The sequence below is a fragment of the Streptomyces sp. NPDC060232 genome (assembly GCF_042726555.1).
Classification (GTDB): domain Bacteria; phylum Actinomycetota; class Actinomycetes; order Streptomycetales; family Streptomycetaceae; genus Streptomyces.
The window spans coordinates 1-95,944 of sequence record NZ_JBHXAG010000025.1; the positions used below are offsets into that span (position 1 = coordinate 1).

A 95,944-nucleotide genomic window follows, 5' to 3' on the forward strand; every position below is an offset into this window, starting at 1 on the left:
GGCGTTGCGGCGTCCGGCACCGCCGCTTCCGGCGTTGTCGTCAGTCGCCGACGCTCCGCGTCGACTCCCTCCTCCGCCTTGGATTCGACGGCACCGGACGCCGCACCTTCTCCCGCACCGGAACTCCAGACAGGACCTGCCGCGTCAGGCGACGTTCGCCCCGTCGCGGCGACCGGCACGCACTCCCGCCGCACCGGCCGAAAGCCACGTACGTCCCGTACGAGCGCGTCCGGCCCGGCACGCCGAGAGCACGCACCGGTCGCCGCTCCCTGATCCGGCCTGATCCCAAAGACACAGCATGAGCGCTCGGAGCGCGCACTCCGCGGGCGGGACGTACGGTGATGCCGATGTCGCCGACCGTTGTCGTCGTTCCCGCCGCGGAGGTACACGAGATGCGTACGGTCCAAGGGGCCGCCCTCGACGGGCTCAAGGCCCGGGTACGGGCCCTCGCGGTACGGACCGGGCTGCCGGTGCGGTCCCCGCGGGGCGAGCCCCGCCCGCACGGCGGGCCGGCCGTCCGGCCGCGCCCCACGGAACGGCCCGGCCGGTCACCCCGGGACGGAGCGCCGCTCGCGGACCCCGGGCCGGCCGTGCCGCCGCCCGGCGCGGAGGACCCCGGCCGGCGGACACCCGTAGGGGAACCGCTGCGCAGGACCTCCGCCGCCCGGCCGGCCGGTCCCGCCGCGGCCCTCGCGCCCGCCGGGACCCCCACTGCCGCGACCACCGTGTTCGCCTCCCTCGGCGCCCTGCTCACCGCCGCCGCCCGGCCGCGGCCCCCGCGCCGGTGGCCGGGCGAGGTGCGCGCCTCCGCCGCCGCGCTCCGCGCCCTGCGCGCACGCCACGGGGACGCGCCCGCGCTCGTACGCACGCGGTCCGGGCAGACGGTGCTCGTCCTCCTCGACCCGCAGGACCTGCGCCGCTTCTACGCCGAACCGGTCAGCGTCCTCGCGGCCGACCCGCCCTGGAAGTGCCGGGGCCTGAGCACGCACGAGGCCGGCCGGGACGGCGACGGCCCCGGCTGCGCGCGTGGTGAACCGCGCCCCGACCGGCGGCGGATGAGCGCCGACGTGCTGGCCGCGGGCCTGCCCGTGCACCCCGCCGCCGGCCCGATCCTCACCGTCGTCGCCGAAGAAGCCCGGCACCTGAGCGCCACCGGCACCCTCGAACTCCTCCGCGCCCGGCACGCCGTGAGCCGGGCCGCCCGCCGGATCGTGCTCGGCGACCCGGCCGCCGAGGACGACGAACTCGCCGGATGGCTCACCCAGCTGCGGGCCGGGGACGGGCGCCTGCGCGGCGGCCGGACACGCGCCGCGCGTTCGGTGCACGACAAGACTCGCGCACGCATCCGCGCGTACGTCCGGCACGCGGGCGACGACACCCTCGCCGGCCGGGCCGCCCGCCACGCCGGCCCCGTCGACACCACCGACCCCGACGGCGCCGTCGACCCCGCCGACGAGGCCCGGCTCTGGCTCCTGGCGATGGACGCCGTGCCCGACACCCTGCTGCGCACGCTCCTCCTGCTGGGCGCGCACCCCTGCGAACAGGACGCGGCCGCCGCCGAAGCCGCCGCCGAGGCCGCCGCCGGTCCGGGCCGGGGTGAACTGCCCAGGCTGCGGGCCTGCGTCCGTGAGTCGCTGCGCCTGTACCCGGTGGTGCCGGACCTGATCCGCGTCACCCGCGGCGAGACCGAATGGCGGGGAGTGCGCCACCCGGCCGGCACGGCCGTGCTCCTGCCCGCCGCGTTCCACCAGCGCGACCCCGAACGGGTCCCGGCCGCCCATGTCTTCGTACCGGGCCGGTGGAAGAACCCCGGCGCCGACCGGGACATCCGGATGGCGCCCTTCAGCCACGGCGGCGGCCGCTGCCCCGGCGACCAGCTCGGGCTGATGATCACTGCGGCCTTCTGCGCCGAGGTGCTGCGCGGGCACCGGATCACGGGCACCCGGCCGGTCCTGGACCCGGTCGGGCCACTGCCCGTGACACTCGCCCCGCACGGTGTCCGGCTCACCCTCACCCGCCGCTGACGACGCCTCCCCGCCGGCCCCGCCACACGCACCGCCTGCCCTGCCCTCCACACCCCCAGATCCCTGCCGAACCCCACGAGGAACCCATGTCCGACGCCGCGACCTCCGCGTCCACCGCCCCGGACGCCGACCAGCTCGACGCCCCGTGCCGCGCCCTTGCCGAGGCCGCCGACGCGGTCGGCGAGGCCGCCCGCTACGCCTCCGGCCTGGCCTTCGGAACCCGCCTGCCCGCCGCGGCGCTGGCCAAGGGAGGCTGCAGCAGGCGCGGTTGGCGCACCCTGCTGCGTACCCTCACCGACCCGGCGGGCCTCGGCTGGGCCGCGCGCGGCCGGGGCGCGGCCCGCGCCGGCCGTCTCGCGGGGGTCCTGGCCGGCCGGGAGAGCCTCGCCGTCAGCATCGCCGTCTGCGGGCTCAAGGCCAGGATCCGGGCCGCGAGCGCGGACCGTCCCGAACTCCTGGAGGACGCCGGCACCGCTGCGGTCCTGCGGGCCGTGGAGGCCGGCCGCCAGGCCGAGGCCGTCAGCCTGTTCCGCCGCATCATGCGCGAGCGGGGAGCCGAGCACGCCTTCTCCCTGCTGACGCCGTCGTTCGCCGACATCCTCGCCTGGCACGCCCTGACCGACGCGAACCCCTTCAACGACCACGCCGGCTGGCAGGTCGCCACCGGCCGGGCCGAGACCGCCCGGCCGCTCCTCGGACTCGGCGCCGCCCTGTGGGCCTTCTGCGGCCGCGGCTCCGGGCTGCCCGTCCGGCCCCCGGCGGGGCCGGCCCCCGAGCGCGGGCCCGTCCGGCGCCGGATCGCCGACCGGCCGCCCCGGACGCACCGGCCCCCTCGCCCGGCAGCACGGCCCCCGGGCGGGAGCCTGCACGACCACGCCGCCGCGCTGCGCACGCACGCGGGCCGGCTGCGCGGGGCCGCGGCCTGGTCACCGGGATGGCAGGGTCGGGACACCGAAGCCCTGCGCGCCGAGGTCGAGGGCCTCGCCGCCCGCTGTGCGACGGCGGCGGGCGGCCTCGCCCTCGCCGCCGCCCAACTGCGCGTCCCGTGACGGCCGGAGTACGAGGACGGCAGGGGCTGCAGGACCAGGGACGGCAGCAGGACGCAGCCCCGCCCGACGACCGGGATGACCGCCGAGAGCGGTCACGGTGACGTTCCCTCAGTTCTCGGGGGTGCAGAGCCGGCGCAGCGCGGCCAGGGCCCGTTCGGTGACTTCCTCCGGGGAGCCGGACACGTCGACCGCGACGCCGAGTTCGTCGTCCTGGAGCGGCTCCAGCGTGGCGAACTGCGATTGCAGCAGGGTGGTGGGCATGAAGTGGCCCTTGCGCGCCGCCATCCGCTCCTCGATCAGCGGGCGTTCACCGGTGAGGTGCACGAAGACGGCCCGGGGGGCCGCGGCGCGCAGCCGGTCGCGGTAGGCGCGCTTGAGCGAGGACGCGGCGATCACACCGCCGCACGTCCCGGCGCGGTTGCGGATCCATTCGCCCACGGCGTCCAGCCAGGGCCACCGGTCCGCGTCGTCCAGCGGGTGGCCGGCCGCCATCTTGGCGACGTTGGCCGCCGGGTGGAAGGCGTCGCCCTCGGCGTAGGGAAGTCCGAGCCGTTCCGCGAGCAGCCGGCCCACGGTCGTCTTGCCCGTGCCGGCCACGCCCATCACCACAATGACGCGCTGGGTGCTCACGTCCACCTCGCTGTCCTCGTCGACATCGGTTCGCGCTCGTAGGACACCACTGAAGCGCATTAAGTACTACGTATTCAAGTCTTGCGTCGAAGACATCACATCTTTTGTCGGAGTGGGTGCCACCGTACGCTTGCGCCATGACCACCGAAGGCGCCGAAACCGGTCCGGGACCGGGCCTGCACTCCCACGTGCTGGACACCATCGGCCTCGCGATCACTGCAGGCGAGTACCCGCCCGGCAGCATCCTGCGCACGGACGAGATCGCCGAACGCTTCGACGCCTCCCGCACCGTGGTGCGCGAGGTCGTCCGCGTCCTGGAGTCGATGCACCTGGTCGAGTCCCGCCGCCGGGTCGGTGTCACCGTGCGCCCCGCCGACGCGTGGAACGTCTACGACCCCCGGGTGATCCGCTGGCGGCTGGCCGGCCCCGACCGGCCCCGGCAGCTGCGCTCCCTCACCGTGCTGCGCTCCGCGATCGAACCGGTGGCGGCCGGACTCGCCGCGACCCTGGCCACACCCCAGCACTGCGCCGACCTCACCGCGGCGGCCCTCGGCATGGTCCGCACCTCGCGCGGCCACCAGCTCGACGACTACCTGCGGTACGACATCGCCTTCCACCGCGTGGTGCTGGACGCCTCCGGGAACGAGATGTTCGCCCGGCTCGGGGACGTCGTCGCGGAAGTCCTGACGGGGCGTACCGAACACGAGGTGATGTTCCACGACCCCGACCCCGCCGCCGTCACCCTGCACGTCCAGGTGGCCGAAGCGGTCCGCGAGGGCGACGCCGCCCGGGCCGAGGCACTGACCCGGCGGATCGCGGTGGGCGCGCTGGAGGAACTGGACGTCCTGCTCGCCCCGTAGGCGGCATCGTCCGCCCCGCAGGCGCAGTGGATCCTCCGCAGTGGATCTTCGCAACGGATCACCGGGAACCGCTCCGAGCGTCCGGGATAATGTCCGCGAACGGCACAAGCAGTGAAGGACGCCGCGCCGCATGGCGGTCCGGCAGGAGAGGGAGCCCCCGATGGACGTGCAGCACTTCGAGCGGATCACCGCTTTCATCGAGGCGCGGCTCACCCCGCTGTTCGACGAGGCGACGGGAAGCGAGCACGGCTTCTCGATGGACGACACCTCCCGCGCCCTGCGCGCGTTGCGCAACTCCGTCCTGGAGGCCTCGGCCGTCAAGGGCCTCATCGAGAAGCGGGAAGCCGCCGAGCCGGCCATGCGCCGCGTGATCGACCAGTCCGTCGAGCACAACTGGGACGTGCTGCGCGGTATCGCCCGCCAGTGGGAGGACCACGCCGACTTCCGCCACGAGTTCAAGCACCACGCCTGGGAGCTCGACCACCACCACGCCGCGGCGCAGGCCTGACCCCGCCGGACGCCGTCGCACGGTGCTCCCCGCACCGTGCGACGTGGCGTACCTCCCGCCGGCCGCGGCGGGCGGACATCACGCCCCGGGTTCCGCCGACTTGCGCGGCGTGATCTGCTGGACCGCCCAGCCGTTGCCGTCCGGGTCCGAGAAGTAGACGAACGAGCCCCACGGCAGGTCCTGGATCTCCGTCACCTCGACTCCCCGGCCGCGCAGGTCCTCGTAGGCCTCCTCGATGTCGGTGACGACCACCTGCATGTTGTCGAGGGATCCGGGGGTCATCCGGGTGAGGCCCCTGCCGATCGCGATCGAGCAGGCCGACCCCGGCGGGGTCAGCTGTACGAAGCGGATGTCCTCGCTGACGGTGACGTCGTGGTCGGCGTTGAAGCCGATCTTCTCGTAGAAGGCCTTGGCCCGGTCGACATCGGTGACGGGCACGGCGACGAGTTCCAGTTTGATGTCCATCACAGCATCATGCGCCCCGGACCGGTGTCGCGCCGTCGGATTCCGTGCCGGCGGGCGTGTCCGCCGCGGCGAACTGCGTGCGGTACAGCTCCTCGTACCGGCCGCCCGCGGCCAGCAGCCCGGTGTGCGTGCCCCGTTCGACGATCCGGCCGTTCTCGACCACGAGGATCAGGTCGGCCGCCTGCACGGTCGACAGCCGGTGCGCGATGACCACGGCGGTCCGGCCCGCCAGGGCCTCGCCCAAAGCCTCCTGCACCGCCGCCTCCGACGTGGAGTCCAGGTGCGCGGTGGCCTCGTCGAGGACCACGACCCGCTGCCGTGCCAGCAGCAGCCGGGCGATCGTCAGCCGCTGCCGCTCACCGCCCGACAGCCGGTAGCCGCGCTCACCGACCACCGTGTCCAGACCGTCCGGCAGTGAGGCGACCAGACCGTCCAGCCGGGACCTGCGCAGGGCCTCCCAGACGTCCTCCTCGGTGGCGTCCGGGCGGGCCAGCAGCAGGTTGGCCCGTACCGACTCGTGGAAGAGGTGCCCGTCCTGGGTGACCATGCCGAGCGTCTCGCGGATCGAGTCGGCCGTCAGGTCCCGTACGTCGACCCCGCCGAGCCGGACCGCGCCCGCGTCGGCGTCGTACAACCGCGGCAGCAGCTGCGCGATGGTCGACTTGCCGGCGCCGGACGAGCCCACCAGTGCGATCATCTGGCCGGGCTCGGCGCGGAAGGACACCTCGTGCAGGACCTGCGTACCGCCCCGGCCGTCGAGGACGGCGACCTCCTCCAGGGACGCGAGGGAGACCTTGTCGGCGGCCGGGTAGCCGAAGGACACCCGGTCGAACTCGACGGCCACCGGCCCCTCCGGCACCCGGCGGGCGTCCGGCTTCTGCGCGATGAGGGGCTTCAGGTCGAGGATCTCGAAGACCCGCTCGAAGCTCACCAGCGCACTCATCACCTCGACGCGGGCCCCGGCGAGAGCGGTCAGCGGGGCGTACAGCCGGGTCAGGAGCAGGGCGAGCGCGACGACGGAACCGGCGTCCAGGGTCCCGCGCAGGGCGTAGTACCCGCCGAGTCCGTAGACCAGCGCCAAGGCCAGCGCCGAGACCAGGGTGAGGGCCGTGATGAACGCCGACTGGGCCATCGCCGTACGGATCCCGATGTCCCGTACCCGTGCCGCCCGGACCGCGAACTCCGCGGACTCGTCGGCGGGCCGGCCGAACAGCTTGACCAGCGTCGCGCCGGGCGCCGAGAAGCGTTCGGTCATCTGGGTGCCCATCGCGGCGTTCAGCGCCGAGGCCTCCCGCTGCATCGCCGCCATCCGGGCCCCCATCCGGCGGGCCGGCAGGACGAACACGGGCAGCAGCACCAGCGCCAGCAGGGTGATCTGCCAGGAGATGCTCAGCATCACGGCGAGGGTCAGCAGCAGGGTCACGGTGTTGGCGACCACGCCCGACAGGGTGTTGCTGAACGCCCGCTGGGCGCCGATGACGTCGTTGTTGAGGCGGCTGACGAGGGCGCCGGTCCGGGTCCGCGTGAAGAAGGCCACCGGCATCCGCTGCACGTGGTCGAAGACCGCCGTCCGCAGATCCAGGATCAGCCCCTCGCCGAGGGTGGCGGAGAGCCGGCGGGCCAGCAGTCCCAGCCCCGCCTCCGCGACCGCGATCAGCGCGATGAGGAGGGCGAGCCGTGTCACCGTGGCGCCGTCCCGGCCGTCCACGATGGCGGTGACGACCCGGCTGGCGAGCACCGGCGTGGCCACCGCCAGCAGGGCCGTCACCACACTCAGCAGGAGGAAGAGAACGAGCCCGCGGCGGTGCGGGCGGGCGAACGCGGCCACGCGGCGCAGACCTGCCCGGGAGAGAGGGCGACGGTCCTGCTGGGCGTTGATCGCGCTGTGCAGCGAGGTCCAAGCGGTGACTTCCATGTCCATGACCCGAACGCTAGGACCTCAACCAAAGTAGAGGTCAAGGGTTCGGCTCCCCGACCCCTCGACCGGGGGACGGGGGCCATGGGACGGGCTGCCGGACAACTCCGTTGGACAGACGGCGATTACGAAGGCTCCTTTCGTTGTCGGTGCCCGGTGGCATCATCGGTCCATGACGCAGGGATCCGAGTCCGTCCGCTTCACCAAGGGCGCCACAGACACCGTGCTGCACCACTTCGAACGCTGGGCGCGCGACACACCCGAAGCACCCGCCCTCATCGCCGGTACGAAGAACCGGCTGTGCTACGCGGTGCTCGACGCCCGCGCCAACCGGCTGGCGCACCATCTGCTCGCCTGCGGCCTGCCGCCGGGCGGTCTCGTCGCCATCGGCACCGCCCAGCCCGCCGAACTCGTCGTCGGCATCCTCGCCGTCCTGAAGGCCGGCGGGGTCTACGCCGTCGTCGACGCCGAGACGCCCCGCACCGGCCGCCAACAGCTCGCCGCACTCAGGCCCTTGACCCCCTTCGCACTTCTCACCCACAAGCCCCACCAGGCCGCCCTCGACACCGCCGCGGGCCTGCGCGCGATCCTGACCGACGACGACGCCACCGAGATCGCCGCCCGGCCCGCCCACGCGCCCGACCTCACGGAGGCGGCCGACGGAGCCGCCAGGCCGGCCGGCGCGGCCGTCCTGTTCACGGCGAGCGCCGAACCGCGCCCCGTGCCCGTCGGCCACGCCCTGCTGCTCGCCGCCCACGAGGGCTGGACCGAGCTGGCCCGCCCGACCCCGCAGGACCGGCACCTCATCACCGCCCGGCCGGACGTCACCGCCTTCGCCGCCGGCTGGACCCGGGCCCTGTGCACGGGCGGTGTTCTCGTCCTGCCCCCGGGGCCCTCCTGGCCGTCCGCGTACCCGCAGCAGGTCCGCACGGCGGTCGACCTCCAGGAGGTCACCGTCGTGCACACGGATCCGGCCGGCATCGCCGCGCTCGTGGTCGACGGCCCCCGGCCCACCGCCGCGGACCGCAGGGGCGGCCCCCGGCCCCTGCGCTCGCTGCGGCTGGCCACCGTCACCGGCGACCGTCTGTTCCTCGACGAACTGGACGCTCTGCACACCCGGTTGCGCCCCGGCGTACGCATCCTCAACGTCTACGGCCTCACCGAGACCGCCGGAGTGGGCACCTGCTTCGAACTCCCGCAGCTGCCGGCCCCCGTCGGTGAACCGGAACGCCTCTCCCTGCTGGGTACCCCCTTCGCGGGATGCCAGGTCCGCCTGCGGGGCGGGGAGATACACCTCACCCCGCCCGGCGGCGGTGACGCGATACCCACCGGCGACCTCGGCGTACCCCGCCCCGACGGCCTGCTGGAGTACGCCGGCCGGATCCGGGACCGGATCCCCCTCCACGGAGGCTCCTTCGACCCCCACGCCGTCGAGGCGGCGATCCGCACCCATCCGGGCATCGGCGCGGCGATCGTCGCAGGCGTCGAGAAGGACGGGGAGCGCCGGCTCGTCGCCTACGTGTCCCCGCCGCCCGGCGACCCGGCCTGGGACGCCTCCGCGCCACTGCCCGAGATTCACGGCCTGCGCAACCACCTGGCCGGCGTCGTCCTCAAGGAGGTGTCCCCGACCGTCCTCATCCGGCTCCGCGCCCTGCCGCGCAACCGGGGCGGCCAGGAGGACCGCGCGGCCCTGCCACTGCCCACCCAGCCCGTCTCCGAGCGGCCCGCCGTCCACGGGAGCAAGTTCAGCCGGGCGTCCGCCGGCGTCGCGGACCCGGACGGCGGCCGAGTCGTCGCCGCCGGGTGCATGACCTTCGTCCTGGGCTTCCTCACCCTGCTGCTCACCCCCGTCCTGTGGCCCGGTTCCACCGACCTCTCCGTGGTGCCCCAGCCGTGGGCGGCCCTGTTCTTCCTCCTCTACGTGGCGGAGAGCCTGGCCTTCGGCGCGGGCCTCGCGTTCCTGTTCACCGGGTACCGCCTGATCGAACGCCGGGAACGCGGCCGGCCCCCGAGCCGTGTCCGGACCGTCCACCTCGCGGCGAGCTACCTGCTGCTGGCCTGGTGGCCGCAGGACAACGCCTACCGGCTGGCGGCCAAACAGGACTGGCCCCTCCAGGCCCTCCTCGTCTACGCCTTCAACATCCCGCTGATGATCGCGGGCCTCATCCTGGCCGTCCACGTGGCCCGCAAACCGGACTCGCCCTTCGACTTCGAGGACAGGCACTAGGCCCTCCCGGCCCGCACGCCACCGGCGGCGTGCGGGCCCCGTCCGGCTGCGGCAGCCTCAGGGAGCGGCCGGCCCCGACGGGTCGAACATCGCGCCCACGGCCGCCGCCTCGGAGCGGACCAGCGCCTCGGCCGCGTCCAGCGCCTCCAGGCTGCGCGCGGCCACCAGCACACCCAGCCAGGGCGCCGGATCGAAGGCGGCCGTCGGGATCGCGGGGACGAACACCGCACCGAGTTCCGCGCACCCGCGGGCCAGGTCCGCGCACAGTTCGTCCAGCTGCGCCTCGGGCAGCCGCGCCCCGAGCTCCACCCGGTCGGCGATCCGTACGAGGTGCCCCGCGCCCCGCAGCACGTCGAGCCGGGCCGCCACCATGAAGGCGATCGACGGTCCGGTCAGCCGCAGGTTCGTCTCGGTCGGCGCGAGCCGCCCCCCGGCGTCCACGACGAAGTCCACGTCGAACCAGCCCCGGTAGCCGGACGCCGCCAGCTCCCGGCCCACCGCCGCACCGAAGGCGAGCAGCGGCTTGTGCGCCCACTCCGGCACGGCGCCGGGGCCCACCGTCGCTCCGCGGTAGGCACCCGCCGTCACGTCCATCAGCGCCGCGCCGACCTCGTGGACCTCGCCGGCCGGGTCCACGAAACCGTCGTACGTCAGGTCGCGGGCCGCGCCCGGATCCGCCGGAGCTTCGACGTACTCCTCCACCAGCAGCGGCCCGCGCGGCAGCCGCCGCAGGACGGCGCGGGCGCCGCCCGCGGCCCGGACCTGCCCGGCGGTGACCACGGTCGTTCCCGAACCGCCGACACCGTGCTCCGATTTCACAACGGTGCTCTCGCCGTCCCGTGCCCGTGCCGCCAGCAGCCGGGCCGCCGCCCATCGGCCGCCTGCCCGTACCTGTGCCGGGAGCACGATCTGAGGATGCCCGCCGGCCGCCAGGATCCGCTCGAACAAGCCGTGCGCCGCGGCCTTCGACTCGTAGCGCAGCTCCCCGGACCGCCACGGCCGCCCCGCGAGCAGCCCGAACGGCCGCGTGAGCCCCCACGGTACGAGCGGCTCCCCGGCCCCGGTCAGCCGCGCGGCCAGCGCCGGCCGGGCCCGTACGGCCTCGACCAGCCCGGGCCCGTGTTCCACCAGGCCGTCGTACACCTCGACCCCGGTCCAGCCCAGCTGCCGGGAGACCAGCCCGGTCCAGCCGGCGGGCACCGCCCGGGGCAGTACCAGGGCGGACGGGTAGGGGCTGTAGAAGGCGGCCAGGCAGGAGTAGTGGTGTGCGGCGGACTGCCCGACGTCCAGGGAGGAGTCGCCGAACTGCGCGTTGAACTCCGCGACGTTGCCGACGTGCACGGCCCGCCCCCCGCCGGTCCAGGCCCGTGCCCAGTCGGCGAGCGGGGCCGGGGCCGCCTCGAACCGCACCAGGGTTCCCGCCTGCACCATCTGCCCCGTGGCCGTGGCCGTGGCCGTGGCCGGCGCCGCCTTCGCCGCCGTGGCCGGCACCGCGACCGCGCCCATCGCCCGGTAGAAGCCGGCCGCATGCGGATCCGAGTCGATGACCAGCCTGCGCACGCCGTGTTCCACGGCCCGGCGCAGCACGTCCCGGTACAGGACCCGCCCCACGCCCCGCCCGATGGCGGAGGGTTCCACGAAGAGCAGCCCGAGCGTCGCCAGCGGGGCGCCGCCCTCCAGGGAGGCGAGCCCGAGGACCGTCCCCTCCGGATCCTCGGCCACCACGATCCGGCGCGCCGTCACCTCGTCCGGCCGGATCCGCAGTTCCGGAGCGCACGCCGCCAGGAAACCGGCGTCGTACCCCCAGTGCGCCTTGGACCGCATCACCAGCCCGGTCAGGGCCTCCGCCTCGGCCGCCCGCGCGGCCCTGACCTTTACCATTCGCTGACCTCCCCATGGTCTGCCGGAAGGCCGTGCGATAGATTCGGCCTTCCCACGGAACGTATTTTCCCACCACCGGAGACAGGCTTCTCAATGAGCGACATCATCAACGGACTTGGCCGCACCAGCGCCTACGGCGCCCTCGGCCTGGTCCTGCTGATCCTCGGCATCGTCCTCGTGGACGTGCTGACGCCCGGGAAGCTCCCGAAGCAGATCTGGGAGGAGCGCAACCGCAACGCGGCCCTCTTCCTCAGCTCCGCGCTCCTCGGTATCGGCGGCATCGTCTTCACCTCGATCTGGACCACCTACGACGACTTCGGCAAGGGCCTGGCGTCGACGGCGGCCTTCGGCCTCCTCGGCCTGGTCCTGATGGCGGTCGCCTTCCTCGTGCTCGACCTGGCGACCCCGGGCAAGCTCGGCGCCATAGTCGTCGACCCGGAGCCCCACCCCGCGGTCTGGGTCTCCGCCGCCTGCAACCTCGCCGTCGCCGCGATCGTCGCCGCCTCGATCGCCTGACGCGGGAGCACCCGTACGCGTGGAGAGCGCCGCTCCGTCAGGGGAGCGGCGCTCTCTGCGTGCCGGTCGGCCAGCCCTACGGACACCCCCTACGCCAAGCCCAGCGCGAACGCCCCGTAGCCCGCGGCGAGGAGTCCGGCCACCGTGCGGCCGACCGCGCGGCGCAGAGGGCTCGCCCGCCGGCCCTCGGCCGGAGGTGCCTCGAACCTCCGCGCGTACCGCGCGATCACCACCAGCAGCCCCGCGAACACCGGCATCCACCCCACCCGCGCCACGATCCAGCCCAGGCTGTCCGGCGCCGTCGTCAGCCCGGCCAGCCCACCCGCGAACGAAGCGGGCACGGCCGCGGCCAGCAGGGCCGTCTGGTGCCAGCACAGGATCGTCATCGCGCACAGGTTGATCACCACCACCGGGGCCCACAGGGCCGGCCGGGCCAGCAGCCGCGCCAGCCGGTCCCGCAGCAGGATCGCCGCGCCCGACTGCGCCGAGGCCAGCGCGAGCACCAGCAGCGACGGCGGATGGGAGTTCGTCCGCGCCGCACCCGGCACCCCCACCATCGACGCCGGATAGTGGAACACCGCCAGCAGCGCCGTGAACAGCAGCGCCCCGCCGGCCAGCAGCAGCCAGGCCCCGCGCCGGCCGATACGCCGCTCGCCCCAGGACACCCCCAACTGGTACGCGAACAGCCAGCCCGGCAGGATGTTCAGCAGCGACAGCCAGGACGGTACGGACTGCGCGAGCGGCCCGTACCGCAGGAGGTCCACCACCGCGACCGAGGCGAGCAGCGGGGCCGCCGCCCAGCCGCCGAGCCGGCGCGCGGCCCGTACGCAGTACGGGGTCAGCGCGGTGACCGCCACGTACACCCCGACGAACCACAGAGGCTGGACGACCAGCTTCGCGCCGGTCCGCAGCGAGGCCTCCGGCACCCCGGCCGCGTACAGCACGGGCGCGGCCAGCGCCCACACCACCGTCACTCCCAGCACGGGCCGCCCCAGACGTACGATCCGGCCCTTCATCCAGGTGCCGGCCGACCCGGGGCGGCGCCGGTAGGAGAGCGCCGAGGCGTAGCCGCCGACGAGGAAGAAGATGCCCAGCATCTGGAGAACCCAGCTGACCGGTGCCAGCCCGCCGAAGGCCGACAGGGGGCTGGCGTTGTGCAGACCGCCGTCCGCGTCGAGCGTGAAGCCGCCGAGCAGCCAGTGGCCGGTGGGCACGGCCAGCAGAGCCAGGGCGCGCAGCCCGTCGACCGCCCGGTCACGGTGGCCGGGGGTCCGCCGCTCGATCCGTTCGGCGGCCTTCCGCAGCGGCGCCAGGACGGTGGAGGCGCTCATCGGGCCTCTCCCTTCGCGATCAGGGCGAACGCCGCGAGGGACTGCGTGCCGGGTGTGAAGTAGCCCGTGTGGCCACGTACGTCGGTGGCGGGCACCCGGCGGGCACCGAAGGCCGCGGAGGTGGGGTCGGCGCCGTGGCCGATCCCGGCGAAGCGGACGTTCGGGACGTCGGCGATCCAGTCCGAGGGGCCCCGGGCCGCCCAGACGCGTGCGCCGGTGCGCAGGGCGTCGGCGGTGTCCGCCCGCATGCCGGGAGACCCGAAGGCCACGATGTCCGCGGCGTCGGTGTGCCGGGCCGCCAGTCCGCAGACCACCGAGCCGTAGCTGTGGCAGAACAGCACGGGGTCGGGTGCGCCGACCGCGTCGAGACCGGCGGTGAAGCGGGCCAGCCGCGAGGCCCCGGCGGCGGCAAGCCGCCCGTCGGCCGCGTCGAGGCCCACGCCGACCGGGGTGGTGTACCCGGTCCACGCGATGACGGCCACCGAAGCGTCGGCTACCGAAGCGTCGGCCACCGAAGCGTCGGCCACCGAAACGCCGGTCGCCGATGCTCCGGCCGCCGTGCCGCCGGTCGCCGTGCGCAGGGCCCGGGCCATACCGGCCGGGCCGGTGTGCGGGCTGTGCCGGGCGTTGTGGGACGTGGCGTCGTTGTCGGAGCCGGGCACGATCACCGAGACGTGCGCGGCGTGCTCCAGGTCCCCGAAGACCTCGGCCACCTGGCCCCGGCCGCGCGGGTCGAAGGCCAGGATCCGCCGGTCCGCAGCGGCCAGGGGCGCGTACCGTGCCTCACCCGTGGCGGCGACGGCGAGCCGGTTGGCCTCGTACCGCAGGGGGAGCGGCGCCCCGTCGAGATTGCCCACCACCAGCGGGTGGGCCCGTACGAGTGCGGAGCGCGCCGCACCGTCCAGCCCGGCGAAGAACCGCGCCACCTCGTACGCCGTCGCCGTCGCCGGATCAGGCAGCGCCCGGCCGTACGCCGTGTCGGCCCGCCAGGCGGCGGTACCCGGCGGCGGCCCGGTGACGGCCGACTGGCTTTCGCCCGAGGCCCATCCGGCCGTCCCCCCGACGACGGTCACCGCCAGCGCGGCCATGACCAGCGTCCTTCCGAAGCGGCGCATTCCCCTTCTCCTCTCCTCGTGACGAGGGGGAAGGTAGGAAGAGGGCACCACCGCGTGCGTCGGACCGTGGAGCCAAGTCGTAGGTCATACCCCGGTAGGGGGTGGAGGAGACGGCCCGGCGTGAAGGGGGCGCCGCCGACGGGCAGACAGCGCGGGGCACTTGCTGGCATGGCCGTCGGACGGCGGCGACGGACCGCGCCACGACGAGGACGCCGAGGCGTACGTCCGCGTCACCCTGGAGACCGGCGCCGGGACCCGGCCCGACCGCGGGGGCGCTGTTCGGCGGCGGCCCGGCCGGCGGGCTCAGGTCGAGTCGCCCGGGCGTACCAGGCCCGCCTCGTAGGCGAAGACCACGGCCTGGGCCCGGTCCCGCAGGTCGAGCTTGGCCAGCACCCGCCCGATGTGCGTTTTCACCGTCTGCTCCGCCAGCACCAGGTGACCGGCGATCTCCTGGTTCGACAGACCCCGCGCGATCAGCTCCAACACCTCGGTCTCGCGCGGCGTCAGGCCGTTCAGCCGGAGCGCCGGGTCCTTGCGCGGCGCCGGCCGCTGCTGGACGAAGTCCGCGATCAGCCGCCGCGTCACCGACGGCGCGAGCAGCGCCTCGCCCGAGGCGACGACCCTGACCGCCGCGATCAGGTCGGCCGGCGGGGCGTCCTTGAGCAGGAAGCCGGAGGCCCCGGCGCGCAGCGCCTCGTACACGTAGTCGTCGATGTCGAAGGTGGTCAGCATCAGCACCCTCGGCCGGTGCACCACCCCGGGCGGCGGGCCGAGGATCTCCCGGGCCGCCGTCAGGCCGTCCATCTCCGGCATGCGTACGTCCATCAGCACCACGTCGGGGTGTGTGGAGCGGGACACCTGCACCCCCTGGCGCCCGTCGGGGGCTTCGCCCACCACGTCGATGTCGGCCTGCGCCGACAGCAGCGCCGCGAACCCCGCCCGCACCATGGCCTGGTCGTCGACGATGACCACGCGGATGGTCAACTGCGCTCCTCGTTCGTGTCGTTGGTGCCGTCCCCGTCGGCGGTCCCGGCACCGGCGTGCAACGGCAGGCGCGCGGCGACCCGGAAACCCCCGTCGGGCAGCGGCCCGGTGTCCAGGGTCCCGCCGGTCAACCGTACGCGCTCCCGCATCCCCACGAGACCGTGCCCCGTGCCCGGACCGTCCGGCTCCACCACCGCGTCCCGGGCCGCCGGACCGTTGACGACGAGTACGAGGACCTCGTCGTCGTCCACGGTGACCGACACCCGGGTGGGTGCGCCCGGCGCGTGCCGCACCACGTTGGCGAGGGCCTCCTGCACGATCCGGTACGCCGACAGGTCCACCGCGGGCGGCGCGGCCCGCGCCGCGCCGGCCGCCAGCGACAGCTCCACCGGCTGGCCGGCCCGTACGGTTGCCTCCACCAGCTGCTGCAGCCGGCCGATCCCCGGCTGCGGAGCCCGCTCGCCGTCGGCCCCGCCGCCCGTGTCGGCCGCGCCCGCGCCGCCGGCCCCGTCCGGGGCCCGCAGCACGGTCAGCAGCCGCCGCATCTCGCCGAGGGACTCCCGCGCACTCGCCGCGATCGCCGCGAACTCCTCCCGCACCGGCTCCGGCATCCCCGGCAGCCGGTAGGGCGCCGAATCGGCCTGCACGGTGATCACCGACATGTGGTGGGCCACCACGTCGTGCAACTCGCGTGCGATCCGGGCGCGTTCCTCCAGCAGGGTGCGCCGCGACCGCTCGGCCTCGCTGATGCTCTCCTGCTCGGCGATCCGCTGGCGCGCGTCGCCCAGACCGCGCAGCGCGCCCGTCAGGGCCAGCACGACGCCTCCGAGTACGAAGAGCAGCGCGGCGGTGTTCATGGTGTCCGCGGGCTGGGAGAAGCCGAGGACCGCACCGAGCACACCGGTCACCAGCCACACCCCGACCAGGGTCCGGATGGACTCGCGCAGACCGAGGCAGGCCATCAGTACCAGGTAGCCGATGACGGCCATGGGCGTCCACGGCCAGGAGTGTCCGGCGACCTTGTCGGCCTGGGTCAGCAGGGCCGCACCGAGGGTGTCCGCGACCAGGACGAGGAGCCAGGCCGGCAGCGGCCGGGTCACCGCGAGGAGCAGGGGAACCGTCTGCGCCACCCCGAGCGCGCCCGCCCAACCGCCGTCCATCCCGTAGTCGTCGGCCAGCACGACGATCGTCGTCGGCAGCAGCGAGACCACGACGATGCCGACCAGGACGTACGGAAGTGCCCGCTGCCAGGCCTTGGGAGCCTGCGCGAACAGCGGCTGCGCCGCACCGGCCGGGGTACGCAGGGCCGCGGCGAGCTGCGCCGGGGCGCCGGGCTCCCGGGCCGAGGCCGCAGGGGCAAGGGCCCCTGGCCCGGTCCCGCCGCCGGGCCGCCTGGCCGGTCGCCTGCCGAGTCTCCTGCCGGTCCGTTCGCGGGCTTGGTCGCTCATGATCGCCCCAGCCTATGCTCCGCCAGGCCCGGAAGGGCGCGGGGGTAGGCTGCTGCCCGGCAGTCGATCACGGGGGAGATGTTCGCATGGGCGGGGCGGCCGCGCTGGAGAAGCTCGTCCCGGTGCTGCTGGCCTTCGGCGGAGGTGTCCTCCTCGCGCGCCGCAAGGTCGTTCCGGCCGAGGCATCCAAGGTCTTCTCCGACTACGCCTTCCTCTTCGCCATGCCCTGCTACCTCTTCGGCAACATCTACGCCAGCGACCTCGCCGCCCTGTTCAACTGGCGGGCGATAGGCGGGTACGCGGCAGCCGCGGCGGTCGCCGTGGCGGTCGTGGCCCTGGCTGCGGTAGCCCGCGGCCGGCGCGAGCCCCGCGCCGTGGCACTGCGGGTGATGGCCGGAGTCCAGGTGAACACCGCCTACTTCGCCGTCCCCGTGTTCATCACCGTCTTCGGGACGGCCGCGCCGATCTTCCCGATCCTGCTCTTCCAGGTCTGCGTACTGTCCCTCGTCGTCATCGCCCTCATGGAACTGGGCCGCGCGGGCCCCGCCGAGGGCGGCCCGGGCCATCGCCTGTCCCGGGCCGTCGGGGCCTCGCTCGCCACCCCGCTGGTCCTCGCCTGCAACGCGGGGATCCTGCTCAACCTGCTGTCGGTGCGGGTCCCCGCCGTGGCCCTGGACGGAGCCGCCTTCGTCGGCAACAGCGCCTCGCCGGTCGCCCTGTTCGCCCTCGGCCTCCACCTCGGCGGCGCCGGCCTCCACCTGCGGGGCACGACGCGTGAGGAGTTGGCCCTGATCGGGTTCAAGTGCCTGGCGTTCCCGCTGCTGGCGTGGGCGGTGTGCGGGCTGCTGTTCGGGGTGCGGGGCGACTGGCTGGCGTACCTGGTCCTGATCGCGGCGATGCCGACCCCGCAGAACCTGTTCATCTTCGCCCAGCGCTACGACGTGGGCGTGGCCCTCTCCGCCTCGGTCGTGATCAAGACCTCGCTCGTGTCGCTGGTGCTGCTGCCCTTCTGGCTCCAGACGGTCGCCGCCTGAGCCCCCGCCTCCCGCCCGGCCGCGGTGTCGGCGTCTCGCGCCGCCGCGTACGCCGGCCCGTACGCCCGGCTGAGCTGCCGTACGGAACTCGCCCACGACAGGAGCCCAGCGGCGGCACGGCGAGCCGGCGGCAGCGGGTTCGTACCCCCGGGCGGGACCGGCTCGTTGCACCGGTATGGAACTGCCGACCATCGCGGCGCCGGGCGTCGGGGAACACGCCGATGCCGTGGCCGATGCCGCCTGCCACCTCTACGACACCGTCGCGCCCTGGGGGCCCGGGGCGCCGGGCGGGTGGAGCCGGACCGCGGCCGAGGACGCCGCCGAGGCGATCGAGACCACCGCCTGCGCCCTCGCCTCCGTCGCCCCGGGCGCCGAGGTGGTCCTCGCGCCCGTCCACGCGGCCCTGGCCGACCTGCGCCGCCGGCTCGGCCTCCCGCCCGCCGAACTGCTGGCCGGCGACGGGCTCCCGGCGGTCCCGCGCACGGTCGGCAACCCGCGCCGGACCCGGTGGGTGCGGGCCCGGGCCGTCACGGCGCCTTCGCCCCGGCAACCGCCTTCTCGTACAACTTCCTGATGTCCGTGCCGAAGTAGGAGCTGTAGGAGACGTCGGACTTGTCCCCGCCCGTCTTCCAGCCGCCGATCACGCCGACCACGTCGCCGGTCCCGGTGCGGCCGTCGAGCCGCAGCAGGAAGGGCCCGCCGCTGGTGCCGCCCGGGTATCCGGTGCAGGCGATGCGCAGGAACGAGCCCGGGATCCGGGCGTCGGTGCTGGTGTACTTCGTCGTCCGGTTGACGCACAGGCGCGGCCGGGCGGCGGTGGACGGGTGCCCGATCAGCGTGGCCCGGGCGTGCGCGTAACCGGCGCCCGTGACCAGTCGGTTGCCGCCGACCACGTCCTGCACCCGCTGCCCCTTCGCGCCGGGGCCCACCTGGGCGAAGGCCACGTCGAGGGCGGCCGCGCGGTTGACGCCCTGGGTGCGGTAGCGCTGGTCGATCCAGATCTTGGAGCGTCCGGCCGCCGTGCGCACCACCGGGAACATACCGAACGGCCGCGGTTTGGCCCGCGTGTACTGCGGTACGAAGGCCACCTGCCGGGTGTCGGCGCCGAGCAGGCAGTGCGCGGCGCTGATGACGAGGTTGCGGCCGGGGGAGGCGACCACGCTCGCGGTGCAGAAGTAGGATCCGCTGCCCTTGACGAGGAACATCCGGCCGACGACCGGGAGACCGCCGAAGTCCTGCCCGACGCCGGGGCCTGCGGCCGGGATCCGGGGGAGGGCCGGACGTACGGGCGCGGGCGCCGGAAGGATGCTCGGTGCCGGTGCCGGTGCCGGTGCCGGTGCCGGTTCCGGTTCCGGTTCCGGTGCCGATGTCTCCGTCGGAGTCGGAGCGGGCTCGGGCGTGGGCACGGCGGGGGTCGCGGGGGCCGTGGGGGACGGGGACGGCAGCGCCACCGGGAACGGTTGCAGCGGCCCGACCGGCGGGATCCGCACCGGGCCGGCGGGGGGCTGCGGTGCCACGCCCGGAACCGGGGGAACGGGCGGCAGGGGCCGGGCCGATGCCATCCGCTCGGGCGTCCAGTAGGACTCCGCCTCGTGCGCGCCCCAGCGGCCCACGGCCGCCGGAGCGGCCGCGGCGCTCCCCGCCCCGGCCGCGGGCAGCGGCCCCGCGGACACCAGCAGGGCGGCCGCCGCCGCGGCCACCGTCAACGTACGTCGCATGCCGGACACTCCCTAAACGGCCTGGGGGAAACGGAAGAGCCGGTCCGGATCGTGGCTGCGCCGGACCTCCTCCAGCCGGGCGAGGTTCGGGCCGTAGTAGGCCTCGCGCCAGCCGCTGAGCTTCGGGTCGGTGTAGTTCTGGTACGCCCGGCCGCTCGCCCACGGGCGCAGGTCCCGCCACAGCCCGTCGAGCCAGGCCTCGTGCCGGGCCACGTCGGCGGCCGCCGCGGTTTCGGGCCAGTAGACGAGGTACTGGGCCAGGAAGGCGCTGTCCCGGTGCGCGAAGGCGGTGTCGCCGACCGGGACCCGGTTCACGGCGCCGCCGCAGACCCCGTCGAACTGCACCACGGCCAGGCCGCCCCGCGGAGCGTCGGTCCCGTAGCGACGGACGGCGTCCAGGACCGTGCCGATCGCCGTGTCCGGCAGCCCCGAGCCGGCCCAGAAGTCGGAGCGGGCGGCGTAGGAGTCCCTCCCGAGCCGGCCCCGCGGGTCCCGGCCGGGCAGCGCGCCCGGCAGCCGGCACTCCGCGGCGCTCAGGTCCAGGCACCCCGACATGGCCCGCACCGTGTCCCCGTGGCTGCGTACGACGATCCAACTGTCCCGCGGCGCCGCGCCGACCAGGTCGGACAGCCGCGTCAACTCCCGTTCCAGCTCCTGGCGTCCGTCCAGGCACACCACCCGGACCGAGGGCACCGCGGCGGCCGCCGCCCCCGGCCCGGATCCCGAGCCGGCCTCGACCGTGAACTCGACCTGGCTCCAGAACGGGTCCGGCAGGCCGGCCAGCCAGCGCTGCCAGCCGCGCAGGACGCCCGCGGATCCGGCGTCCGGCCAGTGGAGTTCGGCGAAGGCGCAGTCGCCGACCGGGTGGGTGCGGAAGCGGAATTCGGTGACCACACCGAAGTTGCCGCCGCCACCCCCGCGCAGCGCCCAGAAGAGATCCGGATCCCGGTCGGCCGAGACCTCCCGGACGGTCCCGTCGGCGGTGACGACCCGCGCCCCGGTGAGCCGGTCCGCGGTGGTGCCGTACGCCCGCGAGGCCAGGCCGAGCCCGCCGCCGAGGGTGAGCCCGGCGATGCCGACGGAGGGGCACAGCCCGGTCGGGACGGACAGGCCCCGCCCGGCGAGGGCCGTGTGCACGTCACCGAGCCGGGCGCCCGCCCCGATCCGTACACCGTCCCCCTCGACCGCCACCGCCGCCATGGCTCCGGCGTCGACGACCAGGGCGCCGGTCCGGGTGGACCAGCCGGCGTAGCTGTGCCCGCCGCCGCGCGGCACCACCGGTACGGCCGCGCGGCGGGCGAAGTCCAGGCAGACGGAGACGTCCCCCGCGTGCGCGGGATAGGCGACCGCGGCCGGCGCGACGGCGTCGTAGCGGGGCTGGAACAGCCGCCGCGCCTCCGGGTAGTCGCGGTCCCCGGGAAGCACCAGCCGCCCGTCGATCCCGCGGGCCAGCGCGCCGTAGTCCGGGCTCCCGGCCGCCGCGCCGACGGTGGCGAGGACGGCCGCGGCCGCACCGCCGAGGACCTGGCGCCGATGGAGGCTCATACCTCCTTCCTGCCACCGTCCGCCTGGATCCCCGTGCAGGCGGGTCCCACGCACACCGCGCTGCCCCCCGAACGGCTCATCGCCAGAACGCTTCGACTGGTCACGTCTGCGGACCGGTTCGGCGGGCGGATCCGGCGCTCGGCGAGCACCCTTCGCGTCGCGGACCGCCGCCGTACGCTGCCCCCATGAGCCTCGTGGACCGCACCGCGCACGCGGAAGAGGCCAACGCCGACCCGTACCCCTTCTACGAGGCCCTGCGCGCCGCCGGCCCCGTCCACCGGCCGGTGCTCGGCGGCGCCACGCGCACGGCCGGTCGTCGGCCACCGGGCCTCGGGCCCGGGCCCCGGCCCGGTGCGCGCGGCGGGTCCAGTGCGTCGAGCGGGCGGCCGAGATGCAGCGGAAGGTTCCCCATGGCCCTCGTTCTCGGCCAGGCAGGGGCCGGTCGGCCCCCGGCCGGTGATCCGCGTGCCGCTCGGGGGCAGGGGGCGGGGATGGCCCTGTCAGCCCTTGCGGGCCAGCAGGAAGCCCTGCGGGGCGTTCTCCCGGGAGGTCGGTTCGCGGTGCAGCCGGGCCACCTCGGCCAGTCCGGCTCCGGCCAGCAGTGCGGCGACCCGGTCGGGCGGCATCCGGTACACGTCGAGGCCGACGGGGTGCCCGTACGCGTGCTCCAGCCGGATCCGCCCGTCGCCCTCCTCGAAGGCGATCAGGGCATGCCCGCCCGGCGCCAGCACGCGGGCGAACTCCGCGAACACCGCGGGCAGTTCCGCGGGCGGCGTGTGCAGGGTGGAGTACCAGGCGAGGGCCCCGCCCAGCACCCCGTCGGCCACGTCCAGCGCGGCCATCGACCCCACCTCGAAGCGCAGCCCCGGATACGTCCGGCGGGCCACCGCCACCATCGCGGGGGAGAGGTCCACACCGAAGGCCCGTACGCCCAGGGCGTTCAGATGAGCCGTCACCCGGCCCGGACCGCAGCCCAGGTCGGCGACGGCTCTGCCGGTGCCGCCCCCCTCCTCCCCGCGCACGCATTCGGCGAAGGCGGCCAGCATGGCCCGGTCCAGCGGCTTCCCGGCCAGTTCCGTGCCCAGCAGCCGCGCGTAGTCGACGGCGACGGCGTCGTAGGACGCCTGGACGGAGTGCAGGTACGAGGAAGCTGTCATGCCCCTGAACAGTAGCCCGCCCGGCGCCGCGGATCATCCTCCAATCAGCGGATTGGGCAGTTCCGCCCACTGGTCTCCGGCGGCCCCCGGGTTCAGCCGCATGAGGGTGAGCGCCTTCGTCGGCAGCCGGCCCGTCAGCAGCGCCGCGGTGTCGGCCGTGGCCGGCAGGACGTTCGCCTCCGCCAGCGCCTCTGCGAAGGCTGCGGCCGAGCCCGCGGTGGCACCGAGCGCACCCGTCAGCAGGGAACCGAAGAGCTTGCGGCGCAGGACGGCCACATCGTCCGTGACCAGCCTGCCCGACAGCTGCGGCACCGGCAGCCCGTTCGCCCGCAGCCGGGCAGGGCTGATCCGGATGTCGGCCAGGTCGCGGTAGACCAGCCGGAGGGGTTCGCCGTCGGGGGAGAGGACGACGAGGAGGTTCTGCCCGTGGGCCTCCAGGGCCACCCCCAGTTCCAGCACCCGCAGGCACACCGACAGCGCGAGGCGGGCGAACCGCGCCCGCCAGGCCGCCGAACGGGCCGGCGGGTAGGAGGCGAGGGCCGCCACCGGCAGCACCCGCTCACCGGCGGCCGCGTCCGCGTACGCCTCCGGCGGTTCGCGCAGCACCGCCGCCAGGTCCGGGCTGTGCGCGGTGGCCGCACCGAGGGTCCGGGTGATGTGCAGCCGCCCGTCGAGCCGCTCGGCCAGGCCCTGGGCGAAGGCGGACACGGCCGCCGCCGTCTCGATGGAGTAGACCGAGATGTCCCGTACCGAGGAGGTCAGCCGGGCGCTCAGCGCGGTCTTCACGTGCGGGCCGCCGTCGGCGGGCGCCAGTGTGCGCAGGGCCATCAGCGGATGCGCCGCGAAACCGGCCCGCACCTGCTCGTGCTTCAGCACGTGCGCCGCCTGCCACGGGTGCACGGGGAGCAGAATCCGTCCGCCGCCGTCCCGTAGCCGCTCCGGCCAGTCCCCGGTGACCAGGCACTCCTCGGCCCGTACGGAGACCAGGCCCAGCTCCACCACCGGCCGGTGCTCGGGCGCGTACGCCAGCTGCTCGGCGACCGAGAAACCGGGCCGGGAGCGGCAGTTGGGATGGTAGGGATGGCCGTCGACCACCCGCTGCTCCCACTCCCAGGTGGCCCGCGCCGTAGGGTCCTCGGCGGCGGGCGGCTGCCCGGCGCGCGAGAGCGCGAGGGAGGTCGTACTGGCGTCCAGTTCGGCGGCGAACTCCTCCCCGTGCGGCACCCCGAGCGCCCTGACGAGCTGCCCGGCCCGATGGTGGGACCTGCCGTCGAGCAGCAGCTCGTCCACGTACGGCCGGGTCGCGTACGGGTCGGGCAGCGGGCCCTCCAGCCGGCGGCCGCCCGCCAGCAGCAGCGCCAGGCCGTCCGGCGCCGCCTCCCGGCCCGCGACCCACGGCAGGGGCTCGAAGGCCAGGGCCCGCCACAACCGGGTGAGCACGGCCGCCCGGGCGCCGCTCAGCGCGGCGGCGTACGGGGCCCCGAGTGCGGGCCGTACGGTGGCCAGTTCGGCGGCGACGGCTTCTTCGGCCGCGGAGGAGGGAATGGGCATGCTGGGCTCCGCCTTCGGAATGTCGCTTCACGGGATGATCAAGTAATCATTGCGGATATCGACGATCATGGCCGGTGGCTCCGCTTCGCGGGCCGCCGGCCCACCGGATGGACCGAATGGAACCAGTGGACCTCAACGCCGCCGCCGACGAGTACGCCGCCGCCCCGCTGCTGAACTGCCTGCTCCGGGAGGCGGCCGAGCCCACCGGGCCGGCCGGGCCCGGGTCCGCCGGAGCGGCCGTGCACCGGCTGCGGGGCAGCGGGCGGCTGCTCCGTGTGCGCGGCGGCCGCCGTCCCGTACACCCCGAACTGCGGACGGAGCACGGCTGGCACCCCCTCAGCCACACCGAACTGGTCAAACTCGTCTCCGACGAACTCCGCCGGTTCACCGGTGTCACCAACGACGAACTCCCGGTCGAGATCACCGACAGCCGTGACGCGCTCCTCGCGCTGCTGGCCGCCCGAGCCGCCGCCGAGCCCCCGGCGGACCCGTACGTGCTCTCCGAGCAGTCCCTGGTGACGGGCCACCCGCACCACCCCGCCCCCAAGGCCCGCGGCGGGGCGCCGGCCGGGAGCTGGCTGCCGTACGCGCCCGAGGCGCACGCCCGGTTCCCGCTGGTCTTCCTGGGGCTGCGCGAGGACCAGTGCGTCGAGGAGGGCGCAGGCGCCGCCTCGGAGGCCGTCGACTCCCTCGCCGAACTCCTCGACGGACCGTCCGCCCCCGCCGGCTACCGGCTGCTGCCCGCCCACCCCTGGCAGCTCGCCCTGGTGGACGACCGGCCGGCGGTGCGCGAGGCGTTCGCCGACGGGCGGCTGCTGCGGCTCGGCGAGAGCCGCCGCCCGGCCTGGCCCACCGCGTCCATCCGGACCCTGCACGTCCCGGATCCCGCGGCCGACCTCTTCGTGAAGTTCAGCCTCGACGTGCGGATCACCAACGACGTGCGCCGGCTGTGGCGGCACGACCTGCTGAAGCTGCGCCGCACCGACGCGGCCGTCGAAGCCGGTTTCGCCGCACTGCGCCGGACCGGCTCGGAGGCGGCCTGGCTCGCCGACCGCGGCTACCGCACCGCAGCCTTCGCCTTCGAGGAGCTGGCCGTCCTGGTCCGTGACGGCCTGCGCACCCACACGCTGCCCGGGGCCACGCCGCTGCTGGCCGCCGCGCTCGCCGAGGGCCATGCCGGGAGCCCGCCGGCCGGCGCCGCCGACCCCGCCGCCTGGTGGCGGGCGTACCTGCGCCAGGTCGTGCCGCCGGTGCTCGACCTCTTCGCCCGGCACGGCGTCGTACTGGAGGCCCACCTGCAGAACACCCTGGTCGCGGTCGACGCGTCGGGCATGCCCGTACAGGCCCTCTTCCGGGACGCGGAGGGGGTCAAGCTCCTGCCGGACCTGCCGCGGGCGGACGCCTGGGAGCGCCTGGTGTACTGCCTGGTGGTCAACAACCTGTCGGAGATCGCGGGCGCGCTGGCCGATCGGTATCCGGACATCTCGCCGCTCCTCTGGCCTGCCGTGCGGGAGGAGTTGCTGCGCTACGACGCCCTGCGCGGGCTCCCCGAGATCGCCGGGCTCCTCGCCGCACCGGCCCTGCCCGCGAAGACCAACCTGCTGCTGCGCTGGACGCGGGCCGACGGCGCGGACGCCCGCTACCGCCCCCTGCCGAATCCGCTGCGCGAGTAGGGGGGACCGCACCCCGTCCGGGGCGGGGGTTGGGAACCGGCCAAGGCGGGCGGGGGTACCACGACCCCCTCTCACCCAAAGGTATAGACCAATGCTAGGTTGGTCGGGCACTGCGCAGCCCTTGACCACCCGTCAGAGGAGAAGTCATGCCCTCCCCTTCGCGGGGCGGCGGCCCGGCCGCCATGCCCAAGTACCAGCGAATCGCCGCAGCGCTGCGCCGCGATCTCGACCGCGCCGCGCGCACCCCCGGCGGAAGACTGCCCTCCGAACGCAGCCTGGCCGCCCGGTACCAGGTCAACCGGCAGACCATCAGGGCCGCCCTCCAGCACCTGCGCGAGGACGGCCTCGTCGTGACCGGGCGCCGCGGCTCCCGCCCCGCCGTCTCGGCCGAGGTCGTCCCCGCCGCGGCCGATCCCGTGGCCTTCGCACCCGCGTCCCCCGCGCCCGCCCACAGCCGGAGCTGGGTGACGGTGGTCACCGTCCCGCCGTCACTCGCCGTGCTGCTCGGCATGGCGGGCGGGGACCGCACCCTGGTCCACCACCACCGCGAGCAGGACCGGACGGGGGAGACCCTCCGGCACTCCGTCACCTACTTCAGCCCGGACGCCGTCGCACGCAGCCCCGAGCTGGCCGCCTGCCGCGCCCGCGCCGGGCACGTCCGCGACCAGGACCTGGCCTCGCTGAGGGGCTGGCTGGAGAGGGCCGCCGCGGGCGGCCGGGTCGCCGAGACCATCACCATGACCCGCACCAGCCACCCGCCGGCATCGGTCCCGTCCTCCGCCCCCGCCTGCGGGCTCACCGTGCGCCGCACCGTGCACACCCCGTCCGGCCTGCTCCTGGCCGTGACCGACCTGGCCTTTCCCACCTGGGACCACCTGACGTTCCATCGTGACCGCCGTCACCCCGCCACCGCCGACTTCCAGGTCGCCAGGGGATGTCCGGCGGATCAAGCCGGGCGCTGAACACCGGACATCCCCTGGGGACTGTCCGAACCGGCCCCGCTCACCCCGCACGTGAGGTGGATCACGCGGGCGTTTGCCGAAGTGAATGCCGGGCATCGGCGCAGCGGGAGCGGAGCCTCGCCCCCCGGTGCATCGCACCGGGGGGCGAGGCGCATGCGGGCGGATCCCGCCCCGCTCCACGGCCGCGCCGGACCGATCCGCGCGAGCCGTACCCGGAAGGAGCCGGTGGTCACCGCGCTGCGGTCGCCGCACTGGGCGTCCTCCTCGTACGAGCTGACCAAGCTGGAGCACCGCAAGGGCGTCTGGGGCAAGGGCGACGGCATCCACACCCTCGCCCGCGAGGGCTTCGCCGCCGACGAGCCCGAAGTCGCCGCCTGGCTGCGCTCCTTCAAGCTCACCGAGGAGCCGCTCACCGGTCTCAAGGCGCAGATCCAGCAGACCGGCAAGGGCGAGGAGCAGCAGGCCGTCCGCGCCTGGCTCCAGGACCACCCCGAGGCCGCCGCGCTGTCCTGACACCCGGCGCCACCGAAAGCGCAGCAGGCGCCGGTGCACGCGGATCCCGTACGGGAACCGCGCGCCCGGCGCCTGTGCGCGTCGTGTACGGGTCGGGCTCAGGGCACCAGGACGCGCTCCGGTGCCTCCGCGCCGGGGCCGGGTCGCGGCGCCGCCGGCCGGGGCCGAGCCGGCCACCACAGGGACCGGCCCAGCAGCACCGCGCACGCCGGTACCAGGACGATCGACAGGACGAACGCGGAGAGCAGGATCCCGAGCCCGGTCGCGAAGCCGATCTGCTGTGTGGCCGCGACCGGGTTGACCGCGAGGCTGCCGAAGGAGGCGGCCAGCACCAGCCCGGCCGTCGCCACGGCCGGCGCGGTGTGCCGTACCGCCCGCGCCACCGCGTCCCGCTCGGAACCGGGCCGATCCATCTCCTCCCGGATCCGGTCGGTCACCAGGATGTTGTAGTCGGTGCCCAGGGCGACCACGAACAGGAACAGCACCAGCGGCAGCGTGAACGCCACGCCCGGCTGGTCCAGCCCGTGCTGGAAGACGAGCGTCGCGGCACCCAGCGTCGCGGCGAAGCCCAGCCCCACCGCCAGCATCAGGATCAGCGGGGCGAGCAGGCTCCGCAGCAGCAGGAAGAGGATGAGCGCGATCAGGATCGCCGCGACCGGGAACACCAGCCGCAGGTCCGCGTCCACGGCCGTCGAGACGTCGGCGAACACCGCGGCGGTGCCGCCCACATGGGCCTCGGTGCCGTCCGGCCGGTGCGTGGACACCGCGTCGCGGACCGCGCCGGATGCCAGGTCGCGGACCTCCTGGCCGTGCGGATCGGCGTTAGGGAACAGGTCGATGCGCGCCGCCAGGCGGTCCTCACTCAGCACCGTCGGCGCGACCTGCCCCACCCCCTCCACCCGGGAGAGCGTCCCGGACAGGGCCTCGACCCGGCCCGTGGTGAGCGGCGCGCCGTCCGACGCGGTGACGTAGACGCTGATCGGGTCCGACACGCCCGCCGGCATCGCCCGGGAGATCTCGGCCGCGGTGGACGCGGCGGCCGTCCGCTCGCCGTCCGCGCCGCCCGACCCGTAGTCCATCCGCATGCCGACCGTGCCGGCGGCGAGGGCCCCCAGCAGCACCACGGATGCGACGGCCGCCGTCAGGGGCCGCCTGACCAGCCAGGTGCCCAGCCGGCCGGCCGCGCCGCCGCGGGGCTCGCGCCGGTGGGCCCGCGAGGGCCAGAACATCTTGCGCCCGGTGACGGCGAGCAGAGCCGGCATGAAGGTGAGGCTGCCGAACAGCATCACCAGCACGGACACGGCGATGGCCGGACCGAGCACCCGGAACTGCCCGAAGGAGGCCACCCCGAGCGTGGCGAACGCCGCGACGATCGTCAGCGCGGCCGAGGTCACTGCCGTGCCCACGCGCCCCGAGACCTCGGCGGCCGCGGCACGCCCCGGCTGTTCGGGGCACCGGCGCAACTGCTCGCGGAAGCGGAACAGCAGGAAGAGGAAGTAGTCGATGCCGATGCCGACCAGGACCACGCTGATCAGCTGCGGGGTGGACGGGTCGAGCGTGACCCCGGTCAGCATCGCGACGCCGACCACCGTGCCCGTCGCGGCTCCGCCGATGACGGACACCACGATCAGCGGCAGCAGCGCGGCGAACACGCTGCGGAACACCAGCACGTGCAGCAGCACGATGACGCCGAGCATCACGATGCCGATCACCCGGGACCGGGTCTCCTCGGCGTCGACGCCGTCGACGGTGGACGCGAGCCCGCCGGTGTAACCGGTCCGGAACCCGGCCTCGGTGAACCCGGCCCGGGCGTGCTCGCGGAAGGCCCGGTAGGTGTCCTGCAGTCCGGGGTCCTGGGGGTTGCCCTGCAGTTCCACGGACAGCAGCCGGAAAGCACGGTCGGGGGCCGTCATGACCGGGGCGACCTTCGGGGTCTGCGAGTGGTCCCGGGCGAACGGCGTCTCCTCCTCGGGCTTCGGCATGGCCACCCGGTGGCGGCCCAGCTCCGCGGCCTCCTCGTCGATGCGGCGCTCGTCGGCGCCGCTCAGCGGCGCGCCGTCCGGCCGGGCCACCAGCACGGTCAGCGTGTTGGCGTCCGGTTTCACCCCGAACCGCTCCTCGGCGACCTTCAGGGCCGCCGCCGAGTCGTAGGTCGAAGGCAGGAAATCGCCGGCGTTGCTCTGGGTGGCTCGGAAGACGAGCGCCTGCCCCAGAATCGTCAGGGCCATGCCGAGCACGGCCCAAAGGGCGATCACCTTCCACGGATTCCTCGTCGAGAACCCGGTCAGGGCGCGGATCACGTGTCTCCTCAGGTCGGTGGGGCGGACCGGAGGTTCCCGGCCCGACTCCAGACCATCAGGCGGGGGCCGCGGAAACGTCGGCGTACGGGAGGAACCGCACCCCGGGAGCACGGTCCGGGCCACGGCCCCGACCAGGACCCTGGTCCTGGTCGGGAACCGGTCCACAGGACGGCGGCACGGGTCGGCCAGGCTGCCAGAATGGATCGAGAGGAACCGGCACGAACCGCCCCCGCACCGGAGGGGGGCAGGCCGGCGGGGGAGGACCGGCAAGGATGAACAACGGTGCGATGGCCAACGGTGCGATGGCCAACGGTGCGGTGGACAAGGGTGCGGTGGACAAGGGCGTGGCGGGGAAGGCCCCCGCCTGGCTGCGCTGGACGCGCAACGACGCACTGGTGGCCATCGGGGCCGCCGCCGTGGACCTGCTGGGCTTCTCGGTCGGCACCCAGTCCGAGGACATGCCCCTCACCCTCTCGGCCGTCTGCGCACTCGTGGCGGCCGGCATGTGCCTGCTCGCCCGCCGCAGCCGACCGGTCGCCGTGCTCGCGGCCGTGCTGCTCCTCGGGACCGTGCCCAATACGGTCATCCCGGATGTCTCACCGCACTTCCCGCTCGCTCTGGCCGTCGCCCTCTACTCGGTGGTCCGGTTCAGCCGGCCCGCCGTCGCCGCGGTGGCCGCCGCCCTGACCGTGCCGCTGGCCTCGGCGGGCCAGGGCGGCATGCTGGTCCCCTCCGGCAGGTCCCTCGTCGCCAACACGGCGGCCGCGGGCCTGGTCGCCGGCGCCGCCCTGGTCGTCAACCGCTGGCAACGGGAAGTCGCGGCCAACCACGCCCGCCAGGCCGAGCGGGCGGTCGCCGAAGAACGCCGCCGGATCGCCCGGGAACTCCACGACATCGTCGCCCACCACATCACCGCCATGCAGCTGATGGCCGGCGGCGCGCGCGCCAACCTGGCACACGACACCGAGGCGGCCCGCGAGGCCCTCGTCACCCTTGAGGCCTCGGGCCGCATCGCACTGCGTGAGATGCGCCAACTCCTCGACGTCCTGCGGGCCGGGGAGGAAGCGGACGAAGTGCCGCCGGCGCCCCAGCCCGGCACCGCGGACCTGGAGCGGATCGTCACCGAGTCACGGCTGGCCGGGACGCAGACGGAGTTCACCGTCGACGGCCCCGTCCGCCCGCTGCCGCCCAGCGTCGGCCTCACCCTCTTCCGCATCGTGCAGGAGGCGCTGACCAACACCCGCAAGCACGCGGGGGAGGCGCGCGCCCAGGTACGGCTGACGTACCACCCCGACGAGGTCTGCGTGGAAGTGTGCGACGACGGGGCCGGTGCGCCGCCACCGGTCGCCCGGCCCGCCGCGGGCACCGGGTACGGTCTGATCGGCATGCACGAACGCGTGGCCCTCCAGGGCGGAACCCTGAAGGCGGCCGCACGCGTCGACGGCGGCTTCCGGGTGGCGGCACGCCTCCCGGTCCCGGCGGGGCGGGGCGGCGAGGGAGGGGTACGACACCGATGATCCGTGTGCTCATAGCCGACGACCAGCCGCTGGTACGGCGGGGTCTCGCCCTGATCCTCGGCCCGGACCCGGAGTTCGAGGTGGTGGGCGAGGCCGAGGACGGCGCCCGCGCCGTCGCCCTCGCGGCCGAACTTCGGCCCGACGTGGTCGTCATGGACATCCGGATGCCCGTCCTCGACGGCGTCCAGGCCACCGCCGAGCTGGCGCGGACCCTCCCCGGCGTCCGCGTCCTGGCGCTCAGTACCTTCGACATGGACGACTACGTGGTCGCCGCCCTGCGCGCCGGAGCGTACGGCTTCCTCCCCAAGGACGTCTCCCCGGAGGAACTCGGGGCCGCGGTCCGCATCGTGCACGCAGGAGAAGCGGCCGTCGCACCCCGGCTGCTCACCCGGCTGCTCTCCGCCTACGTACGGACCCCCGCGCCCGCCCGCCCGGCCGCGGCGGAGGTTCCGCCCGGCATGACCCCGCGCGAGCGGGAGATCTGGCAGCTCCTGGCCTCCGGCCTGGACAATGCGGAGATCGCCGCGGACCTGGACATCAGCGTCTCCACGGTCAAGAACCACATCACCGGCATCTTCGGCAAGCTGGGCGTCCGCGACCGCGCCCAGGCGGTGATCGCGGCGTACGAATCGGGCCTGGTCGAGGCCGGATGCGGGAGCGGTTGATCACGAAGTGCCCGCAAGAGGATCGTAATCCGCCTGGTGACCGTACCTCTGACCAGCCAGAACACTGGACGATTCGCCTGTGCGGAGGGAGCCTCGTCCATGGCACAGTGCGACCAGCCCAACCGCACCAGCAGGGAGCCCCCATGCGCGATCCGCACGCCACGCCGCTCGCGGCCGCCCCCGCGTGCCCGCCTGAGACGGGCCCGTTGCCCTGCTGCCCGGTGTGCGGCGGGGCGCCCGAACGCATCTCCTGGCGCCAGCGCCCGGGCGAGCCGGTGCTGCTGGTCTTCGACCCCTGCGGCGACCGTTGGGACACCCCCGCCCCGCCGGTCCTCGCGGTCACCCCGCCGCGGACACACGGGCACGCCGACGCCGGCTGAACAGGCGCCGGCGTGACCGGTGGCCAGTCGGTGAACACCTGCACGATCCGGTCGCCGTTGACCGCGACGCCCGTGTGCGTGCGATGGCGGGGCGGCGAAGGGACTACGTGCGGACTCAGGAGCTGGTGAGGACGACGAGCTGCCGGGTCGCGCGGGTCATCGCGACATAGCGGTCGACCGCTCCCTCGACGCCCTCGCCGTACCGGTCGGGGTCGACGAGGACGACCAGATCGAATTCGAGCCCCTTCGACAGCGTCGGCGTCAGCGACCGGACGCGGGGCCTCGGCCGGAACGTGGGGTCGCCGATGACGCAGGCGATCCCTTCGGGGTGTCCGGCCAGCCAGTCTTCGACAACCGGCTCCAGGTCGGCGACGGAGCCGTGGACGACGGGGATGCCGCTGCTGCGGACGGACGTCGGCACGTTGGCGTCGGGGAGCGCGGCGCGGATGGCCGGCTCGGCCGCCGCCATGACCTCCTCCGGGGTGCGGTAGTTGATGCTCAGGGAGGCCACCGTGATCCGGTCGAGCCCGACGCGTTCGAGCCGTTCCCGCCAGGACTCCGTGAACCCCTGCCGGGCCTGGGCCCGGTCGCCGACGATCGTGAAGCTCCGCGACGGACAGCGCACCAGCAGCATCTGCCATTCGGCGTCGGTCAGTTCCTGGGCCTCGTCCACGATGACGTGCGCGAACGGGCCGGCCAGGAGGTCCGGTTCGGCGGTGGGCAGCGCGCTCTCGTCGACCAGGGTGTCCTGGAGGTCCCGGCCGTGCAGCATCCCCATCGCGCCCTCGCTCTCGTCGATCACGACGTTCTGCAGCAGGCTGTCGATGGCGTCGGCCCGGCGCGCGCGTTCCGCGGCGACGGCGGCGTCGTTGCGGCGCTTTCGGACAGCGGCCTCCGCGTCGCCGAGCCGCTGCCGGGCCGCGTCCAGGAGCGGCAGGTCGGACACCGTCCACGCGTGGGCGTCCGCCCGCTGCAGCCTGCGTATGTCGTCGGGGCCCAGCCAGGGCGCGCACTTGCGCAGGTAGGCGGGCACCGACCACAGGTCCGAGACGAGGTCGGTCGCCTCCAGCATCGGCCACGCCCGGTTGAGGGTCCTGATCAGTTCCCGGTCCTGGAGCAGGGAGCGCCGCAGCAGCTCGGGCGGCACGTCGTGCCCTTCGCCGCCGTCCTCGTGCTTGTCCATGAGGATGGTGAGCAGCTCCTCCCGGATCTGCTCGCGGGCCTCGTTGTGCGGGGTACCCGGTTCCACCGCGTCGAACGCGGCAGCCCAGTCGTCGGCGCTCAGCCAGACGTCGGACCAGTGGCTGGAGACGGTCATTGCGCGGGTGGGCGGCTCCTCGTAGATGCGGACGGCCGCGTCGATCGCCTTCACCAGGTCCGCGGAGGACTTGAGCCGGGCCACGTCCGGATCGCTCTCCTGCGCCGCCCCGGCGCCCTCGGCCACGAGGTCGCGCAGCGTGCAGGTCTGTACCCCCTCCTCACCGAGGCTGGGCAGGACGTCGGCGACGTAGGCGAGGTAGGGCTGGTGCGGACCGACGAACAGGACGCCGCCGCGACGGTGGCCGAGACGGGGGTCGGAGTACAGGAGGTGGGCCGCGCGGTGCAGCGCGACCACGGTCTTGCCCGTACCGGGGCCCCCGTCGACGACGAGGGCGCCGCGGGACCCGGCGCGGATGACGGCGTCCTGGTCGGCCTGGATGGTGGAGAGCACGTCTCGCATCCGGGCCGACCGGTTTCCGCCCAGGCTGGCGATGAACGCGGACTGGTCGTCGAGCGCCGCGTGCCCTTCGAGTGCGTCGGTGCTGAACACCTCGTCCCAGTAGTCGCTGATCCGGCCACGGGTCCAGCGGTAGCGGCGACGGCTCGCCAGCCCCAGCGGGTTGGCGTGGGTCGCCGCGAAGAACGGCTCGGCGGCGGGGGAGCGCCAGTCGAGCAGCAGTCTGCGCCCGGTGGTGTCGGTGAGGCCGAGGCGTCCCACGTACACGGGCTCGCCGCCGTCGGCGGGGACGATGCGGCCCAGGCACAGGTCCAGGCCGAAGCGGCGCAGGGTGCGCAGGCGGCTGGTCAGGCGGTGGATCTCGGCGTCGCGGTCCATTGCCTCCCGGCCGATGCCGCCCGGAGCCCTGCGCTCCGCCTCCAGGCGGTCGGAGAGCTCGGCGGTCGACTGAGCGAGGCTCTCCGAGATGGCCGCGAAGTGCCGCTCGTCGCCGTCGATCAGGGCCGGGTCGGCTTTGGCGGAGAGGTGGTCGGGAAGACCGAACGCGCTGCCGGCCCGCGGAGCGTCCGCGACCGGTTCGACGTCACTGCTCGATTCGTGAACCGGCAAAAACGCATGCACTTCGTGAATCTCCCATTTCTGCAGCTTCTGGCTTCGGTCCGCGATTCTGCCCCAGCATCGGGGCCTTGCCGCAAGCCCCCTGGTGCGCTATAAGTTGAGAGTGGCAAGGAGTGGGTTCACCTCCTTGCCTTTCTTGTCCCCTCTGGACGGCTCCCCTGATCACGCGCAGCCCGGCCCTGCCTGCCCGCCGCCCACCATGGCAGGGTGACCACGACCGCCCGCGCCACCAGAGCACGCCCGGTTGATGCGGGCGGGCACGCCCGGGGTGGCGGTCCGGGCGGGGTCGGCGCCGGAGCCGGCGATCAGGGCCGGGGCGCCACGGTCAGCGCGGAGGGGGAGTCGTAGACGTGAACCTTCGGCGGAGTCGATGACGGGGCGGCCGGCTGGGGTGCCTGGCTCGTGGTCATGGCGATTCCTTGTCGGACGTGGCGCGTTGGGCGGCGGGCTGGTGGGGTGCGGGTGCCGTCTCGCCGCTGTCGGCGGCTCCGGCTTCGGTCCCGGCCGGCTGCTCGTCGGTGTCGCTGGGCTGGTTGCGGGTGGCGATCAGGGACCAGGCGATGGAGACGGTGATGGTGACGGTGATGACGCCGAGGGTGAGGGGGATGGGGAGCTTGCCGACGGGGGTCTCGGAGAGGATGAGCTTGACGCCGGCGAAGGCGAGGAGGACCGCGAGGCCGTAGTGGAGGTAGGTGAAGCGGCGCAGCAGTCCGGCCAGGCAGAAGTACAGGCTGCGCAGGCCCAGGACGGCGAAGGCGTTGGCGGTCCACACCAGGAAGGTGTTGGTGGTGATCGCCAGGACGGCGGCGACGGAGTCGACGGCGAAGATCAGGTCGGTGGCCTCCACCGCGACCAGGACCACGAACAGCAGCGTCGCGACCCGGCGCCCGTTCCTGCGGATGAAGAACCTGTCGCCGTGGAACTTCGCATCGGTGGGGATGAGCTTCTTGACCAGGCGGACGACCGGGTTGCGGTCGGGGTGGACCTCCTCGTCCTTGGAGACGGCCATCTTCCAGCCGGTCCAGATCAGGAACGCACCGAAGACGTAGGCGGTCCAGAAGAACACCTGGAGCAGCTCGGCGCCGACGAAGATGAACACCAGCCGGGCGGCCAGTGCGCCGAGGACGCCCCAGAAGAGGACCTTGTGCTGGTAGGCGTCGGGGACGGCGAAGAAGGAGAAGACCAGCGCGAACACGAAGACGTTGTCGATCGACAGGGCCTTTTCGATCAGGTAGCCGGCGTAGTAGGTGGAGGACACCTCCCCGCCCTGCCACGCCAGCAGGATCAGGCCGAAGCCCAGGCCGATCGCGATCCAGATCGAGCTCCAGATCGCCGCCTCTTTGAAGCCGATGACGTGGTTGTCGCGGTGGGCGATCAGGTCGACGGCGAGCATCACGCAGATGCCGACGGTGACCGCGGCCCACACCCACAGCGGGACGGCGAACGACAGGTCATTCATCGCGGAACGTTTCCTTTCCAGCGGCGGGGCAGGTCCTCAGTGAAGGCCCGGTCAGGTCGATCGCAGGGGCACCCAGGAGGCGGGGGCGACCGCGTGCACGAACGGGCCGCCGCGCAGGGCCGCGGCCTCGATCAGGGCGTGGGCGTCGAGGCCGTGCGGGCCGCTGCGGGCGGCCATCACGTCCGGGGCCCGGTGGCGGCGGGCCAGTGCCAGCAGTTCCTTCGCCGCCGCCAGCCGCGTTCCCCGGCCCGGAGGCAGGTGGAACACCTCGGGGATGTAGCCGGTCGCGTGTGGGCCGACCTTGGGCATGACCCGGGCGAGGACCGCCCGCACCGACGCGGAGGCCGGACCGAGGGAGGGGCGGCGGACGTGCGGGGGCATCACCGCGATCAGCAGCAGCGGCACACGGCGGGCCACCGCCATCCGTGCGGCCGCCTCGGCCACCGCCACATCATCGATGCGGTCGGTCAGCACCGCCGCCACCGGCTGGACCAGACCCGCCCGCGCGGGACGGTGGACGCTGTCGGGTACGGGGTGACAGAGCAGTCGGGCCATGACACTTACCGCCTTCCTTAACCGGAGGAATCCCCTCCAGCGTCACCCCCGCCCCGACATGCGTCAACAGTTACGCGAAAACTTTTTCGCTAATAAAGGTTCGTGTGAGGGGTTCGATATGCGAACCAGACTTCGTATGATGGAGGTCATGAGCAGCTCATCGGCACGCGGCGACCAGTGGACGTTCTTGACCAATCACGCGCGGGTGCTGCTGTGGCTCGCCCGCGATCCGGAGGTCCGGCTGCGGGACGTCGCCGCCGGGATCGGGATCACGGAGCGGGCGGTGCAGATCATCGTCGCCGACCTGGAGGCGGCCGGGTATCTGACCCGGACCCGGGTGGGCCGCCGCAACCGCTACACCATCGACCCCACCGTCGCCCTGCGCCACCCATCCGAGGCCGACCACCCCGTCGGCGACCTCCTCGGCGCCTTCCTCCACCGCGAAGCCACCCCGGAGACCGAGCCTGCCGAGCCGGAGGCAGCGACGCGGTGACCGAAGCGGCGCTGCCGCCTGGGGTGCGTGAGGTCATCGCGGGCGTCGCGCCCACGCCCACCGGTCGGGCGCCGACGCCCGCCAGCGGTTCGACGTCAGCGCCCCGACCTCCGGCGCCGGCACGGTCACCGTCTCCGCGGGCGCCCCCACCGGCAGCTGCACCGGCGAACCGGTCTCCCGCGGCTACGAGTTCACCCTCCACGCGGCCTCCGCGCCCACCGCGCCCACCGCGCTCGCGGTGGACGGGACGCCCTGCCGCGCCTGGCCTCCCAGGCCGCCTACGAGGCCGCGACGTCCGGCAGGTTCTTCGACCCCGCAGCACCGGCCGCCCGGCGCCCGGGAACAGGGCTCAGGCCGTGTCCGCGCCCCCCAGTACGGCCTGGCACGCCCGCCAGGCCGGCTCGCCAGCAGCCCCTGCAACCGGCCGAACAGCGCCAGGAGTTCGCCGCCCCACGCCTCCCGGAAGGCGGGATCGATCCGCGCCAGGTCGAGTTCGTTCGCCGCCGACAGCTCGGCCAGGTCCCGCCGCGCCGCCACGGCGGGGGAGTGGACACCGCCCGTGAACCGGTCGCGGAAGGCCGCCACCGCGTGGCCGAGCGCCGGATACGAAGCCGCCCGGTCGCAGGCGGCGTAGAGGTACACGATCGCCTCGGCCTCGTCACCGATCACCTCGGCCAGTTCCGTCCGCCGGGCGAGCGGCAGCAACGCCTCGGGGAACCCGTCGGTTCCGTAGAACGCGTGGCACAGGCCCGCCCGTTGCAGGGCCGGCCGGGCACCCCAGGACGCGAGCAGCCCCCGCACTCGCTCCAGGTGCGCCAGGAGGGTCCCGCCGGGGTGGGCGACGTCCTGCGCACCGAGTGCCCGCAGCCATGCGACGGCACGCTCCGACACGGAAGCCTCCCCGGGATCGCGGTGGTGGGTCGGCACCCGCCCACCCCTTCAGCCGGGGGTCCGGACCCCGTGGCGAAGGCGGGGGCGGGTTGCCGCCCGGGCCCTGCATCGATCTTGATCCACCCCGATATCCAAGTCAATCCTCCGGTTTGCTCCCCACACCCAAGGAATATCTTGGGCCTCATGACCCTCGACGACCTCCGCGTGTTCGTGGCCGTCTGCCGCGCCGGCAGCCTCAGCGCCGTCGCACGCGACCTCGGCTGCACCCAGTCCGCCGTCAGCCAGCACGTCCGCCGCCTGGAGAGGCAGACCGGCACCAGCCTCCTCGAACGGCACGCCCGCGGCGTCGTGCCCACCGAGGCCGGCCGCATCGTCCAGGCGGCCGCCGCCGACGGCATCGCCGGCCTCGACGGCGCGCTGCGCCGCGTGGACGACCTCGTACGGGGCGGCGGCGGCAGCGTGCGCGTCACCACCGGTGCCACGACCGTGCGGCACTTCATGTCCGAGGCCGTCGTCTCCTTCCGCCGCGACCACCCCGAGGTGAGCCTGGAGTTCCAGACCGAGAACTCCAGCCGCAGCTGCTTCGACGCCCTCGCCGCCGGCGACCTCGACCTCGCCTGGATCACCATCGGCGCCCCCGTCCGGGGCATCGAGCAGCGCCCCGTCATGGAACTGCCCTGGGTGCTCGCGGTCGGCGCCGACGACCCCCTCGCCGGCCGGGCCGGCCTCACCCCCGCCGACCTCGCCGGGATCCGCCACATCCGGCTCCCGGAGAACTCGGCCTCCCGCTCCCACCTCGACGCCGCCCTCGCCGAGTCCGGCATCCACGTACGCTCCGACACCAGCGTCGCCGACTGGGACACCGCACTGCTGCTCGCCGAACTAGGCCTGGGCCACGCCGTCGTGCCCGCGCTGCCCGGCTGGCAGGTCCCCGGATCCGACGGGCCGCTGCGCCTCGTGCCGATCCCCGCCCTGCCGCCGCTCGCCGTCGGCTGGGCCGTCCGCCGCTGGGCGGCCCTCGCCCCGCCGGCCCTGGTCTTCGCCGACGAGGTCGTCCGCAGCTGCCGGGCGCGCGCCGCCGGGCAGCAGTGACGCCGCGGCCAGACCGACCGCGGCCAGCGCGGCCAGCGCCACCAGCGACGGACCGTGCACGCCGGCGCTCGCGGCGACCGCGATGCCCAGGGCCGGACCGACGTTCATGGCCGTCTGCTTGAGCCCGCCGACCACCCCGGCGTACCCGGCCGGGGCCTCACCCACGACCGCCCCGGTCGCGGTGACCATGACGGTCGTGAACCCGGCCCCGAGCACCGCGAAGGCCGGACCGGACGCGGAGCCGAGCCCGGCGATCCCGGTGACGACCAGGGCGGTACCGGTCAGCGCGGTCCGGCGCGCCCCGAACCGGCGCAGCGCCATCCCCGCCACCGGAGCCCCCGCGACCATCACCGCCGTCAGCGGCAGCACCCGAAGCCCCGTGTCGAGCGCGTCCAGCCCCTGCACGTCCTGGAGCCGGAACGTCGCCGTGAACAGGGCCCCGAACATGCCCGCGGACACCACGAGCAGCAGGGCCATCGAGGCCGTCACCGCCCTGGCCCGGGCCACGGCGGGCGGCACGAGCGGCCGCGCGGAACGCCGTTCCCGCCGCACGAACCAGGCGGCGAGCACGGCGGCGCCCGCGAACCCGAGCAGCGTCGCCGCGCCGCTCCACCCGTACTCCGGTACACCGACCAGCGCGTGCACGAACACCGCGACGGCCGTCGCGAGCAGGGCCGCACCGCCGAGCTCCAGCCGCTCCGCCTCCGCCCGCGGCGGCGCGGGCGCCCGTACCGCCAGGGTCAGCGCGGCGATCACCACGGCCACGGGCACGTTCACCACGAACACCGCCCGCCAGTCCCACTGTGCGACCAGCAGACCGCCCAGCAGCGGACCGGCCGCCGCGGCCACCCCGATCGCGCTGGTCCGCACGGCCACCGGCGTGGCCAGCCGGTCGGGCGGATACGCGAGCCGCAGCAGGGCCAGCGTCGCCGGCTGGAGCAGCGCGCCGAACACGCCCTGCACGGCGCGCAGCGCGATCACCCAGCCCACGCCGGGCGCGAACACGATGCCCGCCGATGCCGCGGCGAAGCCGAGCACGCCGACGGACAGCAGCCGGGCGTGCCCGTAGCGGTCTCCCAGCCGCCCGGCGACGACCAGGAACGCGGCCACCGCCAGCATGTAGGCGGTACCGGTCCACTGGACCTGCGTCACGCTCGCCCCGAGGTCGTGGCTCAGGCTCGGCTGCGCCACGGTCAGCACGGTGCCGTCGAGCGCGACGAGCATGGCGCCCGCCACGCTGACCAGCAGTGAGATCCGCTGCCTCACCCCGGGACACCCCCGAGGTGCGCGTCGACGGCGGCGTCCACCAGCCGTTCGACGCCCGCGGCCCGGTCCTCGCCGAGGACCAGCGGCAGGCTGCCCCAGCGCCACAGCTGCGCCACGCCGTGCAGGTTGGCCCACAGGGCGGCGGCGGTGACGGAGGGCTCGGCCGCCCCGCACCGGTCGGCGAGGGCGACGAGCAGGGAGAACAGCGGGAGGGTCGACTCCCGCAGCCGCGGCTCGTGCGAGGGGTCCTGTCCCGCACTGTCCAGCAGGTCGTGCCGGAACATCAGCTCGAACATCCCGGGGTGCTCCAGTGCGTAGCCGACGTAGGCACAGCCGATCGCCCGCACCCGTTCCCGCGGGGTGGACTCCCTCGCTCCGGCCGCCACCTCGGCGAACCGCTCGCCGAGATCGGCGAAGCCGCGCCGGGCGATAGCCGACAGCAGGCAGTGGTGGGTGGGGAAGTACCGGCGCGGCGCACCGTGCGAGACGCCCGCCCGGCGGGCGATCTCGCGCAGCCCGAGGGCGCCGGTGCCCTCGTTCATGACGAGCTCGGCGCCGACGTCGATGAGCCGTTCCCGAAGGGGTCTCTCCTGGTCCATGGACCTCTGTCTACCAGCGTGAGTAGACAGTGTCTACTCGCATCGGGCGTGGCGGGAGGGGGCGGCCCGCGGCGGTTGGCGAGGACGCGCGGCGCGGTGCGGAGGATGATGGACTGGGCGGGGGCCCGAGGAGGAGGTGCACGTGCCATGACGGAGCACGACGGCGGCCCGTCGGCGCAGGACCTGGAGGAAGGCCGACTGCTCAAAGAGCTGGAGGCCATCCACCGCACGCGCCACGAGACCCTGTTGTACGGGTCCGACGACGCCCTGGTCACCCATACGAAGCGGATGAACGAGCTGGAGCACGAGTACGTACGCCGCCATCCGCAGCGGGCCCAGACCGCCTCCCGCACCCGGTCGGGTGCCCGCGCCCGCACCAACGGCGAGCACTGACGCCACCCGCCTCGGCCCGCCTGGGACGGCGCCTGAGCCCTCTTTGCCTCGAATGAGACGGATTCGTACCGTTCGAGGCGCAGGGGCTCCCTGACCAGGGCGCGGGTTCTTGGGACCGGCGGCCTCGCCGTCGCCGCGGCGGCCAACGGCTGGGCGCTCATTCCGCGCGATCTGCGGCCCCCCGAGGACCACTGACCCGGGCGGGCCGGAACGCGGCCGCGGGCGCCGGGCCCAGGGTGGTGGTGCCCGGCGCCGCCCGGTGCCCCAGGCCCGTGCGGTACGCGTCCATCGCCGCCTCGACCCGGCCCGTACGCCGCAACAGGTCGCCCAGCAGCCGGCACAGATCGGCGAGGTCGCCGGTCGCCCCGCTGCGCTCCAGCAGGGCGAGCGCCTGTACGTAGTGCTCCTCGGCGGACTCCGTCTCACCGCGCTCCTCGGCCATCAGGCCGAGGAGCCGGTGAGCGCCGCCGGCGTGCACCGCGCCATGGCTGTTGCCGAGATCGAGCAGCGCGTCGAGGAGTCCCGCGGCCTCCTCCTGCCGGCCCAGCCGGCGCAGTACGTCCGCCAGTTCGACCTCCACCTGGGCCGTGTACAGGCCGGCCCGCCGGGCCGACAGCATGTCCCGGGCAGTGCGCAACTCCCGTTCCGCAGGGCCGAGTTCACCATTCTGTGCCAGTACGTAGCCGCGCATCCAGTGGCAGTGCGCCAGATCGGTGCTCAGCTGCAGCCGGCCGTAGATCGCCTGCGCCTTGGCCAGGGAGGCGTCGGCCTCGGCCATCCGCCCCTCGGCGAGGAAGGTCCGTGCCACCTGCCGGTGCATGCCCGCCACCAGCGCCGGATCGCCGACCCGCGGGGCCAGGGCGAGCGCGAGCTCCGCCGAGTGGGCGGCGCGGGCGTGGGCGCCCATGTCCATGTACGGCCCGATCACCGCGGCGTGCAGCATGACGAGCGCGTCGGGGTCCGCCAGCCCGCTCGCGCCCAGCTCGTCGATGGCGGACTCCAGCAGGTAGCAGGCGTAGCGCAGCTCGCCCGCGAGCAGGTGCGCCACGGCACGGCCGCGCACGGGGCGGGCCCGCAGCGGTAGCGGCTCGTCGGCCAGAAGGCGTTCGGCCTCCTCGAAGTGGCTGATCGCGGCAGGCAGTTCACCGGACTCCAGCGCGCACTCGCCGAGCCCGAGGCGGGCCTGCGCCTGCTCGGGTGCGAGCCCGAGCTCCTCCGCCTCGGCGAGCAGTCGGCGGTAGCGTACGGCGGCCTCGTCGGCCGCGCCGGTGGCGAGCGTGCGCTGCGCGTCGGTGAGGGCGAGCCGCAGCTCGGTGGCCAGGTGGGCGGGGCGGCCGGTGGCCAGCTCCTCGTACGAGGTGTCCAGGCGGGCGGCGAGGAAGCGCAGCGCGGTCTCGGAGGGACGCACCTTGCCGGACTCCAGGGTGGAGATGTAGGCCGAGGTGTAGGACGGGTGCGCCAACTGCTTCTGGGTCAGGCCGCGTTCGACACGCATACGTTGGACCCTGCGGCCGATCTGGCCCGGTTCGTCCATGGAATCCCCCCTGGTTGCTCGAACTCCCCAGTATTCAACCGGAGTACGCCATTGCGCACCTCGCGTGCGCCGCCTAGTTTAAGCAGCCGATTCAATGCGTTTATCAATCCACTTAACTTCCTTTCCCGGGGGAGGACTTCATGGATCCGGTCAGAGGCGTGTTCAAACGGCGGACGCCGCGTCCGGCGCTGCGTGCGGCGCTCGCGATGGTCTGCGCGACCGCCGCGCTGGTGGCCGCCGGCCCGGTGGGTGCGGCGGACGCGGCGGACGGTCCGGCCAGTACGCGGGTGAAGGTCGAGATCCCTGGGCCCGAGCAGGGCGGCGACGCCGGATCGGGGCATGCCCTGGTGCCGTCGGCCGGCAGCCCCGCGAAGAGCTCGGGCCGCCTCACCGAGGCCGAGCGCTCGGCCGACGGCGAGGTCACCAAGATCATCGACAACGGCTCGACCGCCGACCGGCTCGACGTCGTCGTCATCGGCGACGGCTACACCGCAGCCGAACTGCCGCGGTTCCACGCGGACGCCGAGCAGAAGTGGGCCGAGGTGGCGGCCGTCGAGCCGTACACCACCTACCGCGGCCTCTTCAACGTCTGGACCGTCGACGCGGTCTCCCGCGAATCGGGCGTCTCCGGCGACCCGGACCCGGCCACCGTCCGCGACACCGCCCTCGGCTCCTCCTTCTGGTGCGACGACATCGAGCGGCTGCTCTGCATCGACCAGCCCAAGGTCGACGCGTACGTGGCGAAGGCGCCCGCGGCCGACCTGGTCATCGTCCTGGCCAACAGCGCCAAGTACGGGGGCGCCGGCTACAACGAGCCCAGCGCCACCCTCGGCTACGAGGGCATATCGACCGCCTCGGCCGGCCACCCGAAGTCCGGCCAGGTCGCCATCCACGAGACCGGCCACTCGCTGGGCAAGCTCGCCGACGAGTACTTCTACCCGGGCGTGCCGGGCTACGAGCAGTACACCGGGTCCGAACCCGGCGAGTCCAACAGCTCCGGCCTGCCCGCCGACCGGATGGCCGCGCAGCGGGCCAAGTGGTACCGCTGGCTCGGCGAGGAGTCGCCGGACGGCGGCACAGTCGGGGCGTACGAGGGCGGCAACTACTACGTGACGGGGCTGTACCGGCCCACCGACAACTCGCTGATGCGGGTCCTGGGCAAGCCCTTCAACCTGCCCGGCGTCGAATCGATGATCGCGGGGTTCTACCAGCACGCGAAGGTCGCCACCGCGCTCACTCCGACGGACCGGACCCTGCGGATGCACCACACCGCGAAGGTCGCCGTCCCGAAGCTGGCCGGAGCGGACGGCCGGCAGCTCGTGGTCCGCTGGTACCTGGACGGCAGGGAACTGCGGCGGTTCGAGGGGCGCACCGAGGTGTCCGTGGCCGAGCTGTGGCTGTTCGACCTCCGTACCCACCGCCTGTCGGTGACGGCCGAGGACCGCACGCCGTCGGTCCGCGACCCGAAGACCGCCCGGACGCTCCGCTCCACGGTGGAGTGGAAGGTCCGCCTGTAGGCCCGAGCCGGGGGACCGGTACCGGTAGCCGCGCGCGGCGGGCGCGCGGCGGCCGGTGTCCGCGGCGACGGGGTCGCGGCGGACACCGGCCGGGGCGCGGTGAGTCCGCAGGGGTGCGCAGGCTACACGGGGTCCATGCCCCGGTCGTCCATGCGGCTCTCCTGCTCGCTCTGCTCCTGCAGGCGGCGGGCCTTCTCCTTCAGTCGGCGGCGCTCCTCCGGATCGGTGGACCGCTCGGCGGCCTCGTTGAGCTCCTTGGCCTTGGTGCGCATCTGCAGGGACCGGCCGCGGGACTCGCCTGAAACGCTCATGATCGCTCCTTGCACTGTGGGGAGAGCGGGCGGATTCAGCGAAGCAGCCCTGCCGTACACCCGCATCTCGAACCGTCACCCAAGGTGATCCGCAGCGAACCGACCCCGCCGGGGGACGGCCTGCCGGCGTCCGCCGACACCACACCGTCGGCCCATCCGGTCAGTACAGGCCCGGCCGGGCGAGGTCCTCGTCCGAGTCCGCCCCGAGCTCGGTGGTGAGGGTGAAGAGCGCTCCGTCCGGGTCGCGGAGCGTCACCCACCGCTCCACGGCGTTCGAGGTGATGTCCGAGACCATGCGTCCCCCGAGCATGACGGCCGCCTCGATCGCCGGCCGGAGCCTGGGCACGCGGAAATGCACGTGCCAGCGCGGCCGGGTGTGCGGCGAGTAGGAGGCGAGCTCGACGGGACCGCTGTTCAGGCGGGCCACCGGCTCGCCGTTCTGCCGCAGGACGACCTGGTCCTCCTCGTAGGAGACGGCGCAGCAGCCCGGGCGGTCGGTGGCCCATTCCAGTACCGCGCCGTAGAACATCGCCGCGTCGAGGGCGTTGCGGGTGCGCAGTTCCAGCCAGGCCGGGAGGGGGCCCTTGCCGGCCCGCCAGTCCGCGGCCACGTCGCCCTCCCAGATCCCGAAGACCGCACCGTCCGGGTCGGCGACGAGCGCCGCGCGGCCGCCGGACTCGAAGGACACCGGACCGACGGCGATGGTCCCCGTCCGCTCACGGATGCGGTCCACCGCCACGTCGGCGTCGTCGACGGCGAAGTACGGCGTCCACGCCGCCGCGACCCCCAGATCCGCGGCCAGCGCCCCGATGCCCGCCACCGGGACACGGTTGAGGAACGCCACCGAGAAGGCATCGCCGAGGCGGGCCGGCCGGAACCGCCAGCCGGCCACCGCACGGTAGAAGCGCTGGGCCGTCCCGAGGTCGCGCGTCATCAGGCTCACCCAGCACGGCGCCCCGAAGACCTCCCGTGTCGAAATCTCCACCGCACACTCCGTCCCTGAGGCACCCATCGTTCCATTCTGGTCCTTATCGTGACGATCCTCGCGTCCTACAGCCGTCGATGCGCACACAAAGTGGCCGGGAATCACTTTCCGTGTCGATCCCGGCCGGCCGTACGCAGCGGTAGCCTCGGTCCCGGACACCATCGCGCAGCGTGGGGAAGGCAGGTCTGCCATGTCGGGATCCCAGGTTCCCGTGATCGATCTCGGGCCATGGCGGTCCGGCGGTCCTCAGGAACGGCCCCGGACCGCCGCCCGCGTCGACGAAGCCCTGCGCACGGCCGGATTCCTGCTCGTGACCGGCCACGGCATCGACCCCGTGCTCCCCGCACGGATCCGGGACGCCGCCCGCTCCTTCTTCCGGCTGCCGGCCGCCCTGAAGGAGCCGTACGCCGTCACGGTCGGCGGCCGGGGCTGGCTGGGACCCGGGGCCGAGGCCAACAGCCACGCGGAGGGGACGGACTCGCCGCCCGACCTCAAGGAGTCCTGGTCCTTCGCAGCCGACGAACCGACCGGGCGGCCCGCCGTGGACGCCGAGTGGTTCCGGCCCAACACCTGGCCGGAGGAGGTACCGGAGCTGCGCCCGCTGGTCACGGAGTACCTGGCGCGGATGCGGGCCCTCTCCGACGAACTGCTGGAACTCCTCGCCACCGCCCTCGGGCTCGACGAGGACCGCTTCACGCGCCACACCGGACACCCCACCTGGGGGTTCAACCTCAACTGGTACCCCGGCACACAGACCGTCGGCACCCCCCTGCCGGGACAGTTCCGCATCGGCGCCCACACCGACTTCGGCACGGTCACCGTCCTGGACCGGCAACTCGGCTCGGGCGGGCTCCAGATCCACACCGACGCCGACGGCTGGATCGACGCGCCCTACGACCCGGCCGCGCTCACCGTCAACATCGGCGACCTGATGGCCCGCTGGACCGGCGACCGCTGGCGGGCCGGCCGCCACCGCGTGCTGCCCCCGCCCGCCGACACCCCCGCCGAGGAACTGATCTCACTCGTCTACTTCTACGAGTGCGACGCGCACACCCGGGTGGAATCCCTCCCCGCCCCCATCGGCCGGGTGGTGCACGACCCCGTCGACTCCCACACCTACCTGCGGGACAAGCTCCGGGCCATCAGCGTCCCCGCAGGTACTGATACTTCGGAGTGACGCGCGGCGCGGAACCATCCCCAGGGGCTACGCCCGGATCAACCGCCGAGGTGAAGACCGGGCCCGGCCACACTGCATAGCGTCGCTCCCATGACCCGACGCCGAACAGCCGCAGCCGCCGCCTTACTCGCCCTGCTCCTGCCGCCCCCGCTCGCCGCCGCCGGCACCGCCGCCGCGGCGGACGCCCCGTCCGCGGCCGAGCGCAGCCGCCCCGCGGTCGAACTCCCACGCCCCACCGGACGGTTCGCGGTCGGCCGGGAAGACCTGCACCTGGTGGACCGCAGCCGGACCGACCCCTGGGCAGGCTCCGGACCGCGCGAACTGATGGTCACCATGCGCTACCCCGCCCGGCGCGACACCGGCAGCGCCGCGCGCTACCTCACCCGCGAGGAGGCCCGGCTGCTCCTCGTCGACAGGGGACTGGACCAGGCCGTCCCCGTCGAGACCCTGGCCGGTACCGCGAGCGCCGCCCGGACCGGCGCCCGCCCCGTCGCCGGACGCCACCCGCTGGTCGTCCTCTCACCGGGCTTCACCGTCCACCGCGCCACCCTCACGGCGCTCGCCGAAGACCTGGCCTCCCGCGGCTACGTCGTCGCCGCGGTCGACCACGCCCACGAAAGCGTGGGGACCGCCTTCCCCGGCGGCCGCGTGCTCACCTGCCTGGCCTGCGACAAGTCCGAGGAAACCGGTATGCGGGCGGTCAGCGACAACCGGGCCCGCGACGTGTCCTTCCTGCTGGACCGCCTCACCGGGCCCCACCCCGCCTGGCGCCACGCCGGCCTCATCGACCCCGGCCGCATCGCGATGGCGGGCCACTCCATCGGCGGCGCCTCGGCGATCGCCGCGATGGCGGCCGACCCGAGGATCCGCGCCGGGGTGAACATGGACGGGGGCAATGCCACCCCCGTACCCGCCACCGGACTCGGCGGACGCCCCTTCCTGCTCCTCGGCGCCCAGGAGCGGGGCCCCGGCGGCAACGAGACCTGGGACTTGGACTGGCCGCTGCTCGACGGCTGGAAGCGCTGGATCACCTTCGACGGCTCCGGCCACTTCACCTTCAGCGACTTCCCCGCCATCGGCGAGCAGCTGGGCCTGAACGACCCCGAGACCCCGCTGCCCGGCGCCCGCTCCGTCGAACTGACCCGCCGCTACGTCGGCGCCTTCCTCGACCGGCACCTGCGCGGGGAGTCCCGGCCCGTCCTGGACGGCCCCTCCGCCGACGCCCCGGAGGTCCGCTTCCACGCTCCGTAGCCCGTCCCGCCCCCCCCGGGCCGTCTCGGCTCAGACCACCGTCACCGCGTGGCGCACCACCGCGTCGAAGAGGTAGCCCTGCGTGTTGTGGACCGCCGTGTCCGGCTGCGTACGCCCGGTCCCGTCGCTCGCCCGGGCCAGCAGCGCGGTCGTCCCCGTCGCCCGCGGGGTCCACGGCACCGACCAGCGCACCCAGCCGCCCCGCTGCGGGGAGTCGTGCATCCGGGCGCGCCGCCAGTGGCCGCCACCGTCCGTACTGACCTCGACCCGGGTCACGGGGGCGGCGGCGGACCACGACCGGCCCGTCAGCAGCCGCGTCCGGTGCACGGGAACGGTGGCGCCCAGCTCCAGCTCGAAGGCGCTCTTGAGGGTCTGCCGGGTCAGCGGGGCGCTGCCCTGCGCCGGCTGCCCGGGCCCGAACAGCCGGTACATGTCCGTGTTCCACGGCGAGTACAGCGCCTCACCGCTCACCTCGATGTCACCGACCCACTTGATCGACGAGATCCCCACCCAGTCGGGGACCACCAGGCGGACGGGACCGCCGTGGTCGGGCGGCAGCGGACGACCGTTCATCTCGTAGGCGAGCAGTACGTCGTCCAGCGCCTTCGCCACCGGCAGCGGACGCCGCACCCGGCCCAGGTTCACCCCGTTCGCCACCACCTCGTCGTCCAGCCCGCGTGGCATGACGTCGACCGCCCCCCGGGTCACGCCCGCCAGCCGCAGCACGTCCGACAGCCGCGCCCCGCGCCAGTGCGCGACACCGATCGCGCCCAGGGTCCAGGCCGTACCGGTCACCGGCATGCCCTGCTGCGTGGAGTAGAAGCTCCGGCCGTTGCCCGCGCACTCGATGAACACCGTCCGCTCGACCGCCCGCAGAGCGCGAAGCCGTGCGTACGAGAACTCCACCGGGCCGCCCGCGAGCCCGTCGCCCCACACCGTCAGCCGCCACGCGCCGGCGCCGATGCGCGGGGTCGAGGTGTGGTTGCGTACGAAGAAGCGGTCGATGGGGGTGAGCCGGCCCGTGCCCCGCAGTGCGGCGAAGTTCGTCTCCGCGTTCGTCTCGCGGATCGTGAACAGCTCGGGCGGCAGCGGCTTGAGGATACCCGGCGCCGCCTCCGCCCCCGCGGCGGAGGCGGTACCGGCCCCGGCCGCCCCCAGCGATCCGGCCGCGGCCCCCACCGCGAACAGCTTCAGCAGATCGCGGCGGTCCAGCCCGGCGGAGCGGGCGCGGCCGCGGGTCCACTGCCGCAGGCGCGTACGGTCGTAGTGGCTCTCGTCCGACAGATCGATCGGCATGGCGGGGACACTCCTCGGTCGCGCTTCCCGACGGACCGCAGAGGTCCGGGGCGAACCGCGGAAAGCTTCCCCGGCAGATGGCCGCGAACCCGCAGCACCGCCGCAACGGCCGATTACCGCTGGTCCGGCGAATTTCGGCAGGATGGGGGCATGACCGAGATCCGCACCCCCCGACTTCTCCTCCGCCTCTGGACCGATGACGACCTCGTCCCCCTCTCCGAGATCCACGCCGACCCGGACGTGATGCGCTGGGTCGGCGACGGCTCCACGCTCGGCCTCGACGAGACGGCCGAGGCCATCGAGCGCTGGGAGGAGGAGTGGGACGAGGAGGGCTTCGGCCTCTTCGCCGTCGAGCTGCTCGGCTCCGGCGAGCTCATCGGAGCCGTCGGCCTCTCGGTCCTGGAGGACCTGCCCGACGCACGGGCCGACGTCCAGATCAGCTGGCTGCTCGGCCGCCAGTACTGGAGCCAGGGCTACGCCTCCGAAGCCGCCCACGCCACCTTGGAGTTCGCCCTGCAGGACCGCGGCCTCGACCGCGTCGTCGCGGTCCACCGGCTCGGCGACACCGCCTCCGAGAACGTGGTCCGCAAGCTGGACATGGCACGGGAACGCGAGACCACCGACCCCCGGTACGGGCACGCCGTACAGATCCACGGCATCGACCTCACCGAGTACGAGGCCTGACCGGACCACGGCCGTCCCGCATCAGCCGATCGGACGCCCCGGGAGTCGTCCGGACCGCTCCAGGGGTCCGTCCGCCGGGCGGACCGGTCGCCGGGCCGCGGCCCGGCGAGCGTGGACCGGGGGAGCGGGACGCATCGCCGTGCTCCGGCCGGGCCTCTGACCCTGCTCAGGCCGTCCGCGGGGCCACGGCTCCGCCGCCCGCACGGACCGCGGCGACGGCCGCGGTGTGCAGGGCGGCCGGGGCGCCGTGATGGGGCCGGGGGCTGCCCGTGAGGGTGTACCACTCGTCGGCGTCCTTGTACTGCACGTCGAACCGGACCAGGCCTGCGCCGGTCGCGGTGGTGCGCAGGGTCAGCGGGCCCGTGATGACGCCGACCTCGTCGGTCATGGCGCCGCCCGGCCCGGCGAGCACCTCGTCCTGCCACTGGTCCGCGCCGGTCATGAGGCGCAGGTGTCCAGCATCGTGGTGAGCATCTTCTTCTCCGGCTCGGTGACGGTCAGCTCGTAGGCGGATTTGACGGTGGTCCAGGCCCGTCCGTACTGGCACCAGCTCGAACGGTCCGGCGGCTGCCACAGGTCGGGGCTCTGGTCGCCCTTCGACCGGTTGGAGGCAGCGGTGACCGCCAGCAGCTGAGGATGGGTCAGGTCGTTGGCGAAGGCCTTGCGGCGGGCGGCGTCCCAGCCGGACGCCCCGGAGCGCCAGCCCTCGGCGAGAGGCACGATGTGGTCGATGTCCAGTTTGCCCGCGTCGGTGACGGTCACCCCGTCGTAGAGGCTCTTCCACGTGCCGGACACGGCCCGGCACTCGCCGTCCCGTTTCACCTCGGCGCCGTCCCGTTCGAGGACGGTCTCGCGGGTGTCGCACCTGTCGCCCTGCTCCGCCCAGTGCGTGAACCTGGCCCGGCTGTAGCCGGCCATCGTGCCCACCGGAGCCACCTTCAGCGCGGCCAGCCTGCTGCGGGCCGCGGCGGTGGTGACCATGCCGGGCAGCACGTCCCCGCCGGCCGGCGCCCCGCCCTCAGGACCCCCGGCCGGCGGCGCGGCCCGGGAGCCGGACGGCTTCGCGTTCCCGCCGCCCGGCGCGTCCGGAGCGGCCGGACCGGAGCAGCCGGCCCCGGCCGCCAGCAGCAGGGCGGCCAGCAGCACACCCGGTACACGTATCTGACGTCCCATGACCCCACCCCGAGCCCGAACCGCTCCGCCACTGTCCGGGAAAGCCTACCCAGAACCGGACATTCAACCTACGGCGCCCCTCCGGCGGGCGTTGTCAGTGCCTCTCGCTAGTCTCCCGACATACCGCAGCTCAGGGGGGTTTGGTCCCCCCTGTCAGGGCTGCGCGCAACAGGTACGGGACAGGCGGAGGGGCACAGTCTGATGGCATGGCTGGCGGCGGGCGAGGGGTACGAGATCGCCCTGGTGGAGGGGCGGGTGGCGGCGAGGTCCGTCACCGGCCGGGCAGCGGGACGGCAGTTGAAGACGCTGCCCAAGGCACTGAAGGACCATCCCGAGGTGGACCGGCTGCGCCGGCTCGCCGAATGGCTCGACCGGCACGCGGCGGCCTGCGTCGCCCAGGTCGACGGCTGGATGGTGTCCTCGCTGCCCGTCCCGACCGAACTGCTCGCCCGGGTCTGGCCCGACGAGGCCTGGCAGAACGCCCTGCGCGACCTGGCCGTCGTCGGCGACGACCCCGACGAGGTGGGCTTCCTGCGGGACGCCACCGCCTCGGGCGAGCTGAAGGTGGTCAACCTCGACGGCGAGACCGTACGGCTCTCCGCGCGCACGGTGACCCTGCCCCACCCCGTACTGCTGCCCGACCTGGACGACGTACGGGAGTTCGCGGCCGAACTGGGCATCGTGCAGCAGGTCGAGCAGATCCACCGCGCCACGTGGCGCAAGCCCGACGAGGTCTCCGCCACCGCCACCGAGGTCCGTGACTACGCGGGCGGGGTCTTCCCCACCCGCTTCAGCCTCGCCGCCCGCGCGACCGCCCTCGGCTACCGGGTCTCCGGCGGCTACGCCACCTGCAAGGTCCGCGACGCGGGAGCCGGCACCGGCACGGAGGCGGCGGTGTGGATCGGCGAGCCCTACTACGACGACGAGACCACCACCGGCGCGCTGAGCTGGCACGGCGACGACGGCCGGTCGGTGACGCTGGCGAAGGTCGGACCGGTGGCCTGGTCCGAGGGAATGCGAATGGCCGCGGCACTGTACGCCGGGCGCAAGATCGAGGAGGGCGGGGACGCATGAGCAGGAACCTGAGAAACACCGGGACGACCGAGACCGCACTGCTGCTGCAGGCCGGCGCCGTCCTCCCCAACGGCACCACCGGGGCCGGAGCCGACGCCGTCGACCTGACCGCCCGCACCTACCGCCACCCCGGCCTCGACGAGGACCGCGTCGTCGTCCGGCTCGCCGCTGCCGAACTGGGCGCCGCCGAGGACCTCGCCGCCGGCTTCCTGGGCCTCGTACGCGACGAGGGCGAGCCGTCCGTCGTCGGCCTGAGCCGGCGCCAGGCACTCGGCTTCCCCGAATGGGTGCTCGTGCACCACCCCGAGGACGGCCACCACGCCCTCGCCGTCGTCCCCGAACTCGACCGGATCGCCCGCCAGGCCAAGACCAAGCCCAAGGCCGCGCTCGACGCGTGCCTCGAACTGGCCGACCGCCTCGCCGCCTCCGTGCCGCACTTCCTGCCCCTCTTCCACGAGCAGGCCGCACGCATCTTCCTCGCCGTCGAGAACACCACCTACGCCGCCCAGCTCTTCGGCCGCGCCCGCACCGCCGAGGCCCAGCACGGCCTGCCCGTCGACGAGGACCGCCTCGACTCCGTCTTCCTCGAATTCGCGCTGGCCGGCGCCCTGCCGGTGAAGGTACTCGCCGGCTACGGCAAGGCACTGGCCGGCCGCGTCAGCCCCGACGAGGCCTACGAGCGCTTCCGCCGCCTGTGCGTACGCCGCACCGCGGGCGGACTGCCGCCCTCCGCGCAGGCCGCGGTCGAACTGCGCCGCCTCGCCCGCACCGCCGGCCTGACCGGCACCGAACCCGAGCAGGAGTACCTCGCCGAACTGCTCCCCCTCCCCGCCACCCTGCGCGCCGCGCTCGGCTGGTGGAAGGCCCACCGCGGCGCCCTCGTCGCGCTCGCCCGCCGCGTCCCGGCCGTACGCGGCACGCTCCTCGGACTGACCCCGCCCAGCGGCGACGTCGACCTCACCGACCTGTGGCTGGACATCCTGGAAGAGTCCGGCGCCACCGCCGGACTGGCCGACGAGAACCTGCCCGCGCAGGAGCGCTGCGCCGACGGCGCCGCCGGATGGCTCGAACGCCTCTACACCGCCCGCCACTCCGGCTGGGGCCGCCGCCCCACCAACCCGGCCCTCCTTGACATCGTGGAGCGCTGCGCCCCGCGGCTGCGCGCCGAACTCGCCCGCCCCGGCAGGGAGGCCGGCCTGAAGGTGGGCGTCCAGGACGCCGACCTGCTCGACCTGCTGCTCACCCTCGAAGTCCCCGTCGCCGCCCCCCAGGAACACGAGCCGCGGCACCGCCACGACACGCTGAACCTGTCGGACTGGGCCCACCGGGACGAGCGCCGTGACCTGGCCGCGGTCGCCGCGGACCCCCGCTTCCGGCCCGCCTTCCGCCGGGCCCTGAACGGCATGGGCAGCGGTGGGGCCGACATCGTCCGCCACGTCGCGGCCTCTCCCGGCGCGCGCCCGCTGCTGACCGAGTGGATGGCCGACGTCGCCCGCGCATCCGTCGCCGCCGGCCTGCCCGGAGTCCCCGACGCCATCGAGCGGCTGACCTGGCTGCCCGTCGAGGCACTGGCGCTCGCCCCCGAGGAGGTCGCCGCCGCGGCCGCCGCCGACCTCGGGGAAACCCTTGCCCGCACCCTGCGCGGCGGCCTCTTCGAGGAGCTGGCCTGGCCCTCCTGGGAGAGCGCCGTCGCCGAACTGACCCCCGGCAAGGACCGGGGCGGCCTCACCATCGTCGAGGCCTGGCCGTACCTCATCGTCGCCAACGCGGCCCAGGTCCGCGTCATCGACGCCGACTCGACCGTCCTCACCCACGACCTGCGCGTGCCGGCCGGCTCCCACCGCCGCATGGGATTCCACTACGTCGACGGCGAACTGCTCGTCTTCTGGTCCGACTGGAGCGCCCACCGCGTCGAGGGCTACTGGCACTCCTCGCCCGGCACCGTCTTCACCCTCGACACCGACCGCAACTACTGGTCCCTGCGCAGCGACCACCTCTCCCTGCAGCTGCCCGGCGGCGGGCGCACCACCGGCGGCGGCGTCCTGCACCGCGGCGACACCCGGCTGCCCGACGAGCGGCCGGTCCTGTCCGACGGCACCTCGTACTGGGCGTGGCGGCAGCGCGACCACGACAACGACAGCGGCTGGCTCGAGTACGACCCGGCGAGCGGCGCCTACGGACGCTCCTCCGTGCCCGCCTTCTTCACCGACACCATGAGGGCGTACCACGGCAAGGCCTCCTCCGGGTACTCCAGCCGGCTGCTGCCCACGCCCACCGTGGAAGGCTCCGTGCTCGGCGCACCCGTCGACGGCCTCCTCGGCTGGCACGCCGTACGCCTCCCCGACAACGGCTGGGCCGGCATCGACACCGGCGGCCGCACCGTCACCGTCCCCGAAGGCGGGGACAAGCCGGTCGCGGCCCTCACCTTCCCGGGCGACGACCGCCCGCGCGCCCTCTCGCACAGCTGGCGCTCGCTGGCCGTCACCGACCCCGACGGCGTCGTCACCGCCCAGACCCGCAACGACCGCCACGACACGCCCTTCAGCACCGGCAGCGTGGACCTCCCGCCGCTCTCCCACTGGTACGCACTGCGCCCGCGCGACCCGCAGGGCTCGGCGGCGCTGCGTACGGCCGACCGCGAGACCGTCGGGGCCCTCCTGAAGGCGGCGGCCGCCGTGTCGAAGGCCACCGAGCTGCCGGACGTGGTGAGCGCGGCCCTGCCGCAGGTCACCGACCCGAAGCTGATCGGCGGCATCGTCGAGGTCCTGCGGTTCGCCCTCACCCAGCAGAAGGCCCTGGACCAGATCTCGGCCCGGCTCCACGCGGACACCGCCCCCGCCGAGGACCGCGAGCAGGGGCCCGCCGACCAGCTGCTCGGCGCGGCCCTGGGCGGCCTGCTCGACTACGACCACTACCGCTACAACGGCGACAGCGACGGCGCACACCGCACCCTGCGCCTCCTCGGCTCCGCCCGCGCCGCGACCGACGCCACCGCCGTGCCCGGACTGCTCCACTTCGACACCCCTGCCCTGCCGTACTACACCTTCGCCTGGACACCGCTGCTCGACCAGCCTGCGGCCGCGGCCTACCGGGCCGTCGCCGCGACGACCACCGGTGAACAGCGGGCGGCCCTCCTCACCATGCTCGGCGAGGTGGACGCCCTCGGGATGGCCTCGGCTCAGGGCTCGGCCGACAGCTGGCGCCGGGTCGTGGTCCACCTCGGCCACGCCCACCTCACCGGCCCCGACGGTCTCGACCGCAACCGCTACCACCGCAGCCTGCTGCCGCTGGGCGGCGGAGCCCTGCTCGCCATGACGGAGCAGGGCGACTCCGTGCCCGACGGCCACGAGTTCGGAGCCCTGCTCCACGACCCCACCGGAGGCTTCACCGTCCCCGGCCCCTACACCGTGCGCCGCGAGACGCCCCTCGGTGATCCCGACCGGGACCCCGGCTGGCTGACCGCCTTCCTCGGCGCGGCCGCCGAGCACGGGCCGGTGCCCTTCCGCCCGGAGGCCGCGGAGGAGTTCTCCCGCCTCACCGGGGTCTCCGGCGCCCTCGCCCGCCTGGTGGTCGCGGGACTCCCGCACATCGACAGCTACGAGCGCAACTTCCTGCCCGCGGAGGTGCGTACCGCCCTCGGTGTCAAGGCGACCGACGCCGCCTACGCCCGTGACGAGCTCAAGAACCTCGGTGCGGAGGTCCGGCGCGCCATCGTGGCGGCCCTGCTGCCCGCCGACCCCGCCCGCCTGTGGAGCGAAGGCCCCGACGTGGCGGCCGCCGCGGAGCTGTGGAACCGGCGCGTGGGCCGCCGTACCCCCGTACCCGACTGGCTGGCCACCGAGGCCGCGCGCGCCGTCCGCGGCGGATGGCCCGCACACCGGGTACTGGCCGCACTCCTCGACCCGGCCGCCTCGCGTGAGCTCTCCCTCGACGTGCCGTGGACGGTCAAGGGCGACCACGTGGAGCCCGCCGAGCCCGCCACCGACCCGTTCACCGCGCAGGTCCTGACCGCGACCCTGGCCATGAGCGCATGGCTGGCCCACCGGCTGCCGGCCGGGGACCCCGTACGAGCGGCCCTGCCGCCCGCGCTGACCGCCGTACGACAGCGGCTCGCCGCACCCGGACTGCTCCTGGAGATCGCCCACTACACCAGCCTGTCGAACTTCCGGAAGGCGGCCGGCACTCCGACCGAGACCGGCGAGGGCTACGAGCGCTACGGCGCGGTCGTCATGGCCACCCACGACGACCAGCCCAGGCCGGCGGTGCGGACGGCACTGCTGGACTCCACCGGCTCCGACCCCTACCTGCCGGCGCTGCGCGGCGACGACCAGCAGCCCCTCATGGCCGAGACGGCCCTGCGGACCGCCCACGACCCGCGCTTCGCCGCACTGCTCGCCGACCCGGGCGCCCCCGCCGCCGGCACGGTCGACGCGGCCGGCACGTGGTGGCCGCAGGACCCGAGCCGATCGGTGCCCGAACTGGTGGAGGAGGTCGGCGCCGAGTACGCGCTGGGCGCCGACGCGGCCGCCCTGTACCTGGCACTGCTCGCCATGCCCGACCCCACCGACCGCAACACCGCCCGGTGGACGGGCTGGAAGCCGGCCCGCCTCAAGGCCGCCCGCGCCGAACTGGCCGCCACCGACCTGGTGGTGTCGGCCGACCGCAGCCGGGCCGGACGCTCGCTGTTCCTGCCCGGCGGGTGGGCCGACATGGCCTCCCCGGCGCTGCCGGTGGAGCAGTGGAAGCTGCCCATGTACGGCCTCACCCCCGGCGGCCGGCCGCTGCTGGGCGTCCTGGCGCCGGCCGAACCGGCCGCGGAGCTCTACCGCCGCGCCTGGCAGCGGATCCGGGAGGGCGACGTCCCGCGCTTCCAGGAGCTCAAGGTGAAGCGCACCCGCGCCCGCCGCCGCTGAACCGGCCGCTACCCCGATGCGGAGCCGGTGCGGCCCACCTGACACGGTGGGCCGCGCCGGCCCCCACCACCACCTCGTACACCGCGCACACCGCAGAGGAACCACCCGATGACCGTCACCGAACCATCCGCCCCCGCCCGGCAGGTGCTGCCCGCCGAGGAGCGGTACGCCGCCGAGCTCGCCTTCCTCGCCGCCCACGACACCGGCCCCCGTCCGCCCGGCTGGGCCCTGACCCCGCGCGCCGTGGTCACCTTCGTCTGCGGCAGCGACGGCACCGAACTGGCCCTGCCCAAGCGCCGCGCCGGCCTCCCGTCCAAGCTGGCCGTCGCCCCCAAGTTCGTCGGCGAACGCGCCCTGGTGGAGCGCTGTGTCGTCACCCTCGCCGGAGAGCGCGGCCTGCTCCTCACCGGAGAGCCGGGCACCGCCAAGTCGATGCTGTCCGAGCTGCTGGCCGCCGCCGTCTGCGGTACCAGCGCCCTCACCGTCCAGGGCACCGCCGGCACGACGGAAGACGCCTTCCGCTACGGCTGGAACTACGCGCTGCTGCTCGCGCAGGGACCGAGTTCGGGCGCCCTGGTCGACTCCCCGGTGCTCTCGGCCATGCGCACCGGGCGTGTCGTCCGCGTGGAGGAGATCACCCGCTGCCTGCCCGAGGTGCAGGACGCGCTCGTCTCGATCCTCTCGGACCGGCGGGTCAGCGTGCCCGAACTGACCGCCACCGAGGACGCGGTGGTCTGCGCCGCCCCCGGCTTCACCGTCATCGCCACCGCCAACCTCCGCGACCGCGGCGTCTCCGAGATGTCCGCCGCCCTCAAGCGGCGCTTCAACTTCGAGACCGTCGCCCCGATCGCCGACGCGGACGCGGAGGCCACGCTGATCCGGCGCCAGGCCGTCGCCGCCGTCGAGCGGGCCGGCGCCGCCTTCGGCGTGGACGACGCCGTGCTCGACGCGCTCGTCACCGTCTTCCGCGACCTGCGCTCGGGACGTTCCGCCGAGGGCTGGGACGTGGAACGCCCGGGTACCGTCATGTCCACCGCCGAGGCGGTCCAGGTGGCGGCCTCGCTGGGAGTCGCCGCCGCGTACCTGCCGGACGGGGACGTGCTGGACCTGCTGCCGGGGCACCTGCTGGGCGTCGTACGCAAGGACGACCCCGCCGACCACGGAAGGCTGCTGGGGTACTGGGACGGCCCGGTCCGGCGCCGCGCCGAGGACGGCTCGGCGATGTGGCGCCGCCTCTGGGACCTGCGCGGGAGCCTGCGTTGACGCACACCGACCCGCGGGCCGCGGTCGACGCGCTCGCCGCGGCCCGCGAGCCCTACCTGATCGGGATACGGCACCACAGCCCCGCGCTGGCCGCGGTGGTGCCGGCCCTGCTGGACGCCTCCGGCGCGGACGTCGTCTGCGTCGAGCTCCCGGCGGACTTCCAGCCGTGGCTGGAGCACCTGGCCGACCCGGAGACCGTCGCCCCGGTCGCCCTGGCCGGCACCGGCGAGGACGGCCGCCTGGCGTTCTACCCGTTCGCGGACTTCTCCCCGGAGCTGGCGGCCATCCGCTGGGCCCGCCGATCGGGCGCGGCCGTCCTGTGCTGCGACCTCCCCCTGTCCGACCCCGGCTGGGCCCCCCACCCGGCCGTCCCCCACCCGTCCCCACCCACGGACAGGCCGACGGCCGCCCTGCCCGACGCCTCCGCCCCGACCGCGGTCGCGTCCGCGGAGAACGGCACCGGCGTGCCCGGGGCTTCGGCCGCGGTCGCCGTGCCCGGCGTGGCCACGGATGCGCCCGCGCGTGCGGCCTCCGGCACGGTTCCGCCTTCGGACGCGGGCAGCGCCTCGGTGCCGACCGGTGTGCCGGGCACGGGTTCTGGCCCGGACGCCGCCCGGAGCGCGTTCACGGACCCGTCCGCCGCAACCGGTTCGGACCCGGACGCGGGCACCGGCACCGACGGGCGGGGCGCAGGCGGCTTCGCCGGCGCCCTCACCGCCGCCGGCACGGGCCGGGACGGCGACGACATGTGGGACCGCACCGTCGAGGTCCTCGCACCGGGCTGCTCCCCGGAGGCCGTACGCCGCGCCGCGCTCGGCGTCGGCTGGGCGCTGCGCGAGGACGGCCCCGTCCCGGACCGGGACCTCGCCCGCGAGTCCCACATGCGCGCCGTGATCGCCGGCGCCGCCGCCGACGGCCACCGGGTGGCCGCCGTCATCGGCTCCTTCCACGCCCCGGCCCTCGTCGACCCCGTCGAGCCCGGTACGGGCAAGGCCCCCGGCGGCCCCGGGGCGAACGCGGACGACGGTTCCGTGCCGGGCGCGGACGCACCAAGCCCCCGGTGGGGCAGCGACGGGGCGAAAGCCCCGTCGGACGGCGTGTCGCCGGGCGGCAGCCGCGCCACGGGTGACGACGCGGCCGGCGTCGAGCAGCGTCCAGCGGCGGACCCCGGCCCGGCGGGCGAGGACGGGTCGGACTCCCGCCGGGGGAGCGGCGAGGGGGCGGAAGCCGCCGGCGGCGTCGCGCCGAGCGGCGGCTGCGCCACAGGTCCCGAGGCGGAGCCCGCGACCGGGCAGGGGCAGCCCGTCGTGCCGGGTCCGCGCCCGGGCGGGAGCGCCGCTTCCGGGCCGGCCGCGGGGCCGGGCCGGCGCCCGGGCGGGCGCGGCACCGCCGGGGCGGCCCCCGCGGAGCCGGCCGACGTCGCCGTCACCTCCTTCGTCCCGTACTCCTTCGATCTGCTCGACTCCCGCTCCGGATACCCCGCCGGCATCCGCGACCCGCTCTGGCAGCAGGCCGTCCTCAACGCCGGCGGCGACCCCGAGCGGGTCCGGGAGGCGGCGTCCGTCGCCGTCACCGGGCTCTGCCGGGAGCTGCGCCGGGCCGGACACACCGCCGGCACCGGCGAAGCCGCCGAGACGCTGAGGCTGGCCTGCGACCTCGCCGTCCTGCGCGGGCTCCCCGCGCCCGGCCGCGGCGAGCTCCTGGAAGCCGTCGCCACCGTCCTCGGACAGGGCGAACCCCTCGGCCGGGGCCGGGCGCTGGCCCACGCCCTCGAAGCGGTGCTCGTCGGCACCGCCCGCGGGCGGATCACCCCGCACGCCCCCCGCTCCGGACTCGGCCCCTCCGTCGAGGCCGAACTCGCCGAGCTGCGCCTTCCGTGCCCCGCGGACCCCGCGCCCCGCGAGATCCGCCTCGACCCGCTCCGCTCCGCCCTCGACGGCCGCCGCGAGGTCCTCCTGCAGCGCCTCCTCGTCTGCGGCGCCTCCTACGGGGAGCCCCTCACCGTCGCCGCCACCGGCGACGGCACCGCCCTCGGCACCAAGTGGCGGCTGTCCTGGACGCCTTCCGTCCCGGCCCGCCTCGACCTCACCGGCGTGCGCGGCGTCACCGCCGCCCAGGCGGCCGCCGGGACGCTCGGCGAAACCGCCCGCCGTGCCGCCGCCGACGGCGGCCCGACCCCGGCCCAGATCCTCGCCGGGCTGGCCGCCGCCGCGCGGTGCGACCTGCCCGACCTGGTCGACGTACGCCTCCACGAGGCGGCCGCCGTCCTGCCGCAGACGGCGACCCTTCCCGAACTCCTCGACGCCCTCGACCTCCTGGAGGCACTCCACCGCGGCCACCTCCCCGGCACCTCCGCCGCTTCCCGTGCCGCTTGCGCCGCGCTCACCGGCGAGCTCCTCGAAGCCGCCGTACGCTCCCTGCCCGGCCTCGCCGGCAGCGACGACCCGGCCGACGCCGCCGCCCTCGTGGCCCTCGCCGACCGGGCCTCCGCCCACCACCTGGGCCTGCGCACGGACGACGCCCTCGCCGCGCTCGCCGCCACCGCGTCCCCGCTGATGCAGGGCGCGGCCCTGGCCGTACGGGTCCTCCTCGACCTCGACCCGGCCGAGGCGCTCGGCGACCGCGCCGCCGGATGGATCGACAGCGCCGGCACCGCCGACAGCCGGCGCGCCCTGACCCGCCGGATCGCCGGACTCCTCACCGCCGCCGGCCCGTTGCTGCAGTCCTCCCCGGCCGCCCTCACCCCGCTCCTCGACCGCGTCGACCACCTCGCCGACCAGGACTTCCTCGACCGTCTCCCCGCCCTGCGCGGCGGCTTCGACGCCCTCGCGCCGGCCGCCCGCGACCGGCTGCTGGACACGGTCGCCGAGCGACTCGGCGACCGCATCGACCTCGCCCTCGACGCCCCGCCCGCGCTGCTCGCCCTCTGGGCCGCCGCCGACGCCGCCGGTCTTGCCGCACTCAAAGCCCTCCCGCTGCCACAGCCGCAGGAACCGGACCCGGACCCCGACCCCGACCCGGACCCGGACTCTCCCGTACCGGCCCAGGCTACGGACGTCCCCGACGCGGCGTTTGCCCCCACCGCCCGGCCGGAGGCGCACCGGCTGGCCCCCGCCGACCGCTGGCGGCTGCTGCTCGGCCGCGAACGCGACCGGCTCCCCGCCGGCGCCCGCCGCTACGCCCACGCACTGGACGAGCTGTACGGCTCCGGACACGGCGAAGGGGCCGGCGACCTCGGCACCGGCCAGGGACCGGGCCGCGGCGGAGGCCAGGAGGCCTCCTTCCCCACCGCCCGGGAATGGTCGCAGGAGCTCGAAGCGCTGTTCGGCGCCGACGTACGGGAGGAGGTGCTGGCCGGTGCAGCCGAAGCCGGCCGCACCGACGTGCTCGCCCAGCTCGACCCGGCGGCCGTGCGGCCCTCCGTGGAACTGCTGAGCTCCGTACTCTCCCTCGCTGGAGGACTGCCGGAGGCCCAACTCGCCCGGCTGCGTCCCCTGGTGAAGCGACTCGTCGACGAACTGTCCAAGGAGCTCGCCACCCGGATGCGCCCTGCCCTGTCGGGCCTCACCACACCGCGCCCCACCCGCCGCCCGGGCGGTGCGCTCGACCTGGCCCGCACCCTGCGCGCCAACCTCGCGCACGCCCGCCGCCGGCCCGACGGCTCGGTGGTCGTCGTACCGGAACGGCCCGTATTCAGCACCCGGGCGAGCCGCGAGGCCGACTGGCGGCTCGTCCTGGTCGTCGACGTGTCCGGCTCCATGGAAGCCTCCGTCATCTGGTCGGCCCTGACCGCGGCCGTACTGGGCGGCGTGCCCACCCTCTCCACCCACTTCCTCGCCTTCTCCACCCAGGTCGTGGACCTCACCGACCGGGTCGAGGACCCGCTCTCACTGCTGCTGGAGGTGCGCGTCGGCGGCGGCACGCACATCGCCGCCGGCCTCGCCCACGCACGCTCCCTGATCACCGTCCCGAGCCGCACCCTCGTCGTCGTGGTCAGCGACTTCGAGGAAGGCGGCCCGATCGGCGGACTGCTCGGGGAGGTCCGCGCACTGGCCGCCTCCGGCGCCCACCTGATGGGCTGCGCCGCGCTCGACGACACGGGCACGCCCCGGTACTCGGTGCCGGTAGCCCGGCAACTCGTCGCGGCCGGCATGCCCGTGGCCGCCCTCAGTCCTCTCGCCCTCGCCCGCTGGGTCGGCGACCGCCTCCGTGGAGAGTCCCGTTGAGCACCGAACTGCCGCCCGTCGCACCCGAGGTGCTCGCCGAAGCGGTCGAAAGCCTCACCGCACGGCTGCGAAAGAAGCTGGACGACGCCACCGCAGACTGCGCGGACTCCGCCACCCGCGAGGCCGACGGAAGCGTCACCTTCCGTTTCGGCGAGGACGCCCTGGTGACCCTGCGGCCCGGTCCGGCCGGGACCGTCACCGAGGCCGGACAGGCCACCTGCACCTGCCTGTTGGCGCCCCGGTGCCTGCACCGGGCCGCCGCCCTGGGCGCCGCGCCGCTCGCCGACGCGGCGCCGCCGGAGCCGGAGCCGGCCGAGGCCGTCGCCGCAGGATCAAACCAGGCACCGGCGGCCGCATCAGCCGGAGCCGGAGCCGAAGCCGAGACGGAAGCCGGAACCCGAGCCGCGTCAGCGTCCGGCGAGTCCCCTGGGTCCGCCGAACCCGTCCCGGCCCTCACCGCGGCCCAGCTCGGCGCCGCGGCCGCGCTCTGGCACGCCGCCGCCGAAGCCCTGGCGGCGGGCGTGACCGCCGGAGGAGCCGTCGTCCAGGCCGAGCTGCTGCGCGCCGCACACACCGCCCGCCTGGCCGGCCTGCCCCGCGCGGAAGCGGCCGCCCTGCGGGTCGTACGGGGCCTGCGCGCGGCCCGCGAACGCCGCACCGCGCACCGCCTGGGCGACCTCACCGGATCCTTCCGCGAACTCCTGCACACCGCCGGGGTGCTGGCCTGCGGTACGGCCGGTCCGGCACTGACCGGCACCTCCCGGCGCGCCTACACGCAGGGCGGCAGCCTCCAGGTGCAGGGCCTGTGCCGGGAACCGGTGCTCTCGGCCACCGGCTACGGCGGGGTCGTCACCCACCTGTTGGCCCCGGACGGCTCCCGCTACTCCGTCTCGGACGTCCGCCCGGGAGGCCTGGCCCGCGCCCGCGGGGCCGGGCGGGCCTCCGTCGCCCTCGGCGGCGCCACCCTCGACCACGCCGGCCTCGCCCGGGGAGGCCTGCGCATCGTCGGCGCGACGGTCTCCCCGGAGGGCCGGCTCGGCGCCGGACGCGGGGTCAAGGCGACCCCGCTGCCCGGCGCCGCGTGGACCGACGGGCCCGCGGCCCCGCTGTTCGCCCGCCCCGCGGCCGAGGCCGTCGCCGCGCTGCTGGCGGCCCCGGCCGAGGCGGCCGATGCCGAAACCGCCCTGATCGGCTGCGATGTCACGGTCGTCGGGGCGGCCGGCGACCACCTCCTCGTCCGCGAGGCAGGGCCCCACGCACCCCTGCTGAGGCTGCTGCCCGCGCACCCGCACCCGGAGCTGCCGCACACCGAGAACCTGCGGCGCATCGCCTCCCACCCCGGACTGCGGCTGCGGGTCCTGGGCCGTCCCGACCTCGACCGCGCCGCCACCCTGCGCCCGGTGGCCGTCGGGCCGGTGCCCGGCGCACCGTGCACGCTGCGGCTGCCCGAGGAATGGCTGGGCCGGGCCGATCTCGGCTACGACCGCCTCCAGGGCGAGCACTTCCCGCCGCCGGACGCCGTCGCGGCGTCCGGCGAGGCCGGCGCCGTACCGGCGGCCGACGCCCCGGACCCGCTGGCCACATCGCCGCTGTGGCGGGTGCGGCGCCTCCTCGAGACCGGTGTCGCCGGCGGCCGCCGCGCCGTCGCCGAGGCGGCCCGGGGTACGGCGCCCCTGGCCGCGTACGGTCCGCTGCGCCGGGCCGGGCTCACCGCCGCGGCGGACCTGGCCACCGCCCTCGCGGCCGAGGCCGACCGGCGCCCGCGCGACGCCTTCGGCCGGCTCGCCGACCCCTCGCCCGACGGCTACGCCTGGGCCTGGCTGGCCGCGGCCACCCACCTGGCGGCTGCGGAGCGCTCCCTGGTCGCCGCGTCGTGGACGGCTACACCGAACGGAGCCACGCCCGCAGCGCCGTGAAGTCCCCGGCGGTCAGGCCGACGCCCGGATCGACGCGGTGTAACAGGGCAGGGCCCGGGTGGTGACCGGCCACCCAGGCCCGGTCGGCGCCGGTGATCTCGTCGTCGATCCACACGAACGGCCGCCCGGCCGCGTGGTCGAGGAGGGCTGGGGTCTTCCAGTGGACGCCACCGTGCCCGTCCTCGTCGGAGGGCTCCGGCCAGGCCACCACGGGCAGCTCCGGCAGTCCGAGCCGCGGTGCGACGCACTCGTTGGCCTCCGCCATCCAGGTCGTCGCCCACCACAGCTCGCACGGCAGCCCCGCCAACAGAGGCCCGAGCGCCGCGTCGATGCGGGCGAGCAGGGGATGGGGGCCGCCGTCCCCGGGTGGGTACGAGCCCGCCCCGAAGGGGATCAGCGGACCGTCGACATCGAGGTAGAGGAGGGGAAGGGCCGTTGAGCCGGTCATGACTCCACGCTAGGCCCTCTCGTCAAGCTCTCGACCGCGGTGCGGACCTGACGGCGGACGAGGACCCGGCAGGCTACGGCCACGCCGGTCCGCCGACCGGCGGCGACCCGACCGGCGGCGGCGGGCCCTGAGGCCCGGCCGACGGGTCGGCATGACCCGCGACTTCAGGGCGTACCACCTTGCGCACCGCACCGCACCGCACCGGCCAGGACGACACGGTGTCGGTCACGCAGACCAGCGTCCGCAAGCACGGCACCCTGACCCTCCGCACGGCCCACGACGAGGTCATCACCCAGCCGTGGTGATCCCGGGCCACCGCTCGTCCCAGAGTGCGCAGTGGTGTTCGGCCCGCCCGTCCACCGCACGGATCCCGTCGGCGCCAGGAGCCAGCGACAGCACCCGCGCCGACGCGCCCAGCCGCGGCCACTGCGGGGCACCGGGCGCGGCAGGAACACCGGTCCGCGCGAACCCGGCCCAATAGCCGGTCATCCGGTCCGCGAGCCCCTGCTGCGCCGCGCTCAGCGGGGTGATCGTGAACAGGTAGGGCAGTTCGAAGCCGTGGGCCGCGCCGAACGGCAGCCCCGGCACCGGTGCCAGCCCCGTGAAGTTCGGCGCGTCACGGTCACTGAACCGGTAGCCGTACGTCGGCACGTGCCGCCGCAACGCCGCCCCGTCCCGCAGCGTCGGGCAGATGAACGACGCGTCGGTCAGCAGTGTCGCCCAGGCGACCGCCGGGGTCGGGTACGCCGACACCGGATAGGCGGCCTGCACCGCACGGGCCGTCTCCACGCCGAACGACCGCTCCGTCCGGGCCCGGTAGGCGGTCTCGTCGCCGATCGGGTACGCCGCCAGTGTCTGGGACAGGAAGAGGCGGATCTCGTCCCGGGTGGTTCCCTGCATCACCGGCACCCGGTGGAACCGTCCGGCCTCCAACGCCCTCCGCGGCTCCGTCGGCAGGCTGCTGTCCCCGTAGGACACCTGGGAGAACCGCTGCATCAGGTCGGCGGTCGCGAGAGTACGGGCGTCCAGCGCGCGCAGGCAGTCCAGCGCGCCGGAGGGCCGGCCGCAGCCGAGCCGGGCCGCCGCGAGGGCGCCCTCCTGCGCCGTGCGCCGCGCGGGCACGAAGGGCTCGTACGTGCCGAGGCCCGGCAGCAGCGCCGACGGCGGCGTCGTGGTCGAGCACGATCCGCTCTGCACGATCGCCCTGTGGAACAGCCCGGCGGAAGCGGGCGAGGTGAGGTGCGCGCAGACGCTCAGGGCCCCCGCCGACTCGCCGAAGACGGTGACGTTGCCAGGGTCCCCGCCGAACCGCTCCGCGTTCGTCCGCACCCAGCGCAACGCCGCCCGCTGGTCCGCCAGGGCGAAACCGGGGGCCCCGCCGAGCGCCGGATGGCCGAACAGGCCGAAGACGCCCAGCCGGTAGTTGGCCGTCACGACCACCGCATCACCCCGGACCGTCAGTCGGTCCGGCCGGTAGACGTCGCCGGAGCCGCTGAAGAAGCCGCCGCCGTGGAACCAGACCAGGACCGGTCGAGGACGAGGACGAGGATGAGGCCGTGGCCGCACACCGGCCGCCGGCGCCGCCGCACCCGTGGGGACGGTCACGTTGAGGTACAGGCAGTCCTCCGAGCCCAGCGGCCCGCCGCCCCCGAGCGCGGGCAGCTGCACACAGCGCGAGCCGGGCGCCCCGGCGTCCCGTACGCCCGCCCACCGGCGCGCCGGCTCCGGCAGCCGCCAGCGCCGCGGACCCGTCGGGGGAGCCGCGAAGGGGACGCCCTCGAACGTGCTGTACGCCCCGTGCGTCCGGCCGCGCACCGGACCGCGGTCGGTGTCCACGACCGGCCCCTCCGGACCGGCCGCGGCGCCCACCAGCAGAAGGACGACGGGCAGCAGGAGCGCGCACCGGCGCCGGACCCCTCGCATGTCGGGCACGGCCCTCGCCCTTCCCTCGGAGCCCGGCGGGGGACCCCCGTTTGCCCGCCCCGAATGGCGCAGTGGGCGGAAGTGGCACTCAATGTAACAAAGCGTGCGCTTCTCATGACGCACGATGACCGGCGCGCGATTGCGTAGACCCGCGCGTCGGCGAACGGAGCTTTCCATGAATGACCCCATCACTCTCGCGGCGACACCACACGAAGGCAGCCGCGGGACCCCCGACACCACCGCCCCGGCCACCCCCGACGCCCCGGACACGCGGGACACGCCGGACGACTCCGACGCGCAGACCACCCAGCGCATGCGGACCCTCCTGGAAACGGCGGCCACCTGCCGTCCGGTGGAGGAGGTCACCGCGCTGGTGAGCCTCCTCAAGGAGGACGGCCCCCTGCCCGACGCCGGACACGACGCGCTGCGTGCGGCCGCCGTGACCCGGCCGGTGCAGGACGTGCAACGGATGGTCACCCTGCTGGGCGAGGCCCCGCACGAGGTGGGCGAAGCGGACATCACGCTGCGCGCCGCCGCCGTCGGACGGTCCATCGAGGACGTCGCCCTGTTGGTGAACATCCTCGGCAAGGACGCCCCCGGCGAGCCGGAGCGGCAGCCCCGCCCCGGGCCCGCCGACGCCACCCGGGCGGGCGGGCCGACCGCCCGGGACGCAGAGCCGTCCCCTGGGCGGAGCGAGGAGCCGTACGGAGTCCCGTACCCGGCCCTGTACGAGGCGCCCCACCAGGTGCGGTCCCGGCGGCCCGCTCCGGCCCCGGCCGGTCAGGCGGCCCGCACCCCGGCGCTGCGGCACGTGCTGCGCTGGCCGGTGGTGATCGCCCTGCTGGTCAGCGGCGCCCTCCACCTGCCGCAGGAGCTGATAGCCCTGCCGCCCGCGAGCCCGCCCGGCCTCCTGCCCCTCCTGGTCACGGTGGTGTGCCTCGGCGTCGGTGCGCTGGTGGCGCTGCGCGACACCACGGCCGTGTGGCGGGCGGGCGCGGCCACGGCCCTGGGCGTTGTCGCCCTGCACGTGATCGGCGGCTCCCTCGCCTTCGACCCGCTGGCCGGCACCGTGGGCGGCTCCCAGGCCTGGGCCGGAGCCGCCGTCATGCTGAGCGCGGCGGCCGGCGCGGTCCTCGCGGGCCTGGCCCTGAGGAACCGCCAGGAGAACTCCGCCTGACGGGCGGCCGCAACCGCCGCAGCGGCACCCCGCGCCACCGTGCGCGGGGTGCCGCCGCGTTCGATCCTCCGCCTCAGGCGAGCAGGTTGACCGCCCCCGTGAACACGCGGGGCAGCCGGGCGGCCAGCGGGACGATCCGGGGCGCGAGGCGCGGCCGCCGGCGGGCCCAGAGCAGCGACTCGGTGAGCGCGCGGTAGCTGCGCGACAGGTCCCGCCAGGCCTGTTCGTAGGCCTGAGGCCGGCCCGCCCGTACGCAGCGCACCAGTTCACCCGCGGCCGTCACGGCCAGGGCGAGCCCCTCGCCGGTCAGGGCGTCGACGTATCCCGCGGCGTCCCCGACGAACAGCACCCGCCCCGAGACGCGTACGCGCGCGCCCTGGCGCAGGGGCCCGGCGCCGCGCACGGGTGTGTCGGCGAAACCGGCGAGCCGGGCCGCCAATCGCGGGAAGTGGGCGAGCTGTTCGTCGAAGGGCGCCTGGTCGGTGGTGAGGACCGCCACGCCGATCCGGTCGGGCGCCAGGGGGGTGACGTAGGCCTCGCACCGAGCCGACCAGTGCACTTCGACGAGGTCGCTCCACGGCTCGACGGCGTAGTGGCGGCGCAGCCCGTAGCGGGCCGGCCGGCGGGGAGTGGCGGGCGCCGACAGGCCGAGTCCGCGCCGGACGGGGGAGTGCAGGCCGTCCGCCGCGACGAGGTAGCGGGCGGTGAGCCCGGCCGCGGTGACGTGGTTGACGCCCTGGCGCACCTGGTCGACGCGTTGCGGCAGGACCCGTACGCCGAGCCGCGCGGCCCGTTCGGCGAGGGCGGCCTGGAGGTCCGTGCGGCGGGTGCCGAGGCCCGGCCCGGACCGGAAGAGCCCCTCCGCCTGCAGGCCGCTCGCGTCGTCGACGTAGCGGATGCCGCGGAACGGCTGCCCGGCCACAGACACGCCCAATGCCTCAAAGCGACGTACCGCTCCGGGCATCAGGCCCTCCCCGCAGGCCTTGTCGATGGGGGTGGGCCGCGGCTCCACGACCACGACCTCCAGGCCGGCGAGGGCGCCGTGGATGGCGGTCGCCAGTCCGGCGGGTCCGCCGCCCGCGATCAGCAGGTCGATCATGACGGGGCGCCCGCCGACGGGACGGAGGCGGGGGCGCGCAGCCGTCCGCCGTCCGTCAGGGCGGCGTCCTCGCAGCCGATCCGCACGCGCAGCAGCACCAGATTGAGCACGGTGAAGGCGAGGGCGGTCGCCCAGGCGGAGTGCACCAGCGGCAGCGCGGCTCCTTCAGCGACCACCGCCACGTAGTTGGGGTGGCGCAGCACCCGGTAGGGGCCCCGCTCCACCAGCGGCAGTCCGGGTACGACGAGCACCCGGGTGTTCCACCGCGGACCGAGGGAGGCGACGCACCACCAGCGAAGGCCCTGGGCCGCGACGACGACGGCGAGTGCCGGCCAGCCGAGCAGGGGGACGAACGGCCGGCCGGCCGCCAGCGGCTCGACCACGCAGCCCACCAGCAGCGCGGTGTGCAGGGCGACCATGGCCGGGTAGTGGCCGCGGCCGTACTCGCGGCCGCCGCGCGCCAGGCTCCAGGCGGTGTGGCGGCGGGCGGTGACCAGCTCGGCGAGCCGCTCGGCGGCGACGAGGCAGATGAGCAGCAGGTACAGGCTCAAGGAGGTCAAGGAGGTCAAGGAGGTCAGGGAGGTCAGGGAGGTCAAGGAGTGCATCGGGTTCTCCGGGGTCACCAGCGCAGGAGGACGAGTTCGGAGGCGAAGCCGGGGCCGAAGCCGAGCATCAGCCCGACGGACCCGGGCGGCGGTCCGGCGCCGCGGACGCCTTCGAGGATGTGCAGGACCGAGGCGGAGGAGAGGTTGCCCACGGCGGCCAGCGAGCGCCGGCTCGCCGCGAACGCCGACTCCGGCAGCGCCAGCGCGTCCGAGAGCGCGTCGAGGATTTTCGGGCCGCCGGGATGGCAGATCCAGGCGTCGACGTCCGCCGGTTTCAGGTCGTGGGCGGCCAGGAAGCTCTCCACCTCCTCGGCCACGTGCAGCCGCGCCAGGTCCGGGAGTTCACGGCCGAGCACCATGCGCATGCCCCAGTGGCCGATGTCCCAGCCCAGGAGGTGTTCCGTGCCCGGGTAGAGACGGCTGCGGGTGGCGACGACCTCGGGGCCGGTGCCCGTCGCGTACAGGGGGTGGTCGCGGCCCACGGCCACCAGGGCGGCCGCACCGTCGCCGAAGAGCGCGCCCGCCACCAGGTTCGCCATCGAGGAGTCGGTGCACTGAAGGGTGAGCGAACAGAGTTCGGTGGAGAGGAGGACGGCCGCGTGACCGGGCCGGCCGGCGAGCAGGTCGTGGAGATGGCCCACCCCGGCGGCTCCGGCGGCGCACCCGAGACCGAAGAGCGGCAGCCGCCGTACGTCGGGACGCAGCCCGGCTCGCGCGGCGAGTCGGGCCTCCAGCGAGGGTGTCGCGAGCCCGGTCACGGTGGTCGACATGACGAGATCGACCTCGGGGGCCGTCAGGCCGGCGTCGGAGAGGGCGAGTTCGAGCACCCGGCGCCCGAGTTCGAGGGCCGTCTCCACGAACAGGGCGTTCGTCGTGCCGAAGTCGTTCGCGGGCCCGTAGCGCTCCAGGGGGAGCGCGAGATGGCGGCTGTCCACGCGCACCGAGGCGTGGACCCGGCGCAGCAGGGCGGTGTCGGAGCCGGGAGGCAGGAAACGGGCGAGCGCCTCCGTGATCTCGGCCTGGGGATGGCGATGGGGCGGGAACACGCTGCGCACTGCCAGAACACGTGTCATTCAGTCACCATAGAAAACAACTGACACTTCGTTACGAATCACCCGATCCGGGCGCGGCGCCGCATAGCGTGTCGTCGTGCCCGTGCGAACCACACAGATCACCGGGAGCGGCGGCAGCGGCTCGGTCGCCCGCCCCGGACCTGCCCTGTCGGCCCTGTGGGGCCTGCCGGCGGCATGCCACCCGCTGCCCGCCGTGGCCGTGACCCTCTTCACCGCCGTCCTGGCGGTCGCGGCGGGGCACGGCCCGTCGGGAGTGGCCCTCGCCGCCGGGGCGGTGGCCGCCGGGCAGCTGTCGGTGGGCTGGTGCAACGACCGGGCCGACCTGCGGCGCGACCTGGCCACGGGCCGACGGGACAAGCCCCTGGCCGCCGGTACGGCGTCACCCGCCGCGGTGGCCTGGGCGGCGGCGGTGGCGCTGCTGGTCTGCGTGCCGCTGTCGCTGGCGGCCGGCACCCTCGCGGGCGCCGCGCATCTGGCCGGTGTGGCCGCCGCCTGGGGGTACAACCTGTGGCTGAAGGGCACGGCCGTCTCCTGGGCCCCGTACGCCCTGGCCTTCGGCCTGCTGCCCGCCTTCGTCACCCTCGGGCTGCCCGGTGCGCCCTGGCCGCCGCCGTGGCTGACGGCGGCCGCCGCCCTGCTCGGCGCGGGCGCCCACTTCGCGAACGTCCTGCCCGACATCGACGACGACCTGGCCACCGGCGTGGTGGGACTGCCCCAGCGGCTCGGCGCCCGGCGCTCGGCCGCCCTGGCCGGGCTGCTCGTCCTGGGCTCGGCCGCGGCCCTCGTGGCGGGACCACCGGGGCGGGTGACGGCGTACGGCTGGGCCCTGCTGGCCGCGACGGCCACGGCCCTGCTCCTGGCGTCCCGCAGTCCCGCGGGCAAGCTCCCGTTCCGCACGGTGATGGCGGTGGCCGGAGCCGATGTGGTCCTGCTGGTGGCCGAACTCCGCCCCTGAGCCGGCCGGGTTTCCACCTGTGGGTCCCGGGTGTCCACCCGTCGGCGTCCCTCGTTCCTCGTCCGCCACCGGACAGGGCGCCGGCGGGCCGACCAGGGGGAAGCCTGTCGCTCCTCAGGGCGCGTGCCGCGTGCGGGTCCAGGCCAGGAGGTCGTCCACCGGCCAGGTGTTGACGACGCGCTCCGTCGGAACACCGCATTCCACGGCCCGTTCGCAGCCGAGGACCTGCCAGTCCAACTGACCCGGGGCGTGCGCGTCCGTGTCGATCGCGAAGAAGGTACCGGCGGCCACGGCCAGCCGCAGCAGCCGCCGAGGCGGGTCCAGCCGTTCGGGCCGGCTGTTGATCTCCACGGCGGTACCGGCCTCCGCGCAGGCCGCGAACACCGCCTCCGCGTCGAACTGCGACTCCGGGCGGCCGCGCCCGGTGACCAGCCGCCCCGTGCAGTGCCCCAGGACGTCCATCAGCGGATTGCGCACGGCCGCCACCATCCGCCGGGTCATCGCGGGCGCGTCCATCCGCAGCTTCGAGTGGACCGAGCCGACGACGAGATCGAGCTGTTCCAGCAGCTCCGGCTCCTGGTCGAGCGCCCCGTCGTCCAGGATGTCGCACTCGATCCCGGTCAGCAGCCGGAAGGGCGCCCAGTCGGCGTTGAGCCCGGCCACCACGTCGAGCTGTTCGCGCAGCCGGTCCGCGGACAGGCCCCGCGCGACGGTCAGCCGGGGCGAGTGGTCGGTCAGCACCGCCCACTCGTGGCCCAGACCGGCCGCCGCCCGGCCCATCGCATCGATCGGGCTGCCGCCGTCCGACCAGTCCGAGTGCACGTGGCAGTCCCCGCGCAGCGCCGCCCGCAGCGCGGCGGCGGCGGGCGAGGCCGCAGGGCCCTCCGGCAGCGCTGCGGCCTCGTCCTCCAGGGCCTGCAGGTAGGACGGCACCCCGCCGGCGAGAGCCTCCTGCACGACCTTCGCCGTCTTGGGGCCGAGGCCCTTGACTGCTTCCAGGGAGCCGGCGGCGGCCCGCTCGGCCACCTCCTCCTCGCCCATGCGCGCGACGACGGCGGACGCAGTCCGGAAGGCCCGCACCCGGTAGGTCGGCGCCAGTGCGCGCTCCAGCAGGAACGCGATCCGGTCCAGCGCCGCAACCGGGTCCATCGGCCACCTCCTGCCGCACACGGGTCGGGTGGCCCCAGTGTCCGTCGCGGACGGCGGCTACGCCTCCTGGGCCTCCCGTGCCTCCTCCATGGGCACCGCGGCGTCCAGCGCGGCGGTGAGGCGGCTCAGCCGGGCCTGGAGGTCGACGATCTCGGCCAGGTCGAAACCGGTGGCCGCCGCGATCCGCCGCGGCACCTCCACCGCGCGGGCGCGCAGCGCCGCGCCCTCCTCGGTCAGGCGGGCGCGCACGGAGCGCTCGTCCTCGGCGCTGCGCTCGCGGCGGACCAGTCCGGCCGCCTCCAGCCGCTTGAGCAGGGGCGACAGGGTGCCCGAGTCCAGCCGCAGGTGTCGGCCGATCTCCTTGACCGGCATCTCGCCGTGCTCCCACAGCACCAGCATCACCAGGTACTGCGGGTAGGTGAGCCCCAGGTCCTTGAGGACCACACGGTAGAGGCCGCCGAAGGCGCGGCTCGCGGCGTTCAGCGCGAAGCAGATCTGGCCGTCGAGGCGCAGGAAGTCCTGGTCGGCGTGGGTCGCGGTGGGCTGCTCGGTCATGTGGGCCAGTGTACCCGGGCAGGACGTGCGAGGCATTGAATTGTGCACAACTGAATTGTGTGCTCTACTAATGGAGCGCGGTCGGGAACACCGGCCGCCGCCACGGTTCATTTCTGCGAGAGGAACTCTCATGGACGCGCTCTACACCGCTGTCGCCACCGCCAACGGCCGCGAGGGCCGCACCGTCAGCTCCGACGGCCAGATCGACCTCGCCCTGGCCATGCCCCCGGCGCTGGGCGGCAACGGGCAGGGCACCAACCCCGAGCAGCTCTTCGCCGCCGGCTACGCCGCCTGCTTCGCCAGCGCGCTCGGCCTGGTCGGCCGCCAGGCCAAGGCGGACACCAGCGAGGTCTCGGTCACGGCTGAGGTCTCCATCGGCAAGGACGGCGCCGGTTTCGGCCTCGGCGTCACCCTGCGCGTCGAGCTCCCGGACTCCCTGGCCGGCGAGACGGGCGCCCTCCTGGTGAAGCAGGCCCACGAGGTCTGCCCGTACTCCCGCGCCACCCGCGGCAACATCGACGTCGACCTCGTCGTCGAGTAACCAGGGACGCACATCCACGAGAAGCCACGAAGAGCGCACGAAGAGCGCACGGAGATGCCGGACGCCCGGCGGACGGCCACCATGGAGTCAGACCGGTTCCGACGGGGGCCGCACGCCGGGAGACGCCAGTGGGGCACAGCAACACGACGGACGTACTGGTCGCAGGCGCCGGCCCCATCGGGCTGACCGCCGCCGCCGAGCTGCGCAGGCGCGGCGTCTCCTGCCGGATCGTCGACCGGCTTCCCGCACCGCTGCCGTTCGCCAAGGCCGTGGGCATCCAGCCGCGCACCCTGGAGATCTGGGACCGCATGGGGATGGTCCGCGCCGTCATGGACGCGGCCGTCCCCCTGCGCGGACAGCTCACCTACGTCAACGGCGCCGAGCAGCCCCGGATCGACCTCGTCCTCCCGCCCGAAGTGCCCTACCGCTTCGCGGCGCTGCCGCAGTACGAGACCGAGCGCATCCTCGGCGAACACCTGGGCCGCTGGGGGACCGCCGTCGAACGCGGCACCGAACTGGTGTCCTTCCGCCAGGACGCCGACGGCGTCACCAGCCGGCTGGACACCCCCTCCGGCGCCGAGGAGCTGCGCACCCGGTACCTCGTGGGCTGCGACGGCGCGCACAGCATCGTCCGCAAGGGACTCGGGCTCTCCTTCGAGGGAGGCGCCTTCCCCGAGGAGTACATGCTCGCCGACGTCGCGGTCGACTGGGACCTGCCGTACGGGTACTCCCTGCGCGCCATGCACCTCGACGGCGCAGGCGCCGTCGACGACGTCCTCGTGTGCATCCCGCTGCCGGGCCGCGGCCGTTACCGGATGTCCATGAAAGTGCCCCCCGAACTGTCCACCGCCCAGCAGGCCGCGGCCGCCGCGGACGGCGTCGCCCACGGCCTCCAGAGCGGCCGGGCCCCGCAACTCGCCGACATCCAGGCCGTCCTGGACCGGCTCTCGCCGACCCCCACCACCGCCTCGGACATCCGCTGGTCATCGATCTTCCGCATCAGCCACCGGATCGTCGACCGGTACGGCCACGGCCGGGTCTTCATCGCCGGAGACGCCGCGCACATCCACCCGCCGACCGGCGCCCAGGGCATGAACACCGGCATCCAGGACGCCTGGAACCTGGCATGGAAGCTCGCCCTGGCCGTCGAGGGCGCCGCCCACCCCGGCCTCCTGCCCAGCTACGACACCGAACGCCGGCCGGTCGGCGAGGAGGTCGTCGGCCGCACCGTGCGCCACGCCTCCGCCCAGGGCGTCCAGTCCGACCCCGAGGACTCCGAAACCCTGATGCTGCGCGAGGCCCAACTGCTCGTCGGCTACCGCGGAAGCCCCGTCGTCGACCCGCCCGGCGAAGGACCCGGACCCCGCCCCGGAGACCGGGCCCCGGACTGCGGCGGCCTCACCTCGCCCATCGCCGCCGTCCCGCTGCGCCTCGCCGACCTCTGGCGCGAGCGCGAACACGTCCTGCTGCTCTACGGGACCGGCCTCGACGAACTCGCCCGCACGGCCCGGGAATCCTCCGGCGGCCGCGTCGTGACGTGCGTCGTCCTGCCGGCCGACTCCCCGGCGGGCCCGGCCGTACTACCGGCCTACCACGACACCGGCGGCGAGTTCGCCCGTGTCTACGCGGCCGAACAGCCGACCGCCTTCCTCGTCCGCCCGGACGGCTACCTCGGCGCCAGGCTCTCCCCACCGACCCCGCAGCGACTGGCCGCACACCTCGCGACCGTCTTCGCCCCCAACGCCCGGCCCTGACCGCTCGGGCCCTGACCGCTCGGGCCCCGGCCGGGTCCCGTCCCGGTCAGGCCTGCGCCCCGCCGCGCGCGGCCTCCCGGCGCTGCCGTTCGCCCGGCGGAGCCAGGGTCAGGTCCCGGCCTGCGACCGCAACTGCTCGAAGCCGTAACCGCGTTCCATCGGATATGCGCCGGCCCGCCCTGCCCCTGTTTTGGATTGCCGGACGATCCTCAATACGATCCGGCGATGATCACAAGAAAACGGCTCGCGGCCCGGGCCTGCGGCCTGTTCGCCGCACTGGCCGTCGGCCTCCTCCCGGCGAGCGCCACAGCCGCCGACGGACCGACGGCGAAGGAACCCCCCAAGGTCGACCTCGTCCTCGACGTCAGCGGCTCCATGCGGGCCAACGACATCGACGGCCAGTCCAGGATGGCCGCCGCGAAGCAGGCTTTCAACGAGGTCATCGACGCCGTACCCGCCGAAGTCCGCCTCGGCATACGGACCCTGGGCGCCGACTACGCCGGTGACGACCGCAACCTCGGCTGCAAGGACACCAAGCAGCTCTACAAGGTGGGGCCCCTCGACCGGACCGAGGCCAAGACCGCCGTCGCCACCCTCGCCCCGACCGGCTGGACCCCCATCGGCCCGGCCCTGCTCGGCGCGGCCCAGGACCTGGAGGGCGGCAACGCCACCAAGCGGATCGTGCTCATCACCGACGGCGAGGACACCTGCGCCCCGCTCGACCCGTGCGAAGTCGCCCGCGACATCGCCGCCAAGGGCATCCACCTGGTCATCGACACCCTCGGGCTCGTTCCGGACGCCAAGACCCGGGCCCAGCTGACCTGCATCGCCGAGGCCACCGGCGGTACGTACACCTCCGTGCAGCACAAGGCCGAACTCTCCGGCAGGGTCCGCCAACTCGTCGACCGGGCGGCAGACCCGGTCGTCAACCCGGTGGCGACCGAAGGCGCGAAGCAGTGTGAGGGCGCCCCGCAGCTGAAGGCCGGCCTCTACAGCGACCGCGAGACCTTCGGCGAGCACCGCTGGTACCGGGTGGACGTCCTTCCCGGCCAGGAGCTCCGCGCCTCGGTGAGCATCGGCGCCGACCGCGCCGTCAACAACGACTACGGCGTCCTGCTGCGTGCCACGACCGTCCACGGACGGGAGATCGTACGCGGCTCGGAGGCGGGCGACGGCCGTACCGACGTGCTCTCCACCGGCCTGCGCTACCCCAAGGCCGAGACCGACGACGACGCGGATTCCGACGCGAAGCCCGCGGCGGAGACCGTCTGCCTCCAGGTCAGCAACTCCTTCTCCGCTCCCGCGTCCGTCAAGACCACCCCCGGCATGCCCGTCGAGCTGACCATCGACCTGGTGGACGGTCCCGACAGTGCCTCCGACGCCGCCGCCTTCGGCCTCGGGCGCGGCTGGTGGACGCTGGCCGTGCTGGTGCTGGCCGGACTGCTGGCCGGTCTGGTGTGGGGATGGATCTCGCGCTGGCGTATCTCCGTCTGGAGGACCAACTGATGCGTACCGTACGCACACTGACCGCGGGGCTGCTCGCGGCGGCGGCGGCCCTCGCGGTGGCCGGTACGGCCGCGGGTGCGGCCGTCGCGGACACCCCGTCGCCGAGCGCCACCACCGGCAAGGGCGGGGCCGGAGCCGAGTCCGCCCCGACCGAGGCGGGCACGAGCTTCCGTACCGCCACGCCGTTCCGGCCCGGCCAGAAGGCCACCGCCGGCGCCTCCAGCGGCGACTACCTGTACTGGGTGCTCCCGGTCGACGCGCAGCAGCGCGTCACCGTCAAGGCTGCCGTCACCCTGCCCGAGTCCACGGCCCGGCACGGCGCCTCGACCTGGCAGCTGGACGTGTACGACGGCCTGCGCCGCCGCCAGGCCTGCACGTACGGCACGCAGACCCGGGCAGCCGCCAAGGAGGCCGCCACGGTCGAACTGTCCTGCACCCTGCGCACGGTCCGCGCCGGCGCGGAGCCGTGGGCCAACGACCCGCTGCCCGGCAGCTACTACGTCCGCCTGACGGTCGTGGACCTGCCCGACGAGGACCTGGGGCTGCCGGTGCGCGCGGCCGTCGAAGCCGACGTGCCGGAGGCCGGAGGCGCCTACGCGGTGGACGGAGCCCTCGCCGAGCCGCTGGTCGCCGGCACCGTGACCGGCTCCCTGCGTGAGCCCGAGGACGGCTGGTCCGGCGGCTGGTGGTCGGACCGCTGGGTCTGGACCGCGGCCGGCGGAGTGCTCGGCGCCCTCGCGGGGATCTTCGGGTACTCCCTGACGCGCGGCACGGGCCGCCCGTCCCGGGTGCCGCCCGGCGCCTGACCCGGTGCACCCGGCCGGGCAGGGCGGCCACGGCACAAGCCGCGGCCGCCCTGCCCGCGGCCGCGGCGCCGGACGCGTCCGGCGGCGGCGCTGGGCCATGTGAGGACGGGCCCTCAAGCCTTCCCGGGCCCCGTCCGAAGGAGAGGGAGGCCGCGACCGGACACGGGCGAGGACGCGGCCGTCTCCTGACGACCGCCGACCTACCGGGGAGTACCTCCATGCGCCTGTTCGCACGTCTGACCGCCGCGGCCCTGATCGCGGCGGCCCCCGCACTCGCCGGCGCCGCGGCCGCGGCCGCCCCGGAACCCGTGCGGGCTCCGCTCCTCGTGTCCGTCGCCGCCGTCCCCGGCAAGTACATCGTCAGCCTCGACGAGGACGTGGACGCCACCGGGCTCGCCGAACGGCTTGGACTGGAGCCCACCTTCGTGTACGAGTCCGCGATGAACGGCTTCGCGGTACCGCTGAGCCCGCGACAGCTCGACGCCGTCCGCACCACCCCCGGCGTCCGCTCGGTGGAGGCGGACGCGGAGGTCTCCGCCCCGCCCACCCCGGCCGGTCCAGCGGCCCTGCCCGCCGCCCGGGTGCCCGCCCCGACCTGGGGCCTGGACCGCGTCGACCAGCGGACCCTCCCGCTCGACGGCGACTTCACCGCGGCGGGTGACGGCGCCGGGGTGACCGCGTACATCCTGGACACCGGGATCGACTACGAGCACGCCGAGTTCGAGGGCCGCGCCGAGCCCGGATTCGACGCCGTCGGGGACGGCGGCGACGGCCGGGACTGCGAGGGCCACGGCACGCACGTCGCGGGCACCGTCGGCGGCCGGACGTACGGCGTCGCCCGCGCCGTACGCCTGGTCAGCGTCCGCGTCCTCGGCTGCGACGGGCGCGGGGAGTACTCGGCGGTCGTCGCCGGGCTGGACTGGGTGGCGGAGAACGCCAGGCAGCCGGCCGTCCTCAACGTCTCCCTGGGCGGGAGCCGCTCCGACGCCGTGAACAGGGCCGCGACCGCCGTGACCGCGTCGGGCACCCTGCCGGTCGTCGCCGCGGGCAACTCCTCGGCCGACGCCTGCACGGTTTCTCCGGCCTCGGCCGACCGGGTGGTGACGGTGGCCGCGAGCAACCAGGCCGACGAGCAGTCCGGCTTCTCCAACCGGGGCGAGTGCGTCGAGATCCACGCCCCTGGCGAGCAGATCGACTCGGCGCTGCTCGGCGGCGGCAGTGTCGCCCTGGACGGAACCTCCATGGCCGCCCCGCACGTCACCGGAACGGCCGCCCTCTACAAGGCCGCGCACCCGGCGGCCACGCCCGAGGAGGTCGCCGGCCGGCTCCTTGAGGAGTCCACCAAGGACCTCCTGACGGCAACCGGCACCGGCACCCCCAACCGCCTGCTGTTCACGGACGGCATCTGACGGACCTTCCACAGGACACAGCACTAGGGTCTGTATCGAGTTGCTCCACGGGGCAACTCGATACAGACCCTAGCCGAGACGGGTGATCCTGGTGCCGAACGAGGGTTCGGCCAGGGCCCCCTGGACGGCCACCGGGACGCTCTTGGCCCCCTCGCCCTCACCGGCCGTCAGCACGGCGACCTCCGTGCCGGCCTTCGCGGTGCGCGGCAGCGGCGACGCGCCGGCCGTCAGGGACAGCTTGAAGCGCTGCCCGGGCACGCTGATCACGTTCAGGTCCTTGACGGCCACGAGCGGAGTACGGCCGCCGAGTCCGTCGTCCACGTAGCCGACCGTGTCGCCCTTGCGGACGAGCGGGGTGGACGCGAGGCCCGTCCGTACCGACTCGATGATCTTCTTGCTGTTCGTCTTCACCAGGGCCAGGCTCTGGAGGGCGTCCTTGTCGGGAGCGGGAGCGCGCTGCTCCATCAACGAGCCGACGATCAGCCGGGTCTCGTCACCGACCGTCTTGTACGCCGCCCACACGAAGGTCCCGCCGGCGGGCGTACTGGAGCCGGTCTTGATGCCGCGGATGCTCAGGTTCGAGTCCGTGAGCAGGTGGTTGTTGTTGACGAGCTTCTCGCCCAGGCCCTTGATCGGGGCCTCGGGGAGAGCGACGATCGCGCGGAACGCCTCGTCCTTCATCACCGCCTCGGCGAGCTTCAGCTGGTCGGCGGCGGTGCTGACCGTGCCCGCGTCGAGCCCGCTCGGATCGGTGTAGGTGGTGTCCTTCATCCCGAGTTCCCTGGCGGCGGCGTTCATCTTCTCCACGAACGCGGCCTCGGAATCGGTGCCCGTGTCCCAGCGCGCCAGCAGGCGGGCGATGTTGTTGCCCGAGGGGATCATGAGCATCTTCAGCATGTCCTGCTGGCTGAACTTCGAGCCGGCGGTGAGGCCCGTGATCCGGGACTCGTGCTCGGAGTTGCCGTCCGCCACGGTCTTCGCGTCGACCGTGATGTCCGGGCCGGGCTCGGTCTTGCGCAGGGGGTGGTTCTTGAGGATCACGTAGGCCGTCATCACCTTGGCGACGCTGGCCGTCGGGACGGGCTTCTGCTCACCGAAGGTGCCGATGTCGCCGGAGCCGACGACACGGACGGCGCCCTGTCCCTTGCCGGGCCACGGTATGGAGAACTGCCCGTCGACGGTGTGCTCGGTCTCGGCGGCGACGAGCCGGGGGTCGGGGAGGGGCCGCAGCATCTGGCCGCCGATGCAGGCGCCGGCGAGCAGCAGCAGGACCGGCGTCCACACCTTGACGCGGCGCAGCGCGGTGCGGCGCGGGGTCTGCGGCGGGGCGGGGGTGTTGGTGAGGTCGGCGAGCAGGTCCAGCGGGGGGAGGGGCTGCGGGGTCGCCTGCGGCTGCGGCTGCGGGCGGGCCGGGACGGGCGGCGGGACGTCGAGGTCCCTGAGCGCGACGAACTGGCTCGTCCGCTCGGAGTCCGTGTCCTGTGCCCGAGCCCACCCGGGCACCCGCGGTCCGTCGCCGTCCTTGCGGGCGGTGTCCCCGGCGGCGGAGCGGCCGGCCTCGGGCTCGGCCCCGTCCGCCTTCGGCAGGGGCCGGACGGCCTGGTGCGCAGCGGGGCGCTTCTCGGCTTTGCCGTCGGTGTCCTTGTCGTTCTTCTCCTCGGCCCGGCCGCCCGGCTGACCGGCGCGCGCGCCGTCCTTTCCGTCGGCCTTGGAACCGGAAGGCTCGGGCTTGGGCCGGGTGAGCGTGAGCGTTCCGTCGGCCTCCGCCTCCGCCTCCGCTTCGCCTTCTGTGCGGCTCGTCCCGCTCTCGGCTCCGTCCTTCGGCCCGGCAGCCTTGGGCCTGGCGGTGGCACGCGGGGGCATCGTGAGCACGCGCGTGACGTCGTCCCCCTCCGGGGCTTCGCCGTCCGCGTCCGCGTCCCTCGGGGCGTCGGCCTCGGCGGTGGGGGCTGCAGCCCCCTTCGGGGCCTTGGCGACCGCGGTCGGGCCCTCGGCCTCCTCGGCGTCGTCGTCGGGAGCGGCGGTGGTGGCCCGCGCGGGCATCTTGAGCACGCGCGTGGCGTCGGAAGCCTCCGGCGCATCGTCTTCCGTGTCGGTGCCGCCGGGCGCGTCGGCTTCGGACGTGGCGGTGGGGCTTCCCGGGCCGGTCGGGGCTGCCGCGCGGGCGTCGTGGGGGGCCACGGTGGAACGCGCGGGCATCTTGAGTACGCGCGTGGCGTCGGCTTCCTTCGGTGCCGCGTCCTCGTCCTCGTCCGTGTTCGTGCCGTCGGGGGCGTCGGTCGTGGACTCGGCCTCGGGCGCCTTGGCGCCCACGGATCCGGCATCGGATTCCTCGGCGTGCCGTGCCGCCGTGTCGCCGCCCTCGGCTGAGGTGTCGGTCCCCTCGTCGCAGACAGCACCGGCCTCGGGCTCGCCCCCGTCGGCCGCCTCGGTGCCGGCTGACGACGGTGACTCCGAAGCACCGCTCGCGGGTTCGGGCACCTGACCGGCCTCGGGCCCGGCCTCGGGCTCCGGCTTCTCGCCCGGCCCGGCCTTGCCCTCGGTGTCCGGGTCCGTGGACGTGTCATCAGGGTCCGCCCCCGCGACGGTGGTTCCCTCGATCTTCGGGTCCTCCGAGGAACCGCCCGCCACCGTTACCGCCTTCATCCCAGCCCCGCCTTGCCGCTCACACTGTTCAGATACCGTTCGGCGGCGCCCCGGGAGGGCTCCGCCGCACTGCTAGATGCGGGCCGTGCACCACGCGTTCCCCGACCCCGATCTTGTGACCGTTCGGTCATATTCGGTGAGTACGGCTACTCATGACCCCGCCGTCACCACCGCCGACGATGGACCGCAACACCACCGCACCACCGAACGGGGCCGTCCTTGCTCAGCCGAATCGCCTCCGCCCTGGTCCCCGCCTTCGGGCGGCTGACCGTCACCGCCGACCCCGGTGCCCGACCCGCCGCCGGTTCCATCCTCGTGGCCAACCACACCTCGCTCGCCGACCCCGCCGTCGTGGTCGCGGCACTGCGCCGGCACGGGATCGAGCCGGTCATCCTGGCCACCGCCGGACTGTGGCGCGTACCGCTGCTCGGTCCGGCACTGCGCCGTGAGGGGCACATCGCCGTCCACCGCGGCACCGCTCGGGCCGCGGACTCCCTGGACGCCGCCGCGGTGGCCCTCGCCTCGGGCCGCAGTGTGCTGCTCTACGGCGAAGGCGGCCTGCCCGCGCGCCGCGACGCGGGGGAGTCCGCCCCGGGCCCCTTCCGCAGCGGCCTGGCCCGCCTCGCCGCCGCGACCGGGGCACCCGTCGTGCCCGTCGGCCAGGCCGGCTCCCGCCGCCTGTGCTCCGGCAGCCGCACCAAGCAGCTCGCGGGGGTGTTCACGGCGCCGCTGCGCAGGCCCTGCCTCCACGTACACATCGGGTCGCCGCTGCAGCTCCCCACCCCGGTGCCGCAGGCGACGGACCGGGCCCGCGAGGCCGTCACCGCGGCCTGGCGTACCGCCGCGTCCGCCGTCGGGGAGACCTGCGCGGCCGCGTGACGGCGGCTCAGCGGGTGCTGTGCCCGAGCAGGACATGGGCCGCGGCCTCCCGGTCGGCGTCGGTGTCGATGAAGGAGACGACCACCGGGCTGCTGCCCGTCGGGCCGCCGGCCGTAGCGCGCAGCCGGTAGCGCTCGGTACGGACCGCCCCGGGGGCGAGCGGCCCGCCGCCCGTGAACAGCGACAGCGGCTTGGCGTCGTTCGCGACGCGCAGCTCGCCCGGCCGCCAGGTGCCGGAGGCCTGGTCGAACCGCTCCAGCAGGAACCCGGGCCCGCTGCCCGGCTCGTCTCCCGGTTCGCCGACGAGGATCTCCATCTGGAGGGCGACGAGCAGATGCCGGTAGTCGGCGGAGTTCCCGTTCCGCAGGGTGACGGTGAACTCCTGCGCGGCACCGCCCCGCACGAGGGCGAGCCGACCGCCGCGGGTGTCCACCCCGACGGTCAACCGGGTCGGAGCCGGAGGGTGCGTCGTAGGCGCCCGGGTCGTGGGCGCGGCCGACGCCGTCGCGGCACCGGGCGTGGAAGCGGCCGCCGAGGGAGCCGCCCCGGAAGCCGTAGCCGCGGTGGTGGCCGCCGCGGCCGTGGCCGACACCGGAGGGGAAGCGGAGGACGGAGCCGCAGGAACCACGCCGTCCGCCGTCCCGCATCCGGAGGAGCCGGCGAGCAGGACGGCGGCCACGGCAGCGGCGCACAGGCCGCTGCGGGGAACGCTGCGGGGCGCTCGGGCTACGGGCACGGGATCGGTTCCCCCAAGGTCGACGACGCCAGGAACCTAACAAGCGGGTGACCGGCCGACGAGCCCGATCGGGCCTCGGGGCGGCGACGGTTCGGTCACGGAAGACCGGACGGCCCCCTCAGCGGAGCGGCTTGTCGAAGCTGAAGGCGGTCACGGCCATCCTCTCGCGGAAGTAGAAGCGGTGCGCTTCGGTCCGCTGGGTGCCGGAGTCCAGGGTGAGGGCCGTGCACCCGGCGGCGAGGGCGTGCTGCTCCAGGTGGGCGAGCAGCGTGCGGCCCACCCCGGTGGAACGTGCGCCGGCGGAGGTGACGAGATCATCGACGTAGAGCTTGCGGACCACTGACGTGGTGGCGACGACCCGCCAGCCCGCCGCGCCCACGCAGGCCCCGTCCGCGTCGTAGGCCGCGGTGAAGCGCAGCCCCTGGCCCTGCCCCTCCGCGAGGATCGAGAGGAAGAGCTCCTCGGTGAGATGGGGGCGCAGTTCCAGCAGGACGGGAAGCAGGTCGGTGGTGAGCCGGGCGTCGCCGGGCTCCAGGTCGATGATCTTCATGGCGGCAGGGTACGGGCTGACTCCGGCGCGGCGTTCTCGCGCGGCTGCGGCCACGTGTCGAAATGGGAGGGACGGCTCCGACGTCCCATGCGAGAGGTTCCCCACCCAGGAGCCCGCGACCGGAGCAGAAGGAGTGGCACCCCATGAAGTACATGCTGATGGTCCTCGGGAGTCAGGCGGACTACGACGCCATGGGCGGCCGGGCGAGCGCCGGAAACCCCGCATGGTCGCAAGCGGAGCTGAAGGCGATGTTCGACCACATGGCCGCGCTGAACGACGACCTCGCCGAATCCGGCGAATGGGTCGACGGACAGGGGCTCGCCGAACCCCGCCTTGCCCGGCTGGTGACCGCGGCCGCCGACGGCACACCGGTGGTCTCCGACGGGCCGTACGGCGAGGCCAAGGAGGTGCTCGCCGGCTACTGGATCGTCGACGTCCCCGACTTCGCCCGGGCCGCCGAGATCGCCGCCCGCGCCCACGCCTGCCCGGTGCCCGAAGGGGCACCGAACTACCCGGTCGTCGTCCGGCCCGTCGACTCCGCCTCGGGCGCCGAAATGTGATGGCGCGCCGGGCAGAGCGCACCCCTGACGACGCTTCCCGTCCCCGAACCGGCGAGTGAGGACCTGCTGCGCCGACTGACGCCGCAACTGGTCCCCGGGCCCGCGCTACGCCTTGGCCACGCCGTAGCGGTGGCCATGGTGCACGGGCCGCGCCGGGCGCTGCACCTGGTCGCCGCCCTGGACGGCGGCGAGCACCTCGCCGGCAACCACCGTCTGGACGCCGTACGGGCCCACCTGCTGGAGACGGCGGGCGACCGGGCGGCGGCCCGAGCCGCCTACGCGAAGGCCGCCGGCCTGACCCTCAGCGTTCCGGAACGCCGCTACCTGCAGTCCCGGGCGGCCCGGATCGCCGCAGGAGTCCACCACGGCGGAACGCGCCGTCCGCATGCCGGACACCGGCCCCGGTTGTCGGACCCCCGCCCTACTCTTGATCACGTGAGCCCGACGCCTGACGACCACCCGGCCCCCGAACGCCCCCTCGCCGAGATCAACGCCGACATCCGCTGCCTCTTCGCGCGTGCCGAAGGCCGCCTCTCCGACGTGGAGCGGATCCGCCACGCCGCACTGCTCCAGGAATGGGCCGCGGCGATGCGCGCCTCGGTGGTCCCGGCGGCGTAGCCGAGCAGACGGCGGCGGCCCCAAGGATCGCCGTGGACGTCGGCCCCTGCCTCGGTGACAGCTGCAAGACAGGACAGCTGTCATCCTGATGCCGTGACGAGAACACCGGATCCGCGCCCCGACGAAGCCACCCTTGAGCTGCGGTCCGCGTTCCCGGCCGAGCGGCGCGAGCCGGCCCTGGGATATCCACCGGCCGACAGCGCGGACAGGTCTGGCTGGTCGCGGACGTCGGCGCCACCCCCGCCCCCGACGGAGAACCCGCCGGGTTCGCAGAGTGGGTGAGGCGCGGGCGGAGCGGCGATGACGTCTGGGGCCGGGAACCGTCCGCGAAGTAGCGCCGGACCCCGCCGGGCAAACAGGATTGCACGGGCCGAGTGCGGGCGCGGCCTATCGGCTCAGGACGCGCCAGAGCCAGCGGATGCGGGCATCCCGGGCGTCCCGGGTCAGGGGCCGGGCCGGTTCGGGCGAAATCCATGCCGCCCAGTCAACCACCCACCCCACCCCGGCCCGTCAGTCGACTTCGAGCCGCGGGACGTGGCCCGCGGCCTTCAGCATCATGGCCTCCAGATCGTCGCGGTCCAGACCGATCGTCTCCGCGTAGTCCTCCAGGGCCGTATCCAGCAACCACCACGGCTCGCGGGCGTCTTCCCACGCGTCCCGCCACGTCACGTGCTGTTCCTCGGTCCACTGAGCCGACTCGCCGAGCTCGTTCTGAAGGCGCGTCAACTCGGCGTGCGCTGCGTCGGACGCTTCCTTCAGCTCCACCAGTTCGTCGAGTACGTCAGACAGTTCGATTTTCACCCCGGGATCCTGAGCGTTGTGGCGGTCACCCTCCGTCAGCGGTGGTGGGGCCCGGCAGCCCGGCGGCTGCGTCCGCCCGCGCCTGCGCCGCCGCGTCGGCGCGCAGGCGGCGTTTGTCCGGTTTGCCGCGAGGGGTCAGGGGGATGTCCGGGACCCAGAACACCGCAGTGGGGCGGTGTGCGCGGGCCAGCTCACGCTCCACCGCGTCGCAGGCCTCGCCGGCCGTGCCCGGCCCCGGTGCGCACCCTGCCGTCGGGACGAGGAAGGCGCACACCTCCTCCCCGGTGAGGTCGCTGTGCCGGCCCACCACCACGGCCTGCGCGACGGCGGGGTGCCGGGTGAGCGCCGCCTCGACCGGCAGGCAGTACACGTTGTCCCCGTCGACCATCACCACGTCCGCGGCCCGGTCGTCGAGGTACAGGTAGCCGTCCCCGTCGAAGTGCCCGAGGTCCCCGGTGCGCAGCCAGCTGTCCCGCAGCACCTCGGCCGTCAGCTCGGGCCGGCCCCAGTAGCCGGACATCACGGCCTGCGACCGGGTCCACACCTCACCCGTGCGCCCGGCCGCCACCGCCCGGCCCCGCCCGTCGCGGACCTCGGCCTCCACCCCGTCGACGGGCCTGCCGACCGATGCCAGCAGCTCCGGCCGTCCACGCACCGCCGCGTCGTGGTCGGCCGGGGCCAGCCGGCAGATCACCCCCGCCTCGTTCGTGCCGTAGCCCTGCCGCCACCGCCCGCCCCAGCGCGTCACCGCCTCCCGCAGCCGCTGCGGATGGACCGGCGAGTCCCCGTACGAGATCACCTCCAACCCCGGCACCCCGCGCGCTGTCACCGGGTCGTCCAGCAGCCGGTACACCATCGACGTCGTCAGGTACGTGGACACCGGCCCCAGGCGCAGGCAGGCCGCGGCGAACTCCCGCGTCCCGAACGGCTCAAGGATCTCCACCCGCCCGCCGGCCCGGAACTGCTCAAGGCACCGGCCCCCGGACCGCTGCGCGAGCGAGGTGACCGACAGGTAGTCCGTCTTCGCCCAGCCCACCGGCCGTACGGAGTTCCGCGCGGCCATCGCGCCGAAGGTCGAGGCCACCCCCTTGGGCCGCCCCGTCGTCCCGCCGGTGTACGTCACCCGCGCCACGTCGTCGTCCCGCGCCCCCACGGACACCGGGCCGGCGGCCGCGCGCCCGCCGGCTTCCCGGACCGCATCGTCCAAGTCCAGCCGGCGTGCCCCCGTGGCGGGCACCGGCACGTCGTGCACCACCAGGTCCGGCCGGCAGTCCCGCAGGATGAAGTCCAGCCCGTGCAGGGCCGGTCCGGCGAGGACCTGCGTCAGCCGCGCGCCCAGCAGGTGCGCGGCGATCCGCACCAGCAGCACCTCCGGTCGGTTCGTGCCCGCCACACAGGCCAGCCCCGAGCCGCGCCCGATCCCCGCATCGGCCAGGACCCCGGCGAGCCGCCAGGACGCGTCGAGCACTTCCTGGAACTCCAGCACGACCGGCCCGGCCCCCAGGCCGTGTCCGCGAGGCCGTGCCTGCCCGGCGGTCTCCGGCGCTCCTGCGCGGACACTCCCCAGCGCGGGCCGCCCCGCGTGGCGCTCGAACGCCCCGACCAGTTCCGTGACATACCGCGCGGCCACCATCCGCGATCCGCCTCTCCACGTACCGTCGGAGATCGTACGGGCCCGCCCACTACACCGGCGCCCACCACACCGGCGGCCCCCTCCACGGAAGGCCGGCCCAGCGGCATCATGGGCGGCATGACGACCGAATCCCGTGCTCGTTCCTTCAGCTCCGCGGCCGCGCGCTACGCCGCGAACCGCCCCTCGTATCCGCCCGAGCTCTTCGACGTGCTGGAGCAACTGGCCGGGTTTCCCCTGGCCGGCGCCCGCGTCGCCGACGTGGGTGCGGGTACGGGAATCGCCACCTCCCTGCTGGAGGCCCGCGGCGCCCGCGTCGTCGGGGTGGAGCCGGGCGAGGGCATGGCCGCCGAGTTCCGGCGCCGCAACCCCCGCACACCGCTGGTCCGCGCGGACGGCAACAGGCTCCCGCTGTCCCGCGGATGCCTGGATCTGCTGACGTACGCGCAGTCCTGGCACTGGACCGATCCGGACCGCGCGGTCCCCGAGGCGCAGCGGGTGCTGCGGCCCGGCGGGGCACTCGCGATCTGGCACAACGACCCGGACGTCACGGTCGGATGGATCGCGGAACAGCAGGCACGCATCGAGGCCCGGTTCGGCCCCGGCTGGTACATCAACGAACGCGCCCGTCCACAGGACGGGCTGCGGTTCACCGCCCGTCACCTGTCATGGTCGCGCCGGGTCCCGGTCGACACGCACCTGGCCAAACTGTCCACCCATTCCCTCTTCCTCATCGGCGAGCCCGGCACGGACGCCTTCCTGTCCGAGGAGCGTGCCCTCCTGCTGGGCCGCTTCCCCGACGGCTGGGTGGAGGAGCACTACGTGGTCGAGCTGAACGTGGCCGTCCGGGGCGGGTGAGCCCAAGGGCGGGTGGAGGAGGGTGACGAGGCCGATAGGGCCGATCGGGTGAAGCACCAAAACCCCCGGTCACGCCATCCGTTGATCAAGGCGCTCACCCCCATGCACTCGTGTGACATAAGGACCCCTGATGCTCAAGAAGATTATGGCCACCGCCGCCGCCACCGCATCCATCGTCGGCGCGGGCGCCGCCGTGGCCGCCCCGGCCATGGCCATCGGCAACGACAACGGGATCAACACCGTCAACGGCAACGGTGCCCAGCAGATCTACGGCAACCAGAAGACCCACGGCGACCTGAGCCCGCAGCTCGGCCTGGTCCAGGGCACCCTGAACAAGCCCTGCATCGGACTGCCGGCGAAGGTCAACGCCCAGTCGATCCTGGCCCTGGTCAACGTCGGCGTCCAGGACATCAACGTCCTGTCCAACCCGCAGAACCAGCAGTGCACCGAGAACTCCACCCAGGCCAAGGGCGACGAGCCGCTCTCCCACATCCTGGACAACATCCCGGTCCTGTCGGGCAACCTCTCGGCCGGCAGCTGACGCAGTCCCCTTGTGCGAGCCGGGGCCTCCGACGCCCGCGCGAGTGCCCACGGGGCCCCGGCTTGTTCCACCCGGATCCACCGATCCGACGTTCGAAACGGCGCGCGCCGGCCCATCGGTCGGCGACGTGGGCACCGAACCTCACACCACAGAGCCTCTCGCCCGACCGGGTCGGAGGCTCTGTCGGGTTCCGCGACCCGCGTCAGGAACACCGCCGCGGTGCCCCGTACCTGGGCCGTGTGCGCGCTCCGGCCGCTGACTGCGGTGCTCCTCGCGGTGATCGTGATGCGGCGCCGCGACGTGTGAGACCGGCTGCGCGGTGCCCTGTCCGGTAGCTTCGGTTCCATGACCACTGAGCCGCAGAGCTTTGAGATCCTGGTGGTGCCCGGCCACATCGAGAACCTCCGTGGCGCCTCCCCGGCGGACCGCGCACTGAGGTCGGCCGTGGTCGAGGCGACCGGCGAGCAGGGGGCCTCCGGGTACCCGCGCTACCGGGGGCAGGGCGTGGAGGCCGACATCGACCCCGACACCCGCACCATCGAGGCCCTGCTCGTCGACGGCGCGGAGCTGGACTACGGTCTGATCGCCATGATCGCCCCCGAGGAGAGGGGCCGGGGAGGCCACCGGAAGTAGGCCACCGGAAGCAGGCGCCCGGCCCGGCCCCCGTCGGAGGGGGACGGGCCGGACGCGCGTGGCACGTCGGCGACCTCGATGTCCGGCGGGTCGCTGCCCGGCTGGGTCCCGCCGACGTTCAGCGTGTAGCCGACGGTGTGGGACAGCGCCGCGCCCTGGCCCTTGACGACGACCGTGGACGTGCAGGGGCGGCATTGGCGGTGGCGGTCAGGGTCACCGACTGGGCGGTGCCGGTGGTGCCGGTGGTGCCAATGGTGCCGATCGTGGTGGTGACCGTACCGCCCTGCTGGCTCGCCGAGGGACAGTCGGCCGGGGCGTCCTCAGGCCCGCCGGTGGGCGGTCAGCAGCAGGTACTCCCACTCCATGACGCCGTCCGTGGTGTGCTCGGCGGCCAGGGCGTCCAGAGCCGCGTCCAGGGCCGCCACCTTCTCCGGATCGTCGCCCACGGCGCGGTACACGGCGATGGTCGGCCCGTAGCACGCCTTGAAGAACTCCCGGAAGTCCGGCGGGTTCTTGAAGAGGGTCACAGGGACCGTCCGGCGGCGGGCGACGACATCGGTGACCGCGTCGCCGAGCAGCTCGTGGACGTACTCCTCGTCGCCCCACAGCGGCGGCGGCTGCACACCGGGCGGGGGCGGCGGGGCGTACGGCTTCATCGCGGCGAACAGGCGGCCGACGAACCCCTCGGGAGTCCAGTTGATCAGCCCGACCGTTCCGCCGGCCCGGCAGACGCGGAGCATCTCGTCGGCGGCGGTGCGGTGGTGCGGGGCGAACATGATGCCGACGCAGGACATGACGACGTCGAACTCGCCGTCCGCGAAGGGCAGCGCCTCGGCGTCCGCCACCTGCCACTCCAGCTTCGCGCCCTGTACGGCGGCCAGGTGCCGCCCGACCTCCAGCAGCTCGGGAGTCAGGTCGGTCGCCACCACGTCGGCCCCCGCCAGCGCCGCGGGGATGGCGGCGTTGCCGGAGCCCGCCGCGATGTCGAGGACCCGGTCGCCGGTCTGGACCCCGCACTCCTTCACCAGCAGGGGCCCCAGCCGGGGGATGACGTGGGAGGCCACCGACGGGTAGTCACCCAGCGCCCACATCGCCCGGTGCCTGGCCTTCAGGGTGCGATCGGCCTGCTGCGCCTCGCTCGCATCGGTCATGACAGCGTCCTCCAGCGCTCGAAGCGGTCCTTGCCCGAGCCTAGGGACCTTCGGGCGGACCGGCCCGTCGGCGGAGCCACCCGGGTGGCGGGCCCGCGGCGACCGGCCGGTCACGGCCGTCGACCGCGGCCGTCAGTCACGGACCGCGAAGCCCCCGAAGTCGCGGGCGAAGGCTTCGCGGAAGCCGGGGCGTTCGAGGGCGTCCTCGAACGCCCGGGCGGCCCGTGCGAGCGCGGTCGCGTTCTCCTGGGCGGCGGTGAGTTCGGCGAGGTACGCGCGCAGGCTCAGTCCGCGGTCGGCGGCGAGCACGGCGAGCCGGTCGCGCACGTCGGTGTCGACCTCGACGGTGGTGGTGTCGGCCATCCTCCGAGTATGCGCGCCCGGCGCCCGCCCGGGGGCCCGTTCGCCCCCGCCGGACCTCCGCTATCCGGCCCAGCGGCCGGTGAGGAAGGTGACGGCCACCGTGGCGCACAGCGGCCCCGCGACGTACAGGTAGGCGCTGCGTACCCAGCGGCGGCGCATGCTCCAGCCCGCCAGGGCGACCCACAGGGGCCACCACAGCAGGGTGGAACGCGGCACGGAGGTGTACCAGTAGGACGTGCCCAGGGCCCACAGAGTGAGGGCGATGTAGAGCGCTTCCGGCCAGCGTCGGCCCCGTACCAGCACGGCCAGGAGGACGACGCCGGTCACCATGGCCAGGAGCTCGGCCTGCGACATCAGGGCGTAGCCCGTGGGCTGGGTGTGCTCGAAAGCCGCCGTCCAGGTGTGGGACCAGGCCTCCCACGGCAGGTGGAAGTCCCGGTACCAGCCCCGCTCCTGGGAGTGCTTCCAGGCCATCCAGTCCCCGGTCCACGTGTGCAGGTACCAGCTGTGCAGCACCGGCGCCAGGGCCGGCAGGAGCAGCCAGGGGGCGGACCGCCAGGCGGCGCGGGTCCGGGCGGTCAGGAGGAAGTGGAGGGCGAGCGCGGCCGCGAGGAAGAGCCCGGTGACGCGCACCGAGCAGGCCAGGCAGGCCAGGACCGAGGCGGCGGCCCAGCTACGGCGCTGCGCCGCCAGCCAGGCGGGCAGGGCCAGCGCCAGGAAGAGCGACTCGGTGTAGCCGGCGGCGAGGAACACCGCGCAGGGCGAGACCAGCAGGAAGGCCACCGCCCGCCGGCCGGCCTCCTGGTCGCCCAGCAGGCCGCGGGCGATGCGGGCGATGGCCAGGACGGCGACGCCTCCCGCGACGAAGGAGATCAGTGCTCCGGACGCGGCCCAGGAGGGGACGACCGTGTGCACGGCGCGCAGGGCGAGGGGGAAGCCGGGCAGGAAGGCCTCCCTGTTGTCCCAGCCGACCGTCCAGGGTCCGGCCCCGTCGGGGAAGTAGCCGTCCTTGGCTATGTGGAAGTAGAACGACCAGTCCCATCGCTGCCAGGGCGCGAGCAGCGACATGGGCCGGCGGCTCTCACCGTCGGAGGGGAACAGCCGGCCGACGGCGCACGCGGTGGCCCAGATGCCGACCCGGGTCACCAGGTAGAGCCACAGCACCTCCCGGTCGGCCCGGCCGAGCCACCGCGGGGCGGCGAGCGCGCGGCGGGGACGAGGGGCCGCGGGACGGCCTGCCGGGGTGGCCCGCGAGCGGGGGGTCTCGGACGGCCGAGGCGGGGCTGATACGGGCATAAGGGATCTCCTGGGCCGTCTGAGGGCGTGCGGAACCGCCGGCCGGGCATTGCGGGCCGGTGTCCGAGCGGGCGGCGGTGGTCTGTGGTGAGGCTGTGGTCCGGGCGAGGCGAGGCGGGGCGGGGCGGGGCGAGGCGGGGCGGGGCGGGGCGGCTACGGCCGCCGGGACGCCGCTACGGAGGCGGCGCCGTCGTGGCGATGGGGGCGCCGGGGTACGTCGACCCCTGGGGCGGGCGGGCGCTCATCGTCCAGGTGGGGTCGGGGTCACCCGTGCCCGCGGTCGCGGTCGCGGAGGGCGGCGGGTCCAGCGCAGTCGTGGTGCTCTGCGCGGAGGGGGGAGGGGACGGCGGGACGGAAGCCGGCAGGTCCGACGGGGCGACCGGAGAGGGGGTGGTCGCCGGGAGCGTCGGCCGCCCGGAGTCCTGCGGGAGGAACGCGGCCAGCACCGCCCCGGTTCCGCCGAGGAACAGGCAGCAGGCGGCGGCGATGCCGAGGATCCGGCGCCGCCGGACCTGTTCGCCGCGATGTTCGATGGCGGAGACGGGCGGCAGCGAGGTCGCGGACTGCCCGGCGGACGCCGCGGCGCGGAAGGCCGACCGCAGGGGGTCGTGGGAGTCAGGCATCGGGAGCCTCCTCGGTGCGCGGATCCTGCAGATGACGTGAGAGGGCGGCGCGGCCGCGGGAGAGGTGTGTCTTGACCGTGCTCGCGGACAGCGAGGTCTCGGCGGCGATCTGTTCGACGGTCAGGTCGCACAGGTAGTGCAGCGCCATCGTCCGGCGCTGCTTCAGGGGGAGCTGTCGCAGAGCCTCGACGAGGGCCACGGCCTCTGGCCCGGGCCCCTCCACGTGCGGCGCGGGAGCGGTGCGCCGCCAGGCCTCCGCACTGCGTCGGCGTACCCGCCAGCGGCTGACCGCGAGCCGCCACGCGACGGTGCGGATCCACGCTTCCGGGCGGCCGTCGCGGTCCAGCTGGCGTCGGCGACCCCACCCGCGGACGAAGGCCTCCTGCACCACGTCCTGTGCCTCGTGATGATCACCGAGCATCACGTACAGCTGTCCTGTGAGCCTTCCCGCCGCTTGTGCGTAGAACGCTTCGAACTCCTCGACGGTCAAGAATCACTCCCGAATCCATGTCTCCCTCTCACCGGGCATACGCCCGGCGCACCGCATCCGGTCGACAACGGATGACAGGAAATTCTGTGACCGCGGTCACATGGTGTGCGGCCGGCCCGTCGTCGCCTCGGCCGCTTCGGGGACGGCGGCGCCACGAGTGGCGGTCAGGGCGAGCCGGGCGGGGCGAGCCGGGCGGGGCGGGCGATGCGGGGCAGGGCGGGCGGTGCGGATCCGGCCCCGCGGGGAGGTGGGGGCCGCCGTGGCCGCCCGAAACGGCGGAAGGGCCCGGATCCACAAGGATCCGGGCCCTTCCGAGCAGTAGCGGGGACAGGATTTGAACCTGCGACCTCTGGGTTATGAGCCCAGCGAGCTACCGAGCTGCTCCACCCCGCGTCGGTGAACCTCACCTTACGGCATCCGGGGGACGCCTTTCGACGGACTTGCCGGGCAGCGCCGCCCGGCAAGTCCGTACAGGGGCGAAATCCCGCCGCGCAGGCGTGATCATTCCCCCTGGTGACAGTGCGTGCAGGCGTGTACCTTCTCCGGTAGCTGTCGTGGTTCCAAGTGCCTTGCCCGCGCCTTCTGGTGTGGGCAGTTTTGCTGTGTTGTGCCGTAGGACCAGGGCGATCACCTCCGTCCTCCACACCGTGTGGAGGACGTACGTCAACGGGAAGGCATGAACATGGCTACGGGAACCGTGAAGTGGTTCAACTCCGAGAAGGGCTTCGGCTTCATCGCCCAGGACGGCGGCGGCCCGGACGTCTTCGCCCACTACTCGGCGATCAACGCCACGGGCTACCGTGAGCTCCAGGAGGGTCAGGCCGTGACCTTCGACATCACGCAGGGCCAGAAGGGCCCGCAGGCGGAGAACATCACCCCCGCCTGATCCCCGGCCGGCCCAGGCTGCGGCCCGGGCCCCGGAGAACCGTTTCCTCTCCCGGTGCGAAACCGGGGGAGTGGACGATCAGGGCCGTGCGGCACCGCCGTGCGGCCCTGATCCGTGCACGGGCCGCGAGGCCGGCCCGCGCGCGCTCCGCATCCGGACGGCCGCCCTGACGGCGGCGATGCCACCGTCGCGATCCCCGATGCCGCCGGCACCCCCCCGAGGGCGGACGAGAGTGGACCCCCGGCCCGCGACGATCCCCAGCGTCAGCGGCCGGAGCGGGAACCTCCGCAGGGCGCCTTGCGGTCAGCCCGCCCGGCACGGCACCCGCGCCGAACAGTGCCCAGTACAGCCCGAGAAGACCCGCCCCGGCACGCAGGTCGTCGGCGCTTCGACAGGTGCGGGCTGCTCGCCGAGGACGGACCGGGGGCCGCGCAGCCCCGGGGATGAGGCATGATCGGGGGATGTCTGATCGCATCATTGCCGCCTGTGACGGAGCGGCGAAGGGTAATCCCGGGCCCGCCGGCTGGGGATGGGTCATCGCCGACGCCGAAGGGCGCCCGGAGCGCTGGGAGGCCGGTCCGCTGGGGCGGGCCACCAACAACATCGGAGAGCTCACCGCCCTCCAGCGGCTGCTGGAGGCGCTGGCGCCCGGTACGTCCGCCGAGGTGCGGATGGACTCGCAGTACGCGATGAAGGCCGTCACCCAGTGGCTGCCCGGCTGGAAGCGCAACGGATGGAAGACCTCCTCCGGTCAGCCCGTCGCCAACCGCGAACTCGTCGAGGAGATCGACCGGCTGCTCGCCGACCGGGACGTGACGTTCCGGTACGTTCCCGCGCACCGCGAGGACGGCGACCACCTGAACGCGATCGCCGACCAGGCCGCCAGCGACGCCGCCCAGCGGCAGGAGGCCGCAGGCACGGCCCTCGGCGACGCGGCCATGCCCGTACCGGCGCCCGCCGCGCCCGCGCGGAGCAAGTCCGCCACGGCGAAGAAGCGATCGGCGTCCGCCGGTTCCGCGACGGGCCGCGGCAGCCGGGCCATCAAGGCGAAGTTCCCCGGAAGCTGCCCCTGCGGGAAGCCGTACGCCGTCGGCGACATGATCGCCAAGAACGGCAGCCGCTGGGGCCACGAGAGCTGCGCGACCGCCGCGGCCGGCGAAGCAACCTCCTAGGGTCTGTATCGAGTTGCCCCGCGGCGTCGCGACGCCCGGCACGTGCCCTCGGCGCACGAGCCAAAGGCCCTAGTAGCTCCGCTACGAGGACATTCGTCCCGCACGCCGAGGGCACGCACCGAACGCCGCTCCTTGCTCCA

General features: G+C 74.7%; 82 protein-coding genes, 1 tRNA gene and 2 pseudogenes. 42 read left to right on the plus strand and 43 right to left on the minus strand.

Annotated features, from left to right (window positions below):
- The first annotated feature begins 347 nt into the window (after window positions 1-347).
- Complete coding sequence (locus tag ACFWFZ_RS28790; protein WP_387125897.1) at window positions 348-2,024, plus strand: cytochrome P450; 1,677 nt, start codon at window positions 348-350, stop codon at window positions 2,022-2,024.
- A gap of 86 nt (window positions 2,025-2,110) precedes the next feature.
- The gene (locus ACFWFZ_RS28795; protein ID WP_387125898.1) at window positions 2,111-3,073 is read left to right on the plus strand and encodes a hypothetical protein; all 963 of its coding nucleotides are present in this window, start codon (window positions 2,111-2,113) and stop codon (window positions 3,071-3,073) included.
- Window positions 3,074-3,181: 108 nt separating this feature from the next.
- Here ACFWFZ_RS28795 and ACFWFZ_RS28800 read toward each other — a convergent pair whose 3' ends face one another.
- Window positions 3,182-3,703: a gluconokinase gene (locus ACFWFZ_RS28800; RefSeq protein ID WP_387126022.1), complete on the minus strand. Its 522-nt coding sequence runs from the start codon at window positions 3,701-3,703 to the stop codon at window positions 3,182-3,184.
- A 137-nt stretch (window positions 3,704-3,840) separates the two neighbouring features.
- Here ACFWFZ_RS28800 and ACFWFZ_RS28805 point away from each other — a divergent pair, with 137 nt between their 5' ends.
- Entirely contained in the window at window positions 3,841-4,563 is a 723-nt protein-coding gene (locus ACFWFZ_RS28805; RefSeq protein ID WP_387125899.1) for a FadR/GntR family transcriptional regulator, read from the plus strand.
- Between the two features lie 160 nt (window positions 4,564-4,723).
- Window positions 4,724-5,071 carry a hypothetical protein gene (locus ACFWFZ_RS28810; RefSeq protein WP_030037409.1) on the plus strand — a complete coding sequence of 116 codons (348 nt, stop codon included), beginning with the start codon at window positions 4,724-4,726 and terminating at the stop codon, window positions 5,069-5,071.
- A gap of 78 nt (window positions 5,072-5,149) precedes the next feature.
- Here the strand turns inward: ACFWFZ_RS28810 and ACFWFZ_RS28815 are convergent, their stop codons facing one another.
- Complete coding sequence (locus ACFWFZ_RS28815) at window positions 5,150-5,536, minus strand: VOC family protein (RefSeq protein ID WP_030037408.1); 387 nt, start codon at window positions 5,534-5,536, stop codon at window positions 5,150-5,152.
- A gap of 7 nt (window positions 5,537-5,543) precedes the next feature.
- A complete protein-coding gene (locus ACFWFZ_RS28820) occupies window positions 5,544-7,457 on the minus strand; it encodes an ABC transporter ATP-binding protein (RefSeq protein WP_387125900.1) in 1,914 nt (637 codons plus the stop codon).
- Window positions 7,458-7,623: 166 nt separating this feature from the next.
- Between ACFWFZ_RS28820 and ACFWFZ_RS28825 the strand changes: the two genes are divergently transcribed.
- Window positions 7,624-9,678, plus strand: coding sequence for an AMP-binding protein (locus tag ACFWFZ_RS28825; RefSeq protein ID WP_387125901.1), 2,055 nt, complete (start codon window positions 7,624-7,626; stop codon window positions 9,676-9,678).
- Between the two features lie 57 nt (window positions 9,679-9,735).
- Here the strand turns inward: ACFWFZ_RS28825 and ACFWFZ_RS28830 are convergent, their stop codons facing one another.
- Window positions 9,736-11,559: a GNAT family N-acetyltransferase gene (locus ACFWFZ_RS28830; RefSeq protein ID WP_387125902.1), complete on the minus strand. Its 1,824-nt coding sequence runs from the start codon at window positions 11,557-11,559 to the stop codon at window positions 9,736-9,738.
- 93 nt (window positions 11,560-11,652) lie between these two features.
- Between ACFWFZ_RS28830 and ACFWFZ_RS28835 the strand changes: the two genes are divergently transcribed.
- Window positions 11,653-12,075, plus strand: coding sequence for a DUF350 domain-containing protein (locus ACFWFZ_RS28835; RefSeq protein WP_387125903.1), 423 nt, complete (start codon window positions 11,653-11,655; stop codon window positions 12,073-12,075).
- Window positions 12,076-12,164: 89 nt separating this feature from the next.
- Here the strand turns inward: ACFWFZ_RS28835 and ACFWFZ_RS28840 are convergent, their stop codons facing one another.
- From ACFWFZ_RS28840 to ACFWFZ_RS28855, 4 genes are all read right to left on the minus strand, one after another.
- Window positions 12,165-13,406 (minus strand): acyltransferase, encoded by a 1,242-nt coding sequence (locus ACFWFZ_RS28840; RefSeq protein ID WP_387125904.1) that lies wholly within the window; start codon window positions 13,404-13,406, stop codon window positions 12,165-12,167.
- Window positions 13,403-14,521: an alpha/beta hydrolase gene (locus ACFWFZ_RS28845; protein WP_387125905.1), complete on the minus strand. Its 1,119-nt coding sequence runs from the start codon at window positions 14,519-14,521 to the stop codon at window positions 13,403-13,405. The genes ACFWFZ_RS28840 and ACFWFZ_RS28845 overlap by 4 nt, the downstream gene beginning before the upstream one ends.
- 303 nt (window positions 14,522-14,824) lie before the next feature.
- Entirely contained in the window at window positions 14,825-15,505 is a 681-nt protein-coding gene (locus tag ACFWFZ_RS28850) for a response regulator (RefSeq protein WP_387125906.1), read from the minus strand.
- Window positions 15,502-16,953 carry a sensor histidine kinase gene (locus ACFWFZ_RS28855; RefSeq protein WP_387125907.1) on the minus strand — a complete coding sequence of 484 codons (1,452 nt, stop codon included), beginning with the start codon at window positions 16,951-16,953 and terminating at the stop codon, window positions 15,502-15,504. Before ACFWFZ_RS28855 ends, ACFWFZ_RS28850 begins: the two co-directional genes overlap by 4 nt.
- 86 nt (window positions 16,954-17,039) lie before the next feature.
- Between ACFWFZ_RS28855 and ACFWFZ_RS28860 the strand changes: the two genes are divergently transcribed.
- Together ACFWFZ_RS28860 and ACFWFZ_RS28865 are read left to right on the plus strand one after the other, a co-directional pair.
- Window positions 17,040-17,987 (plus strand): AEC family transporter, encoded by a 948-nt coding sequence (locus ACFWFZ_RS28860; protein ID WP_387125908.1) that lies wholly within the window; start codon window positions 17,040-17,042, stop codon window positions 17,985-17,987.
- A gap of 175 nt (window positions 17,988-18,162) precedes the next feature.
- On the plus strand, window positions 18,163-18,561 hold the full coding sequence (locus tag ACFWFZ_RS28865; RefSeq protein ID WP_387125910.1) for a hypothetical protein: 399 nt from the start codon (window positions 18,163-18,165) through the stop codon (window positions 18,559-18,561).
- On the opposite strand, the gene ACFWFZ_RS28870 is transcribed toward ACFWFZ_RS28865, so the two are convergent.
- The 4 genes from ACFWFZ_RS28870 to ACFWFZ_RS28885 all read right to left on the minus strand — a co-directional run bounded on the left by ACFWFZ_RS28870 (window position 18,515) and on the right by ACFWFZ_RS28885 (window position 23,958).
- Complete coding sequence (locus tag ACFWFZ_RS28870) at window positions 18,515-19,705, minus strand: hypothetical protein (protein ID WP_387125911.1); 1,191 nt, start codon at window positions 19,703-19,705, stop codon at window positions 18,515-18,517. The genes ACFWFZ_RS28865 and ACFWFZ_RS28870 overlap by 47 nt on opposite strands.
- Before the next feature lie 12 nt (window positions 19,706-19,717).
- Window positions 19,718-21,250: an FAD-binding oxidoreductase gene (locus ACFWFZ_RS28875; RefSeq protein WP_387125912.1), complete on the minus strand. Its 1,533-nt coding sequence runs from the start codon at window positions 21,248-21,250 to the stop codon at window positions 19,718-19,720.
- A 500-nt stretch (window positions 21,251-21,750) separates the two neighbouring features.
- Complete coding sequence (locus ACFWFZ_RS28880) at window positions 21,751-22,407, minus strand: class I SAM-dependent methyltransferase (RefSeq protein ID WP_387125913.1); 657 nt, start codon at window positions 22,405-22,407, stop codon at window positions 21,751-21,753.
- Window positions 22,408-22,440: 33 nt separating this feature from the next.
- Window positions 22,441-23,958: an IucA/IucC family protein gene (locus ACFWFZ_RS28885; protein ID WP_387125914.1), complete on the minus strand. Its 1,518-nt coding sequence runs from the start codon at window positions 23,956-23,958 to the stop codon at window positions 22,441-22,443.
- A gap of 107 nt (window positions 23,959-24,065) precedes the next feature.
- Between ACFWFZ_RS28885 and ACFWFZ_RS28890 the strand changes: the two genes are divergently transcribed.
- The 3 genes from ACFWFZ_RS28890 (at window position 24,066) to ACFWFZ_RS28900 (ending at window position 27,106) form a co-directional block, all read left to right on the plus strand.
- The gene (locus ACFWFZ_RS28890) at window positions 24,066-25,631 is read left to right on the plus strand and encodes an IucA/IucC family protein (protein WP_387126024.1); all 1,566 of its coding nucleotides are present in this window, start codon (window positions 24,066-24,068) and stop codon (window positions 25,629-25,631) included.
- 146 nt (window positions 25,632-25,777) lie between these two features.
- The gene (locus ACFWFZ_RS28895) at window positions 25,778-26,593 is read left to right on the plus strand and encodes a GntR family transcriptional regulator (protein WP_387125915.1); all 816 of its coding nucleotides are present in this window, start codon (window positions 25,778-25,780) and stop codon (window positions 26,591-26,593) included.
- Window positions 26,594-26,746: 153 nt separating this feature from the next.
- Window positions 26,747-27,106: a glycine betaine ABC transporter substrate-binding protein gene (locus ACFWFZ_RS28900; protein WP_387125916.1), complete on the plus strand. Its 360-nt coding sequence runs from the start codon at window positions 26,747-26,749 to the stop codon at window positions 27,104-27,106.
- 98 nt (window positions 27,107-27,204) lie between these two features.
- Here ACFWFZ_RS28900 and ACFWFZ_RS28905 read toward each other — a convergent pair whose 3' ends face one another.
- Window positions 27,205-29,406 carry an MMPL family transporter gene (locus tag ACFWFZ_RS28905; protein WP_387125917.1) on the minus strand — a complete coding sequence of 734 codons (2,202 nt, stop codon included), beginning with the start codon at window positions 29,404-29,406 and terminating at the stop codon, window positions 27,205-27,207.
- 272 nt (window positions 29,407-29,678) lie between these two features.
- Between ACFWFZ_RS28905 and ACFWFZ_RS28910 the strand changes: the two genes are divergently transcribed.
- The 3 genes from ACFWFZ_RS28910 to ACFWFZ_RS28920 all read left to right on the plus strand — a co-directional run bounded on the left by ACFWFZ_RS28910 (window position 29,679) and on the right by ACFWFZ_RS28920 (window position 31,968).
- Window positions 29,679-30,923: a sensor histidine kinase gene (locus ACFWFZ_RS28910; protein WP_387125918.1), complete on the plus strand. Its 1,245-nt coding sequence runs from the start codon at window positions 29,679-29,681 to the stop codon at window positions 30,921-30,923.
- Entirely contained in the window at window positions 30,920-31,588 is a 669-nt protein-coding gene (locus tag ACFWFZ_RS28915) for a response regulator (protein ID WP_387125919.1), read from the plus strand. The genes ACFWFZ_RS28910 and ACFWFZ_RS28915 overlap by 4 nt, the downstream gene beginning before the upstream one ends.
- 143 nt (window positions 31,589-31,731) lie before the next feature.
- Window positions 31,732-31,968 (plus strand): hypothetical protein, encoded by a 237-nt coding sequence (locus ACFWFZ_RS28920; RefSeq protein ID WP_387125920.1) that lies wholly within the window; start codon window positions 31,732-31,734, stop codon window positions 31,966-31,968.
- Window positions 31,969-32,083: 115 nt separating this feature from the next.
- Here the strand turns inward: ACFWFZ_RS28920 and helR are convergent, their stop codons facing one another.
- The 3 genes from helR to ACFWFZ_RS28935 form a co-directional block, all read right to left on the minus strand.
- Window positions 32,084-34,294: an RNA polymerase recycling motor ATPase HelR gene (helR, locus tag ACFWFZ_RS28925; protein ID WP_387125921.1), complete on the minus strand. Its 2,211-nt coding sequence runs from the start codon at window positions 34,292-34,294 to the stop codon at window positions 32,084-32,086.
- Between the two features lie 415 nt (window positions 34,295-34,709).
- On the minus strand, window positions 34,710-35,762 hold the full coding sequence (locus ACFWFZ_RS28930; RefSeq protein ID WP_387125922.1) for a TerC family protein: 1,053 nt from the start codon (window positions 35,760-35,762) through the stop codon (window positions 34,710-34,712).
- 51 nt (window positions 35,763-35,813) lie between these two features.
- Window positions 35,814-36,317, minus strand: coding sequence for a universal stress protein (locus ACFWFZ_RS28935; protein ID WP_387125924.1), 504 nt, complete (start codon window positions 36,315-36,317; stop codon window positions 35,814-35,816).
- A gap of 148 nt (window positions 36,318-36,465) precedes the next feature.
- Here ACFWFZ_RS28935 and ACFWFZ_RS28940 point away from each other — a divergent pair, with 148 nt between their 5' ends.
- Window positions 36,466-36,810: a helix-turn-helix transcriptional regulator gene (locus ACFWFZ_RS28940; protein WP_387125926.1), complete on the plus strand. Its 345-nt coding sequence runs from the start codon at window positions 36,466-36,468 to the stop codon at window positions 36,808-36,810.
- A gap of 349 nt (window positions 36,811-37,159) precedes the next feature.
- Here ACFWFZ_RS28940 and ACFWFZ_RS28945 read toward each other — a convergent pair.
- Window positions 37,160-37,701: pseudogene (locus ACFWFZ_RS28945) on the minus strand (DUF6817 domain-containing protein).
- A gap of 183 nt (window positions 37,702-37,884) precedes the next feature.
- Between ACFWFZ_RS28945 and ACFWFZ_RS28950 the strand changes: the two are divergent.
- On the plus strand, window positions 37,885-38,793 hold the full coding sequence (locus ACFWFZ_RS28950) for a LysR family transcriptional regulator (RefSeq protein ID WP_387125928.1): 909 nt from the start codon (window positions 37,885-37,887) through the stop codon (window positions 38,791-38,793).
- On the opposite strand, the pseudogene ACFWFZ_RS28955 reads toward ACFWFZ_RS28950, so the two are convergent.
- Window positions 38,764-40,017 (minus strand): annotated as a pseudogene (locus ACFWFZ_RS28955) (MFS transporter); the annotation flags it as partial. The gene ACFWFZ_RS28950 and the pseudogene ACFWFZ_RS28955 overlap by 30 nt on opposite strands.
- Window positions 40,018-40,055: 38 nt before the next feature.
- Window positions 40,056-40,658 carry a TetR/AcrR family transcriptional regulator gene (locus tag ACFWFZ_RS28960; RefSeq protein WP_387125930.1) on the minus strand — a complete coding sequence of 201 codons (603 nt, stop codon included), beginning with the start codon at window positions 40,656-40,658 and terminating at the stop codon, window positions 40,056-40,058.
- A 147-nt stretch (window positions 40,659-40,805) separates the two neighbouring features.
- On the opposite strand from ACFWFZ_RS28960, the gene ACFWFZ_RS28965 reads away from it, so the two are divergent.
- A complete protein-coding gene (locus ACFWFZ_RS28965; protein WP_387125933.1) occupies window positions 40,806-41,051 on the plus strand; it encodes a DUF6158 family protein in 246 nt (81 codons plus the stop codon).
- Window positions 41,052-41,208: 157 nt separating this feature from the next.
- Here the strand turns inward: ACFWFZ_RS28965 and ACFWFZ_RS28970 are convergent, their stop codons facing one another.
- A complete protein-coding gene (locus tag ACFWFZ_RS28970; protein ID WP_387125935.1) occupies window positions 41,209-42,585 on the minus strand; it encodes a tetratricopeptide repeat protein in 1,377 nt (458 codons plus the stop codon).
- A gap of 140 nt (window positions 42,586-42,725) precedes the next feature.
- On the opposite strand from ACFWFZ_RS28970, the gene ACFWFZ_RS28975 reads away from it, so the two are divergent.
- Window positions 42,726-44,102: a M64 family metallopeptidase gene (locus ACFWFZ_RS28975; RefSeq protein WP_387125937.1), complete on the plus strand. Its 1,377-nt coding sequence runs from the start codon at window positions 42,726-42,728 to the stop codon at window positions 44,100-44,102.
- A gap of 122 nt (window positions 44,103-44,224) precedes the next feature.
- Here the strand turns inward: ACFWFZ_RS28975 and ACFWFZ_RS28980 are convergent, their stop codons facing one another.
- Together ACFWFZ_RS28980 and ACFWFZ_RS28985 are read right to left on the minus strand one after the other, a co-directional pair.
- Window positions 44,225-44,413 carry a DUF6381 family protein gene (locus tag ACFWFZ_RS28980; RefSeq protein WP_387125939.1) on the minus strand — a complete coding sequence of 63 codons (189 nt, stop codon included), beginning with the start codon at window positions 44,411-44,413 and terminating at the stop codon, window positions 44,225-44,227.
- A 160-nt stretch (window positions 44,414-44,573) separates the two neighbouring features.
- Window positions 44,574-45,347: a VOC family protein gene (locus ACFWFZ_RS28985; protein ID WP_387126026.1), complete on the minus strand. Its 774-nt coding sequence runs from the start codon at window positions 45,345-45,347 to the stop codon at window positions 44,574-44,576.
- Between the two features lie 241 nt (window positions 45,348-45,588).
- On the opposite strand from ACFWFZ_RS28985, the gene ACFWFZ_RS28990 reads away from it, so the two are divergent.
- Entirely contained in the window at window positions 45,589-46,575 is a 987-nt protein-coding gene (locus tag ACFWFZ_RS28990) for an isopenicillin N synthase family dioxygenase (RefSeq protein ID WP_387125941.1), read from the plus strand.
- Window positions 46,576-46,665: 90 nt separating this feature from the next.
- Window positions 46,666-47,826: an alpha/beta hydrolase family protein gene (locus ACFWFZ_RS28995; RefSeq protein ID WP_387125943.1), complete on the plus strand. Its 1,161-nt coding sequence runs from the start codon at window positions 46,666-46,668 to the stop codon at window positions 47,824-47,826.
- A gap of 30 nt (window positions 47,827-47,856) precedes the next feature.
- On the opposite strand, the gene ACFWFZ_RS29000 is transcribed toward ACFWFZ_RS28995, so the two are convergent.
- Window positions 47,857-49,122, minus strand: coding sequence for a sulfite oxidase (locus ACFWFZ_RS29000; protein ID WP_387125945.1), 1,266 nt, complete (start codon window positions 49,120-49,122; stop codon window positions 47,857-47,859).
- Between the two features lie 150 nt (window positions 49,123-49,272).
- Between ACFWFZ_RS29000 and ACFWFZ_RS29005 the strand changes: the two genes are divergently transcribed.
- Window positions 49,273-49,806 (plus strand): GNAT family N-acetyltransferase, encoded by a 534-nt coding sequence (locus ACFWFZ_RS29005; protein WP_387125947.1) that lies wholly within the window; start codon window positions 49,273-49,275, stop codon window positions 49,804-49,806.
- Window positions 49,807-49,972: 166 nt separating this feature from the next.
- Here the strand turns inward: ACFWFZ_RS29005 and ACFWFZ_RS29010 are convergent, their stop codons facing one another.
- Window positions 49,973-50,248, minus strand: a complete 276-nt coding sequence (locus ACFWFZ_RS29010; protein WP_387125949.1) for a hypothetical protein — start codon at window positions 50,246-50,248, stop codon at window positions 49,973-49,975.
- Complete coding sequence (locus ACFWFZ_RS29015; protein WP_387125951.1) at window positions 50,245-50,979, minus strand: DUF1524 domain-containing protein; 735 nt, start codon at window positions 50,977-50,979, stop codon at window positions 50,245-50,247. The genes ACFWFZ_RS29010 and ACFWFZ_RS29015 overlap by 4 nt, the downstream gene beginning before the upstream one ends.
- Before the next feature lie 201 nt (window positions 50,980-51,180).
- On the opposite strand from ACFWFZ_RS29015, the gene ACFWFZ_RS29020 reads away from it, so the two are divergent.
- The 5 genes from ACFWFZ_RS29020 to ACFWFZ_RS29040 all read left to right on the plus strand — a co-directional run bounded on the left by ACFWFZ_RS29020 (window position 51,181) and on the right by ACFWFZ_RS29040 (window position 64,371).
- Entirely contained in the window at window positions 51,181-52,053 is an 873-nt protein-coding gene (locus ACFWFZ_RS29020; protein WP_387125953.1) for a DUF4132 domain-containing protein, read from the plus strand.
- Window positions 52,050-56,966 carry a DNA-binding protein gene (locus ACFWFZ_RS29025; RefSeq protein ID WP_387125955.1) on the plus strand — a complete coding sequence of 1,639 codons (4,917 nt, stop codon included), beginning with the start codon at window positions 52,050-52,052 and terminating at the stop codon, window positions 56,964-56,966. The genes ACFWFZ_RS29020 and ACFWFZ_RS29025 overlap by 4 nt, the downstream gene beginning before the upstream one ends.
- A 108-nt stretch (window positions 56,967-57,074) precedes the next feature.
- Window positions 57,075-58,229: an AAA family ATPase gene (locus ACFWFZ_RS29030; protein WP_387125957.1), complete on the plus strand. Its 1,155-nt coding sequence runs from the start codon at window positions 57,075-57,077 to the stop codon at window positions 58,227-58,229.
- Window positions 58,226-62,455: a DUF5682 family protein gene (locus ACFWFZ_RS29035; protein ID WP_387125959.1), complete on the plus strand. Its 4,230-nt coding sequence runs from the start codon at window positions 58,226-58,228 to the stop codon at window positions 62,453-62,455. Before ACFWFZ_RS29030 ends, ACFWFZ_RS29035 begins: the two co-directional genes overlap by 4 nt.
- Complete coding sequence (locus ACFWFZ_RS29040) at window positions 62,452-64,371, plus strand: hypothetical protein (RefSeq protein ID WP_387125961.1); 1,920 nt, start codon at window positions 62,452-62,454, stop codon at window positions 64,369-64,371. The genes ACFWFZ_RS29035 and ACFWFZ_RS29040 overlap by 4 nt, the downstream gene beginning before the upstream one ends.
- Here the strand turns inward: ACFWFZ_RS29040 and ACFWFZ_RS29045 are convergent.
- Window positions 64,337-64,819 (minus strand): HAD domain-containing protein, encoded by a 483-nt coding sequence (locus tag ACFWFZ_RS29045; protein WP_387125963.1) that lies wholly within the window; start codon window positions 64,817-64,819, stop codon window positions 64,337-64,339. The genes ACFWFZ_RS29040 and ACFWFZ_RS29045 overlap by 35 nt on opposite strands.
- Before the next feature lie 179 nt (window positions 64,820-64,998).
- Here ACFWFZ_RS29045 and ACFWFZ_RS29050 point away from each other — a divergent pair, with 179 nt between their 5' ends.
- Window positions 64,999-65,124: a hypothetical protein gene (locus tag ACFWFZ_RS29050; RefSeq protein ID WP_387125965.1), complete on the plus strand. Its 126-nt coding sequence runs from the start codon at window positions 64,999-65,001 to the stop codon at window positions 65,122-65,124.
- Here the strand turns inward: ACFWFZ_RS29050 and ACFWFZ_RS29055 are convergent.
- Window positions 65,108-66,742, minus strand: coding sequence for a carboxylesterase/lipase family protein (locus ACFWFZ_RS29055; RefSeq protein WP_387126028.1), 1,635 nt, complete (start codon window positions 66,740-66,742; stop codon window positions 65,108-65,110). The genes ACFWFZ_RS29050 and ACFWFZ_RS29055 overlap by 17 nt on opposite strands.
- A 175-nt stretch (window positions 66,743-66,917) precedes the next feature.
- On the opposite strand from ACFWFZ_RS29055, the gene ACFWFZ_RS29060 reads away from it, so the two are divergent.
- A complete protein-coding gene (locus ACFWFZ_RS29060; protein ID WP_387125967.1) occupies window positions 66,918-67,919 on the plus strand; it encodes a hypothetical protein in 1,002 nt (333 codons plus the stop codon).
- A 73-nt stretch (window positions 67,920-67,992) separates the two neighbouring features.
- On the opposite strand, the gene ACFWFZ_RS29065 is transcribed toward ACFWFZ_RS29060, so the two are convergent.
- From ACFWFZ_RS29065 to ACFWFZ_RS29075, 3 genes are all read right to left on the minus strand, one after another.
- Window positions 67,993-69,018: an NAD(P)/FAD-dependent oxidoreductase gene (locus ACFWFZ_RS29065; RefSeq protein WP_387125969.1), complete on the minus strand. Its 1,026-nt coding sequence runs from the start codon at window positions 69,016-69,018 to the stop codon at window positions 67,993-67,995.
- Complete coding sequence (locus ACFWFZ_RS29070) at window positions 69,015-69,569, minus strand: isoprenylcysteine carboxyl methyltransferase family protein (RefSeq protein WP_387126030.1); 555 nt, start codon at window positions 69,567-69,569, stop codon at window positions 69,015-69,017. Before ACFWFZ_RS29070 ends, ACFWFZ_RS29065 begins: the two co-directional genes overlap by 4 nt.
- Before the next feature lie 68 nt (window positions 69,570-69,637).
- On the minus strand, window positions 69,638-70,696 hold the full coding sequence (locus ACFWFZ_RS29075) for a type III polyketide synthase (protein ID WP_387125971.1): 1,059 nt from the start codon (window positions 70,694-70,696) through the stop codon (window positions 69,638-69,640).
- A 76-nt stretch (window positions 70,697-70,772) separates the two neighbouring features.
- Between ACFWFZ_RS29075 and ACFWFZ_RS29080 the strand changes: the two genes are divergently transcribed.
- Window positions 70,773-71,651 (plus strand): UbiA family prenyltransferase, encoded by an 879-nt coding sequence (locus ACFWFZ_RS29080; RefSeq protein WP_387125973.1) that lies wholly within the window; start codon window positions 70,773-70,775, stop codon window positions 71,649-71,651.
- A gap of 114 nt (window positions 71,652-71,765) precedes the next feature.
- Here ACFWFZ_RS29080 and ACFWFZ_RS29085 read toward each other — a convergent pair whose 3' ends face one another.
- Window positions 71,766-72,800: a PHP domain-containing protein gene (locus tag ACFWFZ_RS29085; protein ID WP_387125975.1), complete on the minus strand. Its 1,035-nt coding sequence runs from the start codon at window positions 72,798-72,800 to the stop codon at window positions 71,766-71,768.
- 57 nt (window positions 72,801-72,857) lie between these two features.
- Window positions 72,858-73,355, minus strand: a complete 498-nt coding sequence (locus ACFWFZ_RS29090; RefSeq protein WP_387125977.1) for a MarR family winged helix-turn-helix transcriptional regulator — start codon at window positions 73,353-73,355, stop codon at window positions 72,858-72,860.
- Between the two features lie 130 nt (window positions 73,356-73,485).
- Between ACFWFZ_RS29090 and ACFWFZ_RS29095 the strand changes: the two genes are divergently transcribed.
- The 5 genes from ACFWFZ_RS29095 (at window position 73,486) to ACFWFZ_RS29115 (ending at window position 79,371) form a co-directional block, all read left to right on the plus strand.
- Window positions 73,486-73,896 carry an organic hydroperoxide resistance protein gene (locus tag ACFWFZ_RS29095; protein ID WP_030819911.1) on the plus strand — a complete coding sequence of 137 codons (411 nt, stop codon included), beginning with the start codon at window positions 73,486-73,488 and terminating at the stop codon, window positions 73,894-73,896.
- A 128-nt stretch (window positions 73,897-74,024) separates the two neighbouring features.
- The gene (locus tag ACFWFZ_RS29100) at window positions 74,025-75,650 is read left to right on the plus strand and encodes an FAD-dependent monooxygenase (protein ID WP_387125979.1); all 1,626 of its coding nucleotides are present in this window, start codon (window positions 74,025-74,027) and stop codon (window positions 75,648-75,650) included.
- A 225-nt stretch (window positions 75,651-75,875) separates the two neighbouring features.
- On the plus strand, window positions 75,876-77,156 hold the full coding sequence (locus ACFWFZ_RS29105) for a VWA domain-containing protein (RefSeq protein WP_387125981.1): 1,281 nt from the start codon (window positions 75,876-75,878) through the stop codon (window positions 77,154-77,156).
- Window positions 77,156-77,962, plus strand: a complete 807-nt coding sequence (locus ACFWFZ_RS29110) for a hypothetical protein (protein ID WP_387125984.1) — start codon at window positions 77,156-77,158, stop codon at window positions 77,960-77,962. Before ACFWFZ_RS29105 ends, ACFWFZ_RS29110 begins: the two co-directional genes overlap by 1 nt.
- Window positions 77,963-78,180: 218 nt before the next feature.
- Window positions 78,181-79,371, plus strand: a complete 1,191-nt coding sequence (locus ACFWFZ_RS29115) for a S8 family peptidase (protein ID WP_387125986.1) — start codon at window positions 78,181-78,183, stop codon at window positions 79,369-79,371.
- Between the two features lie 69 nt (window positions 79,372-79,440).
- On the opposite strand, the gene ACFWFZ_RS29120 is transcribed toward ACFWFZ_RS29115, so the two are convergent.
- Window positions 79,441-82,017, minus strand: a complete 2,577-nt coding sequence (locus ACFWFZ_RS29120) for a serine hydrolase (RefSeq protein ID WP_387125988.1) — start codon at window positions 82,015-82,017, stop codon at window positions 79,441-79,443.
- A gap of 219 nt (window positions 82,018-82,236) precedes the next feature.
- On the opposite strand from ACFWFZ_RS29120, the gene ACFWFZ_RS29125 reads away from it, so the two are divergent.
- Window positions 82,237-82,896, plus strand: a complete 660-nt coding sequence (locus tag ACFWFZ_RS29125; RefSeq protein ID WP_387125990.1) for a lysophospholipid acyltransferase family protein — start codon at window positions 82,237-82,239, stop codon at window positions 82,894-82,896.
- A gap of 7 nt (window positions 82,897-82,903) precedes the next feature.
- Here ACFWFZ_RS29125 and ACFWFZ_RS29130 read toward each other — a convergent pair whose 3' ends face one another.
- Complete coding sequence (locus tag ACFWFZ_RS29130) at window positions 82,904-83,632, minus strand: hypothetical protein (RefSeq protein WP_387125992.1); 729 nt, start codon at window positions 83,630-83,632, stop codon at window positions 82,904-82,906.
- A 118-nt stretch (window positions 83,633-83,750) separates the two neighbouring features.
- Window positions 83,751-84,182: a GNAT family N-acetyltransferase gene (locus ACFWFZ_RS29135; RefSeq protein WP_387125994.1), complete on the minus strand. Its 432-nt coding sequence runs from the start codon at window positions 84,180-84,182 to the stop codon at window positions 83,751-83,753.
- A gap of 143 nt (window positions 84,183-84,325) precedes the next feature.
- On the opposite strand from ACFWFZ_RS29135, the gene ACFWFZ_RS29140 reads away from it, so the two are divergent.
- Together ACFWFZ_RS29140 and ACFWFZ_RS29145 are read left to right on the plus strand one after the other, a co-directional pair.
- Window positions 84,326-84,742, plus strand: coding sequence for a YciI family protein (locus tag ACFWFZ_RS29140; protein WP_387125996.1), 417 nt, complete (start codon window positions 84,326-84,328; stop codon window positions 84,740-84,742).
- Between the two features lie 129 nt (window positions 84,743-84,871).
- Window positions 84,872-85,360, plus strand: a complete 489-nt coding sequence (locus ACFWFZ_RS29145) for a hypothetical protein (RefSeq protein WP_387125998.1) — start codon at window positions 84,872-84,874, stop codon at window positions 85,358-85,360.
- 510 nt (window positions 85,361-85,870) lie between these two features.
- Here the strand turns inward: ACFWFZ_RS29145 and ACFWFZ_RS29150 are convergent.
- Both ACFWFZ_RS29150 and ACFWFZ_RS29155 read right to left on the minus strand, forming a co-directional pair.
- A complete protein-coding gene (locus ACFWFZ_RS29150; RefSeq protein ID WP_387126000.1) occupies window positions 85,871-86,161 on the minus strand; it encodes a hypothetical protein in 291 nt (96 codons plus the stop codon).
- 25 nt (window positions 86,162-86,186) lie between these two features.
- Window positions 86,187-87,794 (minus strand): AMP-binding protein, encoded by a 1,608-nt coding sequence (locus ACFWFZ_RS29155; RefSeq protein ID WP_387126002.1) that lies wholly within the window; start codon window positions 87,792-87,794, stop codon window positions 86,187-86,189.
- A 117-nt stretch (window positions 87,795-87,911) separates the two neighbouring features.
- Between ACFWFZ_RS29155 and ACFWFZ_RS29160 the strand changes: the two genes are divergently transcribed.
- The 3 genes from ACFWFZ_RS29160 (at window position 87,912) to ACFWFZ_RS29170 (ending at window position 89,823) form a co-directional block, all read left to right on the plus strand.
- Window positions 87,912-88,649 carry a class I SAM-dependent methyltransferase gene (locus ACFWFZ_RS29160; RefSeq protein ID WP_387126004.1) on the plus strand — a complete coding sequence of 246 codons (738 nt, stop codon included), beginning with the start codon at window positions 87,912-87,914 and terminating at the stop codon, window positions 88,647-88,649.
- Window positions 88,650-88,779: 130 nt separating this feature from the next.
- A complete protein-coding gene (locus tag ACFWFZ_RS29165) occupies window positions 88,780-89,190 on the plus strand; it encodes a rodlin (protein WP_387126005.1) in 411 nt (136 codons plus the stop codon).
- A gap of 345 nt (window positions 89,191-89,535) precedes the next feature.
- Complete coding sequence (locus ACFWFZ_RS29170; RefSeq protein WP_387126007.1) at window positions 89,536-89,823, plus strand: hypothetical protein; 288 nt, start codon at window positions 89,536-89,538, stop codon at window positions 89,821-89,823.
- Window positions 89,824-90,143: 320 nt separating this feature from the next.
- Here ACFWFZ_RS29170 and ACFWFZ_RS29175 read toward each other — a convergent pair whose 3' ends face one another.
- The 6 genes from ACFWFZ_RS29175 to ACFWFZ_RS29200 form a co-directional block, all read right to left on the minus strand.
- Window positions 90,144-90,974 (minus strand): class I SAM-dependent methyltransferase, encoded by an 831-nt coding sequence (locus ACFWFZ_RS29175; RefSeq protein ID WP_387126010.1) that lies wholly within the window; start codon window positions 90,972-90,974, stop codon window positions 90,144-90,146.
- A 132-nt stretch (window positions 90,975-91,106) separates the two neighbouring features.
- Window positions 91,107-91,337: an antitoxin MazE7 gene (locus ACFWFZ_RS29180; protein ID WP_387126012.1), complete on the minus strand. Its 231-nt coding sequence runs from the start codon at window positions 91,335-91,337 to the stop codon at window positions 91,107-91,109.
- A gap of 60 nt (window positions 91,338-91,397) precedes the next feature.
- On the minus strand, window positions 91,398-92,633 hold the full coding sequence (locus ACFWFZ_RS29185; RefSeq protein ID WP_387126014.1) for a glycosyltransferase family 39 protein: 1,236 nt from the start codon (window positions 92,631-92,633) through the stop codon (window positions 91,398-91,400).
- A gap of 173 nt (window positions 92,634-92,806) precedes the next feature.
- Window positions 92,807-93,256, minus strand: coding sequence for a hypothetical protein (locus tag ACFWFZ_RS29190; protein ID WP_387126016.1), 450 nt, complete (start codon window positions 93,254-93,256; stop codon window positions 92,807-92,809).
- On the minus strand, window positions 93,249-93,746 hold the full coding sequence (locus ACFWFZ_RS29195; RefSeq protein WP_387126018.1) for a SigE family RNA polymerase sigma factor: 498 nt from the start codon (window positions 93,744-93,746) through the stop codon (window positions 93,249-93,251). The genes ACFWFZ_RS29190 and ACFWFZ_RS29195 overlap by 8 nt, the downstream gene beginning before the upstream one ends.
- Window positions 93,747-94,065: 319 nt before the next feature.
- Window positions 94,066-94,139 (minus strand) — tRNA-Met (locus tag ACFWFZ_RS29200).
- A gap of 289 nt (window positions 94,140-94,428) precedes the next feature.
- On the opposite strand from ACFWFZ_RS29200, the gene ACFWFZ_RS29205 reads away from it, so the two are divergent.
- The gene (locus ACFWFZ_RS29205) at window positions 94,429-94,632 is read left to right on the plus strand and encodes a cold-shock protein (RefSeq protein WP_030036890.1); all 204 of its coding nucleotides are present in this window, start codon (window positions 94,429-94,431) and stop codon (window positions 94,630-94,632) included.
- Window positions 94,633-95,093: 461 nt separating this feature from the next.
- Window positions 95,094-95,804, plus strand: a complete 711-nt coding sequence (locus ACFWFZ_RS29210; RefSeq protein WP_387126020.1) for a ribonuclease H — start codon at window positions 95,094-95,096, stop codon at window positions 95,802-95,804.
- Window positions 95,805-95,944: the final 140 nt, after the last annotated feature.

Coding starts and splice junctions, on each gene's coding strand:
- ACFWFZ_RS29095 (WP_030819911.1), top strand. CDS start 73,486: ATGGACGCGCTCTACACCGCTGTCGCCACCGCCAACGGCCGCGAGGGC.
- ACFWFZ_RS29090 (WP_387125977.1), bottom strand. CDS start 73,355: ATGACCGAGCAGCCCACCGCGACCCACGCCGACCAGGACTTCCTGCGC.
- ACFWFZ_RS28845 (WP_387125905.1), bottom strand. CDS start 14,521: ATGCGCCGCTTCGGAAGGACGCTGGTCATGGCCGCGCTGGCGGTGACC.
- ACFWFZ_RS29065 (WP_387125969.1), bottom strand. CDS start 69,018: ATGATCGACCTGCTGATCGCGGGCGGCGGACCCGCCGGACTGGCGACC.
- ACFWFZ_RS29175 (WP_387126010.1), bottom strand. CDS start 90,974: ATGACCGATGCGAGCGAGGCGCAGCAGGCCGATCGCACCCTGAAGGCC.
- ACFWFZ_RS28960 (WP_387125930.1), bottom strand. CDS start 40,658: ATGGACCAGGAGAGACCCCTTCGGGAACGGCTCATCGACGTCGGCGCC.
- ACFWFZ_RS28790 (WP_387125897.1), top strand. CDS start 348: ATGTCGCCGACCGTTGTCGTCGTTCCCGCCGCGGAGGTACACGAGATG.
- ACFWFZ_RS28940 (WP_387125926.1), top strand. CDS start 36,466: ATGAGCAGCTCATCGGCACGCGGCGACCAGTGGACGTTCTTGACCAAT.
- ACFWFZ_RS29210 (WP_387126020.1), top strand. CDS start 95,094: ATGTCTGATCGCATCATTGCCGCCTGTGACGGAGCGGCGAAGGGTAAT.
- ACFWFZ_RS28975 (WP_387125937.1), top strand. CDS start 42,726: ATGGATCCGGTCAGAGGCGTGTTCAAACGGCGGACGCCGCGTCCGGCG.
- ACFWFZ_RS29135 (WP_387125994.1), bottom strand. CDS start 84,182: ATGAAGATCATCGACCTGGAGCCCGGCGACGCCCGGCTCACCACCGAC.
- ACFWFZ_RS28965 (WP_387125933.1), top strand. CDS start 40,806: ATGACGGAGCACGACGGCGGCCCGTCGGCGCAGGACCTGGAGGAAGGC.
- ACFWFZ_RS29005 (WP_387125947.1), top strand. CDS start 49,273: ATGACCGAGATCCGCACCCCCCGACTTCTCCTCCGCCTCTGGACCGAT.
- ACFWFZ_RS28795 (WP_387125898.1), top strand. CDS start 2,111: ATGTCCGACGCCGCGACCTCCGCGTCCACCGCCCCGGACGCCGACCAG.
- ACFWFZ_RS28920 (WP_387125920.1), top strand. CDS start 31,732: ATGCGCGATCCGCACGCCACGCCGCTCGCGGCCGCCCCCGCGTGCCCG.
- ACFWFZ_RS28930 (WP_387125922.1), bottom strand. CDS start 35,762: ATGAATGACCTGTCGTTCGCCGTCCCGCTGTGGGTGTGGGCCGCGGTC.
- ACFWFZ_RS28855 (WP_387125907.1), bottom strand. CDS start 16,953: ATGAGCGACCAAGCCCGCGAACGGACCGGCAGGAGACTCGGCAGGCGA.
- ACFWFZ_RS29020 (WP_387125953.1), top strand. CDS start 51,181: ATGGCATGGCTGGCGGCGGGCGAGGGGTACGAGATCGCCCTGGTGGAG.
- ACFWFZ_RS28910 (WP_387125918.1), top strand. CDS start 29,679: ATGAACAACGGTGCGATGGCCAACGGTGCGATGGCCAACGGTGCGGTG.
- ACFWFZ_RS29015 (WP_387125951.1), bottom strand. CDS start 50,979: ATGGGACGTCAGATACGTGTACCGGGTGTGCTGCTGGCCGCCCTGCTG.
- ACFWFZ_RS29140 (WP_387125996.1), top strand. CDS start 84,326: ATGAAGTACATGCTGATGGTCCTCGGGAGTCAGGCGGACTACGACGCC.
- ACFWFZ_RS28895 (WP_387125915.1), top strand. CDS start 25,778: ATGCCCTCCCCTTCGCGGGGCGGCGGCCCGGCCGCCATGCCCAAGTAC.
- ACFWFZ_RS28810 (WP_030037409.1), top strand. CDS start 4,724: ATGGACGTGCAGCACTTCGAGCGGATCACCGCTTTCATCGAGGCGCGG.
- ACFWFZ_RS29190 (WP_387126016.1), bottom strand. CDS start 93,256: ATGCCTGACTCCCACGACCCCCTGCGGTCGGCCTTCCGCGCCGCGGCG.
- ACFWFZ_RS28995 (WP_387125943.1), top strand. CDS start 46,666: ATGACCCGACGCCGAACAGCCGCAGCCGCCGCCTTACTCGCCCTGCTC.
- ACFWFZ_RS29055 (WP_387126028.1), bottom strand. CDS start 66,742: ATGCGAGGGGTCCGGCGCCGGTGCGCGCTCCTGCTGCCCGTCGTCCTT.
- ACFWFZ_RS29185 (WP_387126014.1), bottom strand. CDS start 92,633: ATGCCCGTATCAGCCCCGCCTCGGCCGTCCGAGACCCCCCGCTCGCGG.
- ACFWFZ_RS28840 (WP_387125904.1), bottom strand. CDS start 13,406: ATGAGCGCCTCCACCGTCCTGGCGCCGCTGCGGAAGGCCGCCGAACGG.
- ACFWFZ_RS28950 (WP_387125928.1), top strand. CDS start 37,885: ATGACCCTCGACGACCTCCGCGTGTTCGTGGCCGTCTGCCGCGCCGGC.
- ACFWFZ_RS28935 (WP_387125924.1), bottom strand. CDS start 36,317: ATGGCCCGACTGCTCTGTCACCCCGTACCCGACAGCGTCCACCGTCCC.
- ACFWFZ_RS28985 (WP_387126026.1), bottom strand. CDS start 45,347: ATGACGCGCGACCTCGGGACGGCCCAGCGCTTCTACCGTGCGGTGGCC.
- ACFWFZ_RS29160 (WP_387126004.1), top strand. CDS start 87,912: ATGACGACCGAATCCCGTGCTCGTTCCTTCAGCTCCGCGGCCGCGCGC.
- ACFWFZ_RS28815 (WP_030037408.1), bottom strand. CDS start 5,536: ATGGACATCAAACTGGAACTCGTCGCCGTGCCCGTCACCGATGTCGAC.
- ACFWFZ_RS29115 (WP_387125986.1), top strand. CDS start 78,181: ATGCGCCTGTTCGCACGTCTGACCGCCGCGGCCCTGATCGCGGCGGCC.
- ACFWFZ_RS28890 (WP_387126024.1), top strand. CDS start 24,066: ATGGACCGAATGGAACCAGTGGACCTCAACGCCGCCGCCGACGAGTAC.
- ACFWFZ_RS29075 (WP_387125971.1), bottom strand. CDS start 70,696: ATGACACGTGTTCTGGCAGTGCGCAGCGTGTTCCCGCCCCATCGCCAT.
- ACFWFZ_RS29085 (WP_387125975.1), bottom strand. CDS start 72,800: ATGGACCCGGTTGCGGCGCTGGACCGGATCGCGTTCCTGCTGGAGCGC.
- ACFWFZ_RS28970 (WP_387125935.1), bottom strand. CDS start 42,585: ATGGACGAACCGGGCCAGATCGGCCGCAGGGTCCAACGTATGCGTGTC.
- ACFWFZ_RS29025 (WP_387125955.1), top strand. CDS start 52,050: ATGAGCAGGAACCTGAGAAACACCGGGACGACCGAGACCGCACTGCTG.
- ACFWFZ_RS28900 (WP_387125916.1), top strand. CDS start 26,747: ATGCGGGCGGATCCCGCCCCGCTCCACGGCCGCGCCGGACCGATCCGC.
- ACFWFZ_RS28830 (WP_387125902.1), bottom strand. CDS start 11,559: ATGGTAAAGGTCAGGGCCGCGCGGGCGGCCGAGGCGGAGGCCCTGACC.
- ACFWFZ_RS28825 (WP_387125901.1), top strand. CDS start 7,624: ATGACGCAGGGATCCGAGTCCGTCCGCTTCACCAAGGGCGCCACAGAC.
- ACFWFZ_RS29000 (WP_387125945.1), bottom strand. CDS start 49,122: ATGCCGATCGATCTGTCGGACGAGAGCCACTACGACCGTACGCGCCTG.
- ACFWFZ_RS28875 (WP_387125912.1), bottom strand. CDS start 21,250: ATGAGCCTCCATCGGCGCCAGGTCCTCGGCGGTGCGGCCGCGGCCGTC.
- ACFWFZ_RS28805 (WP_387125899.1), top strand. CDS start 3,841: ATGACCACCGAAGGCGCCGAAACCGGTCCGGGACCGGGCCTGCACTCC.
- ACFWFZ_RS29155 (WP_387126002.1), bottom strand. CDS start 87,794: ATGGTGGCCGCGCGGTATGTCACGGAACTGGTCGGGGCGTTCGAGCGC.
- ACFWFZ_RS29030 (WP_387125957.1), top strand. CDS start 57,075: ATGACCGTCACCGAACCATCCGCCCCCGCCCGGCAGGTGCTGCCCGCC.
- ACFWFZ_RS29045 (WP_387125963.1), bottom strand. CDS start 64,819: ATGACCGGCTCAACGGCCCTTCCCCTCCTCTACCTCGATGTCGACGGT.
- ACFWFZ_RS29060 (WP_387125967.1), top strand. CDS start 66,918: ATGAATGACCCCATCACTCTCGCGGCGACACCACACGAAGGCAGCCGC.
- ACFWFZ_RS28870 (WP_387125911.1), bottom strand. CDS start 19,705: ATGCGACGTACGTTGACGGTGGCCGCGGCGGCGGCCGCCCTGCTGGTG.
- ACFWFZ_RS29165 (WP_387126005.1), top strand. CDS start 88,780: ATGCTCAAGAAGATTATGGCCACCGCCGCCGCCACCGCATCCATCGTC.
- ACFWFZ_RS29170 (WP_387126007.1), top strand. CDS start 89,536: ATGACCACTGAGCCGCAGAGCTTTGAGATCCTGGTGGTGCCCGGCCAC.
- ACFWFZ_RS28880 (WP_387125913.1), bottom strand. CDS start 22,407: ATGACAGCTTCCTCGTACCTGCACTCCGTCCAGGCGTCCTACGACGCC.
- ACFWFZ_RS29180 (WP_387126012.1), bottom strand. CDS start 91,337: ATGGCCGACACCACCACCGTCGAGGTCGACACCGACGTGCGCGACCGG.
- ACFWFZ_RS29105 (WP_387125981.1), top strand. CDS start 75,876: ATGATCACAAGAAAACGGCTCGCGGCCCGGGCCTGCGGCCTGTTCGCC.
- ACFWFZ_RS28915 (WP_387125919.1), top strand. CDS start 30,920: ATGATCCGTGTGCTCATAGCCGACGACCAGCCGCTGGTACGGCGGGGT.
- ACFWFZ_RS28860 (WP_387125908.1), top strand. CDS start 17,040: ATGGGCGGGGCGGCCGCGCTGGAGAAGCTCGTCCCGGTGCTGCTGGCC.
- ACFWFZ_RS28835 (WP_387125903.1), top strand. CDS start 11,653: ATGAGCGACATCATCAACGGACTTGGCCGCACCAGCGCCTACGGCGCC.
- ACFWFZ_RS28820 (WP_387125900.1), bottom strand. CDS start 7,457: ATGGACATGGAAGTCACCGCTTGGACCTCGCTGCACAGCGCGATCAAC.
- ACFWFZ_RS28980 (WP_387125939.1), bottom strand. CDS start 44,413: ATGAGCGTTTCAGGCGAGTCCCGCGGCCGGTCCCTGCAGATGCGCACC.
- ACFWFZ_RS28865 (WP_387125910.1), top strand. CDS start 18,163: ATGGAACTGCCGACCATCGCGGCGCCGGGCGTCGGGGAACACGCCGAT.
- ACFWFZ_RS29120 (WP_387125988.1), bottom strand. CDS start 82,017: ATGAAGGCGGTAACGGTGGCGGGCGGTTCCTCGGAGGACCCGAAGATC.
- ACFWFZ_RS28990 (WP_387125941.1), top strand. CDS start 45,589: ATGTCGGGATCCCAGGTTCCCGTGATCGATCTCGGGCCATGGCGGTCC.
- ACFWFZ_RS29205 (WP_030036890.1), top strand. CDS start 94,429: ATGGCTACGGGAACCGTGAAGTGGTTCAACTCCGAGAAGGGCTTCGGC.
- ACFWFZ_RS29010 (WP_387125949.1), bottom strand. CDS start 50,248: ATGACCGGCGCGGACCAGTGGCAGGACGAGGTGCTCGCCGGGCCGGGC.
- ACFWFZ_RS29110 (WP_387125984.1), top strand. CDS start 77,156: ATGCGTACCGTACGCACACTGACCGCGGGGCTGCTCGCGGCGGCGGCG.
- ACFWFZ_RS28885 (WP_387125914.1), bottom strand. CDS start 23,958: ATGCCCATTCCCTCCTCCGCGGCCGAAGAAGCCGTCGCCGCCGAACTG.